Raw genomic sequence first — 111,781 nt, 5'->3', positions numbered from 1 at the left:
GTTACGAACCCTTCGTCACCCAGTGGCAGTTGGCGCTCGCACTGTCGGCCGAACCGGTCGTGTCCGAGCCGCCGGTCGGCATCACGGTACGGCCCTTCCGGCCCGGCGACGAACGGGCGGCGTACCAGCTCACCGAGGACGCCTTCGGCGAGTGGCAGAAGCGCCGCAAGTCCTACGACGAGTGGGCCCGGCACACCGTCGACCACCCCGACTTCGTACCGACGGCTTCACCGCTGGCCTTCGCCGACGACCAACTGGTCGGCGCCGTACTCTCGTTGGCAACCCCGGGTGGCGACGAGGGGTACGTCGACCGGGTCGCGGTGCGCCACGACCAGCGCAACCAGGGGATCGCCCGCACGCTGCTGCAGCACGCGTTCCGCAGCTTCCACCGGCAGGGACGGCCGACCTGCACCCTGTGGACCCACTCGGAGACCGGCGCGCTGGCGTTCTACGAGGGGCTGGGCATGACGGTCCGACGCGGCTCCGCCGTCTACGGCAAGCCGCTCACCAGCGGCTAGCGTCGCCTCCTCGGAGAGTGGCCGGGGCCCGCCCGCTCGGAGCGGCCTCAGAGCGGCCTCGGCGCGACCCCCCGGAGTTCGCTGTGGGCCTTGCTGAGCAGCTGCATCGCGAGGTCGTTGAGCGCCCGCGCACCCGCCACCTCCTCACCGACCCGGAGTTGCGGCGGGTCGTCGTGGTGCCTGGTGCTGAAGCCGTGGGACTTGACCTCGGTCCCGTCCGCGAGTCTGACCAGGGCGACGGCCTTCGTCCGGTCACCGTCCTCCTGGAACTCCAGCTCGATGTGCCATCCGACGAGAGTCTGCATCATGACCGCCACCTCCAAGGGCTCACCCTCCAGCGTGCGCCGCGCGGGTGTCGTTTTCCACCGCTCACCGGGCCTTCGGGGCGGGATCGGGGCTCTCCCGGCCCTGGCCGGTCGGTTCGCAGGCTTCCCGTCCGGTGTCCTCGTGCACCACCCGGGCCGGGTGTTCGAGGTCGCCGGGTACGAAGCGCTGCGTGTGGCCGCAGCGCGGGCAGATCAACGGGATGTGTGGCATGACGGTTGTCCGCGCCGCAGCCTCGGCGGGCAGGTCCTTGCGGACGCGGCCTCCTCGCTCTCAGTGTGCGCTTCCGCTTCCGGACAGGGGTATTTATTGAACGCGTTCAATGCTGTCGTAGAGTCCTCTCGGGACGGTGCCGACCGAAGGAGCCCCACTCGTGACCAGTCAACTCAGCTACCCCGAGACCGGCGCCACCACCAGGCCCGGCGAACCGCTCCCGAGCGGCTACCAGCACCTCCACCACCGCGTCCTGATCGGCCACGGCCGTGACGTCCTGGAGCGCGCGGGCGACGCCGTCACCACCTGGCGGATGCACCGCGCGGCGGGCATCCGGGTCCGCGCGGACAGCGACCGGGCCGCGCCCGGCGTCGCCGTCGAGTGCGCGATCGGCGTCGGTCCGCTGCGGGTGGCGGCGCCCTGCGAGGTGGTCTGGAGCACCTACGAGAGCGACCGGATCGGCTTCGCCTACGGCACCCGGACCGGCCACCCGGAGTGCGGTGAGGAGTCCTTCATCGTGCAGATGGGCCCTGACCTGGCCGTCTGGTTCACCGTCACCGCCTTCAGCGTCCCGGGCCGCTGGTACACCCGCCTGGCCGGACCTCTCGTCCCGCACGTCCAGCGCCGCTACGCCCGCCGCTACGGCCGGGCCGTGCGCCGGCTGGCGGAGCGGGGCTGAGGTCAGGAGCCGCCGGGTGCGGTCGGGACGGTGACCAGGAGGCGGTTGGCGGTGTCCAGGGTGCGGATCTCGAAGTGGTCGATGTCGGACGGTGAGAGGCCGGCTCCGCCGGTGGTCCGGAGGGTGGAGTAGCCGGCCGGGGGGACGGACCAGGTGGTGACGGTCTGGCGTTCGCCGTGGTGGGAGACGGCGACCAGGTCGCAGCTGACCGGCCCCTGGAGGGTGCCGGTCGAGAAGGACAGGCTGATCCGGCTTCCCCAGCTCTCCGGTGTCACGCCGACGGTGGCCGAGGAGCCGTTCGCCGGATCGGTGGCGCTGAACTGCTGGGCGACGGCCACGGCGACGGCCGGCGGGGGCACCGCCCCACCCGTCAGGGCGGCGGTCGCCACCGGTCCGGCGACGATCAGGACGGCGGCCGCCGCGACCAGCGCCAACCGCCGGGTACGGCTGCGGCGCCGGGTCGCGGAGACCTCGCCGACCAGCCGGTCGAGCAGCTGGTCGCTCGGCCTCGGCGTGACGCCGGACCCGTCCGAGCCCGAAGGCAGTCCGGCGTCGGCCAGTTCGGCCAGCAGCGGCTCCAGACCGCCGAGCTGCCCGACCTCGGCGGTGCAGTCGGCGCAGCCGGCCAAGTGTTCCTCGAACTCCGCCCGGTCGGCCGGTTCGAGCACGCCGAGCACGTACGCACCGACGTCGAGGTGCAGTTCGGCGGGCGGCCTGCGCGGCCCGGGCTGTCGGGGACCGTGGTGCTGCGGCGAGGGGTACTGCGAACCGGGTTGCTGCGGCGAGGGCGCCTGGGGCGTGGGTCGCTGGGGCCTGGGTTCCTGGGGCGACGTCACGATGTCACTCCTCGTTCCTCTAGCGCGAGCTTCAACGCACGCAGCGCGTAGAAGATCCGTGACCTGACCGTACCTGCGGGGATGCCGAGTTCGGCGGCCGCCTCGTTGACCGTGCGGCCCTTGAGGTACGTCTCGACGATGACCTCGCGGTGCGCGCGGGTGAGGTCGTCGAGCGCGTCGGAGATGGTCATCAGCCGCAGCGCCCGGTCGAGTTCGTCCTCGGCGGGCAACAGCTCCAGCGGCGAATCGCTGACCTCGCGCGGCCGGGCGAGGCTGCTGCGGTGGCCGTCGATCACGACCCGGCGGGCGACTGTCACCAGCCAGGGACGCAACGACGGTGCGGAGACGTCCAGTTGGTGGATGTTGCGCCAGGCCCGGAGCAGCGTCTCCTGCACCACGTCCTCGGCCCGCTGCCGGTCACCGGCCACCAGCCGGAGCACGAAGCCCAGCAGCGGGCCCGCGTGGTCCCGGTACAGGGTCCGCATCAGCTCCTCGTCCGGCGCCGGCCGGGACGGTGGCCCGTCCTCGGTGCTCCGGCCGGTGAAGGGGTGATCGGTCACGGCGCCATCCTCGCGCACGCGCACCTCCAGGTCGAGACGGACACCCGGGCCGTGATCAGTAGCCGTAGCCTCCGCCACCTCCGCTGCCGGGGTTCATGGTGGGGCTGGGCGAGGTGGGCTTGGGAGTGGTCGTGCCGGGGGTGGTGGCCGGGGGCTGGGTGACGGCGCCGGCCTTGCCGCCGGTCGGCGTGGCGGCGAACCAGATGCCACCGAAGCCCTGGCCCTTGGTGTCACCGGGCTTGGTGTCGGGCGAGTAGCGGTACAGCGGCCAGCCGTTGAGGGTGACCTGCTTGCTGCCGTCGGACCGGGTCACGGTACCGACCAGCTTCGCATCGATGCCCTTGAGCTGCGGAGTCCCGGCCGCCTTCTCCGGTGGCCAGAGGGTGGCACAGGCGCCGTTGCAGTTGGACATGGACGGCTGCGCGGTGTCCTGGTCGAAGCGGTACAGGGTGAACCCGCTGCCGTCGGTCACGATCGTGCCGAGCGTCCCCGAGGTCGCCGTCCGCAGGACGGTCTGGCCCGCCGGGGCAGCAGGGGTGGACGGCGTGGCCGGTGTGGCCGGAACGGTGGACGGCGCCGTCGGTGCGGCGGGCGTGGTGGTGGCGGCCCCGGAACTGTGCGACGACCCGCTGGAACCGCAGCCGGCCACCAGCGCGGCGGCGGCGGCTCCGGACGCGGCGAACAGTGCGGCGCGACGGAGGGTAGGCATGGTTGGATCCCCCAACTGGCTCGGTCGGCTGGTCTTTGCGGGCGGCTGTCCTTGCGGGCGGCTGACCCTTCGCGGGCGGCTTCCCGCACCCTTTCCCATCAGTACGGGCGCGGCCACCGAGGTACTCAACGGAGAGCGGAAAATCTTCCGGCGGCCACCTGCGGGGTCACTCCCCCACCAGCGGCAGCTCCGCCGAGGCGGTGTCCGTAGAACGCGACGTCCGACGGGCAGCGCGCGGGTGGCCTCCTTGCGCGGCGCGCCGCAGTAGGGCATCAGCGCGTGCCGGAAATTCGCCCGTGCGGGTCAATTCTCCGCAAGTGTATGACACATCGTCACTATGTGTACTTATGGTTACTCGGCTACATCTGTCATTCGATGACAAACTACTGACAAGGAAAGTTATATGAACCGACGTCAGCTTTTTTCGACCGCCCTCGCCGCGACGCTGCTCGCGGTGGCAGTACCTGCCACCCGCGCTGCCGCCGCCCCGCCCTCAGGGCCGTACATCTCCCCCTGGGGCGAGGCTCAGGTCACCTGGGACCCGGGCTTCAAGGCCCGGCTGGACGAGCAGCACGTCACCGTGACCCCGATCACGCCGGTCACCGCGCCGGCCGGGGACACCGGGGTGATCAGCCCGATCGGCTCGACCTCCGGCGACTACATCGACTTCGTGAACTTCGGCCGGGTGTACTACCCGGGTGGCTGGACGTTCACCAACCCGGACACGGGCGGCACCTGGACGGCCGACGAGTTCTGGCTGCGCTTCTTCCCGAACCAGGGCCTGTCCACCTACCCGGTCATCAACGGCGTCAAGTCCCCTACGGAGCAGACCTTCGCCGGCTACACCCTGGGCTCCGCGCTCACCGGCGGCGGGGGCTGGGGCTTGGACCCGTCAGAGGCCGCCGTCAAGACCGCCAAGGTACCCCTGGCTCTCACCCCGGACGGAGCCGCCGGGCTCAACCAGGCCCTGGGGACGTCGTTCCACGAGGGTGACACCCTCGGCATCCTCTCCGGAACGTTCCGCTACCTGCCCTGACGACCGATCCCTGTGTCGGGCCGACCCCGCTCCGACCCTCGGGCTTCGCGGTGGACGGCGCCAGGGTGTCCGAGGAGGAGACCCGCTCGCCGACACCAGCTACGACGAGGTGATCGCGGGCGGCCGCCCGCCGTTCAGCGGCTTCCAGGCCCGGCGCCGGGGGCGCTCCTCGACGCCCTCACGCCGAAGTACGACCACGTACCCACCAGGTGGCCAAGCGGAATAGCGCAGCGCGGCAAGGAGTTCAGAGCGAGCGTAGGGGCACGTCCGGCATCTGAAAGGGCAGGTATTCGGCTATGAGCACCGTCGAGCTGACTTCGGACAACTTCGATGAGGTCGTCCAGGGCCCGGACAGCAAGAACTTCGTCCTGATCGACTTCTGGGCGGGCTGGTGCGGACCGTGCCTGCGATTCGCTCCCGTCTACGAGAAGGCGGCGGAGCGCCACACCGATCTGGTCTTCGCCAAGGTGGACACCGAGGCTCAGCAGGAGTTGGCGGCGGCGTTCGACATCCGGTCCATCCCGACCCTGGCGATCATCCGCGACGGAATCATGGTGTTCTCGCAGGCCGGCGCACTGCCGGAGCCTGCCCTGGAGAACCTGATCACCCAGGCCCGGGCGCTGGACATGGACGAGGTCCGCGCCAAGGCGAATGCCGCGACCCAGGCGTGATGGAGAGCTGGGGGCCCGGAGCACCGCTCCGGGCCCCCAGGTCGTGCTAGATCCGCGCCGCGAGCCCGTCCAACAGCAGCCGGAGCGCGAGTTCGAAGCCGCGCTCGTCGAGGCCGCCCGGCCCGTCGCCGCGCGCCGCCGACGCCTCCAGGGCGCCCGCGAGCGCCGGGTAGCGGGGGCGGTACTCGGCGGTGTCGCGGGTGAAGCCTTCGGTGAAGGTCTCCAGTGCCGAGCCGAGCACCAGGTAGTCCAGCGCGGCCGCCGCCTCCGCCGCGTCGGCCGGGGTGAGCCCGGCCCGGCCGAGGGCGGCGAGCAGCGTGTCGTAGCCCAGCAGCTGGCGTTCGGCCTCGACCCTGCGGCGGGCGAGCAGGGCGATGGTGTTGGGGTGGCGTATGAAGGCCGCGCGGTAGCCGCGCGCGTACGCGGCGAGCCCCTCGCGCCAGCTGCGGCCGCTGTCGGGCGCCGGCGGGGAGCCAGGGACCAGTGGCCGGCCGGCCTCCAGCGGCGATAGGTCGATCTCGGCGTTGACCAGCTCGGCGAGGCCGTCGAGCAGCTCGTCCTTGCCGCTCACGTGGTTGTACAGCGAGGCGGCCTTGACCCCCAGGCGATCGGCGAGGGCCCGCATGGTGAGGCCGTCGGCGCCGTGCTCGTCCACCAGCTCCAGCGCCGCCCTGGCGATGAGTTCCCTGCTCAGCAGCGCTCTGCTCGGTCGCCCCACTACCCCGCCCTTCAGCTGTTCCCGGATCCGGTCACGTTACAGCCTGGTGTCGACCCCTTCCGCAGACCCCGATCCACCGGCTACCGTCCTCGACTAACAAAGTTAGTTTTAGTCGACGGCAAGGTGGCCGAGCCATGACCGACACTCCCCCAAGATCACCGAACCTCACCGGGCCGGAGCTCACCGGAGAGACCAGAGAGCCCGCAGCAACCACAGCGGCCGCGTCCGACAGCGAGCGGCTCGCCGCCCTCGGATACCGCCAGGAGCTGCGGCGCAGCCTCGGCGTACTGGGCAACATCTCGATGGGCTTCGCGGTCGTCTCGCCCGTGGTCGGGCTCTACGCCGTCGCCCAGGTCGGCATGAGCATCTACGGCGGCGCCTGGGTCTGGGCCCTGCCGATCTGTCTGCTCGGGCAGATGCTGGTGGTCTGCGTCTACTCCGAGCTGGCCTCGCAGTGGCCGCTGGCCGGCGGCGCGTACCAGTGGAGCCGCCGGCTCGCCGGGCCGACCTTCGCGTGGCTGAGCGGCTGGATGTGGCAGTTCGCCGTGATGTTCGCCAACACCACGGTCGCGTACCTGGCCTCACCCTGGTTCTTCGCGCTCTTCGGCGTCACCCCGACACCCACCCAACTGGTACTGGTCGCAGTCGGGTTCATGGTCTGCTGCACGCTGGTGAACGCCTACGGCATCAACATGCTGCGCTGGTTCGCCTCACTCGGCATCGCCGCCGAGGCCGTCGCCTCCGTCGGGGTCGGCCTCGCCCTGCTGCTCTTCTACCGGCAGCACGGCTTCGGCCTCCTCACCGACACCCTGAACGCGCCCGCCACCACCGGCACCGGCAGCCTGGCCTCCTTCCTGGCCGTGATCGCCGTCGGCGGCTGGGCGTTCATCGGCTTCGACGCCTGCGTCTCCACCGCCGAGGAGACCAAGGACGCCGCCCGCCAGGTGCCACGCGCCATGCGGTACTCGCTGCTCAGCGTCGGCGCCGTGGTGATCCTGAACGCCGTCTCCGTCGCGCTCGCCCACCCCGATCCGGCCGCCGTGGTGGCGGGCAAGGACCTCGACCCCGTCACCACCGCCGTCACCACCGGACTGGGCAGCTGGTCGGACAAGCCGTTCATCATCGTCGTACTGATCAGCTTCACCGCCTGCCTGATGGCCTCCCAGGGTGGCGCCGCACGCGGCCTCTACTCGCTCGCCCGCGACGGCGTGTTCCCGTTCTCCGAGCAGGTCCGCAAGGTCAACCGGCACAAGGCCCCGATCGGCGGCCTGGTCGCCGCGACCCTGGTCAGCTGCGCCGCCCTCCCGCTCGGCCTGCGGAGCGCCGCGATGGGCAGCCTGATCACCTTCGGCACCGCCGCCACCTTCCTGCCGTTCTTCCTGCTCACCGTGGTCGCTCTGACCGCCCGCCTGCGCGGCACCTGGCGGCCTGCCGGCCAGGTCTCGTACGGCCGTTGGGGCACCCTGCTCAACGTGCTGGCGGCGGTGTGGACCGGGCTGGAGGTCATCAACATCTGCTGGCCGCGCACCATCCTGGCCCCACCCGGTGCCCCCTGGTACCAGGTCTGGGCGGCCCTGCTCGGCGTCGGCCTGGTCACCCTGGCCGGTGTCGGCTACCTGCTGGTGCGCCGCCCGCAGCGGCTGATGCAGGGCTCTGGCCCGGAGCGCCAGGACACCGACGAGCTGGCCCCGGCCGTCATCTGACGGTCCGATGACGGCCGCGCCGACACGCCGGGCCCGCATTCGACGGGCGGCACCCGACCGGCAGAGGATGGGACCGGTGCCACCCGATCGAGTGAGAGTGAGAGCCATGACCCTCCAGCCTGAGCCCGAGCAGTACGACGTGGTGGTCCTCGGGGCGGGCCCGACCGGCGAGAACCTGGCCGACCGGGCCAAGGCCGCCGGCCTGAGCACCGTCGTCGTGGAGAGCCAACTGGTCGGCGGCGAATGCTCGTACTGGGCGTGCATGCCCAGCAAGGCGCTGCTCCGCCCGGCCGCCGCCCTGGCGCACGCCCGTGCGCTGCCCGGTGCCAAGGAGGCGGCGAGCGGGGCACTCGACCCGGCGGCCGTACTGGCCCGGCGCGACGAGTTCACCTCGCACTGGCACGACGACGGCCAGGTCCGGTGGCTCCGCGACACCGGCATCGAGCTGGTCAGGGGCCACGGGCGGCTGACCGGCGAGCGGGCCGTACTGGTGGACGGCCAACGGTTGCTGACGGCCCGTCATGCTGTCGCGGTCTGCACCGGCAGCCGCGCCGCCCTGCCGCACGTGCCCGGCCTGGCCGAGGCACACCCGTGGACCAGCCGCGACGCGACCAGCTCGGCCGTCGTACCGCGCCGGCTGGCCGTCGTCGGCGGCGGCGTGGTGGCCGTCGAGATGGCCACCGCCTGGCGGGCACTCGGCTCCGAGGTGACCCTGCTGGTGCGGAGCGCGGGCCTGCTCCCCCGGATGGAGCCCTTCACCGGTGAGTTGGTCGCCGCCGGACTGGCCGAGGCGGGCGTGGACCTGCGGTTCTCCACGAGCGTCACCGCCCTGCACCGCGACGGCGCGGTGACCCTGGAGCTGGACAGCGGCGAGCAGTTGGAGGCGGACGAGGTCCTGTACGCCACCGGCCGCGCACCGCGCACCGATGACATCGGCCTGGAGAGCGTCGGCCTCACCCCCGGCTCCTGGCTGGAGGTCGACGACAGCTGCAGCGTGACCGGCGTCCCGGGCGGCTGGCTGTACGCGGCAGGCGACGTCAACCACCGCGCACTGCTGACCCACCAGGGCAAGTACCAGGCCCGGATCGCGGGCGCCGCGATCGGCGCCCGCGCCCGTGGCGAACAGCTGGACACCGCCCGCTGGAGCGCCCACTCCGCCTCCGCCGACACCGCCGGCCCGCCCCAGGTGGTCTTCACCGAACCCGAGGCCACCTCGGTCGGCCTGACGCTCCGTCAGGCCGAGGAGGCCGGCCTGCGGGTACAGGCGGTCGACCACGACCTCGGCCAGGTCGCGGGGGCCTCACTGTACGGCGACAACTACCAGGGCCGGGCCCGTCTGGTGATCGACCTGGACCGCGAGATCCTGGTCGGCGCGACCTTCGTCGGCCCGGCCGTCGCGGAACTGCTGCACTCGGCCACCGTCGCCGTGGTCGGCGAGGTACCGATCGACCGGCTCTGGCACGCGGTGCCGTCCTACCCGACGATCAGCGAGGTGTGGCTGCGCCTGCTGGAGACCTACCGGGGCTGACCTGGAGCCCCGGCCCGTACTCTTCGCGGGGGACGAGCCGGGGCCGGGCCCGGACGGATGGTAGGCGCTCCGGTCGCTGTCCGGCAGCGGCACCGGACGGACCCGGGCAGGTTTGGGACCGCCCAGCGCGGTGACGTGCGCCCCCCGACGGCCGGGGGCAGACTGGCGGCGGGGGCCGGACGTCGCTGACCAGGTGGTATGCCATGACCGAAACCCTGTTGGCCATCGGGACCCAGAAGGGTCTCTTCCTCGCCCGCAGCTCCGACCGGGCGGGCTGGGAGTTCACCGGGCCGCACTTCCAGATGAACGCGATCTACTCGGCCGCGATCGACCGGCGCGACGGGCGGACCCGGCTGCTCGTGGGGGCCGACAGCAGCCACTGGGGGCCGTCCGTCTGGTGGTCGGACGACCTGGGGGCGAACTGGCAGGAGCCGTCCAGCCCGGCCGTGCGCTTCCCCGAGCACACCGGTACCTCGCTGGAACGGGTCTGGCAGCTGCACCCGGCGGGCGCGGAGGCACCGGGCGTCGTGTACGCGGGCACCCAACCCGCCGCGCTGTTCCGCTCCACCGACGGCGGCGAGAGCTTCGCGCTGGACGAAGCGCTCTGGTCGCACCCGCAGCGCGCCGACTGGGCCGCCGGCTTCGGCGGGCAGGGCCTGCACACGATCATCACCGACCCCCGAGACGCCTCGGCGCTCACGGTCGCGGTCTCCACCGGCGGCGTCTACCGGTCGGCGGACGGCGGACAGAGCTGGCACCCGTCCAACACCGGCATCCGGGCCGCCTTCCTCCCGGACGAGTACCCGGAGTTCGGGCAGTGCGTACACAAGGTCGCACCGGACCCGCTCGACCGCGACCGCCTCTACCTGCAGAACCACGGCGGCGTCTACCGCAGCGACGACGGCGGCGAACACTGGCAGGACATCGGCGACGACCTGCCCGCGACCTTCGGCTTCGGCATCACCGCCCACCCCCGGGAGAGCGGGACGGCGTACCTCTTCCCGCTCGACGCGGACTACGCCCGCCTGCCGGTCGACCGCCGCTGCCGGGTCTTCCGCACCCGCGACGCGGGCGACAGCTGGCAGCCACTCTCCCAGGGCCTGCCCGAGGACGACCACTACGGCGTCGTCCTGCGCGACGCCCTCTGCACGGACGACGGCGACCCCGCCGGGGTGTACTTCGGCAACCGGAACGGCGAGGTGTACGGCAGCGCGGACGACGGCGACAGCTGGTCGCTGATCACCTCGCACCTGCCGGACGTACTCTGCGTCCGGGCGGCAGTGCTGCCCTGACCTGGCAACGGGCATGTACGGCTGAGACCCGGCCCGTCAGCGCTGCCGGTTCGCGGTCCGCACGGCCCGGCCCATGTGGCCTGCCAGCAGCGGACGCGGCGGCCTTTCGAGCAGCCGGTCGACGTGGTGGCGTTCGAGGCCCTGTCCCGCGTCGATCCGCAGGAGCAGCCGGTCGCGCCGGAGCAGGGAGTTGCGTACCAACCGGGACGGCAGGACGTCGTCGAGCCAGGCGAACGGGCGTCCGTCGGCGTGACGCAGCAGTGGGGCCCACTTGGCGGCGGCGAACAGCTCCACCAAGGGGATTCTGGGGTCCCCTGGCTGCGGCCGGTACCCGGCGAACCGTACGACGGGCAGTGGCGGCAGGCCGAGCAGCGGCGCGATGCGGGTGTTGGCGTCGTCCTCCCAGGTGGTGGCCCAGCAGAGCTCGTACACCTCCGCCAGTTCGCGCGCCCAGTCGCCGTGCCGGCCGGACAGCAGGACCCGGAAGCCGAGCAGGGTGTGGACGTCGAAGTCCGACTCCGGGCAGGGGTCGACCGGATTGAGTACGCCGTCGATGTCGAGGAAGAGCAGAGGTTTCGGCACAGCACTCCCGGTGGACAGCTGATCCGCTGACCGTGCGAGACGCTCGGCAGCGCCGATCGGTTGCGGTGGAGACGGCGTTGGGCCGGCGGCGGCGCATTTTCCGGGATCGCATTCGCGAGCCGTTACGGGCCATCAGGCTTGCGCCTGCGCATGGCTTCTGAGCTGCGACGATTCCGTGACTAGAGTGGTCTCAGCTGCATTCTCGGAAACCGATTTTCCATCGAAATGAGGCACTCCCATGAGTCTGAGCATTCGCAACCAGCTCCCCGGTACCGTCACCTCCGTCACCACCGGCGAGGTGATGGCGAACGTCAAGGTCCGGCTTTCGAGCGGTCTGGAACTCACTGCGGCGGTGACCGTCGAAGCGGTGAAGGAACTCGGGCTCAGCGCGGGCAGCAACGTACGCGCCCTGGTGAAGTCGACCGAGGTCGCACTCGCCACCGGTCCGGTCGCCGGGTTGAGCATCCGCAACCAGATCCCGGGCACGGTCACCGATGTCGCCACCGGCGGCGCGATGGCCGGGGTCAAGGTCACCGTGGACGGCGGCGAGCTGACGGCCGCCATCACGGCCGACGCCGCCAACGACCTGGGCCTGGCGGCCGGTTCGCCGGTCATCGCGCTGATCAAGTCGACCGAGATCTCGCTCGCGACGGCCTGAGAATCGCGGACGGCCTGACAGCGGCCGCTTCAGGAGCAGGCGGTCTCAGTCGGCCACCGCGTCGATCCGGATCGCGGTGATCCCGCTGACGTACCGGGCTCCGCAGGCGTCGGCGGGGATCACCAGTTGCGGGCCGACCGCGTCCAGGGGCTCGCCGTCGATGCTGGTGGCGAGCAGGATTCGCTGGCCGCCGAAGTCCGGGTCGATCTCGGCCCAGGAGATCACCGCGAGGTGGCCGTCGGCTCCGGTGACGGCGAGCACGTGGCGCAGCCGGGGCTTGCGCCGGCTGAAGTCGACCTGGGGGCGGGCCGCGCGCAGCACGTCCCAGAGCAGCGGGCCTTCGAAGCTGTGGCGCTGCTGCCCGCTGCCGAGGCAGTCGAAGCTGACCTCGGCCCGGTGTGACGGCATGGCGCGCAGCTGTTCCACCGTCAGGTCGGCCGGGTGGTCGAGCAGGCCGTGCAGGTGAACGGCTCTCGTTGCGACTCTTCCGGTCATCCGGCAGCCCCTTCCCAGGTCGCGGGGTGCGGCCTGGGAAGGTGGTACCCGACGGTCGGTCCGGCCATTCGCAGATGCGCGCTGAACATCGAATTTCAGCAGCAGGTGCGATGGATAGTCGGCTACATGGCTCGCAACTGCCGCCCGGTCCGGTGTTCCTCGACGGCCTGCCAGACCTTGTCGCGCAGGAACGGGGCCTCGGTGAAGCGCACGCCGGTGGCGTCGCGCAGGGCGTTGGCGAAGGCGGGTGGGACGGGGTTGAAGGGGCTCTCGCTCATCGACTTGGCGCCCAGCGGGCCGATGGAGTCGGAGGTCTCGGTGAAGTGGACCTCGGTGCGCGGCACGTCGGCATAGGCGGGCAGGCGGTAGCGGCGGAAGGCGGCGGTGGTGACCTGGCCGGCGTCGTCGAGCAGGACCTGTTCGAAGAGGGTCGCGCCGAGCGCCTGCGCCACGCCGCCCTCGACCTGACCCCGGCACTGCATCGGGTTCATCACCTTGCCGGCGTCGGCGCCGTGCACGCTGCGCAGGATCTTGATCTCGCCGGTGTCCGGGTCGACCGCGATCCGGAACCACTGCGAGTTGAAGGCCACCGAGCGGGGGGAGCCGCCCCAGTGCCCGGCGGCCGTGAGCTCGACGCCCTTGCCGCGCGCGGCCTCGAAGACCTCCTTGAGCGAGACCAGCCGCCCGTCGCACTCGACCGCGTCGGCGGTCAGCCGCAGCAGGCTGCGGGGGGTGCGGGCGTACTCGGCGGTGAAGGAGAGGATCTGCTCGGCGAGCGCGTTGGCGGCCTTCATCACGGCCTTGCCCGCCACCACCGTGCCCGCCGACCCGAAGGCGCCGGTGTCGTGCTTCACCACGTCGGTGTCGGACTGGCGGATGGCGATGCGGTCCACCGTGGTGCCCAGCGCGCCGGCGGTGATCTGCTTGTGGACGGTGGTGGTGCCGTTGCCGAACTCGGCTGTACCGACCGCGATGTCGTACGTGCCGTCCTCCAGCAGCTTCACCGTTGCGTCGGCGAAGTGGCCGCCGGGCGGCCCGGTGGCGATGGCGGACATCGCGAAGCCCTGCCCGACCAGCCAGCCCTCGGGGGCCAGTTCGGCGCTGCGGTCGTCGGCGAGGGCGTTGCGGACCACCTGGAGGCACTGGTCCAGGCCGTAGCTGGCGATGTGCAGGTCCTCCTCCTCTCCGCAGGGTCCTTCCATGTGGTCGCCGGGGCCGATCACGTTCTTCTCGCGCAGCACCAGCGGATCGATGTCCAGGCGCCGGGCCAGCTCGTCCATCGCGGACTCCAGGGCGAAGGTGACCTGGCCGAGCCCGTAGCCCCGGAACGCGCCGGCGGGCACGCCGTTGGTGTAGACCGAGTACGCGTTCACCTTCTTGTTCGGCGCCTTGTACACGCCCATCGACTCGCCGACACTGTGGAACATCACCGCCGGGCCGTGGTTGCCGTACGCGCCGGTGTTGGCGACCACCCGGAACTGGAGGGCGGTCAGCGTTCCGTCGCTCCTGGCGCCGACCTTCACCGTGACCTTGAACGGGTGCCGGGTGGTCGCGCCGTAGAACTGCTCGGGACGGGTGAACTCCAGCTTGACCGGCCGGTGCAGCTTCAGCGCGGCCAGCACCGCGATGTCCTCGGTGAGCATCTCCTGCTTGCCGCCGAACCCGCCGCCGACCCGGCCCGCGACCACCCGGACCTTCTCCATCGGCAGGTCGTACAGGTCGCACAGGGCGCGCCGGGTCAGGAACGGCACCTGGGTGCTGGAGCGCACCACGATCCGCTCCTCGCCGCCCTCCTCCGGGGCCTCGAAGTAAGCGACGCAGCCGTGCGTCTCCAGGCTGGCGTGCTGCACCCGCTGGGTCCGGAAGGTCTCCTCGTAGACCACGTCGGCCTCGGCGAAGCCCCGCTCGACGTCGCCCAGCTCGCCGTGCACCTCGCCGCAGACGTTGTCCTGGGCGCGGAAGATGCGCGACTCCGGCCCTTTCGGGTGGATCACCGGCGCGCCGGGCAGCATGGCGAGCTCCGGGTCGATGACGTACGGGAGCACCTCGTACTCCACGACGATCCGGCGACAGCCCTCCTCGGCGGCCCCCTCGGTGTCGGCGACCACGGCCGCCACGCGCTGGCCGGCGAACCGGACCACGTCGTCCAGCACCCGGGTGTCGTCCGGGTCCTCGGTGGGGTGCTCGTGCCGGGCCGAGGAGTACAGCTTGCCGGGGGCATCGTGGTGGGTGAACACCGCGTGCACGCCGGGCACGCGCAGGGCGGCCGAGGTGTCGATGGAGATGATCCGGGCGTGCGGGTGCGGGGAGCGCAGCAGCTTCATGTGCAGCAGCCCTTCGACCTCGATGTCGAAGGTGTAGCGGGCGGTGCCGGTGACCACCTGCGGTCCGGCCGGTGCGCCCAGGCTGCGGCCGACCGCCTGCCCGGCGCACGGCTCCTCGGCGTGCTTGACCCCGCGTACGGCGTCCTCGATCGCCCGGTAGCCGGTGCAGCGGCACAGGTTGCCCTTCAAGGACCTTGGCAGGTCGGTGAGTTGTTCGGCGTCCAGGGCTGAGGTGGTCATCAGGAAGCCGGCGGTGCAGAAGCCGCACTGGAAGCCCTGCGCGTCCAGGAACCGCTGCTGCATCGGGTGCAGTTCACCGTTCTTGGCCAGCCCCTCGACGGTGGTCACCGAGCGGCCCTCGGCGCGGACGGCCGGGTAGAGGCAGCTGTGCACCGGCTCGCCGTCGACCTGGACAGTGCAGGCGCCGCAGTCCCCGGCGTCGCAGCCCTTCTTCACGCCGAACCAGCCCTGGTCGCGCAGGTAGGTGCGCAGGCACTGGCCCGGGCGGGGCTCGGCGTCGAAGTCCTGGTTGTTGACGCGGATCGAGTAACTCATCGTCCGGCCTCCTCAGTCAGTGCGGGCTCGAGCTGTGCGGGCTCAAGCAGCTCGCGGCGGATCTCCTCGGCGAAACGGAACGTCATGTGCCGTCGCCAGGCGGGCAGTCCGTGGATGTCGTCGTAGTACTCGTGCGGCTCGATCCCGTACTCGACCGCCTCGCGCACCGCCTCGGCGTTGGGCGGCAGCGGGAACCGCAGGCGGATCGGCCGCACGGTCGAGGCGGTGACGGTGATGGTGAGCATCTCGTCGACCGGGTCGAGCATGCCGATCACCAGCGCACCGGATCGGCCCAGCCCGTACAGCGAGGCCTGCCGGAACGCCGTATGACTGCCCAGGGCGCGGGCCGGCAGGGTGATCGAGCGGAGCAGGTCGCCGGGTTCGAGTACCTTGACGCCCGCGCCGATGACGAAGTCCGCGACCGGGAGCCGACGCAGCCCGCCCGTCCGGGACTGCAGCAGGCAGACGCCGTCCAGGGCGGCGGTCAGCGAGATCATCGGCCCGGCGGGCAGCCCGTTGCACAGGTTGCCGCCGACGGTGGCCATGTTCCAGATCTTCCAGGACGCCAGGAAGGCCCGGCAGCACTGCTCGAACAGCGGCGCCGCCGCCCAGTGCGCGGGCTTGGGGAAGCGGGAGAGCTGGGCGATCGTGCAGGTCGCGGCGATCTCCAGATCCCCGCCGGCGGTCACCTGCAGCGGCTCCCAGCCGGTCCGGCTCAGGTCGATCAGTCGGCGGAGGTGGGGCTGCGGCTCGGAGAACAGGTACGTGCCGCCGCCGAGCCAGGCGTCGCCCGGCCGCCATACGTCGCGACGGCGGGCGTCGCGCACCTCCAGCACCGTGTTCAGATCCATTTCCGTCCCTCTCGTCCACTCGCGATCCGATTGAAGCAACGGCGCAACTGGGCGTACGACTGGCGCGGAGCACCAGGTGAGGCGGTTGCTCCTGGGTGATCGAACAAGAGGGTTCAGCAGGGTTTGCTCTTGCATTTACCATGCCTGTGCGCACCTTGCCCTCGCTGAAGCGAGAGGTAGGAAAGGGGACGCGGAGCACAGGGAGCGAGACATGATCGTCGGAGATCTGCTGGGGCTGGACGGCCTGCACATCGGGCTGGCCTGGGGGACGTCCGACCTACTGGGCCGCCAGGTCACCGGAGTGACCTCCACCGACCTCCAGGACCCCGCCCGCTACCTCCAGCCCGGCGAACTGGTGCTCAGCGGGCTGGTCTGGTGGCAGCCGGACGAGACCTCGGCGGCACTGCGCTTCGCGACCTCGCTGCGCAGCGCCGGGGTCGCCGCCCTGCTGGCGGGCGAGGGCACCCACGGGACGGTTCCCGAGAGCCTGGTGGACGCCTGCCGGACCCACGAGATCCCGCTGCTCTCCCTCCCGCCGGGCACCAGCTTCCGCGCGGTCACCGACCGGGTCTACCTGCGGCTCTGGGGCGGCTTGCAGGCCCGTTCGGAGGGTGTCGCGGTGATCCCGGAGGCCGCGCGGCGCGAGCTGCTTGCCCTGCTGCACGCCGAGGCGCCACTCGGCGAGGTGCTGGCGTGCGCGGTGGCACGGCTCGGCATCCCGGACTGCTCGGTCGTCTCGGCGACCGGGCGGGTGCTGGCCTGCTCGACCGGCGGTACGGGCGGCGGTGCGGGCGGCTTCACGGGTGGTCGTACGGGCGGCGGTGCGGGCGGCTTCACGGGTGGTCGTACGACCGGTGGCACGGGCGGCGGTGCGACCGGTGGCCCCGGCGGCGGCACCGCCCGGGGCGCGGTGCCGATCGGTCCGCAGGGTGACTCCCCCTTCGACGGCTGGCTGCTCCAGCCGCACACCGCACCGACGCTCTCGGCCGCCACCGCTCTGCAGGGCCTCGCCGAGCTGCTCGCCCCGCTCGCCACCCGGGTCCGCGCGGGCGCGGCGGCGCAGCGGCAGACGGCCGCCCGGCTGGTCGAACTGCTGGCGCAGGACGGCCCCGGGCTGGCGGACGCGCTCGCCGCCTGCGGTCTGCCGCCCGGCGCGCGGCTGACCCCGGTCTGCGCGCGGATCGACGGCGGCGCGCCGGCGGCGCAGGACGCGGCCTGGGCCGTCGCGGCACTGGCGGAGGCCCTGCACCGGGTCGGCGCACCGTTCGCGGCCGCGCAGGACGGGCACGGCGGGGCCACCGCGCTGGTCGCCGCACCGGCGACGGCGGTGGCGGCCGGGCTGCGGGCTGCGTGGCCGGACATCCAGGCGAAGTTGACGGGCAGCCGGCAGCTGCGCTCCGGCGTGGGCCCGACCACGGCTACGACCACCGATCCGGCCGGCGCTCCGGCCACCGCCCCCACGACCGCTACCCCGACGGCTGGGCCGCTGAGCGGCGCGCTGGTCCAGGCCGCGTACGCGCTCGAAGCCGGGGCGGACGGCCCGGGGCCCGCCGGGGCGGTCGGCAGCAGCGGCGAACTCAGCTCGCTGGCAGCCCTGCTGAGGGGTATCCCGGCCGAGGTCACCACCGCCTTCCACGCCAAGCTGCTGGCGCCACTGGCCGACCACGACCGCGAGAACGGCGTCTCGCTGCTCGGCACCCTCAGCGCCTTCCTCGACCACGACGGCTCCTGGGCCCGCACGGCGGAGGCACTTTTTGTGCATGTCAACACCGTGCACTATCGGGTCCGCCGCATCGAGGAACTCACCGGGCGCAGCCTGGCCCTGCTCCAGGACCGGGTGGACCTGCGGGCCGCGCTGCTCTGCGCACCAACCAGCGGCCCCTGAAACGGGGTCCGAACCGCCGGAAGGATCGCTACCCTGGGGCTGCTGATACGGCCGACGGGGGTTTTTGGTGACACAGGTCGTTGATCCCGGGACAGCACGCGCCGAGCTGCCCACAATCCGGGTCGGCCGGAATCCGGCGGTGTTCTCGACGACGTTCCGGCAGCTGGTGCCGGTGGTGATCGCGCTGCTGCTCTGCGCGGAGGGTCTGACGGAGCGTACGCGGGTGGACGCGCCACTGGTGTGGCTGGTGGCGGTGGTCGGTACGGCGCTGTGGGCGGCGCTCCTCGGGGTGCTGCTGGTCCGGCTGTTCGGCCCGGCGGCGATCGTCCTGACGGCCGACGGCCTGGAGCTGCGGGGGCCGTTGCGGCGGGTACGGCTGCGCTGGGCCGATATCGAGGGGCTGGCCCTGCTGCCCGCGCCCCGGCGGACTGCGGTCTGGGGCGGACAGTTCTTCCAGGGGCGGCTGCTCGTCCGGCTCCGGCAGGGGCGGCCCGCCGACGCGAACCGGTGGATCGCGCCCCGCTGGGTGGCGGCCTGGGCGGGGATCGGGTCCGATCTCCGGTTCCTCGCCGTCACACCCGCGAGCCTCGACAGGCTGTTCACCCGGTACGCGGGAGAGCTGTGGCACGGCGCCACCGCTCTCCCGCGTACCCGCCGGGAGGGCGAGCCGGAGACCGTCCGGATACCCGGCCGGCTGCTCTCCCGGCCGGCCGTCCTGCTGACCCACGGGCGGATCGCACTGTCGGTACTGCTCGGCCTGCTGGCCGCCACCCGCTGCCCCTTGCCGACGGCGGTCGCGGCGACGGCGGTGGCCTCGGCCGCCCTCGGGTTCGCGGCCGTCTCGGTGGTCATCGCCTGCTGCTCCACCCGGTGCCGGCTGGAGATCGACGGGCAGCGGCTGACGATCGACGCCGCCGGGGCCCGGACGTCGGTGCCGTGGACGAACGTGACCGGCGTGGAGCTCTCCGCCGCCGGGCCCAGTCACCGCAGGCGCCCCACGCCGTGGACCCTGCTGGCCCGCCTGAAGCCGGACGCGGCCCGGCCCGACCCACTGAGGCGCTGGGACTGCCTGATCGCCGGGAAGGACCACACCCTCGGCGTGGCGCCGCTGCTCTCCACGGCCAACGGCCACCGGCACGGACTCGAGGTGTTCCCCGAGCAGTTGGCCGAGGCGCTGCGGAGGTGCCGGCGGGCCGGGCCGGACGACGGGTCGGACAGCGAGCCGGACGACGGGCCGGACGACGGGCCGGACTTTCTGACCCTGCGCGTCTCCCCTGCCGGGCGGGTGGGCCACCGGACGATCGCGGCGGCGCTGCGGGCGGACTCCGGCGGGCGGCCGGTGCGGGTGCTGATCGGGCCCGGCCGGTACACCGAAGCGCTCACGGTCACCGGCACGGTGGAGCTGTGCGCGGCGGACGGTCCGGGCACCGTGGTCATCGACTCGCCGGAGGACGTCACGGTCAGCTGCTCGGGGACGGTCACGCTGGCCGGCCTGGAGATCGTCAACCGGCGGACGGCGGCGGTCAGCGGCACCGGCCGGCTGGTACTCCGCCGCAGCACCGTCACCGGCCACGGCGAGTGCAGCGTACGGGCCCTGCCGGGCGCCACGCTCACCGTCGGCGACTGCGAGATCCGCGTCGGCCGGACGGAACTGACCGGGGCACGCGGCACGGTGGAGGACACCCGGTTCGTCGACGCCAAGGGCGACGCCGTCGTGGTCTCGGAGAGTTCCGAGGCCACCTTCCTCCGCTGCACCGTGACCGGCAACCGGTCCTGCGGTGTGAGCGTGCGCGGTTCGCGAGTGCGGATCGAGGACTGCGAGCTGACCGGTAGCGGCAGCCACGCGATCTCGGTCGGTGCCCACGCGCAGGCTGAGGTGCTCGGCTGCCGCATCCGCGAGGCCCACGGCGTCGCGATCGGCTTCTACGACCAGGCCAAGGGCACGGTCGAGCGGACCACCGTCTCAGGCGCGGCGCACGGGCTGTACATCAGCCGTGGCGCCGATCCGACGATCCGCGGCTGCCGGTTCGAGGACTGCCGCACGACGGGCGCCACGGTGGAGGAGCAGGGCCTCGGACGGCTGGAGGACTGCGAGTTCGACCGCACCGGCGACACGGGCGTCAACGTCGGGGAGGGCGGGGCGCCCATCGTGACGGGCTGCCGGATCACGGACGGCAAGGTGGGGGTGGCGATGCTGAAGGCGCGCGGTCACTTCACCGACCTCGACGTCCGGGGCCACACCTCCAGCGCGGTGTGGCTCCGCGAGGAGACGAACGCGGTGTTCCAGGGCCTGCGCCTGGAGAGCTGCGCGAGCGGGGTGTTCGCGAGCGGCGACCGGTCGACGGTGAGCCTGACCGACGCGGCGATCAGCGACATGGCCAACTCGGGAATCGCCCTGGACGGCCAGGCCCGGGTGAAGGTGACCCGGGCGAAGATCGACCGTACGGCCCTGTTCGGCTTCAACTGCCGTGGCAGCAGCCACCTGACGGTCCGGCAGGCCGTCGTGACCGGCCCCGGCGAAGCGGGTCTGCTGGTGATCGGCAGCGCCGTCGTGGTCGCCGAGGGTGTGACTGTCACCGGGTCCCGGGGCCAGGGCGTGCTGGCGAAGGAGAACGGCTGGCTGACCGTGTCGGCGAGTTCCTTCCTGGACGGCGAGGGCGACGGCGTACGGATCGAAGGGACGTGCAACGGCGGTTTCGTCGACTGCGAGGTGACCGGGAACCGGGGTGAGGCGGTCGTCGGCAACGACAAGGTGACGTTCGAGGACATCCGGAGGAGCGCCACCGACAGCGCGGCAGCGGGCGGGGCCGGCGACACGTCCGGGGACGACGCGGTCGTGCTCGCCGCACTCGCCGAGCTGGACGAGCTGATCGGGCTGGCGGCGGCCAAGCAGCAGGTCCGTACCCAGGTCGACCTGCTCAGGCTGGGCCGGTGGCGGCGTGACGCCGGTCTGGCCGCGCTGCCGACCGCCGGCCACCTGGTCTTCTCCGGGCCGCCCGGCACCGGGAAGACGACGGTGGCGAGGCTGTACGGGCGGACGCTGGCCGCGCTGGGAGCGCTGCCGGACGGACACCTGGTCGAGGTCTCGAGGGGTGATCTGGTCGGCGAGTTTCTCGGATCGACCGCGCAGAAGACCCGGCGGGCGTTCGAACGGGCGCACGGCGGTGTGCTGTTCATCGACGAGGCGTACAGCCTGTCCCGGAGGTTCGGCGCGAACCACGACTTCGGGCAGGAGGCGATCGACGAACTCACCAAGCTGATGGAGGACCATCGGGACGACGTCGTGGTGATCGCCGCCGGCTACACCGAGGAGATGCGCAGCTTCCTGGACGCGAACCCGGGCCTTCGGTCCCGGTTCTCCCGCACCCTGGAGTTCGAGCCCTTCTCACCGGACGAACTGGCCGGGATCGTCCGACTACAGGCCCTGCGAGGCGAGTTCAGCCTGCAGGACGGGATCGACGGGCTGCTCGTCGAGCACTTCGAGCGCCGCCACCGGCGCGGCGACCCCGGCAACGGCCGGGACGCCCGGACGCTCTTCGAGCAGATGATCGAGCGCCAGGCCGGGCGGCTGGCCCTGGGCGGCCGGCCCACCCGTGAACAACTGGTCCAGCTGCTCACGGCGGACCTGCCCGAACTCTGACTCGTCGCCAGGCGGTGGCAGTCGAGCCGCAGCGGAAGCCGCCCCGCCCGCCCTAGCGGCTCTGCTCCAGCGGCGCGGGGCCTTTGCGCTCGGCGGCCCGGAGCCGGGCGCTGACCTCGCCGAGGCTCTCCGCCAGCACGGCCAGCTGCTCGCGGCTGAGCACGTCGATCAGCACCTCGCGGACGGTGGCGACGTGGCCGGGTGCCGCCGCGCGCAGCACCAGCCAGCCGTCCTGGGTCAGCTCGGCGAAGACCCCGCGCACATCGCTGGGGCAGGACCGACGGATCACCAGCCCGGACTTCTCCAGCTGCGTGACCTGGTAGGTCAGGCCGCTCTTGGAGGTGACCAGGCGGTCGGCCAGGTCGGTCATCCGCAGTGAGCCGTCGGTGGCGGCGGAGAGCTGCACGAGGATCTCGTACTGGGTGTGGGAGAGCCCGGCCCCCTCCTTGAGCTGCTGCTCCAGCCGCCGGTTGATCAGGTTGCTCGCGGCCACGAAGCCCTGCCAAGCGGCCATCTCGTGCTCATCCAGCCAACGGGGTTCGTCCATGGGGAAATGGTACCCATTGTTCAAATTCGAATCAGGTGTACCGTGGAATGACGCGCGGAGTGACACTCTCCGTGACCGGGGGGAGTACCGACACGCAGTTACGGAGACCCCGCCTTGAGCAGCCCGTCCGACAACCGCCGTGACCGCCTCGCCGCCGAGCGGGCCGAGCAGCGCCGCAAGGAGCACCGCAACCGACTGCTGGTCCGTGGCGGTCTGGGCCTGGCCGGGCTCGCCCTGGTCGGCGGCGTCACCGCCCTGGTCGTGACCCAGCACAGCTCGACCCCCACTGCGACCGCCGCCGCCGGCTCGACCGGCATACCCGCCCAGCCCCGCACCACCGCCGACGGCCGGACCACCGCGCCGCCGTGGGACGCCCCGGCCGGGTCGGCCGTCGATGCGGCCGTACGGGCGGCCGGCCTGCCGATGCTGACCACCGAGGGCACGGTCGAGCACATCCACGCCCACCTGGACGTCTACGCGGACGGCAAGGCCGTCACCGTCCCGGGGCTGATCGGGATCGACGAGCCGGGGCAGCAGATCAGCCCGGTGCACACCCACGACACCAGCGGCATCATCCACATCGAGTCACCGGTCCAGGCCACCTTCAGCCTCGGCCAGTTCATGACCGAGTGGCAGGTCTCACTCTCGGCGAACCACCTGGGCGGCCTCAGCACGGACTCCGCCCACACCCTCACCGCGTACGTGAACGGCAAGCCGGTCACCGGTGACCCGGCCGCCGTCACCCTCGGTGCCCACGACGAGATCGCCCTGGTCTACGGCACCGCGAGCGAGAACGCCCAGGTCACCGTGCCGGGCTCGTACAGCTTCCCGAGCGGGCTCTAGCAGCCGGCAGCGCCTCCGGCACGCGCCCGGCCATGCGTCCGGTAACGCGTCCGGTAAACGCGTCCGGCCGGGCGCCCGCTCGGGCGTCCGGCCGGTTGAGTCACCCTCGGTCGCACTCAGTCGCAGTCGTGGTCCATGTCGTGGTCGTGGTCCGCGTCGTGGTCGTGATCGTGCGTGACGGCCGCGCTGCTGGCGTCCCCGCCGACCGCGAGGGCGTCGCCGCCCATGGCCGAGGCGTCGCCGCCGACGGCGAGCGCCGAACCGCCGGTCGCGGACGAGTCGCCGCCCACGGCCAGCACGCCGTGCGGGTGGTGGTGACACTCGTGGGCGGAGGCCACTCCCGCGCCGGCGAGGAGCGCGAAGCCGGTGAGGGCGGCGGCAGCGGTGATCTTGGCAATGGTCGTGCGCATGAATCCTCCTGCATTGGTATGTGACGGAACTATGATCGACACGGCCCGGCGCGGTCATGAGGTTCTGCTCCCGGAATCACCCGCGCGGACCACGATGTCCGCTCCGACGGCCCATCAGTGACCCGTCAGCGGCCCATCAGCGGCCCATCAGTACGGTCGCGGCCCCGGCTCGGCGGGCGCAGGTGAACCGTCCACCGGGGGTAGTGGCCACGACGTCCGAGCGGGCAGAGTATCCGCATGCAGACTCCACTCACCGTCATGGACTTCCTCGACCGGGCCGAGCTGGTCTACGGGGACCGGATCGGCCTGGTCGACGAACCGGCACAACCGGCCACCTCCTTGGGCGAGGTGACCTACCGGCGGATGGCCCGGCTCGCCCGCGCGCAGGCCGCCGGGCTCGACCGGCTCGGGGTCGGAGCGGGCGAGCGGGTCGCGATCGTCTCGCACAACTCGGCCCGGCTGATGACCTCGTTGTACGGGGTCAGCGGTCACGGCCGGGTGCTGGTACCGGTCAACTTCCGCCTCAGGGCGGAGGAGGTGGCCTACATCGTCGAGCAGTCCGGCGCCTCGGTACTGCTGGTCGACCCCGAACTGGACGAGGCGCTCGCCGGGGTGCCCGTCAAGCACCGCTTCGTACTGGGCGCCGAGAGCGACGCGCAGCTGTACGACTTCGACCACGAGCCCGTCCGGTACGAGATCTCCGAGTCCGACACCGCGACCATCAACTACACCAGCGGAACCACCGCCCGCCCCAAGGGCGTTCAGCTCACGCACCGCAACCTCTGGCTCAACGCCGTCCTGATGGGCCTGCACTTCGGGGCGAGCGACCGGGACGTCTACCTGCACACCCTGCCGATGTTCCACGCCAACGGCTGGGGGCTGCCGTTCGCCCTGACGGGCCTCGGCGCGCAGCACGTGGTGCTGCGGAAGGTGGACGGCGCCGAGATCCTCCGGCGGGTCGACCGGCACGGGGTGACCTTCCTGTCCGGCGCTCCGGCCGTCGTCACCATGGTGCTGGACGCCGCCGCCGACTGGGACGGGCCCGTCCCCGGGCGGGACAAGGTCCGGATGATCGTGGCCGGTGCGCCGCCACCCACCTCGGTGGTCCAGCGCGTCGAGGAGGAACTCGGCTGGGAGTTCATGCAGTTGTACGGGCTGACCGAGACCTCCCCGATCGCGACGGTCAACCGCCGCCGCGCCGAGTGGGACGACCTCCCGTCTCTGGAGCGGGCCGAACGCCTGGTGCAGGCCGGCTCGCCCGCCCTGGGCACCGAGATCCGGGTGGACGGCCAGGGCGAGGTGCTGCTCCGCTCCAACACCGTGCTGGAGGGCTACTGGCAGCAGCCGGAGGAGACCGCCGCCGCACTGAAGGACGGCTGGTTCCACACCGGCGACGGCGGCACCCTCACCGACGGCTTCCTCACCATCTCGGACCGGAAGAAGGACGTCATCATCACCGGTGGCGAGAACGTCTCCTCGATCGAGGTGGAGGACTGCCTGTACGGTCACCCGGCCGTCGCGGAGGTCGCGGTGATCGGGGTGCCGGACCAGAAGTGGGGCGAGACGATCAAGGCCCTGGTGGTGCTCAAGGACGGGCAGAGTGTCGACGAGGCCGCACTGATCGCCCACTGCAAGGAGCGGCTGGCGGGCTACAAGGCGCCGACCACGGTGGAGTTCCGGGCCGCCCTGCCACGGACCACCACCGGCAAGCTGCAGAAGTTCCGCCTGCGCGAGCCGTACTGGGCCGGCCGGGCTCGCGAGGTCAACTGACCTCTCCCAAGGCCGTTCCGTAGACCCGGACCGGCAGTTACGCTTCGGTAACCTACGAACTACGCCCTATGAACTACGACGGAAGGCGGCTCGACGTGGCAGACCTGACCCCACTCCTGGACGACCTGCGGGCCGAGAGCGCGGACCTCGACGCGCTGGTGGCCGACCTGGACCTGGCCGGACTCGCCACGCCGACGCCCGCCCCCGGGTGGACGATCGCCCATCAACTCGCCCACCTGGCCTGGACGGACCAGTGGTCGCTGCTGGCGGCCCGGGAGCCGGACAAGTTCCCGGACGCGATGCGGGAGGCGTTCACGGCCGGTTCCGACCCGATCGAGGACGGCGCGGCGGAGGGTGTCGGAGAGGCCCCCGCCGCGCTGCTCGGCCGCTGGCGGGCGGGGCGGGCGGACCTGCTGGACGCGCTCCGGGCCGCTGCGGCGGCGGACCTCCGACTCCCCTGGTTCGGCCCGCCGATGAAGGCGGCCTCGATGGCGACCGCGCGGATCATGGAGACCTGGGCGCACGGCCAGGACGTGGCGGACGCCCTCGGCGTCGCGCGCGTTCCGACCGCCCGAATCCGGCAGGTGGCCCATCTCGGCGTCCGGACCATGGGGTTCGCGTTCGCCCTGCACGGGCTGGCGCTGCCGGAGGCACCCGTACGGGTCGAGCTGACCGGGCCTGCGGGCGAGGCGTGGACCTGGGGTCCCGAGGACGCGGCGGACCGGGTGAGCGGTCCGGCGCTGGACTTCTGCCTGCTGGTCACCCAGCGGCGCGCGCTCGACGCGCTCGCCCTGCACGCGGAGGGCGAAGCGGCACTCGCCTGGCTCCCGATCGCCCAGGCCTTCGCCGGGCCACCCGGGGCAGGGCGCTAGCTATCCGGGGCCGACCAGAGACACCTCGCGCGAATAGACCGGCGGTGTTCCGTCCACAGGCGCGGGCTCCTGGTAGCACTCGACAAGCAGGTCACCCCGCAGATCGTTCAGCTCATCAGCGGCCTCCGCGAGGAACCAGCAGGCCCAGTCCTGAAGGGTTTGGCTCTTCAGCGCCTTGGCCGGGACGGCGCTGAGCGGCCCGGGCCCCATCGGGCGCCACTCGTACTCACGCTCCGCACGGAATTGAAGCCGGTACCAATAGGGATGCCAGTAGGGAGCGGTGCCACGCATGAGTTCCCACCCTCCGATGAGCGTCCGCTGAGGTGTAGGCCTCGGCGGACGCTACCTCACCGCGCTGTGCGAGAGTAGGCCGATGAAGACCATCGGCCTACTCGGCGGCATGAGCTGGGAATCCACTGCGGAGTACTACCGCCTGCTCAACGAGCTGACGCGGGACGAGCTGGGCGGGCTGCACTCGGCGAAGTGCGTGCTCTACTCGGTCGACTTCGCAGAGGTCGAGCACCTGCAGAGCGAGGGCCGTTGGGTGGAGGCGGGCGAGCTGCTCGCGTCCGCCGCCCGGTCGGTCGAGGCCGCAGGCGCCGACCTGCTGCTGATCTGCACCAACACCATGCACAAGGTCGCCGACCAGGTCCAGGCGGCGGTCCAGATCCCGCTGCTGCACCTCGCCGACACCACGGCCGCCGCCGTCCAGGCCGCCGGAGTCCGCAGGGTCGGGCTGCTCGGCACCGCGTTCACGATGGAGCAGGACTTCTACCGTGGCCGGCTGGCCTCCCACGGCCTCGACGTCCTTGTCCCCGACACCGCCGGACGGGCAGCCGTCCACCGGATCATCTACGAGGAACTCTGCCTGGGCGTCATCCGTGACGAGTCCCGGGCGGCGTACCAGGCCGTCATCGGCGAGCTGGTCGCCGGAGGCGCGGAAGGCGTCATCCTCGGCTGCACCGAGATCGAGCTCCTCATCCACCCCGAACACAGCCCCGTCCCGGTCTTCCCCACCACCCGCCTCCACGCGGCAGCGGCCGTGACCGCCGCACTCGGATAGGCCCGGGGCGCGGGGGACTGCGCGAGAGCGGAAGGCAACGGTCTGCACCCTTCCGGTTTCGCCCAGTCCCCCGCGCCCCTGCTACGGGGGCGTCCCGGCCGAAGGCTGGGGGAGCAACTGGCTCAGGCAGCGACCCGCAGGGGCGTGAGCCGGGTGGCGACCAGGTTGACGGCGCCGTGGTTGCGTTCGATGTGGCCGTGGACGAGGAGCCCCGCGCGATCGAGGGCGGTCCGGCGCTGGGGCTCCCAGACCTGGCGGGCGCAGACGACGTTGATCAGTCCGGTCTCGTCCTCCAGGCTGATGAACAGCACCCCGCCTGCGGTCGGCGGTCGCTGACGGTGCGTCACGATACCGCCGACCAGCACCGGTTCACCGTGTCCGACGGTGGGCAGTGCGGCGGCCGGGAGAGCTCCGCTCCGGTTCAGGGCGGCGCGCAGGTGCTGCATCGGATGACTGGTGGCGGAGGTGCCGGTGGACCAGAGGTCGGCGATGGTCTCCTCGACGGGGGTCATCACGGGCAGCGCGGGCGCGGCGGCCCCCGGGGCGATGCCGGGGATGGAGTCGGCGGATGCGGCGGCATGGACCCCTGCGGCCCACAGGGCCTGACGCCGCGTCAGTCCGAAGCAGCCGAACGCTCCCGCCGTGGCCAGCGCCTCCAGAACGGGCGCCGGCAGGCCGGTCCGGCGGGCGAAGTCCGCCAGGTCCGCGTACGGCCGCCCGGCTGCCACCGCCTCGGCCTGGTCGCCCCCGAGCCCCCGTACGGTGCTGAGCCCCAGTCGGATCGCGGGCTGCGGCGCGGGGCCCGGCGTCGGGCGGCAGGGTTCCAGGGTGGGGTCGGCGGCACTGGCGTTGACGTCCACACCGGCGACCCGTACGCCGTGCCGCCGGACGTCGGCGACCAGGCTGAGCGGTGAGTAGAAGCCCATCGGCTGGTTGGCCAACAGGGCACAGGTGAAGGCGGCCGGGTAGTAGTACTTGAGCCAGGCACTGGCGTACACCAGGTAGGCGAAACTGATCGCGTGGCTCTCCGGGAAGCCGTAGTTGGAGAAGGCCTCGATCTTGGTGTAGACGTCCTCCGCGATATCCGGCGGGATGTCCCGCGCGGCCATGCCGTCCAGCAGGCGCTGCCGCAGTTCGGCGACCCGCTGATGGGAGCGCTTGGAGCCCATCGCCTGCCGCAGCCGGTCCGCCTCGGCCGGGCTGAACCCGGCACAGTCGATGGCCAGTTGCATCATCTGCTCCTGGAACAGCGGCACGCCCAGCGTCTTGCCGAGCGCGTTCTGCATCAACGGGTGCGGGCAGTCGGCCGGTTCGGCACCTTCCCGGCGCCGCAGGTACGGGTGGACGGACCCGCCCTGGATCGGCCCCGGACGGATCAGGGCGACCTCGACCACCAGGTCGTAGAACTCGCGCGGCTTCAACCTGGGCAGGGTGGCCATCTGCGCGCGCGACTCGATCTGGAAGACCCCTACCGTGTCGGCCCGGCAGAGCATCTCGTAGACCAGCTCGTCCTCGGTCGGGATGGTGGCCAAGTCGTAGTGGACGCCGTGGTGTTCGGCGATAAGGTCGCAGGCGTCGTGCAGGGCGGAGAGCATGCCGAGACCGAGCAGGTCGATCTTGACCAGGTCCGCCCCGGCGACGGACTCCTTGTCCCACTGCAGGACGGTACGACCCGGCATCCGGGCCCACTCGGTCGGGCAGATCTCGCCGATGGGCTCCCAGGTGAGCACCATGCCGCCCGAGTGGATGCCCAAGTGCCTTGGCAGCCCGCGGAGCTCCCCAGCGAGCGAGATGACGTCGGCGGGGATCAGCGCGTCCGCGCCGGGCGGGCCGCGGAAGTCGATCTGCCGGGTGAACGCCTCGACCTGGCCCATCGGGTAGCCGAGCACCCGGGCCGCGTCCCGCACCGCGAGCCGGGGACGGTAGGTGATGACGTTGGCGACCTGGGCGGCGTGCTCGCGCCCGTACCGCCGGTAGACGTACTGGATGACCTCCTCACGGCGGCGGTGCTCGATGTCGAGGTCGATGTCGGGCGGGCCGTCGCGCGCGACGCTGAGGAAGCGCTCGAACAGCAGGCGGTAGCGGACCGGGTCGACGGCGGTGATCCCGAGGGCGTAGCAGACCGCCGAGTTGGCGGCGGAGCCACGGCCCTGGCACCAGATGTCCTCCTGCCGGCAGAACCGGACGATGTCGTGAACGATGAGGAAGTACCCGGCCAGGCCGAGGGGTTCGATGACGTCGAGTTCGCGGGCCAGCTGGCGCAGCGCGGGTTCGTTGTCCGCGCCGAACCTGGCCGGCCCTGCCTCGGCCACCAGCGCCCGGAGGTGGCTGATCTCGGTGTGCCCCTCGGGGACGGGGAAGCCGGGCAGCCGGGGAGCCAGGCCACCGAAGTCGAAGGCACAGGCACGGGCGAGGTCGACGGTGGCCCGCTGGACGCCCGGGTAGCGGGCCAGCCGGGTGGCCATCTCGCGGCCGGAGCGCAGATGGGCGGTGCCGGCGGCCCCGGTCCAGCCGGCCGCCTCCTGGAGGGTCCGGCGGCTGTGCAGGGCGGCCAGGCTCTGGGCCAACCGGGCCTGGGCGGGGGACGGTTGGTGGACGTTGTTGGAGGCGATCATCGCCGACCCGGTCCGCGCGGCGAGGGCGGCGAGCCGGTCGTTGCGTACGTCGTCACCGGGCAGCCGTTGGTCGATCAGCTCGACGAAGACGTTACCGGGCCCGAACGCGTCGGCGAGCAGGCGCAGTTCACGCTCGGCCGGCTCCGCCCCCCGGGCGTCGAGCGCGGCCGGGACGCGGCCCTTGCGGCAACCGGTGAGGACCGCCCACTGGCCGTGGTGGGCGTCGGCGAGCTTGGCGAAGTCGTACGCGGGACGGCCCTTCGCCCCGCCCGCGAGCTGGGCGGCGCTGATCGCGGCGGAGAGCCTGCGGTAGCCGTCCGGGCTGCGGGCGAGGACCAGCAGGTGGTCGTCCGGGCCCAGGGTGAGTTCGGCGCCGAAGACCGTCCCGATCCCCGACCGCCGGGCGGCGTCGGCGAACCGCACCACCCCGTACAGGCCGTCGTGGTCGGTGAGCCCGACCGTCTCGACCCCCAGCCGGGACGCCTCCGCCGCCAGGTCCTCGGGGTCGGCGGCGCCGTCCAGGAAGCTGAACGCGGAGTGGGTGTGCAGTTCCGCCCAGGGCTCGGCGGTCGGCGGCGGCGATGGTGGCGGCGACGGTTCCGGGGGCGTCCGGCGGCGGCGCAGCGGTACGACGTCACCGGTGCCCGGGTTCCGGTGCCCGTCCATCCGGCGCTGCAACTCGTTCCAGGAGAGCGAGGGGTGGCTGGTGAATCCCATCGGTTCGGTCTCTCTGCTGCTCAGGCCCCCCGGCGTGAAATCGTTGGTCGTTGGTCGTCGGCTGTCGACCGTCGATCCGATGTTCGATGACAGATATCAGATGACAGATTTTGAAATCTGTCATCCGCCATCGGCCGCCGACGCTTCAGTCATAGGCAGCCTCCACCGACCAGTGGCCGCCCTCGACGGTGAGCAGCAGGGCCCGGCCGTCGGCCAGCACGACCTGGAAGCGGGCCCGGCGGCGCCGGCGGGCCGGGTCCCACCAGTACTCCACGGCCGGCCAGGGGCCGGTCCACCCGGTGACCGCCAGCCCCCTCCCGTGCAAGGTGAGCCGGTCCGGCGGTGCCGACACCTCGGCCCGGCCGCTGACGGTGACGGGCCGGCCGGCCGCGTCCTGCACCGTGACCGGGGCGGGCGTACGAGGCACCACGTGGGGCGACGGCTCCGGCAGCCGGCCGGGCCACGGCGCGGGCGCGGGCCGCTCGTACGCCTCCCCCCATGGGACGCGGACCAGCTGCTCGGCCGGACCACGGCCGCCGACGGGCTCGGCCCGGCACAGCCCGGCGTGCCCGAGCACCGCCTGCACCCGGGCGGCGGCCCGCTCCACCCGGTCCTCCGCCACGGCCTGCCCCCAGAGGGCCAGCTGCCTGCCCTGGTCGGGGACCAGCCCGTCGGGGACGAGCCGGAGCGCCGTGAACCCGCCGGGCTCGGCGGAGTCGGCCGGGGCTACCGAGCCGTCCGCGAAGGTGCCCGCGCTCTGCCAGGCGTGCAGCTGCCAGCGGACGCGTTCGGCGAGGGCCGAGGCGCCGAGGCCGTCCTCGTGGCGCCAGAGGCGGGCGGCGGTACGCCCGTCCGCGCAGGTCACCTCAACGGCGACCCGGTGGCAGGTCAGCCCGGCCGAGCCGAGACGGGTGTGCAGGCGTTCGGCGAGGCTACGGGCGACGAAGACCAGCGGCTCGGCGAGCGGCTCCGGCGGGTCGAAGAGCTGCTCGACCCCCAGGTCCGGGCCCTCGGGGCGGGGCATCAGCGGACGTGACCGCAGGCCTCGGGCCCGCCGGTGCGCGGCCGTCCCGACCGGTCCGAACCGGTCCGAGACCGCCTGCCCCGAGAGTCCGGCGAAGGCGCCCACGGTGTGCACACCGAGCCTGACCAGCAGCTCCGCGAGCGGCTCGTCGCCGAGCGCGGCGACGGGGTACGGGGCGAGGAACCCGGCCGTCCGCCCGGCCGGGACGAGCGCTCCGGCGCGGGCCGCGAGCACGGCGGCGAACAGCCCGCCCGCCACCCCGATCCGGCCGCTCGGCGCACCCGGGCCGCCCTCGAGCGCCGCCGCCACCGCCTCGTGAACCTGGGCGGCGAGGGCGTCCTCGCCGCCGAAATAGCGGCTCGGGCCCTTGACCGGGATCGCGCACATCCCCGGCCGCAGCACCTCCACCCGGGGCGTGAACGCCTCCACGGCGGCGATCACCGGTTCGAACCGGCGGGTCTCGGCCTCCTCGTCACGGTCCCGAGGCTCCAGTTCCGGGCAGAGCCGCTGGGCCAGCCGCAGGCGCTGCCCACGGCGTACCCCGGCGGCGCGGGCCGCCGCCGAGCAGGCCAGCACCCGGCCGGACTCCAGCACCGCCACCGGACGCTCGGCACCACCCTCGGTACCGCCATCGGCGCCGAGGTCCGCACTCGTGGCGACGACCGGCCAGTCCGGGCACCACACCACCAGCACCCGGGGCGCACCCAGCTCCAGCTCCAGCACCGCAGTCATCTCACACCGCCATCGGCCCCCCGAGCACGGCGACCGGGCGGACACCCGCCGGCTCCGCCACCACGGCCTCCGCCGCCTCGACCGCCCGGGCCGCGCCGCGCTCGTCCGGCAGCCAGAGCTTCGCCGTACGGGCCCGGGCCCCCGCGCCGCGCCCTTCGGCCGTCACCTCGACCTGCCGCCCCAGCAGCTGCCCGTGCCCGGCCCCGAGGCCGAACCAGTGCGCGGAGCTCACCCGCAGCCGCAGGGCCGCCCCCGGCCACGGCCCGGCGACGAGCAGCGCGGCGCCACCGCGCCGCAGTACGGCGGTGAGCCGCGCCGCCAGCTGCGGGGGCACCGGACCGTCCGGGCGCAGCAGGATCACCCCAACCGCTCCGGCCAGCGCCGAGACCACCTCGGGCCAGTGCTGCCCGGGGTCGTCCACGAGCAGCAGCCGCCGCAGGTCGAACCCGTACCCCGCGGCAGCCGCCAGCCCGAGATCCGGCAGCCCCACCGCCGCCGACCACTGCCCGTCCACCCCCACCGCACCGGCCGCCAACGCGATCAGCAGGCCCGTGTCCCCGTCCACCGACACCACCTCACCCCGCCGCACCCCGCCCCCGGGCAGCAGTGGCGCCAACGCCGGCAGCACGGGCAGCAGCTCCCGTCCGGACGACGCGAGCGACGACGCGGCCGGTTGGAGGAGCGCGGGATCGAAAGTGGGCACACTCCAGGATCGAACATTAGTTCGTAAATATTCAAGTCATGGGCCCTCCCGGATCATTCCTTGTACGCGCTGAGAAGGAGGCTCGTCGGGCTCTTCAGCAGACGACCGAGACGTTCGGCGCTGTCGGCGGAGACCGGGGAGTGGATCATCTCCTCCCAGCAGACCCGGGTGAATCCAGCGGATTCCACGGCCTGTGCGAGACTCGCCGCCGACCAGTAGTGCACCTCCACCGATGCGGGGGGAGTCGCGGGAATCGTGACGGTGAACGGGTCTCCCTCACGGGCGTCGGCCGGGCGGTCCACGATGAAGCCGAACTCCCGTGCCGTGTCCGTGTCACACTCCGCGTTCCCGACGTAGGCCAGCAGCCTGCCGCCGGGGGCGAGGTTCGAGGAGATCCGCTTGCACATGTCGTCCAGCGTCGCCCTGCTGTCCGCGTAGTGCAGCACGTTGACGGCGATGACCAGGTCGAACGAGCCCAGCGTCGGCATCGTCGCCATGTCGTGCACGTGGTACTGGATTCCCAGTGGCTGCTCCGCCTCGGCGACCTCGGCCAGCCGGATCATCTCTCCGGAGGAATCCATCCCCACCACATGCTCGGCGCCTCGCTGCGCCACCATCCGCGCGTAGAGGCCGTCGCCGCACCCCATGTCCAGCACCCGCTTTCCATCCACCGGCCCCAAGGCACGGAAGAACGAGGGGAACTCCACGTTCTCGCGATAGAAGCTGATGGCCTTGTCGATGTCGGCGAGTCGTGCGGCGAGCGCGTCGTACTGCGTCATGGGTGTCCCTCGGAGTGGTGTCGAGATGAAGATCGAGTACAAGGAGACCTCTCGCGGCGACGGCGCGGTCAACGTCATCAAGTGCTGACGCATCGGCGCCTTCCGCCTCTCAGAGGGCGCTCAGGGAGTGGTCCGACCCGGCCGCGTCGAGCACGGCCACGATGCCGTCCCACAGGGCGCGGCGGGCGCGCATCGCCGCGCGGACGGTCTCGGCGCACTCCCGCCACTTCGCCTGGTCGTCGCCGCAGAGGTCGGCCAGCATGGCCATGGCCATCGGGGTGTGCTCCTCGCCGTCGACCTCGATGTGACGGGCGAGGTAGTCACGGAAGGTGGCCAGGCGGCCGCCCTGGTCGTCGATCTTGACGATCTGGTCGAACATCTCGGGAATGAGGTCCTCGCGTCCGAAGGCGAACGCGGCCGCCTGGCAGTGGACGGGGGCCGCCTCGATGAAGTCCCAGGTGGCGTTGACGAAGTCGGCTGCGGGCGCCGGGACCTGCGCGTTCTTGAGCGCGGAGCGGACGTCCTCGCCGGCCCGGATGCGGGCCAGGAAGTCGTTGATCGGTCCGGTGTCGCCGCCGGCCCGGACCATACCGTCGAGGTAGAGCTCGAAGTGGCTGGTGAAGCCGTCCCCCAGCTCGTCGCTCTCCTCCACCAGCACGATGTCGTTGATCAGGCGGCGGCTCTCGGAGGACCCTCGCGGCACCCAGGGCACATCGACGCAGGTGAGTTCGCGCTGGAGGGTCTTGAGCAGGGACATGAAGTCCCAGACGGCGAAAACGTGGTTCTCGGTGAAAATGTTTACGTCCTGCAGGGTGTTCAGGTGCCGGTACACCGGATGACCGACCACCTCCGAGCGGGCGGCCGCAACGGCGGCCCGCAGTTCGTCGATCGCAGGGTTCTGCTTACCCCAGTCGTAACGTGACATCGAAATCTCCTCGATTCGGCGGCGCCGCCGCCGACGGCTGTGCGGGTGTTCCCACCGCACTCCAAATGCCACGTGTCCCGGCCTGGAACACGTGGTCGTACGGGACATCGAGCAATAAAACGGTTGAGCGCGGGCAGGGCTCCTGTGTCGCAGAGTCGGCGACCGGAATCACCGGAATCACCGACCGAACGGCCAGGAGCCGCGCTGCGTCACAGGTGCCACCCTCCGCGTCATCACCGTGCCGCAGGAGGGGAAGGGCTCACTGAGCCGGGCGAATGGTGGCGTACGCCTGTCGGGGCGAGGCTTCGATCAGCGACTTCCTGGAGAAGATGAGTTCTGCCAGCGGAAGTTCCCGGTGATAGAAGTTCAGCGACGACGGAACGTCGAAGATATCGCTTGACGCCACGAAGAACGGGAGTTCGGCGAGCAGGTATCGCATCGCCCGATCGATCTGCTCCTTGGTGAACGGCCCGTCGTGCCCTCGGGCGGCGAGAACCTCCCTGCTCATTTCTGCGCAGGTTTCCCACAGGGCACTGTCTTCGTTCAGTGCCTGCTCGCACTCCGCGAGCTTCTCGCGATAGATATCGCCGGAAATCAGATCCGACATTCGATGCAGACCGTCGGTCTCCCTCGGCCCACCACTGCTCTGCCAGGCCCGTACGACTCGGTTGTACAGCGCATTGATCTCGCCACGTGTCTTCTTCGCAGCGCGCTGCGGGTCGTAGCCGAGGGCCAGGTACGTGTGCTCCAGCGCCGAATCCGGAATGACGACGTCGACGCGAGCGAACTCGCCACAGAGCCAGCCGAGAAGATCGGTCAGCTGCGCGACGTGGAAGTAGCTGTTTCCAGGACTTATCCCGAAAACCACGTGCTGCCGCTGCTCCCAGATCAGCCGGCATTCCTCGGTGAACGGCTCGACGGTGAAGGCCCCTCGCTGGAATACCGGCATTTCGTTCAGATCCGCAGTGCCGCCGCGTGCCGTCATCATGTCCACCGGCCGGTTCCGGGGTGCTCGGCTTCGGTCAGGTACCGCCGACGGAGTTCCTCCCGGAGGATCTTTCCGGTTCCGGTGCGGGGCATGTCCTTGAAATCGATCACGATCGGCTCGGCCAACTCGGGAAGCCCGCGTACCGCCTTTCGCCATCGCTCCCTGTCGAGCTGACCATCGGGCGTGGCGACAATGGGCACCGGTGGCCCGCCGAGCACCGGCAGCAGTGCCACATCGTGCCCTTCGGGCAGGTAGTCGACGATCACGTCTTCCTGCTCGAGGCAGCTTTCCCCGGGGGCGTAGTTGACTTCGCGATCGAGCAGCTTCAGGGCTCCGGTCCTGGTCTTGACACCGATGTCACCCGTGTTCCACCACTCACCCACGGCCTTCTCGCTCCAGCGTTCGGGCTCACGGTAGTACCCGACGCACCGCGCCTTCGTCCGGGCGAGAACGAGTCCTGGTTGACCGTTCGGCACCGGCTCGAAGGTCTTCGGGTCCACCACCTTGAGCTGGACGAACCCCGGCATCGGCCGGCCGACCTTACGAGGGCCGGGCTGCTGATCCCGCCGCTTGTTCGCCCGGTAACGCGTAATGACGGTCATCCCCAACCCGCCGGTCTCGGACTGCCCGTACCCCTCCCGCCAAACGGGAAACCGATGATGGGAGGCGTTGAGAAACGTGCGAATTGTCGACCAGCGCATTGCGTCGAAGTTGCCCACGAACATGCGCACCGAGGAGAAGGCGTTACGCTGCCGGTCCTTGGCGAGTTTCTCCAGCCGGAGAAAGTCGATCGGCAACGCCTCGATCACAGTGGGCCGATGCTGCTGGAACAGCGGACCGGCGACCTCGGGGTCACTGTCGCTCAGCAGCAGAACCTTGGCCGGCGACAGGGTCAGTACCGAGTAGATCCAGGTGAAGGCGCGGGCGTGAACGTACGGCAGGGACATCGCCACGGTGTCGTCCCGCCGAAAGGTGATTGGCGGCAAATGGCGGCATTCCAGCCTGGCCATTTGGCCCTGGAGCTTGGCCGGGGTGTACATGATGAGCTTCGGAACACCAGTGGTTCCCGAAGTGTGGGTGAGCATCATCAGCTCGTCATCACCACGCGACACAGGGGCCGGATCGGCACTTCCGTAAAGGTCCGCGAAGGTCATCGCGTTCGGTATGCCTTCGCCGAGGCACAGCGTCCGCTCCGCGAGCGACGAGAGTGAGCTTCCGTCGCTCCCTTCACCTGCCAGGAGTCGCTGGCTGCTTACCAGCAGCTTGGGTTCGACACGCTGAAGCAGCGGTCGCACCGAATCATGGGGCAACAGGCCCGACAGCATCACGGGAACCGCGCCGATCCTGATTCCGGCGGCGGCGAGCAAAAGGCAGTCGAAGTGATTGTCCTTGTACACGGCGAACCGGTCGCCGGGGCGGACTCCTGCGGCGTGCAGTGCCCCGGCGGTTTTCCTCACGCACTGGGCAAGCGCCTCTACATCGAGGATGGTCTGGCCTGCTGGATCGATATCCATCGGACGGCTGAGGCGGAAAACCATCGGCTTTCCCGCTTCCGCCCTACGGTCGAAGAGAAGCCCTAAGCTGGACTTCCATAATTGACTTTTACCCACCGCTTGCCCCGTTTCATCCAAATGATTACGATGACTGGAAGGAGGTTATGGTCAGGACATGCCACTCGTCAAGGCCTGGGTACCGACAAGGTTCTGAACTTCTCGTGGTTCGCGGACAAATACTCACATGCCGCCGACAGCGGGGTGATCACGAGCTACTTCGACATCGATCCGTCGGTCGCCCGCATTCGGTGATTGCCCTGGCGGTTCGCCTGGAATGTCCTCGTTGTCGTCCGAGCGGACCGTCGCACAACGTCACAACCGTTTCAAGATCAGCGGATCGACCGGCGGCGGGCGGGCCTGAACGTCGCCGGGCGCCGCACCACCGCGTCGTCGAACCGGGCCACCCCCTCCACCAGAGGCAGCTCCTCGGCCACGACCTCGCGCAGCACGTCACCCACCCTGGTATAGCCCACCGAAACCGTTTGCCTACCGAACGAGCCTGCTCCAGAGCCCGTGGCGTCCCCCCGTGGATCGTCAGGTCCTACTACGGCCGTCATGCCGTCGGCAGTCTTCCCACTCCTGGCCGACGAAACCCACGAGGCGACATCAATTCTCCTGCCCGGGCGGGAACATCCACTCCGCACCGAAGGCCGGCGCCGTGGGACGGTACCGCGGCACAGGTGACCGCCCTCGGCGGAGATCCTTGACGAACCGTCGGACTTGTCGAAGCCTGTACCCGTACGCGGTAGACGCCGGTACATGCCAAGTCAGCGAGCGGCGGGGGTCACGGTGTCCGAAGTATCCGAGGTGTCCGGTCCGGAGTCCCGCTCACCGGAGTCCTGCTCGCCGGAGCTCCGCGCGCCGGAGTCCTGCACGCCCGGCAGCGCGGACTCTCCGCTGCTGACCGAGACCATCGGCCGACGCCTGGACCGGACCGTAGCCGCCTTCCCCGGGCGGGAGGCGCTGGTGGACGTCCCGAGCGGGCGGCGCTGGACGTACGCCGAACTCGGGCGGGACGTGGACCTGTTGGCCCGGGATCTGCGGGCGCGCGGGGTCGCCAAGGGGGACCGGGTCGGGATCTGGTCGCCCAACTGCCCGGAGTGGGTGCTGGTCCAGTACGCCACCGCGCTGCTGGGCGCGATCCTGGTGAACATCAACCCGGCCTACCGGGCGGACGAGTTGGCCTACGTGCTCAACCAGTCCGGGGTCAGCCTGCTGGTCGCCATGAGCGCCTACCGGGACAGTGACTACCGGGCCATGACCGAGCAGGTCCGGGGGCGCTGCCCGGAGCTGCGCGAGACCCTGTGGATCGGCGACCCCGACTGGCAACTACTGGACAGTGTGGGCGAGTTCCCCGAGCTGGAGTGCCACGAGCCGATCAACATCCAGTACACCTCAGGCACCACCGGCTTCCCCAAAGGTGCCACGCTCTCGCACCACAACATCCTCAACAACGGCCACACCGTGGGCGAGTTGCTCGGCTACACCGAGCAGGACCGGATCTGCCTGCCGGTGCCGTTCTACCACTGCTTCGGGATGGTCCTCGGCAGTCTCGCCGCCGTCAGCCACGGCGCCTGCGTGGTGATCCCCTCCCCCGGCTTCGACCCGGCGGCCACCCTGCACGCCGTCGCCGCCGAGCGGGCCACCTCGCTGTACGGCGTGCCGACGATGTTCATCGCCGAGCTCAACCTGCCCGGCTTCGCCGACCACGACCTCTCGACGCTGCGCACCGGCCTGATGGGCGGCTCGCCCTGCCCGGTCGAGGTGATGAAGCGGGTGCTGACCGACATGCACATGGCCGAGGTCGCCATCGCGTACGGGATGACCGAGACCTCGCCCGTCTCCGCCCTGACCCGGCGCGACGACGACCTGGAGCACCGGACCGCGACGGTTGGCCGGGTGCTCCCGCACGTCGAGATCCGGGTCGCCGACCCGGTGAGCGGGCGGACGGTACCGCGCGGCACCCCGGGCGAGCTGTGCACCCGGGGTTACTCGGTGATGCTCGGCTACTGGAACGAACCGGTACGGACGGCCGAAGTGATCGACCAGGACGGCTGGATGCGCACCGGCGACCTCGCGGTGATGCGCGAGGACGGGTACCTGACCGTGGTCGGACGGATCAAGGACATGATCATCCGGGGCGGCGAGAACATCTACCCCCGCGAGATCGAGGAGTTCCTGCACGGTCACCCAGGAATCGCCGACGTCCAGGTGGTCGGCGTACCGGACGACCGGTACGGCGAGGAGGTCTGCGCCTTCGTGATCCTCCGCGACCCGGCCGGCACGCTCACCCTGGGCGAGCTGACCGACTACTGCCGAGGCCGGCTGGCCCACTTCAAGACGCCTCGCCACGTGCGGGTGGTGACGGCCTTCCCGATGACGGTGAGCGGCAAGGTCAGAAAGACCGAACTGCGCGAACTCGCCACCCGGGAGCTGCGGCAGTGACGGTCGCGGCAGTTGCGGCAGTTGCGGTAGCGGCAAGTGACCAGGACCACCACTGCCCGTCCTCGCCCACCACCCCGCCGGTCATCTAACCTGGTGACGTGCTCATTCTCGTCAGCCGTCGCCACGTGGACCTGCTCCGCGTCACGAGCATGTCCTGTCGACGCTCCGGCTGACCCTCCCCCTCCCGCCCTCCGGGCACACCCCCTCCCCCGGCACCGCAGTCCCCCGCCCACCCGTTCGCGGCGACTGCGGAGTCTCCGGCCACCCGCCGGACCCCGCCGGGGTACCGAGACCCAGCGGATGTCACCCATGACGCAGCAGGACCCCACCACCTTCACCAGCGCCCGCAGCACCGCCACCGGTCCCACCACCAGTCCCACCACCGGCCTCCCGGTGGTCGACCTCTCGCTCGCCGACGGCAGCGCGAACGACCGGACCAGGCTGCACGACACCCTGCGCGCGGCCGCGACCGAGGTCGGCTTCTTCCAGTTGACCGGTCACGGCATAACCCGGGACGAGAGGGACGCCCTGACCGGCGCGATGCGGGCCTTCTTCGACCTCCCGGAGGCCGACCGGCTCTCCGTGAGCAACCTCAACTCCCCGCACTTCCGGGGCTACACCCGCACCGGCGACGAGCGCACCGGCGGCAGCCAGGACTGGCGCGACCAGCTGGACGTGGGCGCCGAACTGCCGCCGCACGTGCCCGGCCCGGGCGAGCCCCCGTACTGGTGGCTGGAGGGCCCGAACCAGTGGCCGACGGCACTGCCCGAGCTCCGGACGGCCACGCTGGGCTGGATCGACCGACTGCGAGGGGTCGCCGAACGCCTGCTGCACGAGCTGCTGGCCGCGATCGGCGCCAAGCCGGACTTCTACGACTACGCCTTCGCCGGGCACCCGCACCTGCGCCTCAAGCTGGTCCGCTACCCGGGCACCGCGCCCGACGGCGCCGGGCAGGGTGTGGGCGCGCACAAGGACTACGGCTTCATCACGCTGCTGCTCCAGGACAGCGTCGGCGGACTCCAGGTCGAGCGCGCGGACGGCTCGTTCCTCGAGGTCCCGCCGCTGGAGGGCGCCTTCGTGGTCAACCTGGGCGAGCTGCTGGAGGTCGCCACCGACGGTTACCTCAAGGCCACCAGCCACCGGGTGGTGAGCCCGCCCGGAGCCCGGGAGCGCTACTCCGTGCCGTTCTTCTACAACCCCCGGCTGGACGCGCACATCGAACCGCTGGAGTTCCCGCACGCCCACCACGCCCCGGGCGCCACCCAGGACCCGGACAACCCGCTCTTCGCCGAATTCGGCCGGAACGAGCTGAAAGGTTACCTGCGAAGTGTACCCACCCACAAGATGGCCACTGACCTGCAAGGACGCCCGATCGTAGTCATCACTAAGCCCAACTAGGGCTGCACGAAGCCCCGCCCACGTTGCTGTGCGCGGGGCTTCGTCGTGTCCGACAGGGCCCATGACGCACCGAGCACGAAGCCCCACAGGAGTGCCTTCGCGGCCCCCTCAGAGGTCACCACCCACGGCCCAGGGCTGCGGGTGGAACTCACGGCCAGCGCCCCGCCCGGACCCCTGTAGATCACCCCGATTACGTCCGGCTCTCCGTCGGTACGGAGCATGGTTACCGTGGCCTTGTCGCCGTCCCACGCCACGCTCAGCCGGTCCGCCCAGTCGCCAGTCATGCGGACAACCTATCGACCGGCCCGGGGAGTTCGGGCAGGTTCGGCACGGCCCATTCAGCCGGGGGCCGAAATTCGATGTGCGTTCCATCGAACGGGAAAGCCCGCTCCGTCGCGAGCTTGACCAGCCGCTCACCTTCCCCCCGGATTGCGGCAGCCTGTTCGACTGTCCAATAGGCAGGGTGGCCGATCTTGGCAATGAATGACGCTTCGTCCTTCCACTCCCACCCCCCATCCGGTCGGACCGTCAGATCTAGCTCAAGGTCGGTCACGTGGATATCTGCGCCGATTCGGGACCGGTGCTCAAGGTTCACGTACCACCCCGTGAATCGGTGCTCTAGGTCGAACCGCCACCACACGGCGTGGCCCACTCCCCCAACTCCGTGCGGTTGGTAGATCAGCGCGCTATCGGGGAACCAAGTCCCTGGCTTCAACGGGTAGCCACCGGTCGGCCGGTCGGCAGGGTCTATGTCCCGCAGGTGCGCCCCCTTGGGAAGCTCTGCGCGCCACGCTGGCGAGTTACCAGCCACCCAGAGGTAAAGACCCTCTGCGGTCTCCTTAACGACCCGCAGGGGGACCACCACGCTTGTCTGACCGCCAAAGCGGAAATGCCACCTGACAACGGTTCCGGGCTCAAGGTTCATGCCGGGAGCATCCCACGTGAAAGCCCCGCCCATGCGCCACGGGGGCAACGCATGGACGGGGCCGTTCAGGGGCGGACAGCTACTCGCCGTCCCACTTGCCGGGTACCACGGTCACAGCGTCCGTGACGGTCCGCAGAAAGGCCGTGTGGCCCGACTCTGCGGTGTGCGCAGAGACAGCCTTAGTCAGGTCGTCCATGCTCGCCGGAGCGCCGTCGGTGCTCCACATGCACAGCCCCTCACCATCGGTGCACCGGGCGATGCCGACCGGGGCCGTCTCCGGGTTGTGCTTGACGTGGTACGCCCGGAAGCGAAATTGCTGCCTGACGGTCACTCCGCCACCTCCTCAGCGTCCGTGGTGTTGTCGGCCGCCACGTCGTCCCCCAGGGGCTCAGAGACCGGCTCACAGCCCGTGTGCGCGGGCAGGTAGGCCGACCGGGGCGGGTGCCCGTCCCCGTGGCTGTCGAACATGCCGGACTGCGCTCGGTGGGGGTTGTGCGGCACGTTCAGCACCCTTCCGCGCCTTTGGCGCAGCTCGGATCGAAGGATCATGGTTCGGCGTTGCAGGGCCTCAACGCCCGGCAGCTCAGCGGGCGTCAGCTCGGGCCGGAAATCAGCCACTGGTACCCCCGCGCGGGTTGGTGCACTCGTCCCAATCGGCGTGCTGGGCGCGCCACTTGGAGACCATGTTGAGGATCGTCCGGTTCTCCGGGTACTGCGCGGCCACGGCGTCGAAGCCAGCGCAGGACGGGCAGCCGTTCCCCGGCACACCAGGGGGGTTGTTCTCCGTGGCGGTAGTTTCAGGCGACGCCATGACTACGCACCTCCCCCGCATGCGAGGGGCAGCCAGAACACACGTAGCGGTAGCCCTTGGCGCGCCGCTCCGTCTCACCCTTGAGGTAGTCGGCCCGCATGGCGTCCATGTCGGCCTGGCTCGCGCGCTCGCTCTTGGGCCGCCCAACAGAAACGGGCGATCGTTTCGGGTTTCTTTCCTCCGGGGAACCCGCTCGACCGCCCGCAGTGGGCGAGTCAAGCGGCCTTCCCCGTCCCGCAGCTGGCAGCTGCGTACGGTCCGCTTGGGTCATTTGGAGTTTTTCCGCTCTCGTCGCGTGAGTGATCACTCACGGCACCGATTGGGAGACCCAGCGTAGACCCGTTCAAGCCATTGGTCCACGCAGTACGTAAGTTGATCACCCGTCAGGGCGAGAGCGGGCGCTCCGCGCTACCGCCGGTCGTGCGCCCCCTTGCCGAAGTCCTACGCGGCCCCCTGGCGGCCTCTGGCGGCCTCGCCGGACCGAGGGCCCGGGGGTACTGGTCGGCAGGCGTCAGACGGCCGCTCAGGGCCTCGGGACGGGCACGAGCCGCACGGCTTGCCCCCGGTCCGGCCGGTCATCACGGCCCAGCCCCGGATCACTTCGTCCGGCCACGTGTACATGGGCGGCAGGGCAACCATGGGGTCACCTACCGGCGCGTACAGGCCCGTGACCGCGTCGCGCTCGAAGTACAGGCTGCCGAGCGTCCGGCCCGTGTACAGGCCCCGCGCCATGAGCCGTATCTGCGGGTAGTCCACCGGGTCCGCAGCGTTGGCCGAGTCGGCTATCAGCCCCCCGTAGACCAGCAGCAACCGACATATCTCCTGGCCGGTGTATGCGTACTCCTCCACTGGTTTGACCACCTGGCACGGCGACCACTCCCAGTCCCCCACCCCACGCTCACGCGGCACTTCAAGCGCCAGTTGCACCGTTGGGCGCTCGTAGCAGTGCACGGCCTTACCACTCCTCAAACGGTCAGTTATACGTACGACGCGCACGATACGTCATGCAAGTGACAACTTGGACTATTTAGTTTCGCTAACTAAGTAGATTGAGGGCAAAAGAGAAGACCACCGCCCGAATTCGGGCAGTGGTCTTCTTGGGGCTTAGGCTGCGACGTTGGCCAAGAGAGAAGCCAGGAAGCCAGCGCCGGTCTGAACGTGCGCGACGACGGGCGCAGGCTCAACCACGGGTGCGTTCGGGTCGATGTACTTGTGCTCAACGTCCGCCCAGTCGGCCACCAGCGCGTCAGGGTCAACGCTGGTGTAACGGACGGCCGGGAACGGCTTGCGGATGGTGTCGTACTGGTAAATGTCGCGGGAGTGGTTCGGGAATGCCTTCGGCTTGCCCACGCTCGCCCGCCATACGGCAACGCGTGCCTTGACTGCCTTGGTGTGGTCCGCCTCCAGCTTGGCAACGGTCATGCGGCCGGTGCGCTCGGTGCGGATCACGATGCGCTCACCAGACAGGGTGAGGATGGTCTCGCGGAAGTCGTTCACGGCTTGCTCCGTTCGCTGTTTTGGCTGACGTCGAAGACTCTACGCAGTGCGCGCGTTCGCGCACAACCCCTGAAACCAAAAACCACCGCCCGAATTCGGGCGGTGGTCCTGGCTGCGGCCTGCCTAGCTGTTCCGGTCCTCCCGGTCCTTCTCTCGGGCCTCGCGGTCCTCCCGGGCCTCCAGCTCACGCATGACCGGGGCCATTGCAGTGACGACGCAAGCCCGGAGCCAGCGCGCGTCATCCGCCCGGAAGCGGTACACCTTGCAAACTGCACTCTCGGTGTACACGCGGATGTTCAGCCAGCCCTCCCCGTCCTCAATGCTGATCCATGCGTTGTCTACACCACCGGCAGCAATGACTTCCCTGTGCTCCAGCATGCCGCTTCTCCTTGCAATCGAAGGTGCCTTGACAATATCACCACCGAACCGACGGACAAAGCTGTCGGCCGTTACCTGGTCCCATGCACCACGAAGGACACCGTTATCCATGCGGACGACGTAAGGTGACAGTCCCCGATCGGCAGCCGACTTCATGGAGCCAGCCAGCGCGCGGTACTCGTCGCAGTAGCCACCACGACAGTCCGGGCAACTGGTGTGGTCCCGAAAGGCGTGGAACACGTCCAGGGCTTCGGCGTCCGTCTGCGGGTCCATCGTGATGGGCATGGCCGTTCCCTCTCCCCTGTCGCCTGTCTCATCAGTGCCGGGAGGCGATCCCCGGTCAGACGCTCTCCGAGCCGGTTGGCCCGGAGAGCGTTTCGACTTGTCAGCCGTAGATCACGCGGCCGAGCGTGGCCACCTGGGGAACCTGGTCCGCGCTGTCGGCGTCCAGGTCCGCATCATCCACGTTGAAGACCAGGTTCCGCGCCTCACGGACGGTTTCCTTGCCGGGGCCCTGATACTGCGGCCACTCGGTCTTGCCGCTGGCGATCTTACGAGCGGCGCGCATGAGGTCCTTGTGCGTAACAGTGAACTCCAGCACGCCGGGGCCGTCGGGGTTGTCCACCCTCACCACGGCGGACCAGCCCTCGGGCGCATCCTCCCGCATGTCGAACGAAGCGGCGACCCCCCGCCACCAGCTGTAACCGGTGCAGCCCGAGCCGAAGATGGCGTCCCAAGTGTCCTGCTGCGTTGCTGCCTTCATTAGTCTCTCCCTCTCCCTCGGCCGGTCCATCCGGCACTGAGACAACTAAAGCAGTCCGCGCGCCCACGCGCAACTACCTGGAGGGCGTGTTTTCGTACTTCGCGCAGTAGACCATGACTGACGTGGACATACGCCCCTTGGCGTCGAAGTGGTACGCCGTGGCGGTCTCGTAGTCCAGACACTTGGGGCCCGGGTCACACGCGTCTACGCCGATGATGACCAGCAGCATGGCCACGACGGCCAACGCGAAACGGCGGAGTCTGATCACAGGATCTCTCCTAGCTGGCGGTACAGTTCCTGCGCCGCCTTGTAGTTAAGGTGGATGGTGTTGGTTTGGGATGAGCCGTAGTTGTGGTAGGTGCCGGACACCAGGATGGTAGGTCGGCCCTTGGGGTCTTGAGTCGGAGCGGCCCGGCCATCCGTGAAGACCACGCCGTAATGCGTCTCTCGGTCCATATCTCTCCTTCGGTCACAAGAAAGGACCACCGCCCGAATTTGGGCAGTGGTCCTACACCTTGGGGGTGAGTCAGCGGGTGACGTTACCGAGGCTCTGGCCAGCCCGAAGAATGGTCATGATCTCGACACGCGGCCTGCGGACGGTTGCGACGGACTCACCGGCAGCGTTCTGCACGTGAACGTCAATCAGGCAGCTGGAGATCGGGGTAACGGTCACAGTGCTGCCATCGGCGGTGGTGTAGCGCATTGGTCCCCCTATGGGATGAGTGCCCACTCAGCGAGGGTGAGTGCAGACTTGGCGGAGTTGCAAGCGGTGCAGCATCCGACGATGTTGTGTTCCGCGTCGGCCCCACCCTTTGAAATCGGGTGGACGTGGTCCAGAACCTCAACCGGCCCGGTGCAGTAAGCGCATCCGGGCCAGCGAGAGAGTATTGATCTACGCGAGTAATTCGCGGGCGGTGTACGGCGATTGCGGTAGTACAGCGCCATTGTGGTGTGTATGTCTGTCACGCAGTCCCCATGTCGCCGAAGGCACCGACGACGTACAGATTCCGGAAGCGATCCTTGCCCTTGGTGCGCGCCTGCTGGACCTGGTAGGGGGTCAGGCCCATGTCGGCGGCCATGTCGGCATCGTCGGCCCCGATAACGTCGCCGTAGGACTGCACGCCCGAGAAGCCGTAGTCACGCTTGAGGACACCGGCCATGCGGTCCGAGAGCTTGTCGAGCGTTGCGTGAACGGCCTTCTTGGTCTCTGCGCGCTTGTAGTTCTCCACGTCCCGGGAGGTCACCATGTCCCCCGGTATGCCCATCTCGCTGGCGATCAGGTCCCCGAGGCTGCTCCCGTCCTCGCCAACCGGTGCGTCCAGGGAGACGGAGCCACGCCAGGCCAGCCGCGCGGCGTAGGCGGTCTGCGGGGTCATCGCGTACTTACCGCTGATGGTCTTGTCAGCGGCGATGCGCTCGGCTTCGAACTGGTCGCCACCAGCCTTGGTGAGCGCATCTTCGAAGCGGCGGGCGATCTCGTGCGAGACGCCTACGGCAGTCTCCTGGCGACGCTCCCGAGCCATGGCCCGGTCAATGTGACGGTCCATGTAGCCGGAGAACTCAACGGACGTGGTGCCTTCGAAGTTGGCAAGATTGGTCCAGACCGCGACGCGTCCAACCTGCGCGAGGTCTTCGGCAAGCTCGGCGTCGTAGCGGCCATTGATCGTGGCGTGCTGGCCAGCGCGGAAGCTGATGTGAAACTCCGTCGCCGCGATGACTTCCGACACGGCGTCCAGGTCGCTGGCCTTGGCGGCCACGATGGTCTCAAAGGGCAGGTCAGCGATGTTGCGGTAAGCCACCATGGAAATGCTCCCCTTCTTGGTTCCTACCCCCTAAGGGGTGGGAGGAATTCCTGCCCTGGACGGGCTTCCCATGGAGGCCCCCCGCGCATGCCGAACGTACACCCCACCACTGACAGTCACACATGTGACGGCTGTGTGTGTTGCTGCGTCGTCGAACATATGCCTCCCCACTGACAAGTTCAATCTTGTATTTCCCTGACACTTCGTCAGATAACAGGTAGATCAACAGGTGACTTGAAGGCCGAGGCCGGCCTCCGCCTTGAGGTCTAAGGCGTCGGCCGTCCTGCAACCTTCGAAACCATCCGTCTACACACGCGTAGACCGAGCGCGCCCACGCGGAACGCACGCGTCCACTCTTTGCCAACTCTTCACCGCCCGAATTCGGGCGGTGGCCCACCCGCACACGGAGAGTGGTGGACCACCTGCACGGTCAGTAGTCGGCCCCATATAGAGAGCCCCAAGAGCGTCCCCCGATCTCCGCTTCGGCAGCGATGGGGACGCCCATCAGGTCGAACGTCATGCACTTCTCAATCTCACGGGCTAGCTCCTCGGCCTCACCGGCCGGAACTGACGCCAAAACTTCATCGTGAATCGGGAGCCGGAGGTAGGGCAGAAGACCCGACTCCTCCATGTGAAGCATGGCTTGCCCGAGGCAGTCACGCGCTGCACTCTGAACCTGGTAGTTCACCACGGCATACGTGCGGTCTCGGTCGAGCGGGAGCCGTCGGCCAGTGATGGACACGGTGACCATGCCGTCCGCGAACGCCTCGCGCTGCCAGCGGGACGCCGTTCGCTTGATCTCCGGGTACACGCGGTGGTATCGGCCCTGCGCGTACCGAACGTCGTCCTCCGGCGCGCCAGTCTGCCGAGCGATGGTGACCGGTCCGCCACCGTAGACCGTGCCGAAGCCAACGCCCTTACAGATCTTTCGGTGCTTCTTGGTGAAGCCCTCCCCGTAGACCAGCCCCGCCGTGAAGTCGTGAAGGTCGATGCCCCGCGAGATGGCTTCCTTCATGCGCTTCACGTCGGCCAGCGCGGCTAGTACGCGCATCTCCACGGCCGCGAAGTCCGTAGACACCATGACGTGACCCTCGTCGGCCAGCAGGCAGCGCCGGATCATGAAGTCCGATGACGGGAGAGTCTGGAGTGCCGGGCCAGTCACGGACATGCGCCCGGTCCGGGCCTGGAGGGCGTTAATCATCGGGTGGACACGGCCGTTGGCGTCCACGGTGTCCAGGAAGGTGGACGCGTACGCGCTGCGCCACTTGCCCGCGCGCTTGCTTCGAACTACCGCCTCCGCCAGAGGGTTTGGCGTGCGGGAGCCGAGTGGTTCCCACTGCATATTCCGATCGGCCAGTGCCAACAGAACGGCCTTGTCCACCTTCACGGCACCGCTGGCGGTCCGCTCGGTCAGGGTCTCCCCCATGCCTAGCAGCGCCTCGGAGACCTGCCGGGTGGCGTTGATGTTCTCCACGCCGTACCGGGCGGCCACGGCCGCGAACTCCTCGGCCTCCGTACGTAGCGCGTCGTCCAGGGTGCGTGTGTACTCGGGGTCCAGCACCATGCCCGTTCGCTGCATCACAGCGCAGATGCGCGCTATCTCGTGCTCGTACTGCCGGAGCGCGTCACGCACCCCGAGGCGGTCAAGCTCAGACACCAGAATGGGCAGGATGCGCGAGCCGAGAATAACGTCAAGTCCCGCGTAGAGATTGTAGATTGGGTGGTCGAGCGGGATACGGGCCCACCCGGTTGCCTTGGTCAGACCCATGGACCGGAAGACCGCCGTAAGGTCCCCTTGCGTGTCCGGGGCGGACGGGTCGATGTAGTAGCCGGACAGAGGCTTAAGGCCGGTCCCTATGCCGCCCTCCATCGCTTGGCGCGGGTCCACCAGCGCGGCGAGGATCTTCGTGTCTATGGTCTTCGGGGCCAGCTCCTCCAGCGTGATGCCCGCGTGCGTGTCCAGCACCAGCCAGTCAAACGGCGCGTTGTGGATGGTGAACTTGTGCGCGTTGCGAAGCACGGTTAGCGCGGCCTGGCGGAAGTGCCCGCCGCGCTCCCAATGGATAACGTACGCGGTGTCCCGAGTGCCGAACTGGACCGTCCGCAGGCGGTAGCCGGGCGAGAAGATATCCAGGCCCGTGGTCTCGGTGTCGAGCGCCAGCGGACCGGCCATGGCGGAAGCGCGGGCCCATTCAAGGAACACGTCCAGGTCGGTCCGGTCCTCGGGCACGTACACCGTGACCAACTCGCCTGCTACGTGGTGTGTGTATCGCTGCATTGCCTCTCCCTACACAGAGAGGCACCGCCCGAATTCGGGCAGTGCCTCTGTTAGTTGCTGCTACTCAGCTAGTGAAGATCCCCGGGCCAGCGGCAGCCGCAGGACTCTTGCTCGCGTCGCGTACGCCGATCAGTGCAATGCCGTGCATGGTCTTCTTGCGCGTGATCCCGCGCTCCTCCATGGCGTCATAGAAGGTGCGGCGCGTCCATCGCTCCCTAGAGGGCAAGTTCTCTGCCTCGCACCACTCCAGGTACTTGTTGAAAGCGTCAGCCCCACTCATTTGGTTTCCGTCGCAGCGCTCCAGCGTTCCCGGCAGGAAGCCCGCCAGTGCGTCCGAGGTCTCTCGATACTCCTTGCTGGCACTGGTGATGACCTCCGGGTCTCCCAGCCCGTCAGCGCGCCACTGGACGGCCCCACGGACGGCCCACGCGGCGATGCCCTCGGCCTCGGCGAGAAGCTTCCGGTCCAAGCCGTAATCCCGCTCGTTCGGAGCGAAGTACCGCTGAAACGGAATCATCTTGACGCGACGCCACAGCCCCTCATCCTGGCCGCGAAACTTCGGCTTGTGATTGGTAGCCAACATGAGGAGAAACGTCGGCTTGAACTCGAAGAACTCTTGCCGAAGGAAGCGGGCAGCGATCATGTCTTTGCCGGTCACCCGCTTAAGTACCGCCTCGGACATGGGCTTACCTGACTCGCCCTCGGATGCCATGACGAGACGCGAACCGCGCAACGCTGCAACGTCGTTGGGGATGCCGCCGGACGATTTCTCTTCGAAGGTGGCGAACGGGGTTGTCTTGCTCACGTTGCGGAAGACCGCCGTAAGCGTGTCCGTGAGAACGCTCTTGCCGTTGGCACCCTTTCCCCACAGCACAGCGAAACACTGCTCGCTGGTGTGCCCGGTGATTCCGTAGCCGATCAGCCGTTGCATGTACCCCGGGAGGTCCGGGTTCTCAGGGAAGATCTCCCGGAGGAAGCTATCCCAGCGCGGACACTCGGCGTCCTCCCGGAAATTCAGGTCCAGGCAGTACGTCAGCATGTCGCGCTTGTCGTGTGGCCGAAGCTGGCCGGTGCGTAGGTCCACGGTTCCGTTGCGGAAGCTGAGTAGGTCGGGCCGGTCGTCAAAGTCGGACGCGTCCACGTGGACCGTTGGCACGGACCGAAGTTCGGTCATCAGCGCGTCAATGCGCGTGGTCATGGTGAAGCCACGGGCCTTTTGGGTGTCGCCGACCAGGACCAGCGCGGCCCCCATGCGGTGGATCTCCTGCCGGACCTTGACCTCTGAGCGCTCCCAGACAAGGCCGTTCCACACGTAAAAGCCAAGTCCCGGTGCGTACTTGATACGCCCGTCCGCCCACGCGACCAGCGCGTGAGCGTTCATCGCGTCCGACTCGCCATACCGCCCGACCAGACCAGCCAGCACACGAGCGGCCTCGCGCCCCTGCGCGCTGCTGACCACGTCAGCGCCGGTACGGTCGTCCAAGTCGGCGGCCAGTGCGGCGGCCTGCGCTTCGTGCTGCTGCTGGACGGGCCGTGCAGCCTTGACGGCCGCGTGCAGCTTGGCAGGGAAGGCGGCAGGGTCGCGCCTGCGCCAGTCCGTGAGGTCATCACCGGCCGTCGGGATGGCCAGGGTGTACACGTCGATCCCGTGCTCTGCTAGGCCATCAGCCAGACGCCGAGTGAAGCTCTGGCCCGCCGTGTCATTGTCTCCGGCCACGATGACTTGCGACCCCTTGAGGCCAGCGGCCAGCTCGGCCACCAGCTCAGGTGAGCCAGCCAGCGAGGCCCCCCGGACGGCCACGGCGTCGTACCCCACAGAAACCGCTGTGAGCGCATCCCCGGGCCCTTCGGTAACCAGGGTGACCCCGTAGCCACCCTGCCCGCGAAACACGCCGTAGGCACTCCAGCGCTGGCCCTCCGGGTTACGCAGGCCAACCCACCGGCCGGTGCAGTGGCCTGAGAGGTCACGGCCCTGGAGGCCACGCGCCACGCCCTTGAAGTCCCGCAGAGGGACCGTAAGGCGCGGGTACAGGGTGAACGCCCGAGTTAGGTACGCCATGCCCACCGTGCCGGAGTATCCGAGACCCAACTCAGTGGTCAAGTCGGCGTCCAGGCCGAAGCGGTCTTCCAGGTAGGTCCGGGCTTCCTGCGAATCCGGGTCTGAGAAGTCCCACAGAGCGGCGCTGGTCTGGTCCACGTACATGGCCAGCGCGGCCACCGGCCCGGGGCCGACCAGCGCGGGACGCTCCTTCGGCACGGTCAGCCCCTCCCCGGTGGCATCGAACAGCGCAGACCACGTGAGGCCAACGGCCTTGACTACGCTCTCAGTTGAGCAACCGGCACGGCACGTGATCCGGACCTTGTTGTCATCCCCGCGCCAAATACGAAGGGACGGGCGGGAGTCGGCGTGTGCGGGGCACAGCGCCGAGTACCCACCGTCGGACTCCTCACCCACCTGCGCGAATCGACCGAGTACGTCAGCGAACTTCACGGTTTTCTCCTTCTCTCGGTCTCAAAGGGGTGGGAGGAATTCCTACCTCCCAGACAGGAGCGCCAGCACGAGCAACCACGCCATCGAGAGGCCGAACAGGGCCACCACGAAGGCTTCGTTTTCGTCGTTCGGGTGTCTCATGCCAGCACCTTCCGTACGTCGGCCAGAATCCGAGAGAAGAAGTACACGTCACTGGTGAAGTACCAGCGGGACGTGTCGAGCCCGCGCATGGAGAGCTTGAAGCCGTAACGGGCGTACATGTCGGCCGACTTGAGACCGAGCGCCAGCCGTACGCGCGTCCAGGTGCGCACATCGAAGTGGACACTGCCGGAGTGGACACCGTGCCGCCGGAGCTTGACCACCGCCACACCGAAGGGAAAGCCTGCGTTCTTGGCTTCAACTCGGGTCTGGCGAAGCCAAGTTGGAATGGCAGACGACTTGCAGTCCTTACACTCCAGGATGAACGGCACGGCGTGCACGTCGCCCACGTCCTTGACGCCCTCCTGCGCCGGACGGCGGACGTTCAGCGGCGAGAACGGGTCACGCGGCGTCCCGTCCGAGTGTGCCAGCCCTAGATCACGGTTGAGGTAGTCACGGACGGCGGATTCCCACGCCGTCCCCTTAGCCTTGTTGGGGTTAGCCACGGTGCCTACCCTGTTGCTCCCGAAGCCACTCCCCGACGTTGGCCAGAGCCACACCGAGGAAGAATGAACCCATGGACACCAGCGCAAGCAATGCGCCAAACATCAGTCCTCCCAATGGATTTCAGCGCCACGCCACCAAGCGGTGCGCATAGCGTCCCAATACCGATCGAAGTCACGGCGCGTCTCGGCACCGCGCTGGACGTGGAGCACGTCCCCTTGCTTGAGTTTCTGAACGTCCCCGAGGGCCGTGGCCGACGTGGCGGTAATCCGCCCGTGCATGTCTCTCCCTCACCGCCCGAATTCGGGCGCTGGTACAGCAAAGAGGGGCCGGACGCACCGAGTTGGTACGACCGGCCCCGTGGGCTCAGTGTCGGTCCGCCTGCGCGCGGACCAGCCGGACGTGTTCCGCGCTGATCCACTCCGTCCGCAGTGACCGGCGCTTGGTGAACCCGCTCTCCACGCCTGTGGGCTGCACATGCAGCATGGGACGCAGGCGGCCACCCTCCAGAACGGCGGTCACCTTGAGAACCACAGCGTCCGACATGCGCACCCGGTTGCCCTGCCGGACCGAGTAGGCGACCAAGTCACCCGCGTAAAGCTCCTCGCCTGCGTAGTCGGTGACTACTCCCCGCTTGCCCATGTCAGTTGTCCTCTCCGCGCTCGGCCTTGCTCCACACGGTCGTGTACTCCCGGAACGCCACCCGGCTGGTATCGGTCAGCAACTCGGCAGCGTGGCGGGTGGCAGCGCCAAGGGTTACCGAGGTGAACCCGTTGAGGCTGTGCCGGTAGGCGTGCGTGGTCATGGCCGCCGAGCGAACGCCAGCGGCAGCCAGGGCGTCCTTGACGGCCAGGACCAGCTTGCGCGGGCTGTTGGTCGGGCTCCCCTGTACCAGGTTGATCACGGCGGCCAGCGCCTCCGCCTCGGCGGGCGACAGCTCCAGCCGGACAGTGTCCTTCTTGATCGTGATTACTTCGCTGCGCATCTCGGCCTTAGCCAAGGTCCCTCTCCTCTGCGTCGTCGTCCCAACCAAAGCGCCTACGCCGTTCGCGGATTACCTCACGCGCCTGCGAGGCGGGCCACTCCCAGAGCGGCCGTTTGATCTCGTCATCGGGGAGACCCCGGAGCGGACGAATCTCGCTCCGGGGCTCACACTTCGTGCAGCGCTCCATCAGGCACCGAAGTAGGACGCCAGCAGAACGGAGTTGTCGTGGTCCCGGCCGTCGGTCAGTCGCTCCACCCGGGCGTTGCTACCGTCCTTCTTGAAGCCTGCGAACGGCTCATCGGCGGCAGCGCGGGTAACCAGGTTGAGCGCCTGCCGCTTGCCCTTGGCGCGCACGATCAGCGCGTCATACTCGCCAAGGTCGGTAGCGTCAGTGCGGGTGACAAGGTAGAACGCCATGGTGTGAACTCTCCTGTTTGGTTGGTTTGTTGGGGAGGTGCGGGGTGGACTAGAACGGGGCTTCGGCCACGGCGTCGCTGTAGGACTTCAGGACCTTGATCACGGGCTTGAAGTAGTTGACGTTCCGGCCCTTCTTGGTGGTGTACGAGACCTCTTCGATGGTCAGCTCTGCCAGGACTTCGCCGTCAAAGCGGGACAGCGCGGCGTCGTACTCGTGCAGAACCTCGGCCATGGACCAAGAGCCGGTCTGAAAGCGGAACTTGCCGAGTTCGTAGTCATCGGCCAGGCGGAAGGTCACCGAGATGGACGGGGCCGGGCCAACGTAGTCCTTGGCGGCCTGCTTGCGCTCCGCGAACAGGGACGGGCAGCCGCACGGGACGCCCTTCTTCTCGTCGGGGCTCAGGAACTCCACGCCGTCGCAGTGGTGGACCAGCTTGTTGCGGTTCCACAACTTCATGTCCGCGTAGACGGCCTTGGGGCCGTCCAGAACCACCAGGATGGTAGGAGATGTGGTCTCCACGGAGATGAAGTTCTCCTTGTCGGTCTCCAGCTCCTCCACGGTGCCGCCGAAGAGCTGGCGAACGGCGTCCGCAACCTCCGGGTCACCGGTCGAGAACCGCCACTCCGAGAGGGCCAGGGGGACGCCGTCCACCGCCTTGCCGGAGTGGAGGCGACCCACCGCGTCATCCGAGAAGCGGGGCTTCGGCTTGGCGTCGGGGTCGGTGTCGAAGATACGCAGTGCCACGCGCTCACTCCTTCGTGTTTGGGAGGCTTTCCCTCTCTCTGGTTATTAAGGGGTGGGAGCAATTCCCGTGCCCAGAAACGCAGTTGCCCCCGACAGCCGAAGCCATCGGGGGCAACAAGAGGTCAGACCAAGGCAGTTGGCGCGAAGCGCTCGTTCCGGCCCAGCGCCTCGGCCCACGTCCGACCCTGGTCCTGGTCCTCCTGGACCCAAACCAACAGAGTGGTCATGGCCCGACTGACCTGGACCAGCCCACCCGAGCCCAGCGCGTTGGCCGGACGGCCCTCGTACCGGGCCAGCTCCTCCAGCGGGACACCGAGCCGGTTGTAGACCGTTCCAATGAGGCATCCGGCCGTCGGGTTCTCGCCGTCGGCGTCGTAGTGGACGTAGAAGCACATGCCCGGGTCGGCGTCGTCGCGCTGGTGGGTCGGGGCCTCGTAGACCAACTCGGGCCGCTCGGCCACGACTTCGCGCAGGGTTTCGAGAACCTGATCATCCGAGAACTTGTAGGCCACGGCCTCTCCTTCGGTAGTAGCGGTGCTGCTACTACCGAAGGGGTGGGAGGGATTCCTAGGAAACCGGACGCTCCCAAGCGGCGCGCCACGTGGCCGGGCCAACGATGCCGTCAGCGTCCAGCGGCCAGCCGTTCGCGGTGCTGTCGTTCTGGAAGGCAACGGCCACGTCCCGCGATGCGGAACCGAACCAGCCATCCACGGAGATGTGCCAGCCTCGGTCACTCATGCGCTGCTGCCACGCGCGCACATTGTCATCGTGCATCATCGGAGAGCGGAGACGCAGGTACTCCCCCGGGAACGGCGGGGCGGACGGGCCGGACGGAGCGGGGACCGGTGGTGCCGGTGCCGGACTGACCGCGTCTGCGGGGTAGTTCGGGTAGCCGTACCCGAGGATCTGCCAGTTGCGCGGGCGGGTGCGCTCGTAGGCACCATCCCCGTTGCCCTGGCTGCCAGCCTGGCCAGAGGACGTGTTGCCTTCGTACGTGGTGATCTCTGAGTCCGAGATGCCCACGACGATGCCGACATGGTCGGCCACGCCGTCGCCGTTCCACGAGTAGAAGACCAGCGCGCCGGGTATCGGGTCCGAGCCGAAGCGGCCCTGATTCTTAAACCACTCCACGTGGCTCGGGCAGTACTCGAAGCGCCCCACGGCGTCGCCGTTCCCGCTGGCGTCGCCCACATAGCTGACGAACTGGTCACACCAGGGCTCGTTATCGTCGCCGTACCAACGGCCAAACGGGGTCTCGTTGTTGGGGCCCTCCTTGTAAGCGGCGTCAACCCACTTGCGAGCCTCGGTGAGCATGGCGTTAAGGCCAGGCATACATACCCCTTTCTGGGCATGGGAAGGGCCCCACCCCGGGAGTAGTCGGGGTGGGGTACCGCCCGAATTCGGGCGGTGGATTAGTTGGCCGGGCGGGTCTCCTTGGGCATCGCTACGGCGGCAGGGTTCTCCCACTTGCCAGCGTCGCTGTTGTCCAGCGTGACCTTGTAGACCTTCCTGGACTGGCTGTGCCAGACGCAGATGCCCTCGGGGTCACCGAAGCCCGGGACAGCCAGTGAGCCATGGGTCTTGAGGAAGGTAAGGCACGCACGGACCGGAGCGTCCGAGAACGGACCCTGGTACATGACTGGTACGGGCTGGACGTACACGCCGTCGATGACGGCCTTGGTGTCCTTGTGCCGGTCCACGTTGAACAGCGAGAAGGCGCGCTTGTCGGTGCCGTAGGTGCGCTGAATGCTGCGCCCCCACCACTCGCCGAAGTGGAGCCCGGGGCCGAGAAGTTCGATCAGCTCGGACGCATTGGCGTGAGCCCAGCGGGCAAAGCCGTAGTTGTCACTGTCCGGGGTGACGATGCGCTTCCGGGACTGGGCAGTGATGGAGTAGGTCCCCGGGAGGTCCGGGTTCTCCACGATGTGGAGTGCTGCGTTCGTCCCGTCGATCTTCTCGGTAATGCAGATCTCTCGGAACAGGCGTGGGGTCTTCGGCCACTCTACGAAGTCAACCATTTCTCTCCCTCGGGTAGTTAGCGCGCGCGCCGCTGAGTGCCGGTCACCAGCTTGGCCGTGGAGGCGGCCAGCTTCCGGCCGATCACGGTCTTGTTGGCCTCTCGGTCCCAGTTGAAGACATGCCGCAGGCTGAGAAAGAACTCGAACACGTCGGCGTCGATGCGGACCGGGTAGAAGGACCACTGATCCTCTGTGACGTGGAGGACGGCCGCCCCATCGAAGTGCGGCATAGGCGTGCTCGTTCCGTCCGGCGAGACGATCCGGTCAGCGTTGGCGTACGCGGCCATCTGTAGGGCCACCTCGGCGTGTACGTCCTTGGAGGTCTTCCAGTCGGCCATGATCAGCATGGGGCGGCCGGAGCGGTCCGGGGTCACCTGGTGTTCGTCGTCCACCCAGATTCTCAGGATGGCATCGAAGGACCCCGCGTATTCGTGTTCGTCGGACCAGGCCACGTCTTCCGCACGGACCAGCTCCGGGTTCACAGCGGCCAGGAACTCACGGAAGTGGCGGACGTGCGCCTGAATGTCCGGGTGGACGTGGCCGACGGCCTCACCACGGGCCAGCCGCTCGAAGGCGTCGTGAGCCATGGAGCCGATTTCAGCCCGAACCTTGGTGTACCTGCGGGACGCGCCCTTGAGGTAGTCAACGGCCCCCTGGCGGTCCCTCTCGGCCATCTGCTGAACGAACGGCAGGGAATCAACCGCCAGCTCTGCGGTCAGCTTCGCTGCCCAGAACGTGAGGAACGGCTTCGGCAACATGCCGATGACGGAGGTAACGCCCGGGACCTTGACGGCCGTGTCGTCCGGGTCGATGTAGAAGCGCGAGCCACCGCGCTGAATTGTGCGAACGCCAGCCATGCGGCGGGCCTCCCTCGGGTAGTCGGATCACTACCTCTCAAGGGGTGGGAGGGATTCCGGCCGTCGGCCCGGGGTCGGCATGACGGTATGACGAAGTGGAGGGCTGTTTAGGTTTCTCTTAGAGGTCTTATGGCTTATCCAGAAGAACAACTAGAACCGTCATACCGTCATGGGCACCGCCCCTCACCTGCGCTGATTACGCTCCGGAAGGCCGGCTGCCACGGTGCGTAACGGAAGCCCTGTACGGCCCTCTACGGGCACGACAAAGCCCCCGCCGGGCCAGGGGGCCAGACGGGGGCTCAGAGCGCCGATACGGGGCGGCTAGACCTTGTAAACGCACTCTTCCGGAGTGTGGTCGATTCCGCACCGAGAACAGTGGCGGTCCTCATCTCCGTGCTGGCACGCGGTGTGCGTCTCGCTCCCGCATTGAGCGCAGGGGACGACATGATCCTTGTCGTACTGCGGCGCTACCCCGAGCACGTGTCCACAGTGCTCCGAGTAGGTCATGGTGGGGGCGGGCTGCACATTGGCCCGCTCCCGCTCGTACGCCTCAGCCTGCCGCTTGGCGGCCTCGGTGCCAGGCTCATGCGGCCAGCCAGGGTTACTCTCCATGTCGGCCAGGCATGCGGTGGTGACCTCGGCCCGCTCCGAGGTCTCTGCGGCCTCAATCAGCCGCGCTGCCAATCGGCGCGCGTCGGCCGGTGACACATCCATTCGGAGCGGTCGGTCGTGGTCCCGCCCGTTCACCACCCACCCGGTAACAATCACGGGGTTGGTAGACGTGCCGTGCTCCGCACGGATGGTTCCGATCTTGAATTCGTATTCAGCCTTCGGCATGCCGTCCCTGCTCCTCTCCGAGGGCCCCGCCCGACCGGTTGGCCAGGCGGGGGCTGAACGAGCGGCTACGGGCCGCTCAGGGGCTTTCCTGGACCTCGTAGACGAAGCCCTTGTGTTCGATCGGTTCGCCAACCATGAGGCTGGCCACCGCTTCGTTCTCGTCGCCGGTCCAGCCGTTCGCCTTGGCCAGGATTAAGACCAGCCGGGCGGCCAACTCGGCCGTCTCGGCCGTCCGCTCCCCCAACACGCGGCCGTCGGGGCGGCGGGCAATCGCTCTGTACATGCTGTCCTCCATGCGGCTGAGCCCCCGCCCAAGTAGAGCAGGGGCCGTTACCGAGTCGTTACAGCTTGGCCTTGGCTACGGTGGCCTCCTCCAGCCACTTACTCATGGTCTCCTTGAGGAGCGCCACGTCATCTTCACCGAGCTGGCCAGCCATCTTGAGAGCGGCAGCGAACGCCTTCGTAGCCTTGCTGAGTTCTCCCATGGCCTTGTCGATCGGCGCGATGGTCGCGGCGTCCACGATGGCCCGAGCTTCGTCCTCGTCCATCTCGGCTTCCTCGCCAGCCTCCAGTGCCTTCTTGGCGGCAGCAAGCGCGCTCTTGGCCTGCGCCCTCTCGCGGGCCTTGTCGATCTCCGACTTGTCAGAGATCTTGCACTCCTTGCGGACGGCCTCCGTCGGCGACATGTCGGGGTTGCGCTCCAGCGCCTTGGCGAAGAAGTGCTGTGCCTCATCCGGGTTCTGGTCAAGCGCGGCCACGTAGTGGACAACGATGTGGGCGGTCTGAGTCCGGATGCTCTTCTTGTAGGAGTCCATGACTTCCTGGTTGAAGTTCCCCGCCTCCTTCATGGCGGCCTCAACCGTCTGGAACATGTCGCTGGACGCCTTCTTGGCCATGTCGGTGTCCGCCCGGAGGTCCGGAAGCTCGGTCTTCGGGTTGACGATCCGGCGGCGCATGTCCAGAAGGACGTTGCCAATCTCCTTGGCCACCTCGGAACCCTTGGCCAGCGAGGAAATACCCTCGCGAACCTTCGCGGCACCCATCTGGACCAGCTCGTCCAGGCCCTCAACGTCGTGGTAGCTGGCCGGGACGGTAACGGCCACCTCCGTGGACGGCTCGGGAGCGGGCTTGCTCTCGGCTGCCTTGCGCACCTGCGCCCGGAGCTTCGTGCGGTCCTTCGTCGGAAGCTGCTTGATCAGCGCTTCCGCCTCCTCCTTGAGCGGCGTGGTGTCCTCACCGGCGATGGCAACGGCGGTGATGCGCTCGATCAGCGCCGTAACCTCCTCGGTGAGCTTCGCCGGGTCGATGGTGTCGGTGTTCTGCTTGGCGGCCATGTGGATCTCCCCTGTCATGCTTGGCGGGTTGCCTCGCTGTTGATGCCAACAGTAGACCTGTCGGGGTGTCAGGTCAAACTTGCTGGTCAGCGGCGTGTTGCCACCGCCCGAATTCGGGCGGTGTACGCAGAGAGCCCCCTACCGCCGGTTTGGCAGTAGGGGGCTCTGGTCAGAGTAGGTCCACACGGTCCCAAAGGTCTTGCAGGGAACCGAAGTTGAACAGGGTTGCGTCTGCTTGGTAGTCGTCTAGCTCGGTCTCGCTGACGTGCTGCGGGCCGGTCAACTCCCCACCGTGCGGGGGACGTTGAACACGGATGATCCGGAAACCTAGGCGCTTGAGTGCGGCGGCCTCATTGCGGTACCGGCAGTCAGTGACCACGACCGGCCCGGGGGCGGACTCGATCCGGGCCACGGCCTGACGAATCCAAAACTCGGGGTCCAGGTCGCGCACGCCTTGGCCCATGTGTTGCAACACGCGCCGCACTTCCGGGACTTCGGCCTTAGCACGCTCCCAACCGGAGTAGCCGACCACTTCGGAGAGTCGTTCCTCCGTGGCCTCGTGCCCATCGTGAGACACGTACGTGTACACGATGGGGTCCAGCTTGAGAGCGGCCTCTTTCAGCGGGTCGGCGAACGCCACGCGGGCATACCCGCACTGGTCCACCAGCCGAGCAGCAGCAGAGTCCTTACCGCTGCGCGCCCGACCGATGAAAGCGATGTGCACCGGCTAGCCGCCAACCGGCGGGATGGGAGCCTGAGCCACGGCGGACGAAGGGACGCCGACCGTGGCAGCCGGGATGTTCGCCAGCTTGGTGACCTCGGAAGCCACGGCCTTGACGGCAGAGGCGCTGACGATCTTCTCGGCCTCATGCTCGACCGTGGGGACGACGTGGCGGGCCAGGTAGCCAGCACCGAAGGTAACGGCAGCCGCAATGGTCGAGTCGATCAGACCCTGAATGTCGTTCGGGACCTGGCCGTGAAAGACGTACGGACCGAGGATGTTGCACACCATCGTGGTACCAGCGGCGGCCACCGTGGCGGCGGTCACCTTGCCGGAAATTGGACCGAAGCTCACTCGGGCTCCCTTTCGGTGAGTGCGCGGAACTCGCGCACGATGAGGCGCTTAAGGTGCCAGTGGTGCCAGGCCCAAATTGGGCCGGACCACATAACCTGCGCAATTAGGTTCGGGTAGATCTGTGGCCACTCAGTGACCCACCATTTCACTATCAAAGGGGTGGGAGGAATTCCTTCCTTACTTGATGTAGCTGGCCACGGCGGCCACGGTGGCGACTACCCCCGAAAGGGTGGCCACTGGGACGCCGTACTTCCAGCGCTCCACGCCACGCAGGCGGGACTCATGGTCGGCCAGCGTGCCCGCCACGGTCTTCTGATCCTGCGCCAGCGAGCGCACGTCATCGCGGACGCCTACAACCACCTCGTAGATTTCCTTGGCGGTGATGGTGACCACTCCAATTTCGTTCTGTGCCTCGGACATTAGGCCACCACCTCAAAACCGTGGCGCTGGCCGAGCAGTGCGAGCGAGGCATGACCAGGGATGCCGTTGGCCGACGCTCCAGTGTAGCCACAGCGACGCTGCCACTCGGCGTACGCGGCCACGCTGGTGGAGCCGAACGAACCGTCATAGCCGTACTGCGCCGCAAGCAGTCCTTCCGCGACAAGGGCGGCCTCAACCGGCCGCACATCGTCCGGGTGGGACTGGTAGCCCTGCGCTGCGCCAGGGTCGGTGCGGGCGGCCTCAACCACATGATTGAGGGAAACCTGCGGGCGGGCCGGAGCGGGAGCGGGGGCCGGAGCGGGGGCCGGAGCGGGGGCCGGAGCGATCTCGCCAGCCCACGCGCGAAGCTCACCGATGGAGCCGAAGCGGGCCACGTTGCGGTCAATGCCGCCGGTCCAACTGTACTGATGGAAGACCCACGGGAAGCTGATGTTCGGCCGACCGGCGGGGGCGTTCGGGTCAGCGATCCACAGACCATCCCCCGCGTAGCTCTCGGTGTCCACGTTCCGCCAGAAGTCGCGGTTGCAGTAGAGAACAACCTTGAGGTCCGGGCGGAGCGCCTTGACGGACTTCATGAATGCGTCCCGGTCGGCCTGGCTCACGCCGCTGGCCTCCCAGTCGTACGCCAGAATCTCCCCCTGGCGCACGTCTACGCGATTGAGGAAGTGCTGCACCTGAGCGTCGGCGTTGCCCGGGTGCGCGAAGTGGTAGTGGCCGACCACCAGGCCAGCGTTGCGCGCGGTGGCAAGCTGTGCCGAGTACTTGGGATTCACGTAGCCGGTACCCTCGGTGGCCTTGACAAAGGCGAAGGAGAGCCCCGACACGTCAAAGTCGGACGGCTGGTAGCTGGAAACGTCTACACCAAAGAGAGACAAGGAAGTTCCTTCCGTTACGCGTGTGAGAAGCGCACATAGAGGACGCTTCGGATGCCGCTGTTCATGGACGTGTTTTGTGCCGCGCCGGTCCCCTGCCAGCCCACGAGCTGAACGTAGTCACCTACGTTGAGGTAGTAGTCCCGCGTCGGGAGAGCCGCCCAGCCTTCGAAGTTGCCATCACAGCCAAATGCGTAGCCCGTGCCCGCCAAAGCCTGGCTGCCGTTAATCCACACACCCACGGCGCGCAGACTTCCGTTTACCGGCACCATCGCGAAGCCACCAGCGATGGTGTACCAGCCAGCAACCTGCACGGTATACCGGGAGTTGTTAACTGTGTTGCTGTGGCCGCCGTACGTGTCAACGATGGTCGAGTCCAAAGAAATAGTCCACCACGATGTGTTCGCGATGGACTGCGCGGTTGCCTGCGTGCCGACGAACACCGGCGGGTTGAGCAGGAAGGTAAGGCCGTTGTAGACGTTGGCGTTCCACAGCGCGCCAGTGATGAAGTTGCCCGGGGAGGCTTGCGCCGGATTGGGCACGGGAAGATTGGTCATGAGTCCTCACATGTGGCCAGCACAGGGCCACCGCCCGAATTCGGGCGGTGACTCCGGCTAGTAGGAGAATGCGGCGCTGTCGAACTTGTCGCTGGTGTCGTACTTGGTTGGGTCCGTCACACCCGAGGGCAACGCCTCGCAGACAACGGCCCCGGCAGGGTGGGCCTTGGTGGACGCCGTGGTCATCACGATGTTTCCGTAAGTCCAGCTACCGGGGGTGGTGGCCGTCACGTAGTCCACGGTGAACGTTTCGGCATTGGAGGTGCCCGGTTCGATGGTGATCTGTGAACCGTGTCCGACGATTGCAGCGAGCGCCTGCGAGTTGTCGCCGTTCATCGGACCGACCGGGAAGCCGGACGTTCCTATCGGCTGCGTGGTCGAGCCGTAGATAGTCGTCCGGAATGCGCCGAATAGCCCGTATGGGGTCGGGTCCACCGGGGAGCACTGGAGGGTGACGAACGCTTCGTTCTGGTCGTCAAGGTCCCACTGGATATGCTCAACGAAGCAATCCACCTGAATGGGTGGGGCCCCGAACGGCCGCCGCATGATGCGGACGCGCATGTTCAGCTCAAGCGAGAGGCAGACAGGCCACAGCGCCGGATTCGCCGACGGGTGCAGCTTGATTGACTGAACGCGCGTGAGCGGGTTCTTGTATCGAGAGAGGAAGTAGTTCGCGGCATCCTGGCACTCGGCATCGCTCGTGCTGTTCACCGTGCGGGACATGGTTCGCGGGAAGTAGTCGTTCTGCGAAGTAGTGTCTGCGGCCGTGAAGTTCTGGCCATTCGCCTGAGTCGAGTTGGCAGGCTGCGTCACCGTGACTTGATTGGCCAGGTGGGTTGAGTCGAAATCCAACTCGACTTCGTCATACGGCCACTCCCCCGCGCCCGTGTTCTCACCGAAGGTGTAGACCGGGCTTGTGTTGTTGTAGCGGGTGCCACGACCACGGAACACGATCGTTCCAGCGCTGTTGATGTAGTGAAGGCCGTTCTCGGTCTCCACCACGCTGGCCAGCGCCGAGAGGGCATCCTGTCCGGCCACGCTGGCGGGCCCCATGCTCGTAGTCTGGCCGGTGCCAATATCGGATGCGCCGGTATAGCCAGCCCAGCGCAGGATGCGCGCGTACCGCTGGTCGGTCGAATCTCCCTGCGCTTGGCTCTTCCACGCGGAATACAGATTGGTCACATCGTTGGAGAAGAAGAAGCCCGAGAACTCAGCGGCGTACGCAATGTCGCCCTGGTAGTTAAAGGCAGTGCCGTTGCCCGTGCTCGGGTCCACCCACCCGCCCACGCTGTCCGAAATCAGCCCGGTCGGGTTGGTCGATGCCGAATAGCCAGACCAGTAGTCGATCAGGCCACCGTCACATGCGACGCCAAACCCGGTAGTACCCGAGTACGAGATGATCCCGAGGTGCCAGTTTCCGTCACAGACGTTCACGTGCCCGTTGTGTCCGGACACCTGCGCGCCGGTCGGGCCCTGGACCGTTGCGTAGAGCTGGCTGGAGCTGTTGATGCCGATCTCGATCCGAGATCCACCACCGCCACCCTGTGGGCCAAAGGCCGTCCACAGAACCGCATTTCCGGTAGACGGGACGGGGCCCGTGTACCGGAAGGCGATAATGCGCGTCCACGCCGCAGGGTCCTTCGGACCCTTCACGCCACCGGCCGAAAGGCTGACGAACGACGCCGCGCCAATGTAGTTGGTCCCCGGATTGGCATTGGCGACCGTGACAACGGTGTTGGTGGACATGAACGTCCCGCCAGCACTGGAGGATTGAATCTTGTTGCCCGCCGTTACCGAGCCTGCGCCGTAGGCGGACACACCGATACTGGCCGGTCCATAGTTGCCGGTAGCGTCAGCGAAATACGAAGTCCCCTGCGGGTCGCCGAGCGTGTAAATGAAATTCGGCGTATGGCTGTAAATCTCCTGCGTCAGCGGGTCTCGGAGCTGGCGCTGAGAGAGAAGCGCGAAGGAGTCCACAACCGTCGGGTCAACGACGCCGTACGTCCCTCCGAAGTCCCACTTAGACGGCCAGCGCTCCACGAAACCCGAGTAGAGCGGGTACGTGATGCCCGGGACGGTGAAGGCCGTTGCAGTGGAGCCCTTTTCGAGCTGGAGAGCGTCCGCCTGGAGACTCACGGCCGAGGCGGGAGACGTGGCCGTGAGGGCGACACCAGCAACGATGCCGTACACGCCGCCGGAGGTCGGGGCGGTAGCCGTGAAGGTTACCTGAGTCCATGCGGCCGAAGTCGAGCCCGCCAGAGTGGAATTGGAGCCTACAACGTAGGTGCCAGTGAGGTTACCGGCGCTTCCTCCATTCCACCCGTACCACTCGAAGAACGGGGCCACGGTCAGCGACGCGGAGGCCGTGACGTTCCGAACCCGCGCCTGGAAGGTGTATGTCTGCCCGGGAACCACCGAGCCGTTCAGCGCATAGAAGATGCGCGCATTGTAGACCGGTGAGGCCGAGGTGTTGGCAGGGATGTTGAACTGGAGGACATTGGAGCCCTGGAAGGCCGAACCACTGGCCACCACACTGCCGTTATTGCTGTCGGTGGACGAGGAAATCCAGAGCGACGGATTCTGACTGTTCATCGTGCCGAGCGTCGCGGCCACGTCGCCACCGGTCGCGGCCCCCTGAGTCAGCATGTTCTGAGTCGGTGGGTACTGCACACGGACACGGAGAGGCGTGTAGGGCTTAATTCGGCCGTTCCATGGGCTTGCCGCGTTCATCGGGTCAAGCTGGCCATCGTTGTTCGCAAAGCGGGCGGACATGGTGCCAGCCTGAACCTGGTCAGTCTCGTACTGGCGGCCACGCCCAACGCCCACCTTGCCCATGGTGCGCCCGGTCAGCGCGGTGTACGCCCAGCCTGGCGCACTGCCCCCGCTCGCGTTCCATACGGGCCCCCATGCGTAATCCAGTACGGGCCAGTTGGGGTTAAGTGCCATGGGTCCTCCGAGGGGGCCACCGCCCGAATTCGGGCAGTGGTCCCCCTACTGTTAGCGCCGGTAAGGCTGGTAGGTGTTCGGGTTGCGCGCGCCGTTCTGGCCCATCACGCGCTGAATGGTGTCCGTGAGGTCCCGGTCTGAGAGGACAGAGCCGTTCACGGTCACGTTGACGACCGTTGCGCCGCCTGCGCCTGCGCCGTTGCCGAACGTCGTGCTTCCCCCGCCAGCGAAGGCGGGCTCAAGGCTGCCGATCGAACCGAACTGGCCGGAGAGGCCACCGGCCATGTTGCGGGCGGCCGTGGTGGCCACTCCCGCGTGCTGGTCGATGCCGGACGCGACACCGTGAGAGATCCACTGGCCGACTTCGTCAGCGAACACGCGCGAGGGTGAGTTGATGCCGAGGAAGGACTTCACGTCGTCCAGGGCACCCTTGGCAATGCGCGTCAGCGATCGGCCGATTGCTCCGGCTGCACCTTCGATGCCGTTTACGATGCCGTTGATAATGTCCGAGCCGACGTTGACCACCAGGTCCCACAGATTCCCGCCGAGGTCAGACAGGAACCGCCAGATATCACCGAATGCCTGAGTGATCAGGTGCCAGATATCCCCGAGGGCACGCCCCCAATGGCCGGTGATCAGGTCCAGGCCCACCTTGATGATGTTTTCGACAAAGTGGATTCCGAAGGTGACTACGTCCTTGATCACGTCCCATGCCAGTTTCAGGATGCCGACCACGGCGTCCCAAATTGCTTTCAGCGTGTCGGCGAGTAGCTGGAATCCGACCTTAAGCCAGTCCCAGATGTTTTCGGCCGTAATCTTGATCTGCTCCCAGATCAGTTTCCACGCCGCGTGGATCTCGCCGTTGTAGTCGTGCCAGAACTTCATGAACTCGCGGACCCGGTCGAGAATCCACTTGATCACGTTGTCTTCGAACCACTTCGCGATTACGTGCACGGCCTTCATCGTGCCGTCGAAAATCGCGTGGAAGGCAGCCAGCGAACCGGCCCAGACGGTCCGGAAGAGATTCGCCACAAACGGGATGTGCTGCTCTATCCAGCCCCAAACCTGCTTCCAGTGGGTCAGCAAATACACGAGACCTGCGGCCAGCGCCATGACGCCGACAACTACCCATGTCACCGGGTTGGCCAGCAGGGCCGCTGTGAAGGTCCACGCAGCTGCCGCAGCCGCAGCGAGGCCCACCACCAGGATGCCGCCGATAGCGCCAGCCAGGACCGCCATAGCGGTCTTGTGTCGGGTCATCCACGTGACACCCTCGGAGAGCCACCCAATGAACCGCGTGGCGTACGGCAGGATCTTCTGACCGATAGCGATTCCTACGGCCTCCAGGGCCCCCTTGGCTTCGGCCAGCTTCTGGTTGAAGGTGCCTTGGACTGCTGACCAGCCTTCAACGTTGTTGCCACCCTCCTTGACGTGCTCGCCAATGATTTTGACGTTGTCCTTGAAGGTGTCCATGTGCTGACCGGTGAGCTGTAGCGCGCCCATCATGGACTTGGTGCCACCGACCATCGTTGCCAGCGAGCCAATATAGGTCTGCTCGGAAGGCTTGAGGTTCGCCAGTGCCTTCTGAAACTCGGTGGTGTTGCTCGAAGCCTTCCGCAGGGTCTCAATCATGACCGTGCCAGAGGGCCCCATCTTGGCCTGGATTGCGTCGGTAAGCTCGGTCAGCGTGGCTGCTAGGCCCTTGCTTCCGAGATCCTGTGCCACCTGCGTAGCGTTCAGGCCCAGCCCGCGCATCTCCTGAGCGGCCTTGGCCGACGGGTTGGAGAGCTGACCAATCGTCTGCCGCAGGTAGGTTGCTGCCACGTCGGCAGAGGTGCCCTGGCTGGTCATGGTGGCCATTGCGCCGAGCACTTCATTAAGGCCCACGTGCGCCGCGCTGGCCACGGGCAGGATGCTGGCCATGCTCCCGGCCAGGGCCTCCATGTTGGTCTTGCCCTGGCCCTCGGTGGCCACCAGCGCGTTCATGACTGACGTGGTGTCCTTGGCCTTGAGGCCGTACGCGTTCATGGCCGTGGTCACGGCGTCCGTGACCGTGCCTAGCTCGGCAGCGCCGACCTTGGCACCCATGGCGCTGACCTTGAGTACGTCCAGGGCATCCTTGCCGTGATAACCGGCGGACTCCACCATGTAGAGACCCTTGGTCAACTGCTCGGTGGACTGGCCGACTTGGCCAGCCATGGAGAGTACGCCGTCCCCCACCATCTTCATGTTGGAAGCGGACTCACCAGCGCCAGTCTGAACGCGAGTCATGGCCGTCTGGAAGTTGGCAGCCATCTCGGTTGTCTTGACGGCCGCACCGACGGCCGCAGCACCAATGCCGATCAGCGCTGCCTGCGAGACAGCACCGAACTTAGAGAGCGAACCGCCTCCTTCGGCCTCAACCTGCTTAATGCCGGAAATGACACCGGCCTTGGTCGCCATAAACCCGGTTGCGTTGCCGAGGAATTCGATAAAGACCGGGGGCAGAGCACCCATGCGGCATTACCCCCTATTTCTTGGTCTTTGTGGCCTTAGCCCACGCAATTTCCCAAACGGCCGGCATCTTGGGCTCGGCCTTTTTCACACCCGGTTTGAAGTACGGATATGTGCCTTCGACCTTGCCCTTATAGATGTTCTGAGGACCGCCCTTACCACCGGCCATTACGACGCCGGAGTAATTCCCGATCCCCTTCTTGCGCGGTCGCTTGCTCGCGCGAATGGAGCCGGAAAGGCTGCCGGTGAACTTGCCGGGGCCGCCGGTCTTCTTGGCCACGTGGGGGTTTAGGTCCAGATTCACGGCCTCGCCGGTACGACTGGACGCGCCACGGTGGTCCCAGCGAGGGCGGCCACGCATCCCGCCCTTAATGGACCGCTTGGTCAGCGCCTGGACGCTCTTAAGCGCCTTCTTGGTGGCCTTGTCCACGTCGCGCTGTATCCGGTCGAGTTCAAGCTTGGTGGCCTCGCCACCCTTGATCAGTCCCCCGACCCAATCGTCAGCCATTTTGCGCGGCCTCCTTGTTTCGGCGCGCACGCTCCACGGCGTCGTCAACGGCTAGAAGCCAATCGAGCTTGACGGCGGATTCGCTTTCGAGATCAGACGGGCGGCAGTGCAGCATTGTGCAGAGTCGCCACGCCCGGTACTCATCTAGCGGGAGGTCTCCCGCGTCGTGCTCAAACATCCCCTCAAGCTGCTGGCTTAGGCGGCGGAGGGCTCGGTAGGGGAAGCGGCGTCAGTGGTCGGCTCGAAGTTGGGCATCAGTTCCTTGAGGAACGGCGCGCACACCTCTCGGAGCTGGTCCACATCCTTGGTCGGGAGATCCTGGACACGGTCCACGTCTACCGGGAATTCATAGGTCCAGCCCCGGACAACGGCCACGATCAGGAAGTCATTCAGCGACTCCAGAAGGTCGAACGCCTCGCCCATGCCCGCAGCAATGCTTAGCTGCTGCTCGGTGGTGAGAGAACCGCCGGACACCTTCTGTGCGGCCTCCGCTTCCTGGACGGCAGCGACGAAGGTAGGGAGCGCGGCCAGCTTGGACTGAATGCGCTTGATGGGGCGACGCTGGCGCTCGGTAATGTCGGCCACGTCGCGAAGGGTGGCCACAGCGCCGGAAGTCAGGGTGACGGTCTGAGTCATGGTTACTTGTACGTTCCGCTCGGGTTGGCGTTCTGGAGGGTGACCTTGACGGGGCTGTAGCCGTTGGACGCGCCCACGTCGGTAGTGTTGGCAATCGCGGTGAATGCGACCGGAAGCTCTACGAAGTCCTTGCCACGCGTAATGTCAGCGGTCTGGTAGATGACCTGCGACATGTGAAGCTTGACCTGCTGGAGGGCAGCGCCCGAACCGGTCTGGAAGTTCACGTCAAGTGCAACGCCAGTGCTGCTCAGGTAGTTGGTTATCTGCGTCTCGTCCTCCATCACAAGCGTGAGCTTGCCGGAGACGCTGACCGGGCCCGCGAACAGCGCATGCGGGGCCTGCGTTCCGTCCACGGTGTCGATGACGGAAACGGGCCGCTTGATGGTGATATTGCCGTCCAGCGCCGTGAGGTTCGCCGAGCCACCGATAGACACAGCGCCAATCCACGCCGCGAGCGGCTGGAGGTTCGAGAATGCCGGAGTTGGGGCCGTGGTCGTGACAGACGGAAGGCCAACGGCCTTGGCTGAGTAAGTGAGTAGACCATCAGCCGAGAACTTGAGGTCCACCTCACTGAACTTGCAGCCGGGGTACTGGCGCACGTTCTGGCTGTAGTTGTCGGTGATGGTGTAGCTCGGGGGCTGGCCGTCAGCCGAGTTGTAAACGGCCATGGCGTGCGTGTACGGGGCGGTGGCACCGGTCACGGTCACATCGCCGAGCACGCCAGCCAACGGGAAGCCGATGGTGTCGGCGAACACGTCGCCCGAGAAGTCAAAAGTCGTGTGCTTGGTAAGCTGAACCTCACCGTAGGTCTCTACCATGCTGCCGCGAAGACCCTTGTCCTGCGCCAGCTTGATAACGTCCTTGGGGGTCGGCGGACTCACCGGAATGAAGGCGGTAGCGGCGACCGGAGTTCCCCAAGTGGCTTCCTTGGCGATACCGATTACCGTCTGTGCTGTGGGGCGAATGCCAGTCATGCGTTACATCCCCTCCAGGGGCAGGGTCTCGTGAACGGTCGGGACGGCCCCGGGAGTCGGCTCCCAGCGGGCATCCGGGGCGGCGTCCAGCTCGGCCACCAGGCCGGGCGTCGCGTGGACCCCAAGGGACGGGTAATACAGGTCGGTTTCACCCGTGTACGTGAAGGCAGGCATGCGCCACTCCCTCCACCGCCCGAATTCGGGCGGTGCTAGATGCGGTTGAAGCACTCAATTTCCAGCTCAGCCGTGACGCGTCGGCCCATGTGCCCGGGGTCCTCCTCGGGCTCGATATCGCAACCGGCCGGGTGGGAAATGAGGACCAGCCCGCCGAGTGAGGGATCATTACGGACGATGGCGCAAATTGCGTCACAGATGGCGCTACAGCGCTCATAGGCGTACTGCGGGTCGTCTCCACCCCGGAATACGTCAACGGTGATGGTGACCGTGTAACGCTCGCTGAGCCAGCCAGCGCCACCCCCGCCCACCAGGGTCATAGGGTCCATCTTGTTGTGCGTCTTGCCGATGGCCACAATGTCGTCCGGCTGGCCGGGGCCCGGGGCGTCGTAACAGACGAGAATGCCCGCCGTGGGGTCGCTCGGGTCGGCCGTGAGTTGTGCCGCGCACTGGTCGTGAAGGTACTTGCGCGCCTTCGGCGGGGTCATGGTGGGAATGGTCATTAGGCGATCCCTGGCGCTCGGCGGAACGGGGCCCACAGCTCAACTACGCGGTCCGGCAGGGCAAAACCCATAGAGACGCCCATGGCCTCTCCGTCCATGCCAGCGTTGCCGAACTTCGGCCGTCCGCCCTGCTGCGTCTGCTGCCACAGGTGGCGGATCAACTCCAGCGCACCAAGACGCACCGTGAAGGGAATCTGACCCGAACGTCCGGCCGTGTAGACCAACTTGACGTTTTTGGAGCCGACGGCGAACTGAGCGGGGCCGCCACCGAAGGTACGGCGGGTGATCTGCCCGGACTGGTAATCGACCGTGAACGCAAACGCGTTCATCTGCGTGCCAAGTGCCTGCTCAGTGAGCGCGAAGCCTGACAAGCCGTAATACTCGGTGCAGCTCTGGACGCTGGCCAGCGGGAGCCAGTCCGGGCTGATGGTCGTGACTCCCCCGTTGAAAAACTCTGTGTGCTGCTCCGGGAGGAAGGGCCCGCACACATCGCGCGCGAGGTCGGCAGCCGACAGGATGAAGCTCTGTAGTTCGTCGTCCTGCGTTGTGTCCGCCGGACGGATGTTGAGGTGCTTCTTGACCGACACCAGGTCTACGAACTGCTCGACACCGAGAGGCCGAACCGTGAACTGGTCTTCGTAGGCCCACCCGACATTCGTCCCCGTGGCCGTCCAGCGGACCAGCCAGACACCGGAAGTCGCGACGGATGAGACAACCCCCGTGTAGACCCCTGAACCCACGCTAGCGGTCGCTGGAGTGGTCGTGTGGCCCGTTGGGTCAGTGACCGTGAGAACGACCGCCAGAGACCCCGTGGAGACGTTCCCCGAGTCGTCCAGAACGGCGGGAGAGGTCAGCCCTACGTCCTGGCCCGTGTAGTACAGGACTTGAGCCATGCGTCCCCCTATCGGTAGCGGCGGTGGTGCCGGTGGCTTGAGGTCCGGCGATGGTGCCCGCTGGCATGCCTGCGGTGGTGCTGCGCCGCGCGGTGGTGGTGCGCCGCTTTACGGTGCTTGGCATGGTGGCGAGCATGGCTGTTGTGATGCCGGTGCACGTGCGTGCGGTGCTTCCGGTGATGCCGGAGCGTGTGGCGATGCGCGGACTTCCGGCGGTGCTTCGCAAGGTGTTTTGCGTGCCGCTGGACGTGTCGCTTGTGCGTCAAGTGCCGCTTGTGCGTCAGGTGGTGGCGCTTGACCTTGTGCGCCGCATGGTGGCGCGTCGCCTTGAGTCGCCTCAACGGCTTGAGGTGCCGGAGGCCCTTGGAACGGTGGCGAGCGTGGCTAGCGTGGCGCTTCGCGTTGCGTCGGTGCGCGCTCTTCGCTCGCCGTAGGTGGTGCTGCGCACTGTGCTTGCGCTGGTGTGCGTGCGGCCGGTGGCCGGTGTGAGTCTTGCGTGCGCGCTGCAAGTGCCGGTGGAGGTGCCCGTATTGGGTGATCAATGCGGACACCTCCACTCGGCGGGTCAGGCTAGAACGAAGGTGCGGTCAGGCCGGTCCCGTTGATGGTGCTGATGGACTTCGGGTACCGGGCCGCCTGGAACGACATGTAGTTGTAGAGCCGGACGAAAACCGAAAGCTGGTTGGCGAACGTCTGGGCGAAGGCTTCCGCCTTGACGTTGCCCTCCCACAGGATCAGATCCGCCATGCGGGCGACAATGATCACGTCCTGGTTGGTGCCAGCACCAAGGTTGGTCGGGATCGTGGCGTCCACGTAGACCGGCAGACCCATGATGTGGCCCACGTAGCCCTGCGAGGCCACCGCGCCAGCGTTCGCCATGGCGTTCATGGGGCCAGCAGTGTCCGGGACCACCAGCGGGCGGTTCTGGCCGTCCAGCGAGGCGAGGCACCACGCCCACCGCGAGGGGTGCATGATGATGGTGTCCGGCGGCAGGTATCGGTTGGTGTGCACGGACTGAATCGCACCGGCAAGCTTGCTGTAGAGCAGGCCCAGAGTCGGCGACGCGGACGTGAACGTAATGGCGTTGGTACCCGCCAGGGTCAGGAGACCGGTCGGCTGGCCGTTGGAGCCAGTGCCGGACAGGACAAGCTGGTTGAGCTGAACGGCATAGGCGGCAGCGAGGTCCGACAGGATCACGTCGTCAATGTTCAGTGGGCTCTGCTCAATGAGCTGGAGAGACACCGTCTGACCACCGGCCACGGTGGTGATGCCGGAGTTGACCGAAGTGGTCGTCAGGTCGGTCTGCTGGACGCCAGTGTTCTGCGTCTGCTGAGTGGCCACCTGAGTACCGGTGTTGATCTTCGGAATGTTGATGCTGTCGGTGCCGGGCGGCAGCGGGAAAGTCGGGGTCAGGTTCGCAGTGATCCGACCCGGGCGGGCCAGCTTGACGAATTGGTCCTCCAGCCAGCGAGGCGGGACGAACTCACCACCAGCGCCGTTCACGGTGGTAAGCGCACGGGCCTCCAGTGCTCGGCCCCGGTCGTTGCGGACCAGCCGGTCCATGGCGTCGCGGTCGCCCTTGTTGCGGGCCATGTGGAGGTCACGGAAGTACGACCGGCCACCGAGACCGGAACGGTAGATCTCGGGCTCAGTGACCTGGAAGCCAGACGGGGACGGCGCGTATCGCTTCGCCATCTCGGCGGCAGCGTCGTCCGCCCGAATCTGCTCGTCCAGCTCCTTGGCACGCGCGTCCAGCTCGCGAACCTCGGTCTCCAGGGCATCGAAGGTGCTCGACTCGGTCTCGGAGAGGCCCCGAGACTCGCCCTTGGCGGCGTCCAGAAGCTTAGTCAGCTCCTCATTCTTGGCGGAACGCTTGGCCAGAATGTCGGCCACGGCTTCGCGCTTGTTCATGCACTTCTCCTTGAGAGAGCACCGCCCGAATTCGGGCGGTGGATTAGATGTTCAGCGCGCGAAGGCGTGCGCTGTAGAGGGAGAGGTCAGCGGCACGAGCCGCCTCGGGGGCAGGGGCCGCTTCGGCCTCCAGCTCCTCCAGGTACCGGCGCAGGCGGTCAGTGGGAACGGAGCGAAGGAACGCGTCCATATCCCGGCCTCGCATAGTCGCGCCAGCGGTAGCTGGGTTTGCGCCGTAGTTCACGGCGCTTACGTCGCCCTTGTTGAGGTCAACTTCCGTGATATCGCGCTGAGTCCAGTCCGGTGACCATTCCTGAGCGGTGACGCGGAATCCGAAACTCATCTCGTCTACGTCGCCGCGCTCCATGGCCACCTGGAGGTCCAGGACCGACGGAGAGCGCGGGTCAAGGTCGGCCTCAACGTGGAGGCCGGTGGAGTCCTCAGCGAGGCGGAGAGTGCCGCTCTTGGTCCGTGCGAGCGTGAGCCCGCCGTGATTGACGACGAACGGCACATCGGCCCCTGCGGCCAGGGTGCGCGCGAAGGCACCCCGACGAACTACCTCGCTGTAGTCGCCGAGCCAATCGCTCATTTCGTATGGCGACTCAGTGACGGAGGCATAGCCGGTGAAGCGCAGAGTCTTACCGCCAAAACCGTCGTCCAGCGCCCGAAGCTCAATGCCCTGGTAGGCAGCGCTGCGGGTCTCAACTACGTTCTGGCGCTCTGCGCGTGCGGAAAGATCATTCATTACAAAACCGCCCCTAGTGCGTCCGCCTTGGGAGCGGAGGACGACGCCTCGGTGTCCTTCATTGGCTTGACGTTGGAATTGAGCGGGGCTGCGATGTCGTCGCCACCCTCAACGGGGCCGTAGTTCTCAAGCGCCCGAATTTCGTTGGTCGTGAGGATGGCAGCGGAGCGGGCAGCGCCGTAGACGGCGTAACGGCCAGCGGTGTCCGTGCGGAGAAGCGCGTCAGCGTTGAACTTCGCGGTGTGCGGGCGGGCCAGCATGGCCGACCACGCGTCCTCAATCCGACCGAGCCACGGGGACAGCGTGTAGGCAAGGAATCCGATTCCCTGCTGTTCAATACCGGTACCCCACGATGTGGTTTTGTCCACCTGGCCGAGCATGTGCGGAGGAATTCCGAACAACATTGCCATGTCCAGGTTCTGCGCGGCACGCGTACCGAGGAATTGGGCATCGTCCGGGGTCACGGAAATGGGTTTCCACTCAGCGCCACCCGAAAGCACGCCGACCGTATGGGAATTGCTCAGCCCGCCATGCGAGGCGGTAAACGATTCCTTGAGGCCGCGCGCACGTTCCTTGTCCAGGTCGCCAGGCACGTGAATGATGCCGGACATATGCGCGCCCTGCCCGAAGAAGCGGGCCCCGAACTCCTCGGCGGCCAGCCCGAGGCCGATAGCCTGCTTGGCATGCGTGATGACGCTGATACCGGTTGGGGATTCCGGATAGGTCATCCCCATGATGTGGACCACATCGAATGCGTCCACCGGAACCCGGTCAATCTTGTATTCGCGCTCGCCCTTGTCGTTGAACTGACAGTCCACGCGGTCCGGATGGAGCACGCGCAGGCGGTTAGGGCGGTTCAAATGGTCGCGCGAAAGCACGAGACAGTACGCGTTGCCACGCAGCAGCAGAGACACCATGATCTGAGAGATGCCGAGACGACGCGTCGGCATTCGGGTGTCGTTCGCACCGCCGAACGGGTCGGCGACCACCAGCGGCGGCGGTTCGATGGTCTTCCGAATCGCGCCATCCGTGCGGACGGCATCGAAGGGAAGATTAGCCACGGCGTCCGAAAGAATGCGCACACAGGCAGACACGGCAATGAGCTGCATTGCAGTGTCCTCGGTGACCGGCACGCCAGAGGCGGCCACAGCCGCGAGGCTGCCGTTCGACGGGATAGCCCAAGGGTCACCACCGCCGGATGGTGCGTAGAGACGCTTCTCTACCGCCCGACGGAAGATGCTCACCGGTCAATCACCCACCCAATCAGGATCAGGGCGACGCCGAGCAGTAGCACGCCAGCGGCCACGTTCCACGACCAGACAGCGCCAACGACACAGCCGATACCGGCCACGTCGGAGACTTCGGACAGCACGCGGCGTGTGATGCGTATGTGATTCACACGTCCTCCTACGTGCAGGGGACCACTGCCCGAATTCGGGCGGTGGGGTCTATAGGTCGCTCCATGACCAGAACTGCGCCTCCGGCGCGCGCTCGGGCTCTTGGCAAGCACGGTCAAGGCCCATGACGGCCGCAACGGCTAGGTCAATCTTTCGGGGAGAGCCCTTGGCATCCTTGGAGAGGCGGGAGCCGCGCGAATCGGTGCGAATGACAGCGTTTCCGATGTGGCGGGCCAGCCTGCGATCACCGGAATGCGTGTGAGAGCGGTTCATGACGCTCTCATAAAAGCGCTGTGTGGCCGGAACCATGCGCGTGGGGCTCTGCGGGAACTCGACCACGGGCAAGCCCTCGGATTCGAGCACCTGGTAGGAGCGGGCCCAGCGGAAAGGGTCACATACGATTTCGCGAACCTGCCAGCGGCGGCATGCCTTACGGATTTCGTCCTCAACGTCGATGATCGGGACGGCCCAGTCATTGCCGGTTCCGGTGGGCTTTTCCCACGCGGCCACAACGTCGATGTGGGGCTTATCGTCCTCGTGCTGAGGGCAGGAAACGACCACCAGGGCCGTTGAGTCGTTGTTGAATGAGCCGTCAAACGACAGCACGACTTCGGAACCGTCCGGGATGGTCACGGACTGGTCTTCGCAGCCTTCCCAAGAGCCAGCTGGAAGCCACGCCTGCGCGGTGGAAGTCCACTGGTTGAGGCGCTTCGTCCGAAATTCGTTCTCGGGAGTACGCAACACCGCCGCTTCGAAGTCTTCGGCGGCCACAATGTCGCCGTAACCGGGGTTAGCGGCCTCCCAGACAGCGGGGTCGGTGTGGTCTGCGCCTTCCGGCGCGCCCCACCATTCGCAGTAGAACGACGGGTCTACGACCTCCCCGCTGGCTACGCGCTCGGCGTACTGGTACATGCCGTAACACAGGGAGTCCTGGCCGGTGGAATCCGACTTCACGCCAGCCGTGGTAATGCCGACCATCAGCGGCTCTGCGCGGGCACCCGTGGAGAGGGCCATAACATCCCACATCGCGCGGTTTGGCTGCGCGTGGACCTCATCGAACATAACGAGCGTGGCCGATAGGCCCTCTTTCGAGAACGCTTCGGCCGAGAGCACGCGGTAGACACTGCCGGTGGCAGGGAATTCGATGGCGTCGCGGTAGACGTTGAACATGCCGGAAAACTCCGGCTGTAGGTCGATCATCTTCTTGGCGGTGCCGAAGACAATCCGAGCCTGCTCCTTGTCGGCAGCGCAGGAATAGACCTCGCCGCCATGCGGACCAAAGGCGAGGCCGTACAGCGCGATGCCTGCGCCGAGTGCGCTCTTGCCGTTCTTGCGAGGCATGCCTATGAGGGCCTGGCGGTGCTTGTACCGGCCGTCCGCGCGTCGCGCGAACAGTCGGCCCAGCATGTCGCCCTGCCAGGGCCGGAGGACCATCGGGCCGCCCGTGGGGCCACCAACGGAATCCTTGGTGATCTTGAGGAACTGAGAGAAGGAACCGAAGTCCGGTCCGTCCCCCCGCTCGATCTCCGCCAGGCTCACCGGAGTGACGAACAGAGGCTTGGGGGTCAATTCGTCACCCTTCCAGCACGGTCGGCGAGCATCTGTTCAAAGGCGGACCGGGCCTTGACCTCAGCGAGGCCCATACGCGTCCGGTCCGCTGGCGTGAGGCCGAGCGAAGCGGCTACGCGGTTCATCTGGACCTCAAGCGTGGACAGCATGGCGACCACGGGGTTTGCCACAAGGTGGCCGTCCCCTGGACGCTCGATCAGAAGGCCATACTCGGTAACGGCGGCCATCATGAGCGCGCGCCGGTCGGCCATCTCGCACAGCATCGTGAGCGTGTGGCGATCCGACGGAGCCAACCAAGCCTTGGTGGTGGCCGTGACGGCCCCCCACAGCTCTATACCGGCCTCCGAGAGGCCCGGTGGGGTGTCGGCCCCGGTAGCCGGTAGCGGCGTCACAGAGGCCAGCTCAGGCAGCGAGCGCTTGCCAGGGTTACCGAGCTTGCGCTTCTTCTCGTTTGGCATTGGGGGCGGGCCTGGCATGCGCACGCCTCCTTTTATGCACGCTCTGAGCTTCCTTGATCAACAAAAACCGACCCGCTAACCTGCGGCCGTGCGCGCGGGCATGGGGGCCGGGTCCGGAAGACGATCATGCATAGACATTCACCCACCCCCCTACCCCCGCATATATATGCAAGAGTCACACTTAGTAGCGGCCAAGCCGTTGAGGTGACGGTAGGTAGGGCGGCCAGCGCTAGGCTCTGTTGTCTCGCTTCCGACCGTTGCAAGCTCGGCAGAGGACTTGAGTGTTCTCTCTGGTATCAGTACCACCGAGAGCCTTTGGGATTACATGGTCCACAGTGAGGTCAGAGGACGAGTGCGCAGGCACTCTGTATCCAGGACACCACTCACCATAAATAGACCGGTGGCCCTCCAGCACAGCGCGTGATAGACGCTGCCAGGCAGAGCCGTAACCACGCTTGGTGGCGCTACCGCGCTGCCTATCGCGCATTGCCTGGTACTCGGCTTGGTGGAGGTCACATCTAGAAGGGTTGGAAGTGAGCTTCCCGCAGACCAAGCATGGTCGCCTAGGCACTCCAGCCAACCGGCATAGTCGGCGACGTACCGGCATTGATTGACTGCGGCGCTGGCGCAGGCTCAGGCGTGCAGTTGCATGCGGTCACCGGAGCGGTGCACGTGGAGGCATGAACAAGCGAAGCCTGCGCAAGCGAGATAGCGTGAGTCACGCACGCGAACAGCGCCGTAGTGGTGACGCTGGCGGTAGGCATGGGGCCAAAGACAGGCGGCGGCAGTGACGGATCAGCTAGTGCAGTGAGCCGGTCTCGGCGGTCCTGCTCGGCGGCAGTGATGCTGACCATCTCGGCGACCGTAGGGCGACGGACCCACTGGACAACGGCGGCAGCACCGCACGAAGTGCAAGCGGACACGGATGGTCACCATCCTTCGTTTTTGAACGCAAAGAAGCCACCGCCCGAATTCGGGCGGTGGTCGTGGAGGGAGACTAGGGCCCTGGCCGGATTTGAACCGACATTGCCACCGGGAGGGGTGGAGTGCTAGCCATTTGCACCACAGGGCGACTCGCTGGTGACCGATGGCCATCGGGTGCAGCGAGACAGGGGAGCTACCCCACAGGGGTTCCGCCCGGATTCGAACCGGGGTTACCCGCGCTCGCGGGCGGCCTGCCGTTAGCCGACGGAACCGAGACCCGCGCGCTCGAAACCGGGACGAGAGAGGGCGTCAACCGGGAGCCGCGCGGGAGTCTTGTATGCGCCGCACCGACACTCAGACCGCCCATTGTGCGGAGGGGTGCGCGGTAGTCGGTGGGGCGCTACCTATAAAGGGGTGGGAGGAATTCCTGCGGGGAGGGCCGCCGGAGGGCCGCATGACGGTATGACGTTCGGGGATGCCGTTTCGGTTTCTCTTATAGATGTTATGTGGAATCACGAATCAATGTCTCAACCGTCATACCGTCATGCCGAGAGGCAAGAAATATCGAAATGGAGCGCTCGCGCCTCGCCTCGCTGGCCAGAGAACGCGAAAAAGCCCCGACGGGTTCGCCGGGGCTGATTTTAGGTTAGGGTCACCTAAGTTACTGAGTGGTGACGGAGGTCACTCCTCCTCCGCCTCCTTCTGCGTGTGCACCCATTCGACCCGGACGCGCTGTGCCATCGCCTCCATCGTGCGCGGCTGTCCGCCACGGTGCGGTGCCTTGTAGAGCGTGATTCGGGAGATGAACAGCTTGAAGAAGGCGCGACGCTCCATCACGCTGGCACCGTGCCACCACGACCCCGGGCCGATCGGGTCGGCGTCCGGGTCGTCCCCGACCCACTCACCTAGCGGGAGTGCCGGAGCCTCCGCCTCCTCAAGGTCCGCTAGACGGGCCTCAACGGCCATCAGACGGCCCTCAAGGGTCTTCTCGGACCGGAGGAACCTTGCACGGCCCACAGAGGTCCTGAACCCGCCTTCGTCGCGCTCGTCGTACAGCTCCTCCAGCGCTGCCACGACCTCCGCCCGCTCGGCCACGATGCGGGACCGCTCGGCGGCCCTGTCCGGCCGCTCAGTGGCCCGCCCGAACCGCCGTGCCGCCTCCTGCAATACGTCGTGTGTGTCCGGGTCGCCGTCAGCGTTCTGGATCAGCGCGAACACGCGTCGCGCCACATAGTCGTCCAGCGCCGTCTGAGAGATTGAGACGTTCCCGGCATGCTTTCCCGGTTCGGGGTGGACACGAGAGCATCGGTACTGCCGGTAATGGGTACCGTGTCGGTTTGACATGCCGTGCGTCTTCAAGAGCGCGCCACACTCGCAGAGTGCGATACCGAGGCCGGTCACCAGAGACTGCCCCCGGTCAATCCGTTCACCGGTCCGGGTGCGCGTCTCTAGCCATTGCTGAATGGAGTACCAGGCTTCCGGCGTGATGATCTGCGGGTGCGCCGTGATCGGCTTCATGGTTTCCGGGTCGCGCTCAAGCTTGTAGCCGACGACGGTTGTTCCCGGTGTGCCGTCCTTGCGGGTGCCGTACTGCGGCTCTGCCGCGTAGCCAGCGATGCGGGGATCTTTGAGTACTCGGCGGATCATCTGCGCGGCCCACCGGCTATCGCTGAACTTCTTTCCGACTGTCTGTCCTCGCGTCGGAATGCCTTGCGCGTCCAGCTTGGCCGCAATGCTGGTGATGGACACACCTTCACCGCTGAACCACTGACCCTGGCCAAGAGGCTGGGCCGTGATGTCCTCGGCAATCTGCCGGATGACGGCCGCTTCGGATTCCTCTACCGCAAGCTTCTGGATGACCACAGGGCGGCCGTTCTCACGGGTGACAGTGTGCGGCTCCAGCCGGAAGCCGTACGGCGCTTTACCGCCCGTGTAGCCGCCCAATTCCCGGGCCAGCTTCTTAGCGCCGGATACGGCAACGCTCTTGTTTCGGCTTTCCTGGTGTGCGGCGTCGAGCCGCATAATCAGGTGGATGAGGTCCATAAGGTTGCCCTTGCGGAACTGCCCCTCGTTCACACTGACAATGGTTACGCCGAGATTCAGCAACTCGGAGACCACGGGGATAGCGTCCAGCGGGTCAATCCGAGAAAAGCGGGCGACGTAGTAAACCACGATCATGTTGATTCGACCGGCGCGGCAGTCGTTGAGCATCCGCTCAAAGACCGGGCGCACTTTCCCGTCAAATGCCGACGTGCCTAGCTCCTCGTCGTAGCATTCGATCGCTACCGCACCGAGTGCTTTTGCCCGCTCAATGGACCGCTCCCGCTGATCCTCGGTCGATGCTTCGGACTGATTCGCCCTCTGCTCGGACTGCCGCGTGTAAACTCCCGCGTGTGTGGCCATGCCCCTTACCGCCCCTGGTGTCGCCATGGTGGGGAGTGTAGTCCCCTTTAGTAACGAACTCAAGGGCTACCTCCGCGCCCACCCCGAGGTAACCCGCCGCCACCACCCGGACCTCCTTTAGACCGGCCGGAAACCGGTCAGGACTGCCTAGTTGATCGCGAGAAAGTCCAGGATCATCCGGTCGAGGGCAGCGCCCCCGGTGTAGGGCATGCCGTGGTGCGAAAGGCCGGGGAGTACGGCGGTCCCGGCGTGCGGCGCGCGCCGCCGCACGGCCGCCTCGACGCGCCGGGCGTTGTGCACCCGGCTCTCGCCGGCGAGCAGCACCAGGGTGGGCACGGTCGACTGCCGCAGCTGCCCGGGCTCCGGCCGGCGCCCCACGACGACCTTCGCGCGCGGGAACTCGGCGGCCAGCCCGTACAGCTCCAGCCATCCGGGGTCGGCCTCCGCGCCGCGGGTCTCCCAGGCGAGGAAGGCTCGGGCCCGCCCGGCGGTCGGCCGCAGCAGCATCGGCAGGGCCCGCAGCAGGTAGCCGGGCCGGAATCCGGCGAAGCACTGCGTGGGATCGAGCAGCACCAGCCTGCGGACCCGTTGCGGCGCGCGCAGCGCGTACGTGAGGGCGATCCACGCGCCGTACGAGTGCCCGCACAGGTCGGTGCGGGCCAGGCCCAGGCCGTCCAGCACGCCGTCCAGCCAGTCGAGCAGGTCGTCCACGGACCGGACCGGCCGGTCACCGCGCACGCTGCGGCCCGGCGCACCGATCCGGTCGACGGCATAGACGCGCCGGGTGCGGCTCAGGTCGGCGACGTTGGCGAACCACACGGGTGAGCTGGTGTCGCCGCCGTGCAGCAACACCAACGGCTCACCGTCCACCGGGCCGCACGCGGTGACCCTGGTCGTGCCGTACGCCGACGGCAGGTCGATCCGGTCGACGGGCACGGGCCAGCGGTCGAGAACGGCGTCGTAGGCCGCGTGAAAGCGCGCCAGATCTTCGGTCATGGAACACCCCCGAGAAGTATGTTGCCGAGCGGCTGTCGCTGCCGTCCAGCGGTTCCTGCTCAACGTGCGGGAGATCGTCACCGCCCGGCGGGACGTCTCCGGCAGTCGTCAGTGGTTCCGGCCGCCGAGCACGAACAGGAGGATGACGAAGCCCGCGAAGAGGTGGGTGCCCGCGATGTAGATGCAGGCGCGGATCATCGCGGCCTTGCGCTTGGCCTTCTCGTCGCGGGTGGCCTCGGTGCTCATCGGGCGGGCACTCCTGTTCGCGGGGTCCCCACGAGTGTAGGGGCCCGCGCTCCGGGGCCGGCCTTCCGCCGCAGTGCACCTGCGGGACGACGGAGCTGGACCGGTCCAGCAGCCGCTGTCACACTATTGCTGTCACAGCAGGAGTGTGACAGCAATAGCGAGGCAGGGCGCGGCGGAGGGGCGAAGCATGACAGCAACACCCGGAGTACCGCCGCAACCGGCGCAACTCACCGTGGACGAACTCGCCGCCCGGGCCGGGGTGACGGTACGCACACTGCGCTTCTACGGCACCAAGGGCCTGCTCCCGCCGCCCGAACTCGGCCCGCGCCGGGTCGGCCTCTACGGGCCGCAGCACCTCGACCGGCTGGAGTTGATCGAGGAGTTGCAGCGCCAGGGCCTCACGCTGGCCGCCATCGAACGCTACCTGGCCCAACTCCCACCGGACATCAGCTCGCTGGACCTGGCGATCCACCGCGCCCTGGTCGCCTCCTGGACCCCGGAGACCGCCGAGGAGGCGACCCGGGCCCAGCTGGAACGCCGGGCCGGCCGACCGCTCTCCGACACCGACGTGGACCGGCTGAGCGCGATGGGCGCACTGCACCGGACGGACGACCCGGACGTGTTCAAGCTCGACCCGGGCCTGCTCCCGCTGGGCGTACGGGTGTTGGACGTACCGATCCCGCTGGAGACGCTGCTCGCCGCCCGGGCCGTGGTGCGCCTGCACAGCCAGGCCACCGCGCACGACCTGCACCGGCTGTTCCGCGACACCGTCTGGAAGCCGTACCGGGAGAGCGACCCGCCGCCGGAGGAGCTGGAGCGGATGAAGGAACTCACCGACCAGATCCAACCCGTGGTCGTCCAGGCCCTGGTGACGGCCTTCCAACGCTCGCTGGCCGACGAGCTGGCAGCGGCACGTCCCCCGGCCGAATAACCGGACGACGCATCGGCCGCAGGCCGGGGCACGGACCCCGGCCTGCGGCTGAACGGGCGGCTGTCAGTCCTTGAAGCTGCCGCCCTCCGCCGCCAGGCGCTCCAGCAGCACCGGCGGGGTGAACCGCTCGCCGTACGCGGCCGCCAACTCGCGGGCGCGGGCGGTGAATCCGGGCAGGCCGCCGTCGTACCCGTTGATGTACTGGAGTACGCCGCCCGTCCAGGCGGGGAAGCCGATGCCGAGGATCGAGCCGACGTTGGCGTCGGCGACGGAGGTGAGCACGCCCTCCTCCAGGCAGCGGACGGAGTCCAGCGCCTCGGCGAAGAGCATCCGCTCCTTCATGTCCTCGAACGGGATCTGCGCCTCGGCCTTCGTGAAGTGCTCGCGCAGGCCGGGCCAGAGGCGGGTGCGGCGGCCGTCCTCGTAGTCGTAGAAGCCCGAGCCCGCGAAGCGGCCCTCGCGGCCGAACTCGTCGAGCATCCGGTCCATCACCACGTCCGCCGGGTGGGCGGTCCAGCTGCCGCCCGCCTCCTCGATCGCGCGGCGGCCCTCGTTGCGGATCTTGCGGGGCAGGGTGAGGGTCAGCTCGTCCAGCAGCGAGAGCACCTTGGCGGGGTAGCCGGCCTGGGCGGCGGCCTGTTCGACCGAGACCGGGTCGACGCCCTCGCCGACCATCGCGACGCCCTCGTTGATGAACTGGCCGATCACCCGGGAGGTGAAGAAGCCGCGCGAGTCGTTCACCACGATCGGGGTCTTGTTGATCTGGCGGACCAGGTCGAAGGCGCGGGCGAGCGCCTCGTCGCCGGTCTCCGGGCCCCGGATGATCTCGACCAGTGGCATCTTGTCGACCGGCGAGAAGAAGTGCAGGCCGATGAAGTCGGCCCGGCGGCCCACCCCTTCGGCGAGCAGGCCGATCGGGAGGGTGGAGGTGTTGGAGCAGAGCAGCGCGTCGGGCGCCACCACGTCCTGGACCTCCTGGAAGACCTTGTGCTTGAGCTCGGGGTTCTCGAAGACCGCCTCGATCACCGCGTCGCAGCCCGCCAGATCGGCGGCCTCGGCGGTCGGCGTGATCCGGGCGAGCAGCTCGTCGCGCTGCGCCGCCGTGGAGCGGCCCCGGGCCACCGCCTTCTCCAACAGCCCTGCGGAGTAAGCCTTTCCGCGTTCGGCCGCCTCAACGGTGACGTCCTTGAGCAGGACCTCGATCCCGGCCCGGGCGCAGGAGTACGCGATCCCCGCGCCCATCATCCCGGCGCCGAGCACGGCGACCTTGCGCACCTGCCGGGCGGGGATGTCCTTCGGCCTGCCCGCACCGGAGTTGACGGCGTTCATGTCGAAGAAGAGCGCCTGGATCATGTTCTTGGCGGTCTGCCCGCAGGCCAGCTCGGTGAAGTACCGGGTCTCGATCGCCATCGCGGTGTCGAAGTCCACCTGGGCGCTCTCCACGGCGGCGGCCAGGATGTTGCGCGGCGCCGGGTAGGGCGCGCCCGCGAGCTGCTTGCGCAGGTTCGCCGGGAAGGCGGGGAGGTTGGCGGCGAAGGCGGGGTGGGACGGGGTGCCGCCGGGGATCTTGTACCCCTTGACGTCCCAGGGCTGCTGGGCGGTCGGGTTGGCGTCGATGAAGGCGCGCGCCTTGGCGAGCATCTCCTCACGGGTGGCGGCGAGTTCGTGCACCAGCCCGGCCTCCAGCGCCTGCGCCGGGCGGTACTGGCGGCCCTGCAGCAGCACCTTGAGCAGTGCGTCCGTGATGCCGAGCAGGCGCACGGTGCGGACGACGCCGCCACCGCCGGGGAGCAGCCCGAGGGTGACCTCGGGCAGGCCGATCTTGCTGCCGGGGGCCTCCAGCGCGATGCGGTGGTGGCAGGCGAGGGCGATCTCCAGGCCGCCGCCGAGGGCGCTGCCGTTGATCGCGGCGACCACGGGCTTGCCGAGCTGCTCCAGGGCGCGCAGCCCGCGCTTGAGCGCCATCGACGCCTCGAAGAACTCGCCCGCCTGCTCGGGCCGGACTGCGGAGAGCATCCGCAGGTCGCCACCGGCGAAGAAGGTCTTCTTGGCGGAGGTGACGATCACGCCGCGCAGGCCCTCGGTGGCGGCGAGCCGGGCGACGACGCCCTCGAAGGCGTCGCGGAAGGCCGTGTTCATGGTGTTGACGGACTGCGCGGGGTCGTCGAGGACGAGGGTGACCACGCCGTCCTGGTCCTGCTCCCAGCGGATGGCGGGGGTGTTGTCAGACATGAGTTCAGATCTCCAGGAGTCCGGCGAAGTCAGATGCGCTCGATGATGGTGGCGACGCCCATGCCGCCGCCGACGCAGAGGGTGGCCAGGCCGTAGCGCTGGTCGCGCCGCTCCAACTCGTCGATCAGGGTGCCGATCAGCATCGCGCCGGTCGCGCCGAGCGGGTGGCCGAGCGCGATCGCACCGCCGTTGACGTTCACCTGCTCGTGGCTGAAGCCGAGTTCGCGCATGAAGCGCATGGCGACGGCGGCGAACGCCTCGTTGATCTCGACCAGGTCGATGTCGGCCGCGTTCAGCCCGGCCTTGGCAAGCGCCTTGCGGGTCGCGGGGGCGGGGCCGGTGAGCATGATGGTGGGCTCGGAGCCGGAGACGGCGGCGGAGACGATCCGGGCGCGCGGGCGCAGCCCGTACCGCTCGCCGATCTCGCGGTTGCCGATGGCGACCAGGGCAGCGCCGTCGACGATGCCGGAGGAGTTGCCCGCGTGGTGGACGTGGTCGATCTGCTCGACCCAGTGGTACTTCTGCAGCGCGACGGCGTCGAAGCCGCCCGCCTCGCCGATCCCGGCGAACGAGGGCTTGAGGCCGGCCAGGCTCTCCACGGTGGTGCCGGGACGGATGAACTCGTCGCGGTCGAGCACCACAAGTCCGTTGCGGTCCTTGACCGGTACGACGGAGCGGTCGAACAGCCCGCCGGCCCAGGCCTTGGCGGCGCGGGCCTGGGACTCGGCGGCGAAGGCGTCCACGTCGGTGCGGCTGAGCCCCTCGATGGTGGCGATCAGGTCGGCGCCGACGCCCTGCGGGACGAAGCTGGTCTCGTAGCTGGTCATCGGGTCCATCGCCCAGGCGCCGCCGTCGGAGCCCATCTTGACCCGGGACATCGACTCCACGCCGCCGGCCAGGATCAGGTCCTCCCAACCCGAACGGATCTTGGCGGCGGCCAGGTTGACAGCCTCCAGGCCGGAGGCACAGAACCGGTTCTCCTGGACACCGGCCACCGTGTCGGGCAGCCCGGCGGCGATCGCGGCCGTCCGGGCGATGTCGGAGCCCTGGTCCCCGATCGGGGTGACCACGCCGAGCACGATGTCGTCGATCGCGGCCGGGTCCAACCCCGGGAAGCGGCTGCGCAGTTCGTGGATCAGGCCGACCACGAGGTCGATCGGCTTGGTGCCGTGGAGCGAGCCGTTGGCCTTGCCCCGGCCGCGTGGGGTGCGGATGGCGTCGTAGACGTACGCTTCGGTGGTCACGGTGGGTGCCTTTCTTAGCAGTCAGCTCTTAGCAGTCAGCCGAGGAGGGAGCGGCCGATGATCTCTTTCATGATTTCGGTGGTCCCGCCGTAGATGGTCTGGATGCGCCCGTCGGTGAACGCCTTGGCGACCGGGTACTCCGACATGTAGCCGTAGCCGCCGTGCAGTTGGAGGCAGCGGTCGGCGGTGCGCTTCTGCAGCTCGGTGGCCCACCACTTGGCCATCGAGGCGTCGGCGGGGGTGAGCGCGTAGCGGTTCAGCTCGGTGATGCAGCGGTCGACGAAGGTCCGGGTGACGGCGCACTCGGTGGCGATCTCGGCGATCTCGAACCGGACGTGCTGCAGCTTGGCCAGCGGCTTGCCGAACGCCTCTCGCTGCTTGACGTACTCGGTGGTGATCTCCAGCAGGTACTCGGCGCCCGCGATGGCGGAGACGGCGATGGCCAGCCGCTCCTGGGCGAGGTTCTGCATCAGGTGCAGGAAAGCGCCGTGCTCGGTGCCGAGCAGGTTGGCCTTCGGGACGCGGACGTCGTCGAAGAACAACTCGGCGGTGTCCTGGGCCTTCTGGCCGATCTTGTCCAGGTTGCGGCCGCGCTCGAAGCCCTCCATCCCGCGTTCGACCACCAGCAGGCTCAGGCCCTTGGCGCCGCCCTCGGGCGTGGTCTTGGCGACCATCACGACCAGGTCGGCGAGGATGCCGTTGGAGATGAAGGTCTTCGAGCCGTTCAGCAGGTAGTGGTCGCCCTGGTCGACCGCGCTGGTGCGGATGCCCTGGAGGTCGGAGCCCGCGCCCGGCTCGGTCATCGCGATCGCGGAGATCAGCTCACCGCTGCAGAAACCCGGCAACCAGCGGCGCTTCTGCTCCTCGTTGGCGAAGGCGGTGAAGTACGGGCCGATGATGTCGTTGTGCAGGCCGATCGCGAGCCCGCTGGCCCCGGCGCGGGTGAACTCCTCAGAGAGCACGGCGGCGTAGCGGAAGTCGGGCTCTCCGCCGCCGCCATACTCCTGCGGCACGGCGAGGCCGAGCAGACCCTGCTTCCCGGCGGCGAGCCAGGCGCTGCGGTCGACGATGCCCGCGCGCTCCCAGCGGTCGTGGTGGGGCAGTACCTCCTTGGCCAGGAAGGCCTTGACGGTCTCCCGGAAGTCCTCGTGCTCCTCCGTGTATAGCTCGCGCTGCACCGGAATCTCCTTCTGCGTTGTCAGGTGAGCTGGGGCAGGTCCCAGTCCTTGGCGATCTCGGCGGTGTGGGCGCCGGGCACGGCGGGCGGGCGGCGCAGCGCACCCGGGGTCGCGGAGAAACGCGGGGCGGGGGCGGGCTGGGCGAGGCCGTCCAGGGTGGTGTACGTCCCACGGGCCACCAGGTGCTCGTGGGCGGCGGCCTGATCGAGCGTCAGGACGGGCGCGGTGCAGGCATCGGTGCCCTCGAAGAGTTCGGTCCACTCGGCGCGGGTACGGGTCGCGAAGCGGGCGGCGATCCGGGCCCGCAGCTCGGGCCAGCGCGGTATGTCGAACTGGCCGGGGGCGTCCTCGCCGAGTTCCAGCAGCCGGGTGAACTCGGCGTAGAACTGGGGCTCCAGGGCGCCGACGGCCATGTGTCCGCCGTCCGAGGTCCGGTACACGGAGTAGCAGGGCGCGCCGCCGTCCAGCAGGTTGGTGCCGCGCCGGTCCTGCCAGAGGCCGGAGGCGCGCAGCCCCCAGAGCATCGAGGTGAGGTGCGCGGCGCCGTCCACGATGGCGGCGTCGACCACCTGTCCGGCGCCGGTGGCGCGGGCGTGGTGCAGCCCGGCGAGCAGGCCGACCACCAGGTAGAGCGAGCCGCCCGCGTAGTCGCCGAGCAGGTTGGCGGGGATCGCGGGCGGGCCGTCGGGGTCGCCGATCAGGCCGAGTACGCCGGCGGTGGCCGCGTAGCCGATGTCGTGCCCGGCGGCTCCGGCGAGCGGGCCGTCCTGTCCCCAGCCGGTCATCCGGCCGTAGACCAGCGCCGGGTTGCGGGCCAGGCACGGGCCTGGGCCGACGCCGAGGCGTTCGGCGACGCCCGGGCGGTAGCCCTCGATCAGCAGGTCGGCGCGGGAGACCAGGTCGAGGACCAGGCCGGGGCCCTCGGGGGCGCGCAGGTCGATCACGACGGAGCGCTTGTTCCGGTTGGTCACGTCGACGGCCGGGTCCGGCCCGATCGCGGCGGGCGCCGGGCGGTCCACCCGGACCACGTCCGCCCCGAGATCGGCGAGCAGCATGGCGGCGAACGGCCCCGGGCCGATGCCCGCCAGTTCCACCACCCGTACCCCGGCCAACGGCCCCTGGCCCGCTGTTCCCGGCATCCGCAGCCCCCTGAAGAGGTTTGACAGTAGAGCTGTAACACTGGCGATGATAGAGAAGCGACCCGCCGGTAACAAGAGCGGCGCGACGGGTCGGTCCGGCGTGTACCGATCCGGATTCGGGTGGTCCGGTTGGCTTTCGTCGGGCGACTACCGGTGGGTAGAGTGCGGCAACCCCATCCGTACGACGAACTGGTGCACCACATGTCGGTCTGGACCCGCTTCGCCTTCTGGTGGCGCCTCGCCATCGTGCTCTCCGCCGGGCTCGGGCTGGTCCTCGGCACCTCCTCGCTGGTGTACTTCACCGTCGAGAGCAACGTGATCGTGCTCGGCTACTTCGCGGGCGCCCTCTACTGGATGGCCAAGCGCGGCACCGCCGACGGCCCGGCACCCCGCCTGCGCGGCGCCGCCACGCTCTACATCACCATCACCGGGATCGTCGCCCACGTGATCCTCAACCACGGCGCGAACCCGCTGCCCGGACTGACCTCGGGCGCGGACCCCCTGCAGAACTGGTCGACCTTCCTCCTGCACTACGTCACGCCGGTCATGGTGCTGATCGACTGGCTCTGCCTCAAGCCGCGGAACGTCTCGCGCTGGCGCGACCTGCCGCTCTGGCTCTCCTTCCCGCTGGGCTACGCCGGACTGACCCTGCTGCGCGGGGCGATCTTCCCGCACTTCCCCAACGCCTACCCCTACTTCTTCCTCGACCCGACCACCAACGGCTACGCCTGGGTCGGCGGCCAGATCGCCCAGCTGACGGTCGAGTTCATCGTGCTGGCGGCAGCCGTGGTCGGCCTGGACCGGCTGGGCACATTGCTGCGCGGCAAGCTGCGACCCGCACAGGCCTAGTCGGCGCTGAGCACAACAGGGGCGCGGGGCTCTGCTTGATCAACTGCGTGCGCGAAACCGGAAGGTACGGCGCCGCACCCTCCCGCTTCGCGCGGTCCCCGCGCCCCGCTGCCCTCACGGTGGACCCGCTACATCGGGTCCACCGCCCGCAACTCGCCGCCGTCCAGCTCCAGCCAGCGGGTGACCCCGAGGCCCCGCAGGAACGGCAGGTCGTGGCCGGCCACGATCAGCGCGCCCTGGTAGGAGGCGAGCGCCTGGGTGAGCTGGCGGACGCTGGCGAGGTCGAGGTTGTTGGTCGGCTCGTCCAGCATCAGCAACTGCGGCGGCGGGTCGGCGAGCAGCAGCGCGGCCAGCGTGGCCCGGAAGCGCTCACCGCCGGAGAGCGTGCCGACGAGCTGGTCGGCCCGGCCGCCCCGGAACTGGAAGCGGGCCAGCCGCGCGCGGATCGTGTTGTCACCCGCCGCCGGGGCGTACTCCCGCACGTTGCCCACCACCGACAGCCGGTCGTCCAGCAGGTCGAGGCGCTGCGGCAGGTACCGCAGCGGTACCGGCGTGCCGACCTCGCCCTCGGCGGCGCTCAGCTCGCCCGCGATCGTGCGCAGCAGCGTGGTCTTGCCCGACCCGTTGCGGCCGACCAGGGCGACCCGTTCGGGGCCGCGCAGCTCCAGGTGCACCCGGGCGCCGGACGGGAGCCGGACGTGGTCGAGGTTCAGCACCGTCCGCCCCTCCGGGACGGCCGTGTGCGGCAGGTCGATGCGGATCTCGGCGTCGTCGCGCACCGCCTCCTCCGCCGCCGTCAGCCGCTCCTTCGCCTCGGTCAGCCGCTCGGTGTGCATGCCCTTCACCCGGCCCGCCGTCTCCTCGGCCTGCCGTTTGAGCTTGCCGGCGAAGATCTTCGGGTCGTTCCGGGTCACCGCGCGCTTCTTGCCGTAACTGGCGCTGCGCTCCAGCTTCGTCCGGGCGTCGGCCAGGTCCCGTTTCTGGCGTTGGACGTCCCCCTCGGCCGCCCGGACCAAGCGCTCGGCGGTCTCCTGCTGGGCGGCCACCGTGCGTTCGTAGTCGGCGTAGTTGCCGCCGTACCAGGTGACCGAGCCGTCCCGCAGGTCGGCGATCCGATCGACGTGCTGGAGCAGTTCGCGGTCGTGGCTGACCACGACCAGCACGCCCTGCCAGTTCGCCACCGCCTCGTAGAGGAGGCCGCGGGCCTGCCGGTCGAGGTTGTTGGTCGGCTCGTCGAGCAGCAGCACGTCCGGGCGGCGCAGCAGCAGCGCGGCGAGGTGCAGCAGCACCGCCTCGCCGCCGGACAGCTCGCCGGTGGTGCGGTCGAGGTCCAGCCGGTCGAGGCCGAGGCGGTCGAGCGTCTCGCGGGCGCGCTCCTCGACGTCCCAGTCGTCGCCGATCGCGGCGAAGTGCCGCTCGTCGGTGTCGCCGGACTCGATGGCGTGCAGCGCCTCGCGGGCGGCCCGGATGCCGAGCGCCTCGTCGACGCGCTGATCGGTGTCGAGGGTGAGCCCCTGCGGCAGGTAGCCGAGCTCGCCGCCGATCCGGACGGTGCCCGAGGCCGGCGTCAGATCGCCCGCCAGCAGGCGCAGCAGGGTGGACTTGCCCGCGCCGTTGAGGCCGATCAGCCCGGTGCGGCCGGGGCCGACCGCGAGGTGGAAGCCGTCGAGCACGGTGCTCCCGTCGGGCCACTCGAAGCTGAGGTCGGTGCAGAGGATGGAGGTGGTCGGATGCGCCATGGATGGCCTCCCGGGGTGGTTGCCGTCAAGGGAAGAGGTAGCAACACGGGAGACACCGCTGTCGAGCTGCGGCAACGGGTGGGAAGGCCCCGGCGGAGTACACGGGAAACCTGCTCACGCTTGAGGTCGCACGCTCACACGCCGCGCTGCTGCGATCCCAGCGCGGGGGGCGGTGTCTCGAACCTCAGTAGAGCAACGGCCTTCTCCAGTCTTGAGTGCCTTCTGGCTCCCCAACGGTAGGACGGTGGCCGACCGGCCCGCAAAGGGTTTTCCCGGGGCCGCTTAGAATCGGGGACATCATGAGCGCCACTCTCGTAGTCAAGGACCTCAGCGCCGGCCACGGCGACCGCACCCTGTTCTCCGACCTGGACCTGGTCGTCGCCCCCGGCGACGTGATCGGGCTGGTCGGGGCGAACGGGGCGGGCAAGTCGACGCTGCTGCGGCTGCTGGCCGGGCTGGACACCCCCGAGGGCGGGTCACTGAAGCTCAGCCCGCCGTCCGCCAACATCGGCCACCTGCCGCAGGAGCCGGACCGCCGCCCGGGCGAGTCGGTGCGCGACTTCCTGGCCCGCCGTACCGGGGTCGCCGCTGCACAGCTCGCGCTGGACGAGGCGACCGAGGGCCTGGTCGAGGGCCGGCCGGGCGCGGACGACGCGTACGCCCTCGGCCTGGACCGCTGGCTGGACCTCGGCGGCGCGGACCTGGAGGAGCGGGCCGAGGAGGTCGCCGACTCGCTCGGGTTGAAGGTGAGCCTGGACCTGCCGATGACGGCGCTCTCCGGCGGCCAGGCGGCCCGGGCCGGTCTCGCCTCGCTGCTGCTCTCCCGCTACGACGTCTTCCTGCTCGACGAGCCCACCAACGACCTGGACCTGGACGGCCTCGAGCGCCTGGAGTCCTTCGTGAAGGGCCTGCGGGCGGGCACCGTGCTGATCAGCCACGACCGCGAGTTCCTGGCCCGTACCGTCACGAAGGTGCTGGAGCTGGACCTCGCGCAGCAGCAGATCCGGATGTACGGCGGCGGCTACGAGTCGTACCTGGAGGAGCGGGCGGTGGCCCGGCGGCACGCCCGCGAGGAGTACGACGAGTACGCCGACACCAAGGCCGGCCTGGAGGCGCGCGCCCGGATGCAGCGCGGCTGGATGGAGCACGGCGTCCGCAACGCGCGCCGCAAGTCCAGCGACAACGACAAGCAGGCCCGTGCGACCCGCGCCGAGTCGACCGAGAAGCAGGCGTCCAAGGCGCGGCAGACCCAGCGCATGATCGAGCGCCTGGACGTGGTCGAGGAGCCGCGCAAGGAGTGGGAGCTGCGGATGGAGATCGCCGCCGCGCCGCGCTCCGGCTCGGTGGTCGCCACCCTGCGCGGCGCTTCGGTGCGGCGCGGGGAGTTCGCGTTCGGGCCGGTGGACCTGCAGATCGACTGGGCGGACCGGGTCGCGATCACCGGCGCCAACGGCGCGGGCAAGTCCACCCTGCTGGCCGCTCTGCTCGGGCGGCTCGAACTGGACGGCGGCAGCGCCGTGTTGGGCTCCGGCGTGGTGGTCGGCGAGGTGGACCAGGCGCGCGGGCTGTTCCTGGGCGGCGAGCCGCTCTCGGCGGCGTTCGAGGCGGCCGTACCCGAGCTGACGGCGGAGGAAGTACGCACGCTGCTGGCCAAGTTCGGGCTCAAGGCGGTCCACGTGATGCGCCCGGCCGGCACCCTCTCGCCCGGCGAGCGGACCCGGGCGGCGCTGGCACTGCTGCAGGCGCGCGGGGTGAACCTGCTGGTGCTGGACGAGCCGACCAACCACCTGGACCTGCCCGCCATCGAGCAGTTGGAGTCAGCGCTCTCCTCGTACACCGGCACCCTGCTGCTGGTGACGCACGACCGGCGGATGCTGGAGGCCGTGACGGTCAACCGGCGGATCGAGGTCGCGGACGGGAAGATCAGCGAGAGCTGAGGCCCCTCACGCGGTGGCCCGAGTGGTCTGGTCCAATCGGGCCATTCCGCCGGGCCGCCGCCATGTGGTGTGCTGCTGAGCATGGTTGACAGTACCCAGAGTGCAGCGGCGTCCCACCCGACGGTCCCGCTGCGCCCCATGACGGTGCCCGCCCACGAGGCCGTGGCCCGCAGCAGGTCCTTCCACGACGTGATGGCCCAGCGCCGGACGGTCCGCGACTACTCGACCCGCCCGATCCCCGAGGAGGTGATCGAGTGGGCGGTCCGGACCGCCTCGACCGCGCCCAGCGGCGCGCATGTCCAGCCCTGGCGGTTCGTGGTGATCACCGACCCGGAGCGCAAGCGGCGGCTGCGCGAGGCGGCCGAGGCCGAGGAGCGCGAGTTCTACGCGCACCGGGCCTCCAAGGAGTGGCTCGCCGCGCTGGCGCCGATCGGGACGGACTGGCGCAAGCCGTTCCTGGAGGACGCCCCCGCCGTGATCGTGGTCTTCGAGGTGCACAAGGGCCCGGACTCGCCCAGGCCTTACTACACGAAGGAGTCGGTCGGCATCTCCGTCGGCCTGCTGCTCGCCGCCCTGCACCACGCGGGCCTGGCCACCCTCACCCACACCCCCAGCCCGATGCGGTTCCTGAACGAGGTGTGCGACCGCCCGGCCGAGGAGCGGGCCGCGTACGTCATCCCGATCGGCTACCCCGCCGAGGACGCCCGGGTGCCCGACCTGCGGCGCAAGGACCTCGACGAGGTACTGGTCCGGCTCTGACCCGGTGCTGACCAGCTTCAGGAAATCGGCTGGTCAGCATGCTGATCGACGACGATAATCCTGTCATGAGTCACGTGGTCCATGAACCTGTCGCCCCTGTCAGCACCTCTCGCCCGCCCGAGGTGATCGCACTCCCGGGCGGCGTCTCCCTGCGCCGCCGCGCGGTGGGGGACGCCCCGGCGCTGAACGCCGCCGTCAACTCCTGCCTCGAACACCTCCGCCCGTGGATGCCCTGGGCCAAGGTCGAATCGACCCTCGGGCACACCGAGCAGATGGTCGAAGCCGGCGTGGCCTCCTGGGACGCGGGAACCGACTTCATGTACCTCGTCACCCTGGACGCCGTTCCGGGCAGCGTGATCGGCGCGTTCGGCCTGCACAGCCGGGCCGGCGAGGGCACGTTGGAGATCGGCTACTGGGTGCACGCCGACCACACCGGCCGGGGCATCGCCACGGCCAGTGCCGACGCGCTGACCGCCGCCGCGCTCGCCCTGCCGGGCATCGAGCGGGTGGAGATCCACTGCGACGAGGCGAACCACCCGAGCTCGGCCGTCCCGCGCAAGCTCGGCTACCGGCTCGACCGGGTGATCGACGCCCCCGTCACCGCACCCGCCGAGACCGGTCGCAAGGAGATCTGGATCGCCGAACTCCCCACAGCCTGACCCGGCCCGGCCCGGCCCGGCCCGGCCGCCCCGGGCTCCCCGTGCTTCGTCCGGGGAGCCCGCCAGCCTGCCCGCCACCGGCCGCCGCCCGGACGGTCCACCTGACAGGATCCAGCCACCCGAACCTTAAGCCCGGCGTAAACCACGCCAGGGTTCTTGACGTGCACAGTTGGTCTAGTCCATTTTGAACTCAGGGCGGCGCAGCCCCGACTGGCGATCTGTCAGCGGCTGCGCCCTGCCCTGCCCTGTTCAGGACCACCCCACAGCCCAGCCACCGGCACACACCCCCACCACCCGTGCCGGGTGGCGTCGGCACGTCCCGGAAGGCACCCCACATGCCACGCGCGCTCAACCGCCACGCCACCCCCCGGCGGGCGAAGCTCATCCCACTGGGCTGCGCCGCCGTCCTCGCGGTCGGCGGTCTGACCTCTCTGGCGGTCAACGCCGACGCGACCGCCACGGACGGCAACCTGATCACCAACCCCGGCTTCGAGACCGGCGCCCTGAGCGGCTGGAGCTGCTCCCCCGGCACCGGATCCGTCGTCAACACCCCGGTGCACTCCGGCTCGTACGCCCTCAAGGGCGCGGTCGGCAGCAGCGACACCGCGCAGTGCACGCAGACCGTGACCGTGCAGCCGAACACCACGTACGCGCTGAGCGCCTGGGTCCAGGGCCAGTACGTCTACCTAGGAGCCACCGGCGCGGGCGTGACCGATCCGGCGGTCTGGACGCCCGGCGGCTCCAACTGGCAGCAGCTGAACGCCAGTTTCACCACCGGTCCGAGCACCACCAGCGTCAGCGTGTACCTGCACGGCTGGTACGGCCAGGGCGCCTACCTCGCCGACGACGTGTCGCTGAGCCTCCCCGGCTCCACTCCCCCGCCCACCTCGCCGCCGCCCACCAGCAGTTCGCCCTCGCCCTCCCCCAGCTCCTCCACCACACCGCCTCCGCCCCCCAACGTGGCCGTCCCGGCGGCCCCTTACGTCGACATGGGCGCCTGGCCGGTGCCCGTGCTCAAGGACATGGCGACCGGCGGCAACCTCAAGTCGTTCACGCTGGCCTTCGTCACCTCGGTCGGCTGCAAGGCCAGCTGGTTCAACGCGTGGGACCCGAGCACCGGTTGGGCCAAGGACCAGGTGGACGCGATCCGGGCGGCCGGCGGTGACGTCAAGATCTCCTTCGGCGGCGAGTCCGGCACCGAACTGGCCGCCGCCTGCAGCACGGTGGACTCGCTGTTCGCCCAGTACGACGCGGTGGTGAACGCCTACAACCTGAAGTACGTCGACTTCGACATCGAAGGCTCGGCCGTCGCCGACAAGGCGTCCAACGACCGCCGCTCCGCCGCGCTCGCCAAGCTGCAGCAGGCCCACCCCGGCCTGAAGGTCTCGCTCACCCTGCCGGTGCTGCCGGAGGGCCTGACCGCCGACGGCCTGAACATCGTCCAGTCCGCACGGGACGCCGGGGTCGTCGTCGACCTGGTCAACGTGATGGCGATGGACTACGGGCGCCCGGGCACCAACTACGGCGACGCGGCCGTCCGGGCCGGCCAGAGCACCCACGACCAGCTCAGGACGCTCTACCCGGCCAAGACCGACGCCCAGCTCTGGGCGATGACCGGCGTCACCCCGATGCTCGGCCAGAACGACGACGGGCAGATCTTCAACCAGGCCGCCGCCCAGGAGTTGGTGAGCTTCGCCCAGCAGCACCACCTCGGCGAGCTGGCCTTCTGGGAGATGACCCGGGACGCCAACGCCTGCATGGGCGCACTGTTCAAGTGCACCAACATCGCGCAGACGCCGTACGAGTTCTCGAAGATCTTCTCGCAGTACACCGGCTGACGCACCGTCAGTTGTTGTCCGCGACCGGCCGGCGGAGCACTCCTCCACCGGCCGGTCGCTGCTCGCCTCGCCGCACCCGAGCCGCTACATCGTCAACGTCACGGCGGTCGAGGGCCGGTTCGCCGTCCGCAACAAGACCGGCGGCCACCCGCACACCAACATGGCCAAGGCCGCGCTCAACATGCTCACCCGCACCAGCGCAGCCGAACTCGCCACCCAAGGCGTGTACATGTGCGCCGTGGACACCGGCTGGATCACCGACGAGAATCCGGCCCCGAAGAAGGCCCGGATCGCCGAGCGCGGCGTCCGCCCGCCGCTCGACATCGTCGACGGAGCCGCCCGGATCTACGACCCCATCGTCCGTGGCGAGGCGGGCGAGCCGCTCTCGGGCGTGTTCCCCAAGGACTACTGGGAAGCAGCCTGGTGAGCCGCCCGGACCGGTAGCGGGCGGCGACGGCCGGCCCGTCCGACTTGGGCTCGACACACCAGCCTGCGACCGGGCGGCCCAGGCGTCGCTCCAATCCGGCGGCCGAGGCGATCATGCAGAACATCCTTCCGGTCACCACTGAGAGTCCCGCTGGGATTACGATCACCCGATGACGGACACCACTGACAGAGCAGGGGAACTCGCGGACCTGGCGGCCCGGTTCCCGGCGTTGCACGCACCCCAGCGTTGGGCCTGGGGCGGGATCGACGCGCAGTTCTCGGCGGAACTGCCGCCGGATCGGCTGATCACCAACATCCACCTGGTGGGGTTCTCCCGGGGGAACGTCGTGCTCTGCCGCGACGTACGCGGGCACTGGTTCCTCCCGGGCGGGACCAGGGAGCAGGACGAGAGCGTCGAGTCGTGCCTCGCACGGGAGTTGCGGGAGGAGGCCGGTGCCCGGCTGACCGGGCCGCCGGTCTGGATCGGGGCACACCGCTGTGTGACGGACAACCCGGTCCCGTACCGGCCGTGGCAGCCGCACCCGGAGAAGGCCTGGCTCTGGGGCTGGGCCGAGGTGACGGTCGACTCGACCCCGACCAACCCCGCCGACGGCGAGCAGGTGGTCGAGGTCCGCGCGATGCCGGCCGAGGAGGCGCAGCGGCTGCTGGCCCGTGGCCGCGAGGACTGGTGGGGCGAACTCATCGCCCTCGCGGTCGAGTCCCGGGCCGAGCGGACATAGGCCGGGGCCCGCACTGTACGGCTCAGGGCAACCACAACAGGGGCGCGGGGAGCTGCGCGACCAGGGCACGGTACGTGCACGGTTGCGCAGCTCCCCGCGCCCCTGCGGGTTACCGGCCGGTGAGGCCCGCGCGACGGAGGGCGTCGGCCATCGCGCTGTTGGCGGCGGCCGGGGCCGGGGGCTGGCTGCGGCGGTCCTGGCGGGGCGGGCGGGCGCCGCGCTCGCTACGGTCACCACGGTCGCTACGGTCACCCTTCGAGCGGGCCTCGGCGTCGGGTCGGGCGACCTCGTCGTCCAGCCGTAGGGTCAGCCCGATCCGCTTGCGCGGTACGTCGACCGCCGTGACCCGGACCCGGACGATGTCGCCGGGCTTGACCACCTCACGCGGATCCTTGACGAAGTTCTTCGACAGCGCCGAGACGTGGACCAACCCGTCCTGGTGGACGCCCACGTCCACGAACGCGCCGAACGCGGCGACGTTGGTGACGACGCCCTCCAGGACCATGCCGACCTCCAGGTCGCCGATCTTGTCGACGCCCTCCTTGAAGGTCGCGGTCTTGAAGGCGGGACGCGGGTCACGGCCGGGCTTGTCCAGCTCGCCGAGGATGTCCCGGACGGTCGGCACGCCGAAGGTGTCGTCCGCGAAGTCGGCCGGGCGCAGGGCGCGGAGCGCGTCCCCGTTGCCGATCAGCGAACGCAGGTCCCCGCCGGTGGCCTTGAGGATGCGCCGCACCACCGGGTACGCCTCCGGGTGGACGCTGGAGCTGTCCAGCGGGTCGTCGCCGCCGGGGATCCGCAGGAAGCCCGCGCACTGCTCGAACGCCTTCGGCCCGAGCCGCGCGACGTCCTTGAGCGCCCGGCGGGTCCGGAACGGCCCGTTGGCGTCGCGGTGCGTGACGATGTTGTCGGCCAACCCGGCGGTGATGCCGGAGACCCGGCAGAGCAGCGGCGCGGAGGCCGTGTTGACGTCCACGCCGACCGCGTTGACGCAGTCCTCGACCACGGCGTCCAGCGAACGGGAGAGCTTCAGTTCGCTCAGGTCGTGCTGGTACTGGCCGACGCCGATCGACTTCGGGTCGATCTTGACCAGCTCGGCCAGCGGGTCCTGCAGCCGGCGCGCGATGGAGACCGCGCCCCGGATGGACACGTTGAGCTCCGGCAGCTCCTGCGAGGCGAACGCGGAGGCGGAGTACACGGACGCGCCCGCTTCCGAGACCATCGCCTTGGTGAGTTTCAACTCCGGGTGACACTTGATCAGGTCCTCGGCGAGCTTGTCGGTCTCCCGCGAGGCCGTCCCGTTGCCGATCGCGATCAGGTCGACGGAGTGCTTGGCGGCCAGCACCGCCAGGGTGGCGATCGAGGCGTCCCACTTGTTGGCGGGCTGGTGCGGGTAGATCGTCTCGTGCGCGACGACCTTGCCGGTGGCGTCCACCACGGCGACCTTGACGCCGGTACGGAAGCCCGGGTCCAGGCCCATGGTGGCGCGGGTGCCGGCGGGCGCGGCGAGCAGCAGGTCGCGCAGGTTGGCGGCGAAGACCCGGACGGCCTCGTCCTCGGCCTCCTGGCGCAGCCGGGTGCGCTGGTCGATGCCGAGCCGGACCAGGATGCGGGTGCGCCAGGCCCAGCGGACGGTGTCGCCGAGCCACTTGTCGGCCGGGCGGCCCCGGTCGGCGATGCCGAAACGGGCGGCGATCCGCTGCTCGTAGTCGCTCGCGCCGGGCAGGTCGCCCTCCTCGGAGCCGTCGAAGGGGGAGAGTTCGAGGTCGAGGATCTCCTCCTTCTCGCCGCGCAGCATCGCCAGGATCCGGTGCGAGGGCAGCTTGGTGTAGGGCTCGGCGAAGTCGAAGTAGTCGGCGAACTTGGCGCCTTCCTGCTCCTTGCCCGCGCGTACGGTGGCGACGACGCGACCACGGGTCCACATCCGCTCGCGCAGAGTGCCGACCAGGTCGGCGTCCTCGCCGAAGCGTTCGACCAGGATGGACCTGGCCCCCTCAAGCGCGGCGGCCTGGTCGGCGACGGACTCGTTCAGGTAGTTCGAGGACACCGCCTGCGGGTCGAGCCCGGGGTCGGCGAGCAGCGCGTCGGCGAGCGGCTCCAGCCCGGCCTCGCGGGCGATCTGGGCCTTGGTGCGGCGCTTGGGCTTGTACGGGAGGTAGATGTCCTCCAGTCGGGCCTTGGAGTCGGCGCCGAGGATCTGGGCGCGCAGCGCGTCGTCCAGTTTGCCCTGGGCCTCGATCGACTCCAGGACGGCCGTCCGCCGCTCCTCCAGCTCGCGCAGGTAGCGCAGCCGCTCCTCCAGGGCGCGCAGCTGGGTGTCGTCGAGCTCGCCGGTTGCCTCCTTGCGGTAACGGGCGATGAAGGGGACGGTCGCGCCGCCGTCGAGCAGGTCGACGGCGGCCTTCACCTGCCCTTCGCGGACGCCCAGCTCATCGGCGATCTTGCGTTCGACTGGCATGGTCACGAAGCCGGCCACCTTCTTCTGGGTTCAGCGTGTTCAGCGGAGCTCGACTCCCGGTCCCCGGCTCGGAGTCATGTTCGGAGTCGAGTTCGGAGTTTCGCCCTGCATTCTGGCAGGTGTCCGGACCGGACGAGGTTCGGTCGTACCCTCCGGGCGGCGTGGCGCGTTGTATGGACGGTGGTGGACCGGCCGGGGACGGCTGGTGACACGTAGCCAGGCAGAGATCATCTGACCTATTTGATCTGATTTGTCTGATATGAGATAGATCACATACTGAAACCTTCTCGTGGAGGCGATGGTGGCTCAGGCCCCGACGCCGGTCACTCAGTGGGGCATCCCACAGGCCGGCCCGTTCCGCTGGACCGACCCCGCCACCTGGCCGCGCGAGGCGCTCGCCCTGACCGGCTACTGGATCGCGAGCCGGCTGGTGATGGTCGGCATGCTCCGCTCCGGCAAGGCCGAACAGGCCATCGAGGTGCACCGCACGTACTTCCACTGGTACGAGATCCTCAGTCAGGGCAGCTACCCGGTCGGCGATGTGACGTGGCAGTACCCGCCCGGGGCGGCCCTCGCCATGCTCGCGCCCGGCCTGCTGCCCTTCCTGACCTACCTTCAGGCGTTCGCCGTCCTGATGCTGACCACCGACGCGATCACCCAGGGCGCCCTGGTCCGGGTCTCGCTGCGCCGCAACGGCGGCGTGCACCGGGGCCGCTCCACCACCGGGGCCTGGATGTGGGCACTGGCCCTGCCGCTGCTGCTCGGCCTGCCCTACGGCCGGTACGACCTGCCGGTCACGGCGCTCGCCATGCTCGCACTGCTGCTGCTGCCGAGCCGCCCACGGACCGGCGGCGTACTGGCCGGGATCGGCGCGATGATCAAGGTCTGGCCGGCCCTGGTCGTCCTCGGCGCCCCGCGCGGGCGGAGCACCCGCCAGGCGTGGACCGCGATGTGCCTGTCGGCGGCGGCCCTGCTGCTCGTCCTGTGCACGCTGTTCCGCGGCGCCTTCGACTTCCTGACGGCCCAGCAGGGCCGGGGCGTGGAGATCGAGTCCCTCGGCGGCAGCGTGCTGCAGGTCGCCCGCCAACTCGGCTGGCCGGGCGAGGTGGACCAGCACTACGGCTCGCTGGAGTTCCTCGGGCCGCACGTGCACGCCATCGCCAGCGTCTCGCTGCTGCTCACCGCGTTCGCCTTCGGCTGGCTGCTGCTGTGGCGGTTCCGGGCCCGGCGCTGGAGCGCGGCGACCCCGTACGACGCCGCCCTGACCTCGGTGCTGATGTTCACCGTGACCAGCCGGGTGATCAGCCCCCAGTACCTGATCTGGCTGATCGGGCTCTCCGCCATCTGCCTGACCGTCCGGGGCTCCTGCCAGCGGCCCACCGCCCTGCTGATCCTGCTCGCGGTCGGCGTCACCACCATCGACTACCCGCTCTTCTTCGACTCGCTGATCCGGGGCGGCTGGTCGGCCACGGCGGTCATCGTGCTGCGCAACGGTCTGCTGCTGGCCGCCTCCGTCAGCTCGGCCGCCCGGCTCTGGCGGGTGACGGTCTCCCCGGTCGCCGCGCTGCAGCCGGCCGCCCACGAAGTGCGGCAGGGGCCGGTCCGGGTCGCATAACGGCTCCCCGGCAGGACCTCCTCCGGAACGAACGTACTGCTGCCCGGCCGCGAGACGTGCTCTCGCGGCCGGGCAGCAGGCGTACCAGCGGGTTCAGGAGACGTTGAGCGCGGTGTCGTCGATGACGAAGCTGGTCTGAGCGCTGCTGGAGTTCTCGGTGCCGGTGAACTTCAGCGTGATGGTCTTGCCCACGTACTGGGACAGGTTGACCGTGTGCTGCGTGTAGCCGGTGTTGGCGTTCAGGTTCGAGGAGGTGGCCAGCGTGGTGGTGGTGCTGCCGCTGATCGCCTGGAGCTTGAGGGTGTCGGCGGCGGTGGTGCCGGTCTTGTCGGTGTCGATGTGCAGCCAGTAGGTGAGGGTGGCGTTGGCGCAGCCGGCCGGGACGGTCACCGTCTGGGCGAGGGTGTCGGTGTGGCTGCTGCCGTAACCGTCCAGCCAGGCGTCGTAGCTGCCGGAGTGGGCGGGCTCGGAGGTCATGTCGCTGTTGATGACACCGCTGGTGGCGGTCCAGGGGGCGGCACTACCGGTCTCGAAGCCGGCGTTGCCGAGCAGCTGCGCGGCCGTGCAGCCACCGCTCACGGGGTTGACCGTCCAGCTGAAGCTCGCACTGCCAGAGACACCGGTGGTGTCCGTGGCCGTGACGCTCACCGTGCTCGTCCCGGCGGCGGTCGGCGTACCCGAGATCAGACCCGACGCCGAGTTGATCGACAGACCCGCCGGAAGACCGGACGCCGAGTAGCTCAGCGTCTGACCACTCGCCGAGTCACTCGCACTGACCTGCAACGACGCAGCCGTACCGACCGTACCCGTCTGAGCACCCGGGTTCGTCACCGTGACGACGTTCGACGCCACCGGGTTGACCGTCCAGCTGAAGCTCGCACTGCCGGTCGGGCCGGTGCTGTCGGTCGCCGTGACCGTCACCGTGCTCGTCCCGGCGGCGGTCGGCGTACCCGAGATCAGACCCGACGCCGGGTCGATCGACAGACCCGCCGGAAGACCGGACGCCGAGTAGCTCAGGGTGCCGGTGGCACTGTCGGCCGCGCTGATCTGGAGCGAGGCGGCGGTGCCGACCGTGCCGGTCTGGCTGCCCGGGTTGGTCACCATGACGGAGCCGGTGGTGCCGGTGTTCCAGGCGTCGGTGATCGACGTCGCGTTGGCGGCGGCGCCGGCGTACGGCAGGCCGTACATGTCCTCGATCGTCCGCAGCACGCCGAAGTGGTCGACGTGCTCGTTGTAGACGCCGGTCTTCACGGGCTGGCCGTTGAAGATGGTGGCGATCTGGTTGGTGGGGCCGCTGCTGTCGTCCTCGTCGAAGGTGGTGATCAGGACGCTGTTGTGCGCCTGGGCCCACTGGACGTAGCTGTCGAGGTGGGCCTTGAGCCAGCTGTCACCGGTGGCGGTGGAACAGTCGTGCATGTCGTCGCAGAGGTTCGGGACGACCCAGGAGACGGTCGGGAGCTTGGTGAAGTCGGTGGGGAACGCCGAGAACGGCTGGTTGTCGGCCGCCGGGACGTTGCTGAAGTTCACCCACGGATTGTGCTTGCGGGCGTAGCCGCTGGTGCCGGCGGTGCAGACCGTCGAGCCGGCCGAGGGGAGGTTCTCCGAGTACCCGGTGAAGGTGAGGCCCTTGGCGATCAGCTGGGCGCCCTCGTTCGGCGTGCTGAAGGTGTGCGGGCAGGAGTCGTCCGTCACGCCCTGGTTGGAGCCGGAGAACAGGTCCAGGTAGTTCGGCTCGCTCGGGTGCTCGATCGCGAAGGAGTTGGTGAAGTTCGCCCCTGAGTTGGCGAGTTGGTTGAAGTACGGCGCGTTGGAGTTGCCGATGATGGAGCCCTCGGAGGTGTTCTCGAAGAGCACCACGACGACGTGGTCCGGCCGGGGCACCGAGGTGCTGGTGGCTGCGACGGTGGTGACGGCGGCGGGCTGGGCCGTCGCGGCGGTGGCGGCGAGGCCGGTCAGTCCGGTCAGGCCGGTCAGAAGTCCCAGGGTGGCGAAGGCTGAGGTCAGGCGTTTCGCGCGCACGGTCTGTCTCCTCGTTCGGGGGAACACGGGTGCTGAGTCGCGGGGCCATCCTTCAGCTATTGAGCATGTCCAGACAAGGTACAGTTTCTGACTTTGCCATGAATTTCCCTCCCTGGAGGGCGAATTGGATCAGCGTCGGATATACGCGCACCATGGACGACGGACATCTGCGGCACGTCATCCGGGGCAACCGAAGGTGACGGCCGATCAGATCGACGGGTGACTGACTAGACTCCCGGACCATGGATCAGACGCTGCTGGAGCAGCTCAGTGCGGGGAAGTACCTGCTCGTCACCACGTACAAGAAGGACGGCACCGGGGTGCCCACCCCCGTCTGGGTGGTCCGGGCCGGTGGGGCACTGGGGATCTGGACGACCGCCGACTCCTGGAAGGTCAAGCGGATCCGCAACCGCGCCGATGTCCTGGTCGGCCCCTGCGACATCCGGGGCAACTCGACGGGTGCTCAGCTCCCCGCCACCGCCGAGATCTGCGACGCCGCGACCACCGCCGAGTACCGCAAGCTGCTGCAGCGCAAATACGGCCTGATCGGTCGGCTGACGCTGCTCGGCAGCCGCCTGCGACGCGGCGAGAGCGGCACGGTCGCGATCCGGATCACGCTCACCGACTGAGCCCCCGGCGCTGATCCACCGTCAGCCCTCGGACGGCAGCAACTCCGCGCACTTGGGCGGACATCCGTCACAGCCGGTGCACCCGACCCGCCCCGCGTACGGCGGGCCGGGCCGGGCACGGTTGAACGTTGTCTGCGACTCTCGCGGTGTCTGCAGCTTTCGCGGTCCGACGTCACGTCAGTACAGACCCTGGGTCAACGCGGCCGTGTCCGGGACCTCGATCACCTCCGGGACGGAGACCGGCATGATGCCGAGGATCTGCTGGACGACGTACTGTGCCGACATCATGGCGCCCTCCTGCCAGCCGGGCAGCGGGGAGATCTGGTCGCCGGTGACATAGAAGGCCTCCCTGCCCTCCGGCTGCAGCAGCTGCTTGTACGCCTGCTTGTGCGATTCCTTGCCCGGCTCCCAGTCGGCGAAGCCGCCCAGCTGGAAGGGCACCTTGTGCCAGGCGATGGTGACGGCCTTGGCGTCGGGCACCAGCTCAGTGTCGTTGAACTCGGGGTGCAGCTCGGCGGCGCCCTGACGGGCCAGCTTGAGTCGGCGGTCCGGGGAGAGCGCGCCGAGCTCGTCGGCCTGCTCCTTGAAGTTGTAGGCGCCGGTCAGTGTGCCCTTGGCGGAGAAGTAGTCGTTCGAGGGGTACCAGAGCTGGGTGATGTTGTGGCTGGTCCAGCTGATGCCCCCGTAGATGCCCTCGGTTTCGATGCTGCTGTCGAGGTTGCCCTCCCAGAAGCGCCGGTTGGCCTGCCAACCCACCTTGCAGGTCTTCTCGAACTTCACCACCTCGAGGGCGTGCTCGAAGGCCCGGGAGAAACCGGTGCGTCTGATGGGCCTGAGGACCGGAACCGGGATGTTGCTCACGCAGTAGCGGGCCTTCTCCTCGGTCTCCTTGCCGTCCTTGACATAGGTGACGCTGACGCGGTCGCCGTCCTCGTCGATGTCGATCCTGGTGACCACGGCCTCCAGCACGATCTGCGCGCCGGCCAGCCGGGCCTCGCGGGCCAGCGCGTCGACGATCTTGTCCATGCCGCCGACCGGCTGGAACATCGTGGCCTGCCAGAGGTAGTCGACCGGTTGGTAGAACCTGGCCTTCCAGAAGCCCGACTTGAGCAGGTCGTCGAACGGGATCGGCGGGGCCGGGACCGGGAAGTCGTTGATCTCCGGCTTGCTCAGGTAGCCCGAGCGGGTGGACCCCCGGTACTTGCCGTCGACGTCCAGGGCGCCGAAGACCCGCAGCAGATCGAGCAGCTCAGCACCGTGGGGGTCCGTGGTGGCCGCGCCTTCGGCGAGCTTCGCGGCGAGGTGGCCACGGGTGTCGTTGGCCACCCGGCGGTTGGGCCAGGCGGCCGCGACGCCGGGCGGACGGACCAGGTTGGCCGTGGTCTCCATGACGTACGGCTCCAGGGCCACCTTGAAGTCACGGCAGTACTTGAGCACCCGGCGGTGGTGGTACGGGATCCGGCCCGGACCGAGGTTGAGGTACATGCCGTCGTCGAACCGGCAGGTGTGGGTGTGCACCTTCTTGCCGGTCCGCTCGTCGAGCTCGTAGAGCTTGTCGCCCTTACGCGCGGTGCGGTTGCGACCCCCGACCCGGTTCTGGGCTTCCAGCACGATGCAGTCGAAGCCGTACAGGCTCAGTTCATAGGCGGCGGTCAGGCCCGCGATGCCGCCGCCGAGGATCAGGATCCTCTCGCCCGGTCGCGGCGGCGGGGCGTAGTCCGGCCCGCCGGCCCAGCCGGTCGCCGCCGGGCCCGCCCCGCCGATCATGGCCTGGTACAGCGCCGTCGCACTGTCGCCCACCGGGGTGGTCACCGGCGTCGGCCGGTCCTGCCCAGGAGTCATCTCGATCCCTCGTCTCACGACGGCCCGGCTTCCGCACCGCCTGCCGCCTGCCGTCCCATGGCCTGTAGGTCCATCAGGCAGCGATCCTTCAGCATGTTCCGTGAGCGAATCAATGGCGCGGTGCTGCTGTTCACCCGTCCGGCCGCGTTACCGCAATTCACGTTGACTCCGACGACAGAGTTGACGACAGAGTTGACGTAAGAGTTGACGACACGTCACTCGGAAATGGGAATACTCGGCAGAGCTTTCAGGCCGGAAAGCGCTCCAGCGTCGGTCGTTTCGCGGGGCGGCCGTCCCCCGACGACTTCCCGGTGACCCGCCGCACCAGCCACGGCCAGACGTGGATCCGCAGCCAACGCAGGTCCGCACGCAACTTCGTCACCCGACCGACGGGGGCGGCCGGCGGCAGCGGCTCGCGCCAGTCGAAGCTGGGCTCGTAGCTGAGCGCCTGCAACACCGCCTCCGCGACGCGACGGTGGCCCTCCGCCGAGAAGTGCAGCCGGTCCTCCGCCCACATCCTCGGGTCGTCGAAGGCCGGTACGTGGAACAGGTCCACCACCGTGACCCCGTCACGCTTGCCCAGTTCACCGACGAACCGCTGCAACCTCAGGGTCTGCGGCAGCAACCGGGCACCGCCGCGCATGCGACGGCTGGGGTCGACGCTGTAGAACAGCACCAACTGCCGTGCCCCCGTGCTCAGCCGCTCCGCGAGTTCGCCCAGCGTCCGCTCCACGTGGTCGAGGTCGCAGCCAGGCCGCATCACGTCGTTCAACCCACCCGCGAGAGTGACCAGCTCACCGCCGAGCGCCACCGCAGCGTCACCCTGCTCGTCGGCGATCTGACCGATCAGCTTGCCCCGCACCGCCAGATTCGCGTACCGGAACTCCGCGCCGCCCCCCGCAGCCGCCAACTCGACGGCCAACCGCTCCGCCACCCGGTCGGCCCAGCCCCGAAAATGGCCGTCCGGCCCCACGAGGTCGCACATACCCTCGGTAAACGAATCACCGAGCGCGACCATGCTGCGGAAAGCGGGAGTCTCATGCATGGTGCAACGATCTCAAAGCCATCCCCTCCAGCACCACCCGGCCCACGGGTGGCGCCGACCAACGGCGAGTCCCGTGCCGGCCTCGCTCTCGCCCGCAGCCTGACCACCCCGATCGACCCCCGGATGGCAGCCTACTGGTCGCTCTCCGCACAACTGCGCCCGGCCGGCGAGCCCGACCTGGGCGCGGCCCACACCTGGCTCACCGACGCGCTCCTCGCTACCGCTCCCGCCGCGTAGCGGCTCCGCCGGCCGGTAACCGGGCGCCCTTGTTGTCACTGATCGCGGGCCTACTGGCGGAACCCTTCAGCGGCTCCGCCGGCCGCCCGGCTGCCTTGACGGTCACCGCCGGGCGCCCCGGCCCGGAGGATGCGGCGGAAGGTGGGGCACTCCAGATGGCTCGGCGCGGGGCAGGCAGCGGTGTGCCGCAGGAAGTCACGTAGGACGCCGAGTTCGCGGATCGTCCGGTCCAGCTCCTCGGCCTTGGCCGCGAACATCTGCCGGTCGATGCGCGGCTGTCCGTCCGGCGCGAACATCCGCCCGATCTCGTCGAGCGAGAAGCCGGCGGCGCGCCCCAGCGCGATCAGCGCCAGCTGTTCCAGCACGCCGGGATCGAACTGACGGCGCAGGCCCCGCCTGCCGCTCGAGGCGATCAGCCCTTTCTCCTCGTAGAACCGCAGCGTCGAGACGGGAACGCCGGCGCGCTGCGCCACCTCGGCGATGTCCAGGTCTGTCATTCTCTTGACCTCAAGTCGACTTGAGGTAGCAGAGTGGCATCTCCACCTCGTGAAGGCAAGCACAGGAGACGATCATGGACGTCACGCACAAGACCGATGACGAACAGACAGCAGCACGCTGGAACGGCCCCGCCGGCCATGCCTGGGTCGAGGCCCAGGCGTTGCTGGACGAGATGTTCAAGCCCCTTGAGGACCTGCTCGTCGAAGCGGTCTCCGCCGAACACGGAGGCCGGGTGCTCGATGTCGGCTGCGGTACGGGCGGCACAGCACTGGCCGTCGCGCGACGGCTGGGCGCGGAGAGCCGCTGCGTCGGCATCGACATCTCCGCTCCGATGATCACCGCCGCCCAGGCACGCGCCGAGCTGGAGGACACGCAGACTCGCTTCATCCTGGGCAACGCGCAGGACCACGCGTTCGAGCCGGCCGCCTTCGACGCCATCATTTCGCGTTTCGGTGTCATGTTCTTCGACGACTCCGTCCGGGCCTTCGCGAACCTGCGGCGCGCCGCTCGGGCCGACGCCGAGATCCGGTTCATCGCTTGGCGCAGCCCGGCGGAGAATCCGTTCATGACGACGGCCGAACGCGCCGCAGCGCCGTTCCTGCCGAACCTCCCCGCCCGCCGGCCGGACGCACCAGGGCAGTTCGCCTTCGCGGACCAGGGCAGGGTCCACCGCATTCTGGAGGAGAGCGGCTGGGCCGGGATCGACATCCAACCGATCGATGCGACCTGCACCCTGCCCGAGAGCGAGCTGGTCCGTTACTTCACCCTGCTCGGCCCGGTCGGCCTGGTGCTGCGCGAGGCCGACGAGCGGACCCGCGCACAGGTCGTCGAAACGGTCCGCGCCGCGTTCGCCCCCTATGTGCACGGCGCGGAAGTCCGCTATACCGCAGCCTGCTGGCTGGTCACCGCCCGCGCTTCGTCCACGTCGGTCACGCCGGAGTAGGCGCCGGAGCACGTGCAGTGCGCAGGGGACCGCGTTCGATAGGCTTAATCAGTACCCGCGAAGCTTGGTGGGACAGTGACAAACGAGCAGCTCAGCGAGCACGAGCAGGGCCTCATCGGCGAGATCGTCGATGGCGAGGTTGAGGCGGCCTTTCGCTGGGGGGTCATCGTGAACCTGGGCCTATCCCGAGTTGGGCTCATCGATGCCCTCTATGTTGACGATGAGGACAACTATCAGCTTGGCGACCGGGTAAGTTGCTATCTGGATTGCTTTGACGAGCAGAAGGATAAGTTCATCCTGAGGCCGCCTAGTCAGATTCCACTTGCTGAGCGATTGAGGCGGGGCGGGGTCAATAGCTGGTGGGAGTAAACCAGGTTCGCAAGGTCGCCTGGATAGCCAACTAGCCGATTCTCGATGGAAATTCAGCAGCCCCACCGGATTTGCTTCCGGTGGGGCTGCTGGGGTGTCTGACGGCAGTAGTTGACGGCAACGTCAGCGGACGGGTGCTGCACAAAGCAGGGCTTCGGCGTAGTTGGCTGACGCCCGGTTTGTGGTGATCTGTTGGCTGGTGGGTGCCCTGAAGGCAGGACAGGCACGGCTTCCAAGATCATGGAGTTCTCGACACCCCGTGACCTGTCTGGAAGACCGTGCCTGCCGACGCAGCATCCCCGATCCCGCCTGCCCTTGACCAGCTACGCGAGCAGTCCGACGCCGCTCCCGGGGAGGTCCCCTGCCTGCTGGAGCGACTGGCCCAGGTACCTGACCCACGCGATCCGCGCGGTGTGCGGTACACGCTGGCCGTCGTCCTCACCCTGACGGCATGCGCGGTACTGGCCGGGGCGACCTCGCTGCTGGCGGTCGGCGAGTGGATCACGGACGCGCCGCCGTACGTGCTGGAACACCTCGGCGTGCACCCCGACCCGCTGCTGCCCAGGCGGCTGGTCCCGGCCGAGGCGACGGTCCGCCGGCTGCTGACCCGCATCGACGGCGACGCCCTGGACCGGGCGGTAGGTGGCTGGCTCGCCGACCGCCGACCGCCGACCAACGAACTCCGGGCTGCGCGCACTGTCTGTGGACGGCAAGAGCCTGCGCGGCGCGGCCAGGGCCGACGGCCGGAAGATCCACCTGCTCGCTGCGGTGGAGCACACCAACGGCCTGGTCCTGGCCCAGCTCGACGTCGGCGAGAAGACCGGCGAGACCACCCGCTTCCAGCCGCTGCTGGACAGCGTCGCGGACCTCGCCGGAATGGTGGTCACCAGCGACGCACTGCACACCCAGCGCGAGCACGCCGCCTACCTCCTCGGCCGCCGGGCCCACTACATCGCGATCGTCAAGGACAACCAGAAGAAGTTGCGCAGACAGCTCAAATCCCTTCCCTGGAAGGACATTCCGCTCCAGGGACGCACCCGGGGAATCGGACACGGCCGTTCCGAGATCCGCCGGATCAAGGTCGCCACCGTCAACAACCTGCTCTTCCCCGGTGCCTGCCAGGCGGTCCAGGTCAAGCGCCGCCGCACCGACCGCAAAACCGGCAAGACCACCATCGCGACCATCTATGCGGTCACCAGCCTGACCGCCGAACAGGCCACTCCCACCCAGCTCGCGCAACTGATCCGGGGCCACTGGAAGATCGAGGCCCTGCACCACGTCCGCGACACGACCTTCGCCGAGGACGCCTCCCAACTGCGAACCGGGAACGCTCCCCGCGCCATGGCGACCTGGCGCAACCTCGCTGTTGGAGCCCTGCGGCTGAGCGGCGTCAGGAACATTGCGGCCGGCCTCCGCCGCAACGCGCGCGACGCACGCCGGCCCCTCGCGCTCCTCGGCCTTGCGTGATCACAAAGCAGATGCCAAGCGACTGCGCCGAAGCTCTGGGCCAAACCCGGTGACACGCGTGTGCCGTACAGGGAGACTGGCGGCGACAGACATATACGAGCAGTCGAAGGCCGAAGGGCAAAGAGTGGCACTGGCGAAGAAGGGTTCCCGCCGGATTGTCGTCGACGGCGTCGAGTACCGCTGGCGAGTGAGCAGGAAACCGTGCTGCGACTACGACGGCATCACCTTGGGTTATGAGGTGACCCCCGGATTGTGGACACAGGGGTTCATGCTGCGAGTGAGAGTTTAGCTGCTGCGTGGTGCTGCTGTTCGAACTCCATCGGGGAGAG

At 68.7% G+C, this 111,781-nt stretch carries 108 protein-coding genes, 2 tRNA genes, 1 other RNA gene and 2 pseudogenes (1 of these 113 cut by a window edge); 32 read left to right on the top strand and 81 right to left on the bottom strand.

The annotated features are described in order from the left end of the window. On the top strand, positions 1-518 hold the 3' portion of the coding sequence (locus tag P3T29_RS08650; RefSeq protein ID WP_280715699.1) for a GNAT family N-acetyltransferase. Its footprint begins 409 nt before the window's first position; the window shows 518 of its 927 coding nt (coding positions 410-927); its start codon lies off the left edge, out of view; its stop codon occupies positions 516-518. 47 nt (positions 519-565) lie between these two features. On the opposite strand, the gene P3T29_RS08645 is transcribed toward P3T29_RS08650, so the two are convergent. Together P3T29_RS08645 and P3T29_RS08640 are read right to left on the bottom strand one after the other, a co-directional pair. Continuing rightward, the gene (locus tag P3T29_RS08645) at positions 566-826 is read right to left on the bottom strand and encodes a DUF1876 domain-containing protein (protein WP_348532805.1); all 261 of its coding nucleotides are present in this window, start codon (positions 824-826) and stop codon (positions 566-568) included. Between the two features lie 61 nt (positions 827-887). Beyond that, on the bottom strand, positions 888-1,055 hold the full coding sequence (locus P3T29_RS08640) for a hypothetical protein (RefSeq protein WP_280715698.1): 168 nt from the start codon (positions 1,053-1,055) through the stop codon (positions 888-890). Between the two features lie 160 nt (positions 1,056-1,215). On the opposite strand from P3T29_RS08640, the gene P3T29_RS08635 reads away from it, so the two are divergent. Then, the gene (locus P3T29_RS08635; protein ID WP_280715697.1) at positions 1,216-1,734 is read left to right on the top strand and encodes a DUF1990 domain-containing protein; all 519 of its coding nucleotides are present in this window, start codon (positions 1,216-1,218) and stop codon (positions 1,732-1,734) included. 2 nt (positions 1,735-1,736) lie between these two features. Here the strand turns inward: P3T29_RS08635 and P3T29_RS08630 are convergent, their stop codons facing one another. From P3T29_RS08630 to P3T29_RS08620, 3 genes are read right to left on the bottom strand one after another with little or no spacing between them, the layout of a single operon-like run. Further along, positions 1,737-2,570, bottom strand: coding sequence for a zf-HC2 domain-containing protein (locus tag P3T29_RS08630; RefSeq protein WP_280715696.1), 834 nt, complete (start codon positions 2,568-2,570; stop codon positions 1,737-1,739). Next, positions 2,567-3,130 (bottom strand): sigma-70 family RNA polymerase sigma factor, encoded by a 564-nt coding sequence (locus tag P3T29_RS08625; RefSeq protein ID WP_280715695.1) that lies wholly within the window; start codon positions 3,128-3,130, stop codon positions 2,567-2,569. The genes P3T29_RS08630 and P3T29_RS08625 overlap by 4 nt, the downstream gene beginning before the upstream one ends. Before the next feature lie 55 nt (positions 3,131-3,185). After that, the gene (locus P3T29_RS08620) at positions 3,186-3,839 is read right to left on the bottom strand and encodes a hypothetical protein (RefSeq protein ID WP_280715694.1); all 654 of its coding nucleotides are present in this window, start codon (positions 3,837-3,839) and stop codon (positions 3,186-3,188) included. Between the two features lie 403 nt (positions 3,840-4,242). Between P3T29_RS08620 and P3T29_RS08615 the strand changes: the two genes are divergently transcribed. Next, positions 4,243-4,875, top strand: a complete 633-nt coding sequence (locus tag P3T29_RS08615; protein ID WP_280715693.1) for a hypothetical protein — start codon at positions 4,243-4,245, stop codon at positions 4,873-4,875. A gap of 296 nt (positions 4,876-5,171) precedes the next feature. Further along, positions 5,172-5,546 carry a thioredoxin gene (gene trxA, locus P3T29_RS08610; protein ID WP_280715692.1) on the top strand — a complete coding sequence of 125 codons (375 nt, stop codon included), beginning with the start codon at positions 5,172-5,174 and terminating at the stop codon, positions 5,544-5,546. A gap of 46 nt (positions 5,547-5,592) precedes the next feature. Here the strand turns inward: trxA and P3T29_RS08605 are convergent, their stop codons facing one another. Continuing rightward, complete coding sequence (locus P3T29_RS08605) at positions 5,593-6,264, bottom strand: TetR/AcrR family transcriptional regulator C-terminal domain-containing protein (RefSeq protein ID WP_280715691.1); 672 nt, start codon at positions 6,262-6,264, stop codon at positions 5,593-5,595. 134 nt (positions 6,265-6,398) lie between these two features. On the opposite strand from P3T29_RS08605, the gene P3T29_RS08600 reads away from it, so the two are divergent. The 3 genes from P3T29_RS08600 to P3T29_RS08590 all read left to right on the top strand — a co-directional run bounded on the left by P3T29_RS08600 (position 6,399) and on the right by P3T29_RS08590 (position 10,787). Next, positions 6,399-7,967 carry an APC family permease gene (locus P3T29_RS08600; RefSeq protein ID WP_280715690.1) on the top strand — a complete coding sequence of 523 codons (1,569 nt, stop codon included), beginning with the start codon at positions 6,399-6,401 and terminating at the stop codon, positions 7,965-7,967. A gap of 106 nt (positions 7,968-8,073) precedes the next feature. Then, complete coding sequence (locus tag P3T29_RS08595) at positions 8,074-9,495, top strand: NAD(P)/FAD-dependent oxidoreductase (RefSeq protein ID WP_280715689.1); 1,422 nt, start codon at positions 8,074-8,076, stop codon at positions 9,493-9,495. A gap of 203 nt (positions 9,496-9,698) precedes the next feature. Further along, positions 9,699-10,787 carry an exo-alpha-sialidase gene (locus P3T29_RS08590; RefSeq protein ID WP_280715688.1) on the top strand — a complete coding sequence of 363 codons (1,089 nt, stop codon included), beginning with the start codon at positions 9,699-9,701 and terminating at the stop codon, positions 10,785-10,787. Positions 10,788-10,823: 36 nt separating this feature from the next. On the opposite strand, the gene P3T29_RS08585 is transcribed toward P3T29_RS08590, so the two are convergent. Next, a complete protein-coding gene (locus P3T29_RS08585; RefSeq protein ID WP_280715687.1) occupies positions 10,824-11,369 on the bottom strand; it encodes an HAD domain-containing protein in 546 nt (181 codons plus the stop codon). A gap of 238 nt (positions 11,370-11,607) precedes the next feature. Here P3T29_RS08585 and P3T29_RS08580 point away from each other — a divergent pair, with 238 nt between their 5' ends. After that, positions 11,608-12,027, top strand: coding sequence for a TOBE domain-containing protein (locus P3T29_RS08580; protein WP_280715686.1), 420 nt, complete (start codon positions 11,608-11,610; stop codon positions 12,025-12,027). A 45-nt stretch (positions 12,028-12,072) separates the two neighbouring features. Here P3T29_RS08580 and P3T29_RS08575 read toward each other — a convergent pair whose 3' ends face one another. The 3 genes from P3T29_RS08575 to P3T29_RS08565 form a co-directional block, all read right to left on the bottom strand. Continuing rightward, entirely contained in the window at positions 12,073-12,522 is a 450-nt protein-coding gene (locus P3T29_RS08575; protein ID WP_280715685.1) for a molybdopterin-dependent oxidoreductase, read from the bottom strand. 122 nt (positions 12,523-12,644) lie between these two features. Then, positions 12,645-15,401, bottom strand: a complete 2,757-nt coding sequence (locus P3T29_RS08570; RefSeq protein WP_280715684.1) for a molybdopterin cofactor-binding domain-containing protein — start codon at positions 15,399-15,401, stop codon at positions 12,645-12,647. After that, a complete protein-coding gene (locus P3T29_RS08565) occupies positions 15,398-16,252 on the bottom strand; it encodes an FAD binding domain-containing protein (protein ID WP_280715683.1) in 855 nt (284 codons plus the stop codon). The genes P3T29_RS08570 and P3T29_RS08565 overlap by 4 nt, the downstream gene beginning before the upstream one ends. Before the next feature lie 211 nt (positions 16,253-16,463). Here P3T29_RS08565 and P3T29_RS08560 point away from each other — a divergent pair, with 211 nt between their 5' ends. Both P3T29_RS08560 and P3T29_RS08555 read left to right on the top strand, forming a co-directional pair. Continuing rightward, positions 16,464-18,137, top strand: coding sequence for a PucR family transcriptional regulator (locus tag P3T29_RS08560; RefSeq protein WP_280715682.1), 1,674 nt, complete (start codon positions 16,464-16,466; stop codon positions 18,135-18,137). A 139-nt stretch (positions 18,138-18,276) separates the two neighbouring features. Next, positions 18,277-21,777 (top strand): right-handed parallel beta-helix repeat-containing protein, encoded by a 3,501-nt coding sequence (locus P3T29_RS08555; protein WP_280715681.1) that lies wholly within the window; start codon positions 18,277-18,279, stop codon positions 21,775-21,777. 52 nt (positions 21,778-21,829) lie between these two features. Here P3T29_RS08555 and P3T29_RS08550 read toward each other — a convergent pair whose 3' ends face one another. Continuing rightward, positions 21,830-22,324, bottom strand: a complete 495-nt coding sequence (locus P3T29_RS08550; protein WP_280715680.1) for a MarR family transcriptional regulator — start codon at positions 22,322-22,324, stop codon at positions 21,830-21,832. A gap of 114 nt (positions 22,325-22,438) precedes the next feature. Here P3T29_RS08550 and P3T29_RS08545 point away from each other — a divergent pair, with 114 nt between their 5' ends. Beyond that, positions 22,439-23,167 carry a hypothetical protein gene (locus P3T29_RS08545; protein WP_280715679.1) on the top strand — a complete coding sequence of 243 codons (729 nt, stop codon included), beginning with the start codon at positions 22,439-22,441 and terminating at the stop codon, positions 23,165-23,167. A gap of 116 nt (positions 23,168-23,283) precedes the next feature. Here P3T29_RS08545 and P3T29_RS08540 read toward each other — a convergent pair whose 3' ends face one another. Next, positions 23,284-23,577: a hypothetical protein gene (locus tag P3T29_RS08540; protein ID WP_280715678.1), complete on the bottom strand. Its 294-nt coding sequence runs from the start codon at positions 23,575-23,577 to the stop codon at positions 23,284-23,286. Between the two features lie 237 nt (positions 23,578-23,814). On the opposite strand from P3T29_RS08540, the gene P3T29_RS08535 reads away from it, so the two are divergent. Together P3T29_RS08535 and P3T29_RS08530 are read left to right on the top strand one after the other, a co-directional pair. Continuing rightward, a complete protein-coding gene (locus P3T29_RS08535) occupies positions 23,815-25,347 on the top strand; it encodes an AMP-binding protein (protein ID WP_280715677.1) in 1,533 nt (510 codons plus the stop codon). 95 nt (positions 25,348-25,442) lie between these two features. Continuing rightward, positions 25,443-26,219, top strand: coding sequence for a TIGR03084 family metal-binding protein (locus P3T29_RS08530; protein WP_280715676.1), 777 nt, complete (start codon positions 25,443-25,445; stop codon positions 26,217-26,219). On the opposite strand, the gene P3T29_RS08525 is transcribed toward P3T29_RS08530, so the two are convergent. Continuing rightward, positions 26,220-26,510 (bottom strand): hypothetical protein, encoded by a 291-nt coding sequence (locus P3T29_RS08525; protein ID WP_280715675.1) that lies wholly within the window; start codon positions 26,508-26,510, stop codon positions 26,220-26,222. 82 nt (positions 26,511-26,592) lie between these two features. On the opposite strand from P3T29_RS08525, the gene P3T29_RS08520 reads away from it, so the two are divergent. Continuing rightward, the gene (locus P3T29_RS08520) at positions 26,593-27,282 is read left to right on the top strand and encodes an aspartate/glutamate racemase family protein (RefSeq protein WP_280715674.1); all 690 of its coding nucleotides are present in this window, start codon (positions 26,593-26,595) and stop codon (positions 27,280-27,282) included. 122 nt (positions 27,283-27,404) lie between these two features. On the opposite strand, the gene P3T29_RS08515 is transcribed toward P3T29_RS08520, so the two are convergent. From P3T29_RS08515 to P3T29_RS08480, 8 genes are all read right to left on the bottom strand, one after another. Further along, positions 27,405-30,614 carry an error-prone DNA polymerase gene (locus P3T29_RS08515; protein WP_280715673.1) on the bottom strand — a complete coding sequence of 1,070 codons (3,210 nt, stop codon included), beginning with the start codon at positions 30,612-30,614 and terminating at the stop codon, positions 27,405-27,407. Between the two features lie 145 nt (positions 30,615-30,759). Then, positions 30,760-32,370 (bottom strand): DNA polymerase Y family protein, encoded by a 1,611-nt coding sequence (locus P3T29_RS08510; RefSeq protein WP_280715672.1) that lies wholly within the window; start codon positions 32,368-32,370, stop codon positions 30,760-30,762. A gap of 1 nt (position 32,371) precedes the next feature. Then, positions 32,372-33,073, bottom strand: coding sequence for a hypothetical protein (locus tag P3T29_RS08505; RefSeq protein ID WP_280715671.1), 702 nt, complete (start codon positions 33,071-33,073; stop codon positions 32,372-32,374). A gap of 53 nt (positions 33,074-33,126) precedes the next feature. Continuing rightward, positions 33,127-33,852: a class I SAM-dependent methyltransferase gene (locus P3T29_RS08500; RefSeq protein ID WP_280715670.1), complete on the bottom strand. Its 726-nt coding sequence runs from the start codon at positions 33,850-33,852 to the stop codon at positions 33,127-33,129. 109 nt (positions 33,853-33,961) lie between these two features. After that, positions 33,962-34,777 (bottom strand): DUF3050 domain-containing protein, encoded by an 816-nt coding sequence (locus P3T29_RS08495; RefSeq protein ID WP_280715669.1) that lies wholly within the window; start codon positions 34,775-34,777, stop codon positions 33,962-33,964. A 259-nt stretch (positions 34,778-35,036) separates the two neighbouring features. Beyond that, positions 35,037-35,765, bottom strand: a complete 729-nt coding sequence (locus P3T29_RS08490; protein WP_280715777.1) for a tRNA-dependent cyclodipeptide synthase — start codon at positions 35,763-35,765, stop codon at positions 35,037-35,039. Further along, positions 35,762-37,303 (bottom strand): class I adenylate-forming enzyme family protein, encoded by a 1,542-nt coding sequence (locus P3T29_RS08485; protein WP_280715668.1) that lies wholly within the window; start codon positions 37,301-37,303, stop codon positions 35,762-35,764. The genes P3T29_RS08490 and P3T29_RS08485 overlap by 4 nt, the downstream gene beginning before the upstream one ends. A gap of 344 nt (positions 37,304-37,647) precedes the next feature. Beyond that, positions 37,648-37,791 (bottom strand): hypothetical protein, encoded by a 144-nt coding sequence (locus tag P3T29_RS08480; RefSeq protein ID WP_280715667.1) that lies wholly within the window; start codon positions 37,789-37,791, stop codon positions 37,648-37,650. A 424-nt stretch (positions 37,792-38,215) separates the two neighbouring features. On the opposite strand from P3T29_RS08480, the gene P3T29_RS08475 reads away from it, so the two are divergent. After that, a complete protein-coding gene (locus tag P3T29_RS08475; RefSeq protein ID WP_280715776.1) occupies positions 38,216-39,763 on the top strand; it encodes an AMP-binding protein in 1,548 nt (515 codons plus the stop codon). 309 nt (positions 39,764-40,072) lie between these two features. Further along, positions 40,073-41,161 (top strand): 2-oxoglutarate and iron-dependent oxygenase domain-containing protein, encoded by a 1,089-nt coding sequence (locus tag P3T29_RS08470; RefSeq protein ID WP_280715666.1) that lies wholly within the window; start codon positions 40,073-40,075, stop codon positions 41,159-41,161. 280 nt (positions 41,162-41,441) lie between these two features. Here P3T29_RS08470 and P3T29_RS08465 read toward each other — a convergent pair whose 3' ends face one another. The 38 genes from P3T29_RS08465 to P3T29_RS08280 form a co-directional block, all read right to left on the bottom strand. Beyond that, complete coding sequence (locus P3T29_RS08465; protein ID WP_280695838.1) at positions 41,442-42,086, bottom strand: DUF402 domain-containing protein; 645 nt, start codon at positions 42,084-42,086, stop codon at positions 41,442-41,444. 79 nt (positions 42,087-42,165) lie between these two features. Further along, positions 42,166-42,417 carry a hypothetical protein gene (locus P3T29_RS08460; protein WP_280695839.1) on the bottom strand — a complete coding sequence of 84 codons (252 nt, stop codon included), beginning with the start codon at positions 42,415-42,417 and terminating at the stop codon, positions 42,166-42,168. Next, entirely contained in the window at positions 42,414-42,587 is a 174-nt protein-coding gene (locus P3T29_RS08455) for a hypothetical protein (protein ID WP_280695840.1), read from the bottom strand. The genes P3T29_RS08460 and P3T29_RS08455 overlap by 4 nt, the downstream gene beginning before the upstream one ends. A gap of 109 nt (positions 42,588-42,696) precedes the next feature. Beyond that, a complete protein-coding gene (locus tag P3T29_RS08450; protein WP_280695841.1) occupies positions 42,697-42,897 on the bottom strand; it encodes a hypothetical protein in 201 nt (66 codons plus the stop codon). A 1,104-nt stretch (positions 42,898-44,001) separates the two neighbouring features. Continuing rightward, entirely contained in the window at positions 44,002-44,394 is a 393-nt protein-coding gene (locus P3T29_RS08445) for a hypothetical protein (RefSeq protein ID WP_280695842.1), read from the bottom strand. A gap of 123 nt (positions 44,395-44,517) precedes the next feature. Beyond that, a complete protein-coding gene (locus P3T29_RS08440; RefSeq protein ID WP_280695843.1) occupies positions 44,518-45,057 on the bottom strand; it encodes a hypothetical protein in 540 nt (179 codons plus the stop codon). A gap of 17 nt (positions 45,058-45,074) precedes the next feature. Continuing rightward, positions 45,075-45,155: hammerhead ribozyme type II (locus P3T29_RS08435), an RNA gene on the bottom strand. A 2-nt stretch (positions 45,156-45,157) separates the two neighbouring features. Continuing rightward, on the bottom strand, positions 45,158-45,535 hold the full coding sequence (locus tag P3T29_RS08430; RefSeq protein WP_280695844.1) for a hypothetical protein: 378 nt from the start codon (positions 45,533-45,535) through the stop codon (positions 45,158-45,160). Positions 45,536-45,799: 264 nt separating this feature from the next. Further along, entirely contained in the window at positions 45,800-45,991 is a 192-nt protein-coding gene (locus P3T29_RS08425; protein ID WP_280695846.1) for a hypothetical protein, read from the bottom strand. 70 nt (positions 45,992-46,061) lie between these two features. After that, positions 46,062-46,238, bottom strand: coding sequence for a hypothetical protein (locus tag P3T29_RS08420; RefSeq protein WP_280695847.1), 177 nt, complete (start codon positions 46,236-46,238; stop codon positions 46,062-46,064). Between the two features lie 259 nt (positions 46,239-46,497). Continuing rightward, a complete protein-coding gene (locus tag P3T29_RS08415; RefSeq protein WP_280695848.1) occupies positions 46,498-47,337 on the bottom strand; it encodes a sigma factor in 840 nt (279 codons plus the stop codon). Positions 47,338-47,767: 430 nt separating this feature from the next. Then, positions 47,768-49,615 carry a DNA polymerase gene (locus P3T29_RS08410; protein WP_280695849.1) on the bottom strand — a complete coding sequence of 616 codons (1,848 nt, stop codon included), beginning with the start codon at positions 49,613-49,615 and terminating at the stop codon, positions 47,768-47,770. A 64-nt stretch (positions 49,616-49,679) separates the two neighbouring features. Beyond that, complete coding sequence (locus P3T29_RS08405; protein WP_280695850.1) at positions 49,680-52,106, bottom strand: phage/plasmid primase, P4 family; 2,427 nt, start codon at positions 52,104-52,106, stop codon at positions 49,680-49,682. A 137-nt stretch (positions 52,107-52,243) separates the two neighbouring features. After that, positions 52,244-52,750 (bottom strand): hypothetical protein, encoded by a 507-nt coding sequence (locus P3T29_RS08400; protein WP_280695851.1) that lies wholly within the window; start codon positions 52,748-52,750, stop codon positions 52,244-52,246. 364 nt (positions 52,751-53,114) lie between these two features. Then, positions 53,115-53,390, bottom strand: a complete 276-nt coding sequence (locus P3T29_RS08395; protein WP_280695852.1) for a hypothetical protein — start codon at positions 53,388-53,390, stop codon at positions 53,115-53,117. Between the two features lies 1 nt (position 53,391). Next, a complete protein-coding gene (locus tag P3T29_RS08390; RefSeq protein WP_280695853.1) occupies positions 53,392-53,748 on the bottom strand; it encodes a hypothetical protein in 357 nt (118 codons plus the stop codon). Positions 53,749-53,919: 171 nt separating this feature from the next. Then, entirely contained in the window at positions 53,920-54,150 is a 231-nt protein-coding gene (locus tag P3T29_RS08385; protein WP_280695854.1) for a hypothetical protein, read from the bottom strand. Between the two features lie 49 nt (positions 54,151-54,199). Further along, positions 54,200-54,895: a hypothetical protein gene (locus P3T29_RS08380; protein ID WP_280695855.1), complete on the bottom strand. Its 696-nt coding sequence runs from the start codon at positions 54,893-54,895 to the stop codon at positions 54,200-54,202. Between the two features lie 122 nt (positions 54,896-55,017). Next, positions 55,018-55,407 (bottom strand): hypothetical protein, encoded by a 390-nt coding sequence (locus P3T29_RS08375; protein ID WP_280695856.1) that lies wholly within the window; start codon positions 55,405-55,407, stop codon positions 55,018-55,020. Between the two features lie 55 nt (positions 55,408-55,462). Beyond that, entirely contained in the window at positions 55,463-56,209 is a 747-nt protein-coding gene (locus tag P3T29_RS08370) for a CHAP domain-containing protein (RefSeq protein WP_280695857.1), read from the bottom strand. Between the two features lie 98 nt (positions 56,210-56,307). After that, a complete protein-coding gene (locus P3T29_RS08365) occupies positions 56,308-56,913 on the bottom strand; it encodes an RNA ligase family protein (protein ID WP_280695858.1) in 606 nt (201 codons plus the stop codon). Between the two features lie 17 nt (positions 56,914-56,930). After that, positions 56,931-57,671 carry a hypothetical protein gene (locus tag P3T29_RS08360; protein ID WP_280715665.1) on the bottom strand — a complete coding sequence of 247 codons (741 nt, stop codon included), beginning with the start codon at positions 57,669-57,671 and terminating at the stop codon, positions 56,931-56,933. A 420-nt stretch (positions 57,672-58,091) separates the two neighbouring features. Then, positions 58,092-58,607, bottom strand: a complete 516-nt coding sequence (locus P3T29_RS08355) for a hypothetical protein (protein ID WP_280695860.1) — start codon at positions 58,605-58,607, stop codon at positions 58,092-58,094. A gap of 76 nt (positions 58,608-58,683) precedes the next feature. After that, on the bottom strand, positions 58,684-58,890 hold the full coding sequence (locus P3T29_RS08350) for a hypothetical protein (RefSeq protein WP_280695861.1): 207 nt from the start codon (positions 58,888-58,890) through the stop codon (positions 58,684-58,686). Positions 58,891-58,948: 58 nt separating this feature from the next. Continuing rightward, a complete protein-coding gene (locus tag P3T29_RS08345; RefSeq protein WP_280695862.1) occupies positions 58,949-59,941 on the bottom strand; it encodes a hypothetical protein in 993 nt (330 codons plus the stop codon). Between the two features lie 169 nt (positions 59,942-60,110). Continuing rightward, the gene (locus tag P3T29_RS08340; protein WP_280695863.1) at positions 60,111-60,665 is read right to left on the bottom strand and encodes a hypothetical protein; all 555 of its coding nucleotides are present in this window, start codon (positions 60,663-60,665) and stop codon (positions 60,111-60,113) included. A gap of 3 nt (positions 60,666-60,668) precedes the next feature. Beyond that, a complete protein-coding gene (locus tag P3T29_RS08335; RefSeq protein WP_280715664.1) occupies positions 60,669-61,016 on the bottom strand; it encodes a hypothetical protein in 348 nt (115 codons plus the stop codon). A gap of 177 nt (positions 61,017-61,193) precedes the next feature. Further along, a complete protein-coding gene (locus P3T29_RS08330; RefSeq protein WP_280695865.1) occupies positions 61,194-61,436 on the bottom strand; it encodes a hypothetical protein in 243 nt (80 codons plus the stop codon). After that, positions 61,436-62,332 carry a GH25 family lysozyme gene (locus P3T29_RS32680; RefSeq protein WP_348532804.1) on the bottom strand — a complete coding sequence of 299 codons (897 nt, stop codon included), beginning with the start codon at positions 62,330-62,332 and terminating at the stop codon, positions 61,436-61,438. The genes P3T29_RS08330 and P3T29_RS32680 overlap by 1 nt, the downstream gene beginning before the upstream one ends. A 14-nt stretch (positions 62,333-62,346) precedes the next feature. Continuing rightward, positions 62,347-62,886 (bottom strand): hypothetical protein, encoded by a 540-nt coding sequence (locus tag P3T29_RS08320; RefSeq protein ID WP_280695866.1) that lies wholly within the window; start codon positions 62,884-62,886, stop codon positions 62,347-62,349. 57 nt (positions 62,887-62,943) lie between these two features. After that, the gene (locus P3T29_RS08315; protein ID WP_280695867.1) at positions 62,944-65,832 is read right to left on the bottom strand and encodes a hypothetical protein; all 2,889 of its coding nucleotides are present in this window, start codon (positions 65,830-65,832) and stop codon (positions 62,944-62,946) included. A 51-nt stretch (positions 65,833-65,883) separates the two neighbouring features. Then, positions 65,884-68,328 (bottom strand): phage tail tape measure protein, encoded by a 2,445-nt coding sequence (locus P3T29_RS08310; RefSeq protein ID WP_280695868.1) that lies wholly within the window; start codon positions 68,326-68,328, stop codon positions 65,884-65,886. Between the two features lie 13 nt (positions 68,329-68,341). After that, the gene (locus P3T29_RS08305; protein WP_280695869.1) at positions 68,342-68,833 is read right to left on the bottom strand and encodes a hypothetical protein; all 492 of its coding nucleotides are present in this window, start codon (positions 68,831-68,833) and stop codon (positions 68,342-68,344) included. Positions 68,834-69,028: 195 nt separating this feature from the next. Then, positions 69,029-69,469 (bottom strand): hypothetical protein, encoded by a 441-nt coding sequence (locus P3T29_RS08300; RefSeq protein ID WP_280695870.1) that lies wholly within the window; start codon positions 69,467-69,469, stop codon positions 69,029-69,031. A 2-nt stretch (positions 69,470-69,471) separates the two neighbouring features. Beyond that, entirely contained in the window at positions 69,472-70,443 is a 972-nt protein-coding gene (locus P3T29_RS08295) for a phage tail tube protein (protein ID WP_280695871.1), read from the bottom strand. A gap of 3 nt (positions 70,444-70,446) precedes the next feature. Then, positions 70,447-70,617: a hypothetical protein gene (locus P3T29_RS08290; protein ID WP_280695872.1), complete on the bottom strand. Its 171-nt coding sequence runs from the start codon at positions 70,615-70,617 to the stop codon at positions 70,447-70,449. 35 nt (positions 70,618-70,652) lie between these two features. Further along, entirely contained in the window at positions 70,653-71,120 is a 468-nt protein-coding gene (locus P3T29_RS08285) for a hypothetical protein (RefSeq protein WP_280695873.1), read from the bottom strand. Beyond that, positions 71,120-71,707 carry a hypothetical protein gene (locus P3T29_RS08280; protein WP_280695874.1) on the bottom strand — a complete coding sequence of 196 codons (588 nt, stop codon included), beginning with the start codon at positions 71,705-71,707 and terminating at the stop codon, positions 71,120-71,122. Before P3T29_RS08280 ends, P3T29_RS08285 begins: the two co-directional genes overlap by 1 nt. 371 nt (positions 71,708-72,078) lie before the next feature. Between P3T29_RS08280 and P3T29_RS08275 the strand changes: the two genes are divergently transcribed. Next, entirely contained in the window at positions 72,079-72,447 is a 369-nt protein-coding gene (locus P3T29_RS08275) for a hypothetical protein (RefSeq protein WP_280695875.1), read from the top strand. 136 nt (positions 72,448-72,583) lie between these two features. Here P3T29_RS08275 and P3T29_RS08270 read toward each other — a convergent pair whose 3' ends face one another. The 12 genes from P3T29_RS08270 to P3T29_RS08215 all read right to left on the bottom strand — a co-directional run bounded on the left by P3T29_RS08270 (position 72,584) and on the right by P3T29_RS08215 (position 82,662). After that, a complete protein-coding gene (locus P3T29_RS08270) occupies positions 72,584-73,924 on the bottom strand; it encodes a phage major capsid protein (RefSeq protein WP_280695877.1) in 1,341 nt (446 codons plus the stop codon). 43 nt (positions 73,925-73,967) lie between these two features. Then, a complete protein-coding gene (locus P3T29_RS08265) occupies positions 73,968-74,669 on the bottom strand; it encodes an HK97 family phage prohead protease (RefSeq protein WP_280695878.1) in 702 nt (233 codons plus the stop codon). Beyond that, a complete protein-coding gene (locus P3T29_RS08260) occupies positions 74,669-75,913 on the bottom strand; it encodes a phage portal protein (RefSeq protein ID WP_280695879.1) in 1,245 nt (414 codons plus the stop codon). The genes P3T29_RS08265 and P3T29_RS08260 overlap by 1 nt, the downstream gene beginning before the upstream one ends. After that, complete coding sequence (locus P3T29_RS08255; RefSeq protein WP_280695881.1) at positions 75,910-76,068, bottom strand: DUF1056 family protein; 159 nt, start codon at positions 76,066-76,068, stop codon at positions 75,910-75,912. The genes P3T29_RS08260 and P3T29_RS08255 overlap by 4 nt, the downstream gene beginning before the upstream one ends. Before the next feature lie 49 nt (positions 76,069-76,117). Beyond that, positions 76,118-77,635, bottom strand: coding sequence for a terminase large subunit (locus P3T29_RS08250; protein WP_280695882.1), 1,518 nt, complete (start codon positions 77,633-77,635; stop codon positions 76,118-76,120). Then, a complete protein-coding gene (locus P3T29_RS08245) occupies positions 77,632-78,093 on the bottom strand; it encodes a phage terminase small subunit P27 family (RefSeq protein ID WP_280695883.1) in 462 nt (153 codons plus the stop codon). Before P3T29_RS08245 ends, P3T29_RS08250 begins: the two co-directional genes overlap by 4 nt. A gap of 229 nt (positions 78,094-78,322) precedes the next feature. Next, on the bottom strand, positions 78,323-78,580 hold the full coding sequence (locus P3T29_RS08240) for an HNH endonuclease (protein WP_280695884.1): 258 nt from the start codon (positions 78,578-78,580) through the stop codon (positions 78,323-78,325). Positions 78,581-79,093: 513 nt separating this feature from the next. Next, positions 79,094-79,164: transfer RNA gene (locus P3T29_RS08235), tRNA-OTHER, on the bottom strand. A 57-nt stretch (positions 79,165-79,221) separates the two neighbouring features. Then, positions 79,222-79,289, bottom strand: a tRNA-OTHER gene (locus tag P3T29_RS08230). Positions 79,290-79,698: 409 nt separating this feature from the next. Then, positions 79,699-81,420: a recombinase family protein gene (locus tag P3T29_RS08225; protein WP_280695885.1), complete on the bottom strand. Its 1,722-nt coding sequence runs from the start codon at positions 81,418-81,420 to the stop codon at positions 79,699-79,701. Positions 81,421-81,567: 147 nt separating this feature from the next. Continuing rightward, positions 81,568-82,416, bottom strand: coding sequence for an alpha/beta hydrolase (locus P3T29_RS08220; RefSeq protein ID WP_280715663.1), 849 nt, complete (start codon positions 82,414-82,416; stop codon positions 81,568-81,570). A 108-nt stretch (positions 82,417-82,524) separates the two neighbouring features. Next, positions 82,525-82,662 (bottom strand): DUF6126 family protein, encoded by a 138-nt coding sequence (locus P3T29_RS08215; protein ID WP_280715662.1) that lies wholly within the window; start codon positions 82,660-82,662, stop codon positions 82,525-82,527. Positions 82,663-82,849: 187 nt separating this feature from the next. Between P3T29_RS08215 and P3T29_RS08210 the strand changes: the two genes are divergently transcribed. Next, positions 82,850-83,593, top strand: coding sequence for a MerR family transcriptional regulator (locus P3T29_RS08210; RefSeq protein ID WP_280715661.1), 744 nt, complete (start codon positions 82,850-82,852; stop codon positions 83,591-83,593). A gap of 63 nt (positions 83,594-83,656) precedes the next feature. On the opposite strand, the gene P3T29_RS08205 is transcribed toward P3T29_RS08210, so the two are convergent. Genes P3T29_RS08205 through P3T29_RS08190 form a run of 4 tightly spaced genes read right to left on the bottom strand, consistent with a single transcriptional unit; the run spans position 83,657 to position 89,386 of the window. Continuing rightward, on the bottom strand, positions 83,657-85,825 hold the full coding sequence (locus P3T29_RS08205; protein ID WP_280715660.1) for a 3-hydroxyacyl-CoA dehydrogenase NAD-binding domain-containing protein: 2,169 nt from the start codon (positions 85,823-85,825) through the stop codon (positions 83,657-83,659). A gap of 29 nt (positions 85,826-85,854) precedes the next feature. Next, complete coding sequence (locus P3T29_RS08200) at positions 85,855-87,069, bottom strand: acetyl-CoA C-acetyltransferase (RefSeq protein WP_280715659.1); 1,215 nt, start codon at positions 87,067-87,069, stop codon at positions 85,855-85,857. Between the two features lie 35 nt (positions 87,070-87,104). Beyond that, positions 87,105-88,247, bottom strand: a complete 1,143-nt coding sequence (locus tag P3T29_RS08195; RefSeq protein ID WP_280715658.1) for an acyl-CoA dehydrogenase family protein — start codon at positions 88,245-88,247, stop codon at positions 87,105-87,107. Between the two features lie 20 nt (positions 88,248-88,267). After that, complete coding sequence (locus P3T29_RS08190; RefSeq protein WP_280715657.1) at positions 88,268-89,386, bottom strand: CaiB/BaiF CoA-transferase family protein; 1,119 nt, start codon at positions 89,384-89,386, stop codon at positions 88,268-88,270. Between the two features lie 162 nt (positions 89,387-89,548). On the opposite strand from P3T29_RS08190, the gene P3T29_RS08185 reads away from it, so the two are divergent. After that, the gene (locus tag P3T29_RS08185) at positions 89,549-90,235 is read left to right on the top strand and encodes a Pr6Pr family membrane protein (protein WP_280715656.1); all 687 of its coding nucleotides are present in this window, start codon (positions 89,549-89,551) and stop codon (positions 90,233-90,235) included. A 128-nt stretch (positions 90,236-90,363) separates the two neighbouring features. Here P3T29_RS08185 and P3T29_RS08180 read toward each other — a convergent pair whose 3' ends face one another. After that, positions 90,364-91,974, bottom strand: coding sequence for an ABC-F family ATP-binding cassette domain-containing protein (locus tag P3T29_RS08180; RefSeq protein ID WP_280715655.1), 1,611 nt, complete (start codon positions 91,972-91,974; stop codon positions 90,364-90,366). A 299-nt stretch (positions 91,975-92,273) separates the two neighbouring features. Here P3T29_RS08180 and P3T29_RS08175 point away from each other — a divergent pair, with 299 nt between their 5' ends. The 6 genes and pseudogenes from P3T29_RS08175 (at position 92,274) to P3T29_RS08150 (ending at position 98,333) form a co-directional block, all read left to right on the top strand. Next, positions 92,274-93,911, top strand: coding sequence for an ABC-F family ATP-binding cassette domain-containing protein (locus tag P3T29_RS08175; RefSeq protein WP_280715654.1), 1,638 nt, complete (start codon positions 92,274-92,276; stop codon positions 93,909-93,911). Positions 93,912-93,992: 81 nt separating this feature from the next. Then, positions 93,993-94,670, top strand: a complete 678-nt coding sequence (locus tag P3T29_RS08170; RefSeq protein WP_280715653.1) for a nitroreductase family protein — start codon at positions 93,993-93,995, stop codon at positions 94,668-94,670. Between the two features lie 65 nt (positions 94,671-94,735). Beyond that, entirely contained in the window at positions 94,736-95,329 is a 594-nt protein-coding gene (locus P3T29_RS08165) for a GNAT family N-acetyltransferase (RefSeq protein ID WP_280715652.1), read from the top strand. 335 nt (positions 95,330-95,664) lie between these two features. Next, on the top strand, positions 95,665-97,167 hold the full coding sequence (locus P3T29_RS08160) for a carbohydrate binding domain-containing protein (protein ID WP_280715651.1): 1,503 nt from the start codon (positions 95,665-95,667) through the stop codon (positions 97,165-97,167). A gap of 58 nt (positions 97,168-97,225) precedes the next feature. Further along, positions 97,226-97,594 (top strand): annotated as a pseudogene (locus P3T29_RS08155) (short-chain dehydrogenase); the annotation flags it as partial. A 169-nt stretch (positions 97,595-97,763) separates the two neighbouring features. Continuing rightward, positions 97,764-98,333: an NUDIX hydrolase gene (locus P3T29_RS08150; RefSeq protein WP_280715650.1), complete on the top strand. Its 570-nt coding sequence runs from the start codon at positions 97,764-97,766 to the stop codon at positions 98,331-98,333. A gap of 109 nt (positions 98,334-98,442) precedes the next feature. Here P3T29_RS08150 and P3T29_RS08145 read toward each other — a convergent pair whose 3' ends face one another. Next, complete coding sequence (locus tag P3T29_RS08145) at positions 98,443-100,788, bottom strand: Tex family protein (RefSeq protein ID WP_280715775.1); 2,346 nt, start codon at positions 100,786-100,788, stop codon at positions 98,443-98,445. 298 nt (positions 100,789-101,086) lie between these two features. Between P3T29_RS08145 and P3T29_RS08140 the strand changes: the two genes are divergently transcribed. Then, positions 101,087-102,403 (top strand): glycosyltransferase family 87 protein, encoded by a 1,317-nt coding sequence (locus P3T29_RS08140; protein WP_280715649.1) that lies wholly within the window; start codon positions 101,087-101,089, stop codon positions 102,401-102,403. Positions 102,404-102,496: 93 nt separating this feature from the next. On the opposite strand, the gene P3T29_RS08135 is transcribed toward P3T29_RS08140, so the two are convergent. Further along, complete coding sequence (locus P3T29_RS08135; protein WP_280715648.1) at positions 102,497-104,422, bottom strand: putative Ig domain-containing protein; 1,926 nt, start codon at positions 104,420-104,422, stop codon at positions 102,497-102,499. Positions 104,423-104,664: 242 nt separating this feature from the next. On the opposite strand from P3T29_RS08135, the gene P3T29_RS08130 reads away from it, so the two are divergent. Further along, positions 104,665-105,051: a PPOX class F420-dependent oxidoreductase gene (locus tag P3T29_RS08130; RefSeq protein ID WP_280715647.1), complete on the top strand. Its 387-nt coding sequence runs from the start codon at positions 104,665-104,667 to the stop codon at positions 105,049-105,051. Between the two features lie 177 nt (positions 105,052-105,228). Here the strand turns inward: P3T29_RS08130 and P3T29_RS08125 are convergent, their stop codons facing one another. Both P3T29_RS08125 and P3T29_RS08120 read right to left on the bottom strand, forming a co-directional pair. Continuing rightward, positions 105,229-106,893 carry an FAD-dependent oxidoreductase gene (locus P3T29_RS08125; RefSeq protein ID WP_280715646.1) on the bottom strand — a complete coding sequence of 555 codons (1,665 nt, stop codon included), beginning with the start codon at positions 106,891-106,893 and terminating at the stop codon, positions 105,229-105,231. A 247-nt stretch (positions 106,894-107,140) separates the two neighbouring features. Then, the gene (locus P3T29_RS08120; RefSeq protein WP_280715645.1) at positions 107,141-107,938 is read right to left on the bottom strand and encodes an SGNH/GDSL hydrolase family protein; all 798 of its coding nucleotides are present in this window, start codon (positions 107,936-107,938) and stop codon (positions 107,141-107,143) included. A gap of 48 nt (positions 107,939-107,986) precedes the next feature. Here P3T29_RS08120 and P3T29_RS08115 point away from each other — a divergent pair, with 48 nt between their 5' ends. Next, positions 107,987-108,175 carry a hypothetical protein gene (locus tag P3T29_RS08115; RefSeq protein ID WP_280715644.1) on the top strand — a complete coding sequence of 63 codons (189 nt, stop codon included), beginning with the start codon at positions 107,987-107,989 and terminating at the stop codon, positions 108,173-108,175. A gap of 50 nt (positions 108,176-108,225) precedes the next feature. Here the strand turns inward: P3T29_RS08115 and P3T29_RS08110 are convergent, their stop codons facing one another. Continuing rightward, a complete protein-coding gene (locus tag P3T29_RS08110; RefSeq protein ID WP_280715643.1) occupies positions 108,226-108,672 on the bottom strand; it encodes a helix-turn-helix domain-containing protein in 447 nt (148 codons plus the stop codon). 74 nt (positions 108,673-108,746) lie between these two features. On the opposite strand from P3T29_RS08110, the gene P3T29_RS08105 reads away from it, so the two are divergent. The 4 genes and pseudogenes from P3T29_RS08105 to P3T29_RS08090 all read left to right on the top strand — a co-directional run bounded on the left by P3T29_RS08105 (position 108,747) and on the right by P3T29_RS08090 (position 111,452). Further along, complete coding sequence (locus P3T29_RS08105) at positions 108,747-109,616, top strand: class I SAM-dependent methyltransferase (protein WP_280715642.1); 870 nt, start codon at positions 108,747-108,749, stop codon at positions 109,614-109,616. Between the two features lie 75 nt (positions 109,617-109,691). Then, entirely contained in the window at positions 109,692-109,985 is a 294-nt protein-coding gene (locus tag P3T29_RS08100; RefSeq protein ID WP_280715641.1) for a hypothetical protein, read from the top strand. A gap of 278 nt (positions 109,986-110,263) precedes the next feature. Next, positions 110,264-110,578, top strand: a pseudogene (locus P3T29_RS32675) (transposase family protein); the annotation flags it as partial. A gap of 49 nt (positions 110,579-110,627) precedes the next feature. Beyond that, on the top strand, positions 110,628-111,452 hold the full coding sequence (locus P3T29_RS08090; protein ID WP_280715640.1) for an ISAs1 family transposase: 825 nt from the start codon (positions 110,628-110,630) through the stop codon (positions 111,450-111,452). Positions 111,453-111,781 lie beyond the last annotated feature (329 nt).

Origin of the sequence: Kitasatospora sp. MAP5-34 (assembly GCF_029894335.1) — a bacterium.
GTDB lineage: Bacteria > Actinomycetota > Actinomycetes > Streptomycetales > Streptomycetaceae > Kitasatospora.
Note: the sequence above shows the minus strand (reverse complement) of the source record. Positions and strands in the feature narration are given on the sequence as shown.

What these genes read in the sequence shown, in the direction of transcription:
- P3T29_RS08645 (WP_348532805.1), bottom strand. Translation starts at nt 826, where the DNA reads ATGATGCAGACTCTCGTCGGATGGCACATCGAGCTGGAGTTCCAGGAG.
- P3T29_RS08640 (WP_280715698.1), bottom strand. Translation starts at nt 1,055, where the DNA reads ATGCCACACATCCCGTTGATCTGCCCGCGCTGCGGCCACACGCAGCGC.
- P3T29_RS08620 (WP_280715694.1), bottom strand. Translation starts at nt 3,839, where the DNA reads ATGCCTACCCTCCGTCGCGCCGCACTGTTCGCCGCGTCCGGAGCCGCC.
- P3T29_RS08615 (WP_280715693.1), top strand. Translation starts at nt 4,243, where the DNA reads ATGAACCGACGTCAGCTTTTTTCGACCGCCCTCGCCGCGACGCTGCTC.
- trxA (WP_280715692.1), top strand. Translation starts at nt 5,172, where the DNA reads ATGAGCACCGTCGAGCTGACTTCGGACAACTTCGATGAGGTCGTCCAG.
- P3T29_RS08600 (WP_280715690.1), top strand. Translation starts at nt 6,399, where the DNA reads ATGACCGACACTCCCCCAAGATCACCGAACCTCACCGGGCCGGAGCTC.
- P3T29_RS08595 (WP_280715689.1), top strand. Translation starts at nt 8,074, where the DNA reads ATGACCCTCCAGCCTGAGCCCGAGCAGTACGACGTGGTGGTCCTCGGG.
- P3T29_RS08590 (WP_280715688.1), top strand. Translation starts at nt 9,699, where the DNA reads ATGACCGAAACCCTGTTGGCCATCGGGACCCAGAAGGGTCTCTTCCTC.
- P3T29_RS08580 (WP_280715686.1), top strand. Translation starts at nt 11,608, where the DNA reads ATGAGTCTGAGCATTCGCAACCAGCTCCCCGGTACCGTCACCTCCGTC.
- P3T29_RS08575 (WP_280715685.1), bottom strand. Translation starts at nt 12,522, where the DNA reads ATGACCGGAAGAGTCGCAACGAGAGCCGTTCACCTGCACGGCCTGCTC.
- P3T29_RS08570 (WP_280715684.1), bottom strand. Translation starts at nt 15,401, where the DNA reads ATGAGTTACTCGATCCGCGTCAACAACCAGGACTTCGACGCCGAGCCC.
- P3T29_RS08565 (WP_280715683.1), bottom strand. Translation starts at nt 16,252, where the DNA reads ATGGATCTGAACACGGTGCTGGAGGTGCGCGACGCCCGCCGTCGCGAC.
- P3T29_RS08560 (WP_280715682.1), top strand. Translation starts at nt 16,464, where the DNA reads ATGATCGTCGGAGATCTGCTGGGGCTGGACGGCCTGCACATCGGGCTG.
- P3T29_RS08550 (WP_280715680.1), bottom strand. Translation starts at nt 22,324, where the DNA reads ATGGACGAACCCCGTTGGCTGGATGAGCACGAGATGGCCGCTTGGCAG.
- P3T29_RS08540 (WP_280715678.1), bottom strand. Translation starts at nt 23,577, where the DNA reads ATGCGCACGACCATTGCCAAGATCACCGCTGCCGCCGCCCTCACCGGC.
- P3T29_RS08535 (WP_280715677.1), top strand. Translation starts at nt 23,815, where the DNA reads ATGCAGACTCCACTCACCGTCATGGACTTCCTCGACCGGGCCGAGCTG.
- P3T29_RS08525 (WP_280715675.1), bottom strand. Translation starts at nt 26,510, where the DNA reads ATGCGTGGCACCGCTCCCTACTGGCATCCCTATTGGTACCGGCTTCAA.
- P3T29_RS08520 (WP_280715674.1), top strand. Translation starts at nt 26,593, where the DNA reads ATGAAGACCATCGGCCTACTCGGCGGCATGAGCTGGGAATCCACTGCG.
- P3T29_RS08515 (WP_280715673.1), bottom strand. Translation starts at nt 30,614, where the DNA reads ATGGGATTCACCAGCCACCCCTCGCTCTCCTGGAACGAGTTGCAGCGC.
- P3T29_RS08510 (WP_280715672.1), bottom strand. Translation starts at nt 32,370, where the DNA reads ATGACTGCGGTGCTGGAGCTGGAGCTGGGTGCGCCCCGGGTGCTGGTG.
- P3T29_RS08500 (WP_280715670.1), bottom strand. Translation starts at nt 33,852, where the DNA reads ATGACGCAGTACGACGCGCTCGCCGCACGACTCGCCGACATCGACAAG.
- P3T29_RS08495 (WP_280715669.1), bottom strand. Translation starts at nt 34,777, where the DNA reads ATGTCACGTTACGACTGGGGTAAGCAGAACCCTGCGATCGACGAACTG.
- P3T29_RS08490 (WP_280715777.1), bottom strand. Translation starts at nt 35,765, where the DNA reads ATGATGACGGCACGCGGCGGCACTGCGGATCTGAACGAAATGCCGGTA.
- P3T29_RS08485 (WP_280715668.1), bottom strand. Translation starts at nt 37,303, where the DNA reads ATGGTTTTCCGCCTCAGCCGTCCGATGGATATCGATCCAGCAGGCCAG.
- P3T29_RS08470 (WP_280715666.1), top strand. Translation starts at nt 40,073, where the DNA reads ATGACGCAGCAGGACCCCACCACCTTCACCAGCGCCCGCAGCACCGCC.
- P3T29_RS08465 (WP_280695838.1), bottom strand. Translation starts at nt 42,086, where the DNA reads ATGAACCTTGAGCCCGGAACCGTTGTCAGGTGGCATTTCCGCTTTGGC.
- P3T29_RS08450 (WP_280695841.1), bottom strand. Translation starts at nt 42,897, where the DNA reads ATGGCGTCGCCTGAAACTACCGCCACGGAGAACAACCCCCCTGGTGTG.
- P3T29_RS08440 (WP_280695843.1), bottom strand. Translation starts at nt 45,057, where the DNA reads ATGCCCATCACGATGGACCCGCAGACGGACGCCGAAGCCCTGGACGTG.
- P3T29_RS08430 (WP_280695844.1), bottom strand. Translation starts at nt 45,535, where the DNA reads ATGAAGGCAGCAACGCAGCAGGACACTTGGGACGCCATCTTCGGCTCG.
- P3T29_RS08425 (WP_280695846.1), bottom strand. Translation starts at nt 45,991, where the DNA reads ATGGACCGAGAGACGCATTACGGCGTGGTCTTCACGGATGGCCGGGCC.
- P3T29_RS08420 (WP_280695847.1), bottom strand. Translation starts at nt 46,238, where the DNA reads ATGCGCTACACCACCGCCGATGGCAGCACTGTGACCGTTACCCCGATC.
- P3T29_RS08415 (WP_280695848.1), bottom strand. Translation starts at nt 47,337, where the DNA reads ATGGTGGCTTACCGCAACATCGCTGACCTGCCCTTTGAGACCATCGTG.
- P3T29_RS08410 (WP_280695849.1), bottom strand. Translation starts at nt 49,615, where the DNA reads ATGCAGCGATACACACACCACGTAGCAGGCGAGTTGGTCACGGTGTAC.
- P3T29_RS08395 (WP_280695852.1), bottom strand. Translation starts at nt 53,390, where the DNA reads ATGGGCAAGCGGGGAGTAGTCACCGACTACGCAGGCGAGGAGCTTTAC.
- P3T29_RS08385 (WP_280695854.1), bottom strand. Translation starts at nt 54,150, where the DNA reads ATGGCGTTCTACCTTGTCACCCGCACTGACGCTACCGACCTTGGCGAG.
- P3T29_RS08370 (WP_280695857.1), bottom strand. Translation starts at nt 56,209, where the DNA reads ATGCTCACCGAGGCTCGCAAGTGGGTTGACGCCGCTTACAAGGAGGGC.
- P3T29_RS08365 (WP_280695858.1), bottom strand. Translation starts at nt 56,913, where the DNA reads ATGGTTGACTTCGTAGAGTGGCCGAAGACCCCACGCCTGTTCCGAGAG.
- P3T29_RS08360 (WP_280715665.1), bottom strand. Translation starts at nt 57,671, where the DNA reads ATGTTGCCGAAGCCGTTCCTCACGTTCTGGGCAGCGAAGCTGACCGCA.
- P3T29_RS08355 (WP_280695860.1), bottom strand. Translation starts at nt 58,607, where the DNA reads ATGCCGAAGGCTGAATACGAATTCAAGATCGGAACCATCCGTGCGGAG.
- P3T29_RS08350 (WP_280695861.1), bottom strand. Translation starts at nt 58,890, where the DNA reads ATGTACAGAGCGATTGCCCGCCGCCCCGACGGCCGCGTGTTGGGGGAG.
- P3T29_RS08345 (WP_280695862.1), bottom strand. Translation starts at nt 59,941, where the DNA reads ATGGCCGCCAAGCAGAACACCGACACCATCGACCCGGCGAAGCTCACC.
- P3T29_RS08330 (WP_280695865.1), bottom strand. Translation starts at nt 61,436, where the DNA reads ATGTCCGAGGCACAGAACGAAATTGGAGTGGTCACCATCACCGCCAAG.
- P3T29_RS08320 (WP_280695866.1), bottom strand. Translation starts at nt 62,886, where the DNA reads ATGACCAATCTTCCCGTGCCCAATCCGGCGCAAGCCTCCCCGGGCAAC.
- P3T29_RS08315 (WP_280695867.1), bottom strand. Translation starts at nt 65,832, where the DNA reads ATGGCACTTAACCCCAACTGGCCCGTACTGGATTACGCATGGGGGCCC.
- P3T29_RS08310 (WP_280695868.1), bottom strand. Translation starts at nt 68,328, where the DNA reads ATGGGTGCTCTGCCCCCGGTCTTTATCGAATTCCTCGGCAACGCAACC.
- P3T29_RS08305 (WP_280695869.1), bottom strand. Translation starts at nt 68,833, where the DNA reads ATGGCTGACGATTGGGTCGGGGGACTGATCAAGGGTGGCGAGGCCACC.
- P3T29_RS08300 (WP_280695870.1), bottom strand. Translation starts at nt 69,469, where the DNA reads ATGACTCAGACCGTCACCCTGACTTCCGGCGCTGTGGCCACCCTTCGC.
- P3T29_RS08295 (WP_280695871.1), bottom strand. Translation starts at nt 70,443, where the DNA reads ATGACTGGCATTCGCCCCACAGCACAGACGGTAATCGGTATCGCCAAG.
- P3T29_RS08290 (WP_280695872.1), bottom strand. Translation starts at nt 70,617, where the DNA reads ATGCCTGCCTTCACGTACACGGGTGAAACCGACCTGTATTACCCGTCC.
- P3T29_RS08285 (WP_280695873.1), bottom strand. Translation starts at nt 71,120, where the DNA reads ATGACCATTCCCACCATGACCCCGCCGAAGGCGCGCAAGTACCTTCAC.
- P3T29_RS08275 (WP_280695875.1), top strand. Translation starts at nt 72,079, where the DNA reads ATGCCTGCGGTGGTGCTGCGCCGCGCGGTGGTGGTGCGCCGCTTTACG.
- P3T29_RS08270 (WP_280695877.1), bottom strand. Translation starts at nt 73,924, where the DNA reads ATGAACAAGCGCGAAGCCGTGGCCGACATTCTGGCCAAGCGTTCCGCC.
- P3T29_RS08265 (WP_280695878.1), bottom strand. Translation starts at nt 74,669, where the DNA reads ATGAATGATCTTTCCGCACGCGCAGAGCGCCAGAACGTAGTTGAGACC.
- P3T29_RS08245 (WP_280695883.1), bottom strand. Translation starts at nt 78,093, where the DNA reads ATGCCAAACGAGAAGAAGCGCAAGCTCGGTAACCCTGGCAAGCGCTCG.
- P3T29_RS08240 (WP_280695884.1), bottom strand. Translation starts at nt 78,580, where the DNA reads ATGCGCGATAGGCAGCGCGGTAGCGCCACCAAGCGTGGTTACGGCTCT.
- P3T29_RS08225 (WP_280695885.1), bottom strand. Translation starts at nt 81,420, where the DNA reads ATGGCCACACACGCGGGAGTTTACACGCGGCAGTCCGAGCAGAGGGCG.
- P3T29_RS08220 (WP_280715663.1), bottom strand. Translation starts at nt 82,416, where the DNA reads ATGACCGAAGATCTGGCGCGCTTTCACGCGGCCTACGACGCCGTTCTC.
- P3T29_RS08215 (WP_280715662.1), bottom strand. Translation starts at nt 82,662, where the DNA reads ATGAGCACCGAGGCCACCCGCGACGAGAAGGCCAAGCGCAAGGCCGCG.
- P3T29_RS08210 (WP_280715661.1), top strand. Translation starts at nt 82,850, where the DNA reads ATGACAGCAACACCCGGAGTACCGCCGCAACCGGCGCAACTCACCGTG.
- P3T29_RS08205 (WP_280715660.1), bottom strand. Translation starts at nt 85,825, where the DNA reads ATGTCTGACAACACCCCCGCCATCCGCTGGGAGCAGGACCAGGACGGC.
- P3T29_RS08190 (WP_280715657.1), bottom strand. Translation starts at nt 89,386, where the DNA reads ATGCCGGGAACAGCGGGCCAGGGGCCGTTGGCCGGGGTACGGGTGGTG.
- P3T29_RS08180 (WP_280715655.1), bottom strand. Translation starts at nt 91,974, where the DNA reads ATGGCGCATCCGACCACCTCCATCCTCTGCACCGACCTCAGCTTCGAG.
- P3T29_RS08175 (WP_280715654.1), top strand. Translation starts at nt 92,274, where the DNA reads ATGAGCGCCACTCTCGTAGTCAAGGACCTCAGCGCCGGCCACGGCGAC.
- P3T29_RS08170 (WP_280715653.1), top strand. Translation starts at nt 93,993, where the DNA reads ATGGTTGACAGTACCCAGAGTGCAGCGGCGTCCCACCCGACGGTCCCG.
- P3T29_RS08165 (WP_280715652.1), top strand. Translation starts at nt 94,736, where the DNA reads ATGAGTCACGTGGTCCATGAACCTGTCGCCCCTGTCAGCACCTCTCGC.
- P3T29_RS08160 (WP_280715651.1), top strand. Translation starts at nt 95,665, where the DNA reads ATGCCACGCGCGCTCAACCGCCACGCCACCCCCCGGCGGGCGAAGCTC.
- P3T29_RS08150 (WP_280715650.1), top strand. Translation starts at nt 97,764, where the DNA reads ATGACGGACACCACTGACAGAGCAGGGGAACTCGCGGACCTGGCGGCC.
- P3T29_RS08145 (WP_280715775.1), bottom strand. Translation starts at nt 100,788, where the DNA reads ATGCCAGTCGAACGCAAGATCGCCGATGAGCTGGGCGTCCGCGAAGGG.
- P3T29_RS08140 (WP_280715649.1), top strand. Translation starts at nt 101,087, where the DNA reads ATGGTGGCTCAGGCCCCGACGCCGGTCACTCAGTGGGGCATCCCACAG.
- P3T29_RS08130 (WP_280715647.1), top strand. Translation starts at nt 104,665, where the DNA reads ATGGATCAGACGCTGCTGGAGCAGCTCAGTGCGGGGAAGTACCTGCTC.
- P3T29_RS08125 (WP_280715646.1), bottom strand. Translation starts at nt 106,893, where the DNA reads ATGACTCCTGGGCAGGACCGGCCGACGCCGGTGACCACCCCGGTGGGC.
- P3T29_RS08120 (WP_280715645.1), bottom strand. Translation starts at nt 107,938, where the DNA reads ATGCATGAGACTCCCGCTTTCCGCAGCATGGTCGCGCTCGGTGATTCG.
- P3T29_RS08110 (WP_280715643.1), bottom strand. Translation starts at nt 108,672, where the DNA reads ATGACAGACCTGGACATCGCCGAGGTGGCGCAGCGCGCCGGCGTTCCC.
- P3T29_RS08105 (WP_280715642.1), top strand. Translation starts at nt 108,747, where the DNA reads ATGGACGTCACGCACAAGACCGATGACGAACAGACAGCAGCACGCTGG.